Raw genomic sequence first — 115,343 nt, 5'->3', positions numbered from 1 at the left:
TTACTTCTTCAGTAGAGTTCTGTGCTTGAGCGGTGAAGCTTAAAAAGATGATGAAGATTGTTGCTATTATTGTTTTCATGACTTGCGTTTGTTACAATAATAGAACGCCGCAGGCCTTGTTTTACTAGGTGATGAATCGCTGAAAAACCCCTAATTCTCGTTAGTTGACACAAGTTCGGTTTAAGTGTAAAATCGCATCGATAAATGACACAAGCCCCAAAATCACCTTATCGATATTAGGTGTCGTTAACCGAGAAATTGACTTTTAAAAAAATAGAAAAGAGAGTAAAGAATAGAGAAAATAGAAGTTGGTTGTTGGTTGAGTATAAATTTAGCTTCGCTAAATTCTCTTTAATAACAACACCGCATAAGAGTCTATTCTCTATACTCTATCTTCTATTTTCTATATTTCCGACTTAATACTTAATACTTAATACTTCCTACTTCCTACTTAAATCTAACTTCAATAACACATTAGGATCAGGGCAATTCTCTTTATAAAAAGATAATTTTGCTTCTGCACATACACCCGGGTAGTCACCTTCGTTACCTTCTAAATCTTTTATAATTTGAAAATGTAGATGTGGGGCATAGTTCACATTAATATCGGGAGTACCTAAAGTTGCAAGTACTTCTCCAGCTTTAAAGTCTTTCCCTATATATAGTCCTAATAAAGAATCCACGGCTAAGTGACCGTATAAAGAATAGAAAGTAATATCATTTAAAACATGTTCTAGAATAATAGTTGGCCCATAATCACCAACGGATGTATTATTTTTAAAACTATGAACTTTTCCATCTATAGGCACCAATACCTTTGTACCTGCAGCACACCAGAAGTCCAAACCCAAATGAATATTTCTTATAGGTTTACTATTAGAAGTAAAACCTTCTTTATCACTATATAGGTTTCTATGTTCTAAATATCCGCCGTAGGCAATAACACCTTTTTTGCTTGTAAGTACATTGTCTATATAATTTTGACAAATAGTATAATCCGTAATATCTAAATTCAATAAATCTTTGTTCTCTTTAGAAAGATCAAGAGTCACGTATGCGTCTGCAGGAATAGCAGTATCTAAAATACAGATAGTTTCTGCCGAGTAAGATTCAAGAGCGTGAAGTAAAGTGTTCATTTATCAAAAATATAATTTCCTTTAATGGCGTTAACATTTTTTAACCGTTTTCCTCGTAAGGTCTTTGTAAATTACCTACAAATTGCTAAAAGAAAATTGTTATGAAATTATTACAAATCACTTTATTGGCCTGTGCTACCTTGATTGCCACCAGTTGCCAATCTAAAGTCAGGAAAAATACCATTTCCGAAAACTCGGAAATCATGGAAACCGAACATGAAGAAATAGAAGAAGAGTTAAAATTGAGTCCGCAACAACTAAGCAAATATGAAACTGCATATTTTGCCAGTGGCTGTTTTTGGTGCGTTGAGGCTATTTTTGAAAGTGTGAAAGGAGTAAAAGAAGTAATCTCTGGATATGCCGGTGGTGAACAAAAGAACCCCACATATGAAGAAGTTGGTTATGGAAAAACAGATCATGCAGAAGCTGTAGAAGTTTACTATGATCCCAATGAAATATCTTTTACTCAATTGGTGCAAGTATTTTTTGGTTCTCATGACCCTACACAATTAAATAGACAAGGTCCAGATCGTGGTAGGCAATACCGCTCTATTGCCTTTTATAAGAACGATGAGCAAAAACAGATTATTGAAAGTTATATGAAGGCACTTACAGATAATAAAGTGTACGATAACGATCCAATTACCACAGAAGTTGTACCTTATACTGTATTTTATAAAGCCGAGTCATATCATCAGGATTATGAAAAGAACAATCCTAACAACTCATATATAAGAAATGTATCTATACCGAGATTAAATCGATTTAAAGCAAACTTTGGAGATTATCTGAAGAAGAGTGCCCATTAAAAGATCTCCCAAGAAATTTCTATAAACAAGCGCCCCAAAAGGGGCGCTTTTTTTATGCACTGGTCAATTTAATAAACCGCACAATCTATTGGTATATACAGTAATTACATGCTTGTTTTAATTTTATCATATCTTGTTCCCTAAAACGAAGTACTATTAATCTTACAATATTTAAGAAAATAGTGTGTTTACATCATAGATACCAACTATTTATTATGAAATGGACTATTTATCTTTTACTTCTTTTAGGGCTAGTGTCTTGTAAAGAGGGGAATAGTAAAAAAAATTCTCAAGTAACGCCGGTCTCTTATATTAATGATTCTCCTACCCTAGATGGTAGAGCTATAGAAAACTATTGGAATTTATTGGATTGGAAACCCATAGATCAAAATTGGATTGGCGGTCCTTTTGACCATGACGATTACAACGGTAGATATAAGATTGCATGGAACGAAGACGGACTCTATATTTTATTGGAAATCGTTGATGATACCATTTTAGACAAAACGGAAGATCCATTAACACTTTGGTGGAACGACGACTGTGTTATTGTTTACGTAGATGAAGATAACTCTGGAGGTCAGCATAGATTTAATCATAATGCATTTACCTACCATGTAGCCTTAGATGGTAATGTTGTGGATTTAGGAGTTGATGAAAAACCTACTTTGTACAATAATCATATAACTTCTAAACACCAAACAGAGGGTAATACTACCTATTGGGAAATGTTTGTAAAGGTCTACCCTGGTATCTATAATGATGAGCCTAACATAAAGCCTGTTGTGCTTAAAGAAAATAAGAAAATTGGTTTTGCCCTAGCTTATGCAGATAACGATAGTAGCGAAGAGCGTGAGAATCTTATAGGATCCGTATTTGTAGCTGGAGAAAATAAAAATATGGGGTGGATAGATGCAAATGTTTTTGGGACTCTACAATTGGTAAAATAACTACTGCAGTACTACTTCGCTATAATCTGATGTTATTATAATAGATTTATTACTATTATTATTTAAATGATGTCCCTTATAAATAGTTGTGTTTCCATTTTTAGTTTCTATCATCTGTAAACCTTCTGGCATCTTTAATGTTGAAGAATTGCCTTTTACATAAATATTGGTAGCTACTTTTGGTACGGTAACATTCAACTCGCCATTTTTTACACTAACATCCAACTCTTTAAAATCGTTACCCAATTCAAGAACGTGTACAGCACCAAAATCATTTTTTATAAATGCTTTGTTGAACAATTTTTCTATAGTAACATCAGAAAATGTTGCCTGCAATTGTAATTGAACTACTTCTGACAATGAAATTTCTTCCGAGTACGAAGTACTTAACTGCCCATAGTTCCATTTTTGAACACTAACTGGTGTATATGCTGCAGAAACAGTCGTTTCTTCTCCATCAATTGTAACTGCCCAAAGGCTTGAATGCGAAAGGTTCGCATTCAAGTTTTTGGTGTTTTCAGCTAATTTAACCTCGCCATGGCGTACATCCATCTTAATTCTAGTGGATTTTGGTAAGCTAATTTTAATGGTTTTCTTAATCTTAAAATTCTTTTGTTCGCCTTCGTTAGCGTAATAAAATATATTCGGTGAATTTGCATTAGAATGAATAATCATGCTACGCTCGGCTCTTTCTTCTTGTATTTTTTCTCGTCGCTCTTGTAACTTCTCTTCTCTTTGCTCTAATTTTTCACGACGTTTTTCCAATAACATTTCTCGCCTTTCATTATAGGCTTCCATTCTTTCTTCAATTGCTTCACCCCTTTCTTCCATACGCTCCGCCCATTCCTCTAATCGCTTTTGATGTTTTTTATCAAAACTCTTTTCAAAATTCTTTTGCCATTTTTTCATGTAGTCATCACCATCTTTTTGATATGCCTCATAATCAAATGTAAAGGCATCCGTTAATGGCAGCGGTGGCATTTCTGGAAAGGGAGCTATCTCTGGAACAGTTACCACAAATGATGCAATCTCCGGAACCTCTATGTGCATACCGCCATTATCAAAAACGTGATCTGAATCAAAACTGGCAAAAAAGTCGTTATTCTTTGACTTAGAAGAAATCTTAATTTCCTTACTATTCCCCAATATTTCAATAGGGCTATTTTTAAAGTAGTTTTCAGCTTCCTCTTTAGTTGCACCTTCTAGGGTGATAGTGGCCGAAATGGCCACCTCATCCTTATCCCAAGTTTCAAATTCAATATCGGCATAGCTGGTATTGATATTTACTACAGCATCTTCTGCCACAATAAATCGTTCTTGAAATGTTTTACTTTCTTCTTGCGCCAAAAACGACGTAGAAGTTAATAGACCTAATGCAATGATGAGTTGCTTAGATACTGTTGTCCATGATCTGTTCATTTTTTGATAATTTTAATTCGTTTAACTTTCTTTTTAATTTCTGTAATAATTGTAATCGCAATTGTAAATTCTCTATCAGTGCCGTAATAGTTTGATCATTAGGTCCTAATTCTTTTAACTCTGTATTCAACGTCTTGTATTCTATATTTAAATTATTAAGCTGCTCCATAAAACTGTCTACCAACTCTTTGGTGTCTGGTGATACTTCTAGCTTTGCCAATTCCATATTAATATGGGCAACATAATAATTCTCTACCTTTTTTAAATCTGGTGAAAGATCACCGAAAGTAAATTCAGATTTCTGTTCCTCAATAGTATCGGCATCAACCACAGTTTGTGTATTATCATCATTATTAGTAAAGTATAGGAACCCAATTCCTAAACACATGATTACTGCTACAGAGGCTGCGATCTTAAACCAACCTCTCACGGGTTTACGTTCTACTGGCATGGCTTCTTCCAGTTTTTTTAAAAAACGTTCTTCATGACCATTTTTAATGGTATGCTTTTGCTTTTCCCTATCTTTTTTGAACATTTCCCTAAGATCCTGTTCCATATTTTTTACCTTTTAATAGTTCTTTTAAATGTCCTTTTCCTCTAGACAATCTAGTTCTACAGGCAGATGCAGAAATATCTAATACCTCAGCAATTTCTTGGTGATCATACCCTTCTACCAAAAACATGAGTACCACGTATTTATATTTATCCTGTAATTCATTAATAGCAGATCTTACTTGTTCAATTGTTATTGTTGCCGGTACATTCCAATTATCATTTTCTGCAACAACCTGCATATAACTATCATCTAAAGAAACCTCTTTATCTTTTTTAGATTTCAGAAAATCGATACTCTTATTCACCACTATTCTTTTTAACCAAGCTCCAAAAGTGACATCACCTTTAAATTGATGAAGTTTTTCAAATGCCTTTATGAAAGATTCTTGTAAAATGTCTTCGGCATCATCTGCATTTTTCACAAATCGCATTGCAACAATGTACATTCCGTCACAATACTTCCTATACAACTGCAACTGGGCAGCCCGGTCGTTTGCTTTACATTTCTCTACGACATTGCTTTGAAACATCGGTTAAATTGATTGGTTTTAGTTTGTTGTTATAATAAGGACGACATAAAAATTAGAATGTTGCAAAAATTTTTATTTTTACACTACACTATTAAATTTTGCCTTTGAAACAAGTTACAATTTCCAATGCCTATTTAACCCTTATGGTGCTTGATTATGGCGCTACCATTCAAAAATTACTTGTAAAAGGTGAAGATGGTGAATATACCAATGTCGTTGTTGGGTACAACCACCCAAGTAGATATAGATTAGATGACAATGCTTTAGGTGCAAGTATTGGGCGTTACGCAGGGAGAATATCTGAAGGCGGATTTGTTTTAGATCGAGAAAGATATCATTTGTACCAAGAAGACGGGGTGCATTTACATGGTGGTAAAGAAGGATTTCATCAAAAATACTGGACTATTGATGAAGTAGATAATAGTGACAAACCTTTTGTAAAACTAAGCTATACCAGTAAGCATTTAGAAGAAGGGTACCCAGGGAATTTAACCGTGAGCGTTACTTATAAATTAATGAACAACGCTTTGCAGGTAATTTATGAGGGAATGACAGATAGAAGTACGGTCATTAACCTTACTAACCATGCCTATTTTAAATTAGATGACAATCCGTATATAGATGAGTATGATTTGCAATTAAATTGTCCGTACCGATTAGAAACAAAAGAAAACTTATTACCAACAGGAGATATCATGCCGGTTCGTAAAACAGAATTCGATTTTCTTTTGCCTAAAAAAATAGGATTACAAAGATTCGATACCATTTACATTAAGGATATTGGCAATGAAAAAGTTGCGGAGTTATACTCAAAGACATCTGGTATTAACATGAAAGTATATACCAATCAACCAGCATTGGTAGTGTACACACCACCGGATTTTCCCAGTATTTGTTTTGAGGCACAGAATTACCCAGATGCTCCCAATCAACCAGATTTTCCAAAAAGTGTTTTAAGACCTGGGGATATCTACAATAACATATCTATCTTTAAATTCGATATTGATTCCAAAAGCTAATTTTAGCCTGAAATACTGCTAAATTTATTGTTCCAATCCACAAATAGTATCTTTATATCACTTAAATTGATTTGAGTATTTGACATGAATTTAGCCAATCTTACCACATCAGAATTTCTTGAAGGCATCTTTGCAAATAATGTTGCCATAGTAAGTAAAGCTATTACCATTGTAGAAAGTACAAAACCAGAGCATCGTATTATTGCTAATGAAATCATATCAGGTTGTATTTCAAAGAAACAAGAATCTATTAGAATTGGCATTACAGGAGTCCCTGGGGCTGGTAAAAGCACATTTATAGAACAATTTGGCAGTATGCTTACCAAACTTGGTAAAAAGGTTGCCGTACTTACCGTAGACCCTTCTAGCAGTAGAACAAAAGGTAGTATTTTGGGCGATAAGACCCGTATGGAAGAATTGGTTAAAAACCCAAATGCATACATAAGACCATCAGCATCCGGCTCTTCACTAGGTGGCGTAACCCGTAAAACAAGAGAGAGCATTGTTATTTTAGAAGCAGCAGGCTTTAATTGTATTTTAATTGAAACTATTGGGGTTGGACAAAGTGAAACTGCTGTTCACGATATGGTAGATTTCTTTCTATTATTAAAATTAGCTGGTGCGGGCGATGAATTACAAGGCATAAAAAGAGGTATCATTGAAATGGCAGATGCCATTGTTATCACAAAAGCGGACGGTGATAATATTCAACGTACAAAGCTTGCCAAAATGGAATTTGCACGGGCATTGCATATGTTTTCACCCAAAGAAAATGGTTGGACTCCAGAAGTTTTAACCTGTTCTGCCTTAGAAAATAGAGGATTAAATGAGGTTTGGGAATTGATTGATAAGTATTGCAAAAACATGCAGTCATCTGGATTCTTTACTACCAACAGACAACAACAAAATGAAAATTGGTTGATTCAATACTTAGAACAGGAGCTATTGTCTGAATTCTACCATCATCCAAAAACTAAAGAAATGTTACCACAATTAAAAAAGGAAGTAATTAGCGGTAATACCTCTCCTTTTTTAGCTGCAGAAAAGCTGTTGAACGCTCTAAAAGAGTAGTAAACGCTTTAAGATGATACTACTGTACATGTAGATTATCTTAAGGATAAAAAACATAACTTTGCAGCGATTTAAAAAACAACTCAATGCAACCTGTTACCACTTCCCTTCTTTCGGTCGTTGTCCCCTTATATAACGAGGAAGATAATGTGACTCTTTTGACACAAAAAATTCACGAAAGCTTGGTAGGCTATGATTATCAAATCATTTATATAGATGATTTTTCTAAGGATAGGACTAAGAAGGTAGTTAAAGATCTAAAGGATGAAAAGGTCCATCTAATTGAGTTGAAGAAAAATTACGGTCAGAGTTTAGCCTTGGCAGCAGGTCTTGATTATGCTGAAGGAGAGTATATTATTACCATGGATGGCGATTTACAGAACGACCCGTCCGATATTCCACAAATGCTGACCTATGCCGTTAGCGGTGAGTATGATGTTGTAACCGGAATTCGTCAAAAGCGAAAAGATTCTCTTGTAAAAAAAATACCTTCTAAAATCGCTAATTTTTTGGTACGCCGCGTGACTAAATTAGATATTAAAGATAATGGGTGTGCATTAAAGGTTTTTACAAAAGATATTGCCAAAGACCTGAATTTATATGGTGAAATGCACAGATTCATTACACTTTTGGCATTTCTAGAAGGCGGACAAATAAAGCAAGTTCCTGTAAAACACCATGCACGCCATGCTGGGGTTTCTAAATACGGATTGGAACGTGTCTTTAAAGTAGTTGCTGATATGATGCTATTACTCTTTATTCGCAAATACTTTCAACGCCCAATTCACCTATTCGGTATTTCTGGCTCTTTAATGATCCTTGTAGGTATATTTATCAACATATACCTAATGATAGTGAAGTTTGGTTTTGGCGAAGATATTGGCACAAGACCATTATTAACGGTTGGTATGATGTTTATTTTTGCAGGTATTCAATTATTCACAATTGGTATTGTAATGGAATTATTAATACGTACTTATTATGAGTCTCAGAACAAAAGACCTTACCGCATTAAAAAAGTAAGTGTAGGTGGCGAAGTTAAATAAGAAAGTAACCACCGGATTAAAAGTACTGATCAGTGCAGTTTTAATTTACTTCATTTTTACAAAAATAAATGTAAGTGAGATAAAAGACATACTGATTACCAGTAATCCGTTTTACTTGATATTAGCAGCCATATTCTTCATACTATCTAAGTTCATTGGGGCAATTCGCCTTAATCTCTACTTTCACCAACTTACTATTATGCTTACTCATAAAAGCAATTTTAAGTTGTATTTATTGGGTATGTTCTACAACCTATTCTTGCCGGGTGGTATAGGTGGCGATGCCTACAAAGGTTACATTTTAAAGAAAACCTTTGATGTCAAAACCAAAAGAATGGTGAGTGTTCTCGTACTAGATCGTTTAGGTGGTTTGTTACTATTGTTCATTTACGCTTGTACCCTACTTGCTTTTATTGAATTAGAAATATTAAATGGATACCGTTGGTTGTTTATTACAGCCATACCCTTGTCAGTAATCGTCTTTTGGTTCTTAAACAAGAAGTTCTTTAATTATGTACTTCCTATTTTTTGGAAAACTACAGCACTATCCGCATTGGTACAATTAGCACAACTGGTAAGTATTTGGTTTATATTATTAGCGTTGAATATTGAAACTAATCAGGTTTCGTACCTTATTATATTTTTAATTTCATCGATTGTAGCAGTTGTTCCCTTAACTTTAGGAGGAATTGGAAGTCGCGAAGTAACCTTTTTTTATGGAGCCCAGTTTTTAGGGTTAGACCAAAATGTATCGGTTGGGGTAAGTGTCCTTTTCTTTTTAATAACCGCTTTAGTTTCTCTATTCGGAGTAATTTACCACTTTAAGACTATTAAATTGGAACTAGCGCAAATAACTACTGACTCCACAGAATAGCCCTTTTAGTAAATATGCAGTAGGTGCATTTTACGTGTCACCTTCTTTCGGGTATTAGGGTTTAAAAATTTGCCTTGCAAACGTGTAATTCTAAATTGATCTACGGAAAGTTGGGAATCCCAATCAAATCCCTTTTTCTCTAGCATAGCCATCTCATCATCGTTCACATATACCCAAACATCTTTTTTGTTCTTTAAGACTTCTGGTGTAGTAATTTGAACTGGAAATTGATTATAGAAATCTAAAGACCATGTATGATCACTACCTACTTTGTAAATACGCTCTACCGGAATATCTTTCTCAGCGATAACTTTAGACATTGAAGACCCGCCTTGATAATCTAACAGATTTGGATAAAAGTGGAGATTTAAAACAGCGTTTAAAAGTAAGGATGCACAAACTGATATCGTTATTAGTTTTGCATATACATTTTCCCTCTTTAAAGCATAGTATACCACCATTATTGCCGCAACAGCCAAACAGATGTATGCCAAAACACTATGTAATTTAAAAACATAAAAGCAAATTAAGGCAGAAGCAATAAATACAATACTTAATACAAAAAATTGCCCAAACATTAATCTCTTTACAGTTTGCAACTTACTGTTGGCATATAAATTATAAACATATGCTGCAGTAATAATTGCAAAAAGAGGAATAGTAATATTTAGATAATGTGGTAATTTAAATTGCGCAAAACTGATGATTATGAATATTAATGTTATACCACCAACGGTTAAGAATTCCGATCCTTGAATGTTTTTAAATTTATGTTTAATAAATGCCCGTATTTTAGTGTAAAATGCGGCAATACCCAATATTGTCCATGGTAGAAATACCCAAAGAAACGTATGAAAAAAGAAAAAGTAATCGCTACTATTTTTTCCAATACCTTCACCACTTAAACGTTCAAAACTTTGCTCCCAAAAAATAAAGAATATACCACTACGATTGTCCTTGCCACGAATTACCTTTTCTGGATGTAAGTCAAATTGCAAATAATAGGCATATAACATAGGAGTAATCGTCAATGCAAATATCAAAAGTGCCAATAGCACTTTCCAGCTTAAAAACGCTTTCCATTTTCCTGTATAGAATAAATGACATAAAATAGGCAGACCTATAACCAAAAGAGCAATCTGCCCTTTGGTAGAAAATGCTATACCAGCTGCAAAAGCTCCTTTAACAATTGCCGATACACTACCCTTTTCAATATACTTTGCAAGTTGCCAAATAGCTAAAATGCTGAAACCCGTTAGCACGGCATCGGTACGAACGTCTATTGCACCCAATACAATGGTTTGAGCGGTCATAAAAATTAATGCAGAAAGTTTACCTACATGTTTGTTATATAACAGACTTCCCAATCCATAACAACTATATGCAGCCAATAATGTAGCTAGTATTCCGGGAATACGATAAGACCAATCATGAATACCGAATATTTTATAAGATAAGGCTGCCAACCAGTAGTGCATATGTGGCTTATCCAAATACTCTTCAGGTCCTTTAAAAAGACTAAAAAAATCATTTTCTTGCACCATTCTCATGGCCATTACGGAAAACTGTGCAGAATCATTTTCAAATAACGTCACAAACATTCCTGCAACGTATACCAAAAAAATTAAAGCTATTAAAAACCAGTACCTTAGATTAGATATCATAGGGAGAATTTGCGAAGTGCAAATATAAATAACTTTACAAACAACCAACCGAATAACGAGCCTATAACCGCACCGGTAATTATATCTAGTGGAAAGTGTACCCCAATGTAAACCCGACTATAAGCAACCAATGCTGCCCAAAGCACTAAAAAGAAGCCTATATATTTAATTTTAGATTTTAAAATGCTACCAAAGAATACAGCCAGCGCAAAGGAATTTGATGCATGCGCAGAAAAGTAACCAAATTTACCACCACAGTAACTTTTCACCAATCTCATGTAAGGTTCAACTTCTGGATCATGGCAAGGCCTTAACCTTGCAACACCATATTTAAAAAAATTTCCCAATTGATCTGTTATTGTTATCATTAAAGCAACAGAAACTAAAAGCGTCAATGTCTTTTTAGTACCATATTTCTGAAATGAAAGTATCAGTAAAAAAAGATACAGTGGTATGGCACTAAATTTATTGGATACGAATTGAAAAAAATTATCCCATTGCGGAGTACCTAGCCCATTGAGATATAAAAAAAAATCTTTATCTAACTGTAATAGCTCTTCAAGCATAATAGTTAATCTTCGTATCTAGATACCTCACGATCATAAAAAGCGGTAGCCGCTTTTATTAAGTTTTCTGCCTCTTCTTCCAATTCTTTTTCATCTTCCTTGGAAAATTCTTCGAGCCATTCAACTTCATCATCTTCAAGGTTGATAATAAACCTTGGAAACTCTGTATGCACTACAAATATTGCAGTAGGATAATCTGTATTATCACCCAATAAAAATTTTGGAAATTCCATAAAAATTATAATCTATAAATTGAAAATTCATTACCGCCAATGACAGAAACACCCTTATGCGGCAATTAGTTTTTTAGTTAAATAATTAAATCGAATATACAACATAATAGCCGATGCCGTTAGCCCTGTGAGCAAACCAATCCATATTCCAGTGCTTTTTAAATCTGTGTGCAGACATAAATAATAGCTAACAGGAAAACCGATAAGCCAATATGAAATAAATGTTATAAGAGTAGGTATTTTAACATCTTGTAAACCACGTAAAGCACCTAATACAACAACTTGTACTCCATCAGAAATTTGAAAAAATGCGGCTACTAACAACAATTCTGCTGCAACAACCAATACTTCTGTATTATCGGCAAAATTAGCCACATCTTCAATATCCAAATATAAGGACGGAAACCAATGTCTACCTATCAAGAATAAAGCTGCAAAAATTATTTCCAATAAAAAAGTCAGGAAAAATATTGATTGCGCTATACGCCTTAATTCTTTAAAATTAGCCAATCCTTTTTGGTTCCCCACTCTGATCATGGCGGTAACCCCTAGACCCATACCGAACATAAAGGTCATACTACTTAAATTCAATGCAATTTGGTTTGCAGCTTGCGCATTCTTACCTAAAACACCACTTAACCAAACTGCCGAGGTAAAAATACCAACTTCAAAAAACATTTGTAATGAAGAAGGAAAACCTAGTTCAATAATCTTCTTCATTACAGCTTTTTCAATTCTCGAAAAATTGAAACCGGTAACGTAATACTTGAACTTCTCTTTAGTTTTTAAAATGAACCAAAGGTATATTACCATAAAAAATCTAGAGACCAAAGTACCAATGGCAGCACCTACAATACCCATTTCTGGAAACCCAAAATTACCGAAGATCAAAAGGTAGTTTAAGATAATATTAATAACATTAGCTACAATAGTAGCGTACATGGGGTATTTGGTCTGTGACAACCCTTCAGAAAACTGCTTAAATGCTTGAAATATGATTAACGGTACTAATGAAAAAGCAACTAGATCTAAATAGGGCAATGCCAATTCTACAACTTCTATAGGCTGTTTCATGGCATACATAATTGGCTTTGCCAGTAAAATAAGTCCAAATAGGGTCAACCCCAGAACAGTACATAAAACCAGACCATGCTTTAATGCACTTTTTGCATTTTCCTTATTCCCTGCTCCATCCGCTTCAGCAACTAAAGGTGTAATTGCAGTTGAAAAACCAATACCTAAAGACATAGCTATAAAAACAAAACTATTGCCTAATGATACCGCTGCCAATTCCGCGGTGCCTAATTGCCCCACCATAATATTATCAGCCAACTGCACAAAAGTATGACCCAACATTCCTAAAATAACAGGAACGGAGAGCTTAACATTATAACGAAATTCTTTAGTGTAATTTTTAAACAAAACCTAAACAAAAATTTTGTCAAAGGTACCGTTAATTGAACGATTTATGTTCTGTAAAACTTGGGATATCCGTTTTTAAAATTCAAATTTTAATCCACAAAAGCGTAAAAATGATAACACTTTGTACAATTAATCAATTTCATTTTTTAGAAAGAACTACCGTTCTCAAGAAAAACAAAAACATTAACCAACTGAATTTCAATTTTTTAACACCATAACATTTAGGTATTTATACTGTAAAGTGAACAGTTTATACAATTAATCTGTTAATCCATACCTTAAATAAATACTAATATATGGTAGCTAGTCGTTATAAATATTAAACACACCAATTACCATTAATTATAAACATTATGAACCAAGATCCATTGGTTTGGATTATCGACGATGACGATATATCTAAATATGTAATGAAGAGGTATCTCAATCAGTTATCGGTAACAAAGGTTATCGAATTTCCTGATTCAGTTCAACCATTGAAATTTATACAAGACAATTACAATTCTTTAGATAAACTACCTGACATCATTTTTCTTGATCTTCATATGCCCATTTTAAATGGTTTTGATTTTATCAAGGATTTTCAAACGGTAGTGCCTAAAATCAATAAAAAGATTAATGTCGTCATGTTAACATCTTCTATTAATGCAGAGGATGTTGATCAGGCAAAAACATTCCCAGAAATATCTGATTATTTCATAAAACCTATTAAACATAGAGATTTGGCCAGAATTATGAAGGTAGAACTAAAACAATAAAAAATTACTCTTTAGTTTTTGCTTCGTTCCAATACACATCCATTTCCTCCAATGACATATCATTCATTTCCTTTCCATTTTCTTTTGCCTTAGTTTCAAGGTATTGAAAACGTTTTATAAATTTCTTATTGGTGCGCTCTAAAGCATTTTCAGGATTTACCCCTAAAAATCTAGCATAATTGATCATGGAAAAAAGCACGTCGCCAAACTCGGCCTCAATCTTCTCCTTATTACCTGCCTCTACCTCTATTTGCAGCTCACCAAGTTCTTCTTGTACTTTTTCAAAAACTTGTTGTGGCTCTTCCCAATCAAACCCAACACCAGAAACTTTATCTTGTATTCTATTAGCCTTTACCAAAGCAGGCAAACTTTTAGGCACTCCCTCTAATACACTTTTTTTGCCTTCTTTTAGTTTGATCTGTTCCCAGTTTCGTTTTACGTCTTCGGCATCTATTACCTTAACATCCCCATAAATATGTGGATGCCTATTTACAAGTTTATCACAAATGGCATTAGCAACATCGGCAATATCAAAATCATTGGTTTCAGAGCCTATTTTAGCATAGAAAATGATATGTAAAAGCACATCTCCCAACTCCATCTTTACCTCATTGAGGTCGTTATCTAAAATAGCATCTCCCAATTCATAGGTTTCTTCAATAGTTAAATGTCTTAAAGATTGCATGGTCTGCTTTTTATCCCACGGGCACTGCTCTCGCAACTCGTCCATAATGGTCAACAACCTATCTATTGCCTCTAATTGTTCCTTTCTGCTATTCATGAATATGCTTTTCACAAAAGTACATAACCATAGATTGTCTCGCTAAAAATCCTGTTTTGTTTTCGTACATTTAAAAACATATAAATTATTTGACAATTTGCCGTACTCAGGCAGTCATCATATTTTAAATTATCTTTTTCAAATACAACAACTAACAACACAACAACAATGAAGACACGTAGAGATTTTTTAAAAAACGCGGGATTAGTAAGTGCCGCCACGCTTTTCATGCCACAAATAAGTTTAGCTAGAACTAAGAACTCAGGTTATGGTGTACAGCTTTATTCTTTTAGAGATGGCATGTTAGCAAACCCAAAAAAAACTTTAGAGCAAATTGCAAGTTTAGGTTTTAAGGAAATAGAAAGCGCTGGTTCATCAAAAGGATATTACTACGGATTATCTCCTAAAGAAATGGCAACAACATGCAAAGCTTTAGGTATGTCACTAACCAGTGGGCATGTACATTTAGATGATAAATTTGAACAAACCATGGAAGACGCCGTAGCCTCTGGTCAAGAATATTTAATTTGTTCATCGCTACCATCTGAAGGGCAAACAGTGGATAATTACAAAAAAGTAGCAGAGCAGTTTAATATTGCCGGCGAAGCTTGTAAAAGACGGGGTCTAAAATTTGGTTATCATAATCATGAATATGAATTTGAATCTGAAAACGGGGAAGTACTTTATGATGTGCTTATGGATAATACGCAAAAAAATCTGGTGCATATGGAGCTAGATTTGGGCTGGGTGGTAGTTGCAGAAAAAGATCCTTTACACTACTTCAAAAAATATCCGGGTAGATTTCCCTTATGGCATTTAAAGGATATGAATATGAATGAAAAGATAAGTACGGAATTTGGCAAAGGGGTGCTTGATGTACCGTTTATGCTTGAATTAAAAGAGTTATCAGGTGTTGAGCACATTTACATTGAACAAGAAGAATACGCCAATACTCCTTTTGAAAGCATGCAGCATAACCTTAGTTATTTAAAAAATATATAAGCTAGAATAATGAAAACCAACTGTAAACACTTAATCATAATTATTTTATCAAGCTGTATTTTTTCATGTAAAGCTCAACAATCATCTATAATAAAAGATGGTGCAATATTAGTTCAAGTTTCTAACGAATATAGTTTTACAGAGGGTCCTGCTTCTGACAAGGAAGGCAATGTCTATTTTACGGATCAACCAAATGATAAAATTATTAAATGGAACGCTACTGACAACTCTCTAAGTGTGTTCAAGGAACCCTCTGGTAGAGCAAACGGGCTTTATTTTGATCAGGATGGAAATTTATTGGCTGCCGCCGATGAAAAAAATGAACTATGGAGAATTGATTCCAACGGAAAAGTAGATACACTGATTACTAATGATGATGGTAAAAAACTAAATGGTCCAAATGACATTTGGGTCGATTTAAAAGGGGGTATTTACTTTACCGATCCTTACTATCAAAGAGAATACTGGTCTAGAACCGAAGCAGAAATTGAAGATAAAAATGTTTACTACATTTCACCTAATACCAAAGAGGTTGCTGTAGTTGCATCAGAATTTAAACAACCAAATGGCATCATTGGAACACCAGACGGCAAAACACTATACGTAGCAGATATTGGAGATAACAAAACCTATTCCTACTCCATTCAAAAGGATGGCTCTTTAACCAATAGAAAATTGTTTACGAATATGGGTTCTGATGGCATGACCATTGACAATAAAGGTAACATTTACCTTACAGGTAAAGGCGTAACCGTATTCAATGCCAAAAGAGAACAGATACATCATATACCTATAAATGAAGATTGGACCGCTAATATTACTTTTGGAGGTGTAAATCAAGATATTCTGTTCATTACTGCAATGGGGTCAATCTACACGATACAAATGAACGTTCATGGAGTCAGATATTAGATAATTACTTGGAAGAATTGTCATTTAGTGTTACTCAATTTAGCATATCAACCTAGCTTTTCATTCTTTATTCGGGAGATACACAAAACAAAGAACCATTGGTATTCATATAATTCCATACCATATATTATCAATAACACAACAAAGACTTTTAAATATTTATAATTCCTCGATTTTAATTATCTTAAACGACTTAAAATCCAACCAAATTATGATTACGTATATTTTTGAATTTATTGGAACTGCAATGTTAATTCTAATAGGAAACGGCATTGTTGCCAATATCGTTTTAAAGGGAACAAAAGGTGCAGATGCCGGATGGACGGGTATATCTCTCGCCTGGGGTATTGCAGTGTTCATTGGGGTATTTATTTCTGCCGATTCCAGTGGTGCTCATTTGAACCCAGCCGTAACCGTTGCGCTTGCCGTGGCTGGTAAATTTACTTGGACATTAGTACCAGGCTATATAGTTGCACAAATTTTAGGAGCCATGATGGGTAACTTTTTGGTATGGCTTAATTACAAAAAACAATATGAAGCTACAGAAGATACCGATGCTATTTTAGCCACCTTCTCTACTTCACCAGCTATTAAAAGTCCGTTTTGGAACTTGATGACCGAAATTATTGGTGCCTTTGCACTTGTTTTTGGCGTATTCTACATTGCCGGTGGCAGTATGGGCGACAGTGCCGTATCATTAGGATCCCTAGACGCCTTACCAGTTGCACTATTAGTAATGGGAATTGGCTTTGGTCTGGGCGGACCTACGGGTTACGCTATTAATCCTGCACGTGATTTTGGTCCGCGTTTATTACATGCTATTCTTCCTATAAAAAATAAAGGTAATAGTAACTGGGGCTATGCATGGGTGCCAATTGTTGGTCCTATCATTGGCGGAGTATTGGCTGCACTATTATACATGTTTATCGAAACCATGCAATAAAATAAAGAAAATGAAGCATTTTATACTACTTACCTGTATTTTTATATCTATGAATGTACTTGCCCAAAAAACGGTAGACCTGCCTTATGAAGAAAGTCCCACTGTAAAATGGTCTACAGCAGAAAGGGAATATTACTCTGACATTTGGGAAAATGAAGTTATTACCAATGTTGCTGTACCAAGATTAGAAGTTTTTGAGGCAGACACACCAAATGGAACTAGTGTTATTGTAGCACCAGGTGGCGGACTTTACGGCTTAAGCATTGAAAGTGAAGGTAGAGCTGTTGCCAAATGGCTAAACAAAAAAGGTATCACAGCTTTTGTACTAAAATATAGATTAGTGCCTACTGGCATTGACGGTATAGAAGAAATATCCGATGAAAGCGTAAATAACCCAGCGAAGATTGGAGAAAGGGTTACTCCCGTTTTACCACTTTCCATCGCAGATGGTCTAGCCGCCGTTACCTACGTAAGAACAAATGCCAATAAAATGAATTTAAATCCCAACAAAATTGGATTTATGGGCTTTTCTGCAGGTGGTGCGGTAACTATGGGCGTAACATTTAACTATACTGAAGCAAATAAACCAAACTTTATTGTACCGGTTTATCCTTGGATGACGGTAATAGGCGAATATACTGTACCCCAAGATGCACCACCAATGTTAGTGATTTGCGCATCTGATGATCCTTTAGGACTGGCTAAGCCAAGTACAGATTTATATTCCGCCTGGTTAACAAATGGGAAGAATACAGGAATGCACATGTATTCTAAAGGCGGACACGGTTTTGGAATGAAAGCACAAAACCTGCCATCTGACAATTGGATTGCAAGATTTTACGAATGGGCGTTGACGGAAGGTTTTACCGTAACGGCTAAAAAATAATTAAATATGTTTAAGATATCACCTCTTTTAAATGGATTGAAAAAAATAGAAATACTTACCATTTTAGCAATGATAGTTTCGCTATCAAATTTTGCCCAAACGGAAAATGTATTTACAAACGAGGTAAAAGATATCACCGTTAAATATGACAGTATTTGGGACTCTAGCAAGGAGACCATTGTTTTCACCGGTAGTTCAAGTGTACGGTTATGGCGAAAATTACAAGAAGAATTCCCCGAACATCAAATTGTAAATAGTGGTTTTGGGGGTTCGCAAGCATCAGATCTGTTGTTTTTTATAGATGAATTAATATTATCCTACAATCCTAAAAAAGTATTTATCTACGAGGGCGACAATGACTTATGGGCAAAAAAAAGTCCTACAGACGTTCTTAGTACCACCACAGAGATCATCCGTCGAATAAAAGCAAAAAATGCATCCACACAGGTTATTTTAATATCGGCAAAACCAAGTATAAGTAGATGGAAAATCAGAAATAAATATAAAAGGTTAAATAGAAAAATGGATCGTTTTACCAAAAACGACCCTAACCTATTTTACGTAGACGTTTGGGAACCTATGTTGAACAAAAAAAAGCTTAAAACCGATATATTTATTGAAGACGGACTTCATATGAACCAAAAAGGTTACGATATTTGGTATGAAGCCATGAAAGATTTAGTAAACCAACCTTAAGCAATTAACATGATAAAGACCTTTTGTATTCGAAGTCTATTTTTTACAAGCTTAGCAATACTACTCCTAGCTTGTACCGAAGAAAAAAAAGAACGCATTGTAATGCCTACTACAGATTTGTCTAAAGCCAGTCTAATACCAAAGCCTTTAAAAACTATTCCTACTAATTCCGCTTTTGCTTTAGATCAGTTTACAGCTATCTACACCTCTAAAAATGCTACTGGTTTTGAAGAAGTAGGTACATTTTTAGCCGATAAATTAAAAGACAAAATAAATCTGACCATCCCGGTGAATAGTGAAGGCGCTAATACCGTAGAACGAGTTATTTATATCAATCAAAGCGATAGTACAGATTTAGCCTCACCTGAAGCATATCAACTATACATAAATCAAGATTCCATCATCATTAACTCCAATACAGCTGAAGGAGCTTTTAGAGGTATACAAACATTAAGACAATTAGTTCCTTTAAAAAGCAACGACACCTTGGCAACCCAGAAAATATGGGCTGTGCCCTCTGGCAAGATAATTGACAGCCCTAATTTTGAATTTAGGGGTTCAATGTTAGATGTTGCCAGGCACTTTTTTAGTGTGGATGACGTAAAAAAATACATTGATCTTTTAGCTTACTATAAAATTAATGTACTTCACCTGCACCTAACCGATGATCAAGGCTGGAGAATAGAAATTAAATCATGGCCTAAACTAACAGAAATTGGAGGTAAGACTGAAGTTGGCGGTGAATCTGGCGGATTCTACACGCAAGAAGATTATAAAGAAATAGTAAGATATGCTGCAGAAAGATATATGACCATTATTCCTGAGTTTGATATGCCAGGACATACCAATGCGGCATCACTATCCTACTCATTTTTAAATGGAAATGGCAAGAAACTAAAACCATATGAAGGTACGCATGTAGGCTTTAGTACCTTTAATACTCATAAAGATACAACCTACGCTTTCATTGATGATGTTGTTAGGGAAATAGCAGCAATAACTCCCGGTCCTTATTTTCATGTTGGAGGAGATGAAAGCCACGTTACTAAAAAGAAAGACTACATCTACTTCATCAATAAAGTTGAAAAAATAGTTCAGAAGCATGGTAAACGCATGATCGGTTGGGACGAAATTGCAATCGCAAATGTAGATTCAACTTCAATTTCTCAATGGTGGGCAAGTGAAGAGAATGCAAAAAAAGCAGTGGATAAAGGAATGCAAATTATTGTCTCTCCGGCTAAAAAAGCATACCTAGACATGGAATATGACACCTTATCTAAATTTGGACTTCACTGGGCAGCTTATATACCTGTAGATACCGCATACATTTGGACTCCTGAAGAATATGGTATACCAATGGAAAATATTTTAGGAATAGAAGCTCCTCTTTGGTCTGAAACCATTAGTAACATAGATGAATTAGAGTATCTAGCATTCCCAAGAATTATCGGTTATTCTGAATTAAGCTGGAGTATTAAAGAAAATAGAGATTGGGAAAATTACAAAGTAAGATTAGCAGACCAAGCTCCATTCCTTGATAGAATGGATGTAAAGTATTACCCTTCTAAATTGATAGATTGGAAGAAAAGTGATTACACTTACAAGACCATAACAAAAGACTAACTAATTATTCACCCTAACAAAAAGCCTTGATTTTTTTTAATCAAGGCTTTTTACTTACAACTCAATTTTTTTCGATTTTAACTTAGCCAAAACAGTATTTAAATGTTGAAAATTTATAGGCTTTTCTAAATACTCAACAATATTATGATAACCATCTGCCTTTAATTTATCATCACCTCTAAAGGACGATGTAGTTATAACAACAGGAATATCTGAACATAGATTCAATGCGTTTACCTTATCAAGAAAATCCCATCCGTCCAAAACAGGCATATTGATATCTAGTAAAATTATATCTGGACAAGCATTGGTTTTTAAATAATCTAGTCCTAGTTGACCGTTTAAGGCAATTGTAATGTTTTTATATCCAAATTTCTCTAGGTTTGTTTTAGCGATAAAATTTGTTACCTCATCGTCTTCAATTATTAATATTCGTATCATTTTATGGGGGTTTTAATTATGGTTTTGATTATTTATTTTAAAAAAATATGATAAACTCGGTTCCTTTATTTACTTGACTTTTGACATCAATTGATCCGCCGTTTTCGCTAATAATAAGTTTCATGATATATAGCGCGACACCCAAACCATCAACATGGGTATGTAGACGCTTAAATATGTCAAAAATTTTCTCAGAAAAATCCTGGTCAAATCCTAGTCCGTTATCTTTGAATGACAATCTAACTCTGCCATTGACTTCTTTTGTTTCAATTTTTATACTTAGTTTTCTCTTAGGATGCCTGTAAAGGAGAGCATTTGAAATAAGGGTCTGAAGAACAGTCTCTAACTGCAACTTGTTATAATCAATTGAAGGACATGCTGAGTAATCTTCTTTTATAATTGTTCTACCTTTTATAATTTCTTTAGAATAGCTAGTTTTTAATTTACTTATAACATCTGAAAATTCTAATGATGTTTTAGCTGATCCAAAATTGGATTTTGTAGCAATTACCATATTTAAGGCGGTAATTTTATCGCACATTACTTTGGTGACCACATTCATTTTTTCAACGATAGGCATAACTTCGTTATCGGGAAGGTTAGATTCTAAAGCCATTCGCAATAGACTCTTTAAATTAGTAAGAGGAGCTCTAAGATCATGCGCAGCTACGTAAGAAAAATCTTCTAACTCTTGATTTTTCTTTTTCAAATTTTCATTCACTTCCATTAATGAAGTCTTGGTACTTTTTAACTTTTGTACAGTATCAATTACATTGGTTACATCAAGTGTTGTAATCCCTAAATAATCTCCAATTTTAAATGCCCTTGACATAAAGGTATATTCTGAAAATTCACCCTTAAAAAACAATTCGTCAAAACCAATTGCCACACCTGTTTCTATAACATTTTTATAATCTTCATAGCGCTCTGTACCCTCTAAATATGGGAATATATCAAGGATATTTTTACCAATAAAATTTTCTTTTGCAATACCAATAGTATCTACACTAGCTTGGTTTACATCAACAAAATTCATATCTCTATCTAAAATCACGAAAGGCGAATATGCATTTTCAAAAAAAGCACTTTTCAATTCACAATTAATTTCAAAATCATTCGTATTCATATTCATCAAATTTTGTTTAGGCTATTTAGCTATACCGCAAATTTGCAGTATTTAATATCTTATTTCTATTGATATCAGTTGCATAAAGGAAAGGTATAGATGAACAGCAAAAAACTGTAGATGAACGGCTTACATGATAAATTAGATTTGACTGATTTTAAACATTTGAACAAAAAAAAAGCCCATAAAGGGCTTTTTACATTTATAATATAAAAGTTTGGACTATTCCTCTTCAGAAGCTTCTTCGCTTGCAACCTCTTCACTGGAAAAATCTGTGATCTTATTTTCTGTTAGAATGTTATACCATTGAATAACTTTCTTGATATCACTAACATAAACACGGTCTTCGTCATAGTTAGGGAGTACTTCAAAGAAATACTCTTCTAATTTTATTTTTTCTTCTTTATGGCCAATAGAAGTTTTACCACCATTTTCCTTCTCTTGTATTTTTTTGAATACATCTCTTAAAGGTACTTCTTCCTCAAGAGTATAAATAGCTATTTCAGACAATACACTTACGCTACTACGTAAACTTACTGTTATTCTTTTTCCATCTAACAAAGACTCCGCTACAAAACCTGTTCTGGTTTGGGTAATTAATTTATACAAACCTGGTTTTCCCGCAACGGATAAAATTTTCTCTAACCCCATAAACTATTTTAAAATTTTCAGTGGACAAATATTACACTTTTCTATTAATAATAAAGGCATTTTAACGTCCTTTTTTCATCGCAGGAAATTTCATACGATAGTCTACGTTTATCTTTCCTTTAGATATATTGGTTAATCTTCCCTTTAACATTCTCTTTTTTAAAGCTGATAATTTATCAGTAAACAACACACCTTCTATGTGGTCGTATTCATGTTGAATAACGCGAGCCAAAAGACCATCAAAAGTTTCTTCTTGCTCTTTAAAATTCTCATCTAAATAGGTGATTCTTATAGTACCTTTTCTACTCACATCTTCCCGAACATCCGGTATACTAAGGCAACCCTCATTAAATGCCCATTCATCCCCAGTTTCCTCTTCAATGGTAGCATTGATAAAAACTCGTTTAAATCCGTCTAATTGTTTTTGCTCATCTTCAGTTAAATCCTCATCACCTGAAAAAGGTGTAGTATCAACTAAAAATATACGAATTGGCAGCCCTATTTGTGGAGCAGCAAGACCTACCCCACTAGCATTATACATGGTTTCCCACATGTTAGCAATCAAATCATTCAGCTTTGGATAATCTTTATCGATATCATCCGCTACTTTCCTTAATACGGGGTCACCGTATGCAATAATGGGTAAAATCATTTATACTGTTTTTAAAAAATCTTGTAAAATAATAGTTGCACTGATTTCATCAATAAGTGCCTTGTTCTTTCTTTGTTTCTTCTTTAAACCGCTATCCAACATAGTCTGAAAAGCCATTTTAGATGTAAAACGTTCATCATGCCTTTTAATAGGAATTGTTGGGAACGTCTCTGCCAACTTTACTAAAAATGGTGCAATATGTACTTCAGATTCAGAAGCGGTATTATCCATTTGCTTGGGTTCACCTACCACTATTACATCCACATTTTCACGAGGTATATAGTCAGATAAATAGGTGAAGATTTCTGGAGTATTGACCGTAGTTAAACCAAATGCTATCATTTTCATATCATCGGTTACTGCAAGCCCAATACGCTTTTCTCCATAATCAATTGCAAGAATTTTTCCCAAACTTAATTTTTGGCAAAAATAAAGGATAATTTGTTATATGTGCTGTTGCGCTCGGGTAATTACTGTACTTCAACTTATATTTGAGGAAATTTTATGAAAATGACAGAATTAAGAGCACAAATAGAAAAAGCATGGGAAAATAGAGACCTTTTAAAAGAGTCTGCTACCCAAGATAGTATTAGAGAGGTGGTAAACCTTTTAGATTTAGGAAAGTTGAGATGTGCAGAACCAACAGCAGACGGATGGCAAATTAATGAATGGGTGAAGAAAGCGGTAGTTATGTATTTCCCTATTCAAAAAATGGAAACCTTAGAAGCTGGTATTTTTGAGTACCACGATAAAATGCCGTTGAAAAGAGGGTATAAAGAAAAAGGAATTCGGGTAGTACCAAATGCAGTTGCAAGACATGGTGCCTATATTTCTGCAGGTACTATATTAATGCCAAGTTATGTAAATATTGGTGCATATGTTGATGAAGGCACTATGGTAGATACTTGGGCAACAGTTGGTAGCTGTGCACAAATTGGTAAAAACGTACACTTAAGCGGTGGTGTTGGTATTGGTGGTGTTCTAGAACCATTACAGGCTTCACCAGTTATAATAGAAGACGGTGCTTTTATTGGTTCTCGTTGTATAGTAGTTGAAGGTGTCAGAGTTGAAAAAGAAGCTGTATTAGGTGCTAATGTTGTTTTAACAATGAGTACCAAAATTATTGACGTTACAGGAGAAACACCAGTTGAAACAAAAGGTGTTGTACCCGCACGTTCAGTTGTAATACCTGGTAGTTACACTAAAAAATTCCCAGCTGGTGAATTTCAAGTACCGTGCGCATTAATAATCGGAAAAAGAAAAGAAAGCACGAACAAAAAGACATCATTGAACGATGCACTTAGAGAGTATGATGTTGCAGTTTAATGGATAATTATATTTAATTTCCATTTTTAATTAAAATTATATTTGTGGCGGGAAATAAATTCTTAGTAATTCAGCAGAAAATGATTGGCGATGTACTAAATAGTACGCTAATCTGTGAACATCTAAAAATTCATTTCCCAGATGCCACTATACACTATGTAATCTACGAACATACGTTGCCTGTAGTTGATGGCAATCCTTTTATTGATAAAATTATACTTTTTAAAAAGGAGTATAAGAAAAGTAAAAGCAAATTCTATAAATTCCTCAAGGAGTTTAAACAGGAAGAATATACAGCAGTAATTGATGTATATTGTAAAACCGAAAGCAATTTAATAAGCTATTTTTCTAAAGCAAAAACTAAAATTTCATACGAAAAATGGTATTCAAAATTCATATATACAGACCTATTTACCTATTCTAAATCTACTACTACTGAATTGGGTTTAGCTGTTGAAAATAGATTGCTATTATTAACACCGTTAATCGACAAATTAAAGCAGGAGAATTTAGCTCCAAAAATCTTTTTAAGAGAAGAAGAATTAACTAAGGCTAAAGACATTTTAATAAAGTCAGGTATAGATTTATCCAAACCAATACTTATGGTTGGTATTAAAGGTAGTAGTGATGACAAGAGCTATCCTTTAAAATATCTCGCTGAATTAATCGATGAAATTACAAGTCTCAAAAATATAAATGTACTTCTGAATTATACACCTGATCAAAAAACAAGTGTTCAAGAACTATTAGGTTATTGTTCAGAAAATTCTAAAAAATGCATACATGAGGATATTTTCTGTAATTCACTAAGAGATTTTTTAGCACTATTAAAACAGTGTAATGGATATTTTGGAAATGAAGGTGGAGCCTCAAATATGTCTAAAGCTTTGGGTGTTCCAAATTTTGCGATTTTCTCACCTTGGATATCTAAAGAAGCTTGGTTTACCTATCATAGCGACCAAAAAAATTGGGCAGTTCATCTTAATGATTTCAAACCTGAATTATTAGAGAAGAAAAATAAAAAAGAAAAGAAAGAAAATGTCAAATCACTATATCAAGAATTCACCCCAGATCTTTTTAAAGATAAAGTAAGAGCTTATATTGAATCACAAATATTCTAACCTCTATTCATTGTCAACACATTAACCAGTCCTGTTTTTTACTGCTTATTTCACAATCTACACTATATTCCTTGCGGTTATGATAAAATGTAAGAATTTTTATAAAATTAAACGCAACCATTCCAAAATACGCACTCTTATAGACTGAACTATGCTATAACACTGGATTTCAATTATGTAAGAAATTTACTTCTTAACACAATTTTTTAATTCTTTTTTTGTTATAACTTTGTTCGCTCCGATTAGAGCAAACCTATCAAATTGGATTGTATGATTACCAAAAAAGAAGAACTTACCGCATTAGTAATTACGTATAACGAAATTGGCTACATTGAAAAGTGTATAGAGTCTGTTTCTTTTGCCGATGAAATTATTGTGGTTGATTCTTTTAGTACAGACGGAACCTATGAATATTTAAAAGGTAACCCTAAAGTAAAAGTCATTCAGAATCCGTTTGAAAATTTTACCGCTCAAAAATCTTTTGCCTTAAAACAAGCTAAAAACGACTGGGTTTTATTTTTAGATGCCGATGAAATTGTTTCTGACGCTTTACAAAAAGAAATTACAAAAACAGTATCCAGTGATACTGAAATAGCTGCATTCTGGTTTTACCGCCAGTTTATGTTTAAAAATGAAAAATTAAATTTCAGCGGATGGCAAACTGATAAAAACTACCGACTTTTTAGAAAAAGCAAAGCTGTATTTTCCGATTGCAAGATTGTTCATGAAACATTGGATGTTGATGGTACATCTGGTATTCTAAAAGAAAAATTGACGCATTACTGCTACAAGAACTATGAAGACTATAAAGGTAAGATGTTGAAATATGGCCGTTTAAAGGCTATTGAATCATTTTACAAAGAAAAGAAGTTCAGTTATGCAATGATGGTTGTTAAGACTGGCTGGAAGTTTTTTAACCACTACATCTTACGTCTTGGTATACTTGATGGCAAAAAAGGCTTTACCATTTGCTATTTAAATTCATTGGGCGTTTTAGAACGTTACAAGGAACTTAAGAGGTTGGAACAAAAAAATGAATTAGCCTATTATTTGGTTATGCCATAGTGCGTCCACACACTTTTTTCCTTTTTAGTAGCATTTCTTATTCCCACATTCTTTGCAATGGACTCTGGTGTCTTGTACCCTCTTTTATGATCTAGATGCACACAAACAGCACTATATCGCAACTGCTTAGACTTTAGTCCAAAATTGAACAAACGTTCTCCTAGCTCTCTATCTTGACCGCCATATTGCATGCGCTCATCAAACCCGTTTACATTTTCAATATCTTTTTTCCACCCAGAAGAGTTATGTCCGTTCCAACTTGCATTGGTAGGGGTAATCCAATTCAATACTTTAGAAATTATACCACGTGCCGTTAATTTATTATTCTTAAAGGTTTGCGGTATTCCTTTTTCCTTTAACCATTGAATATTAAAACAACGTTGATTTTCTATATCATCTAACGTAATCATTTTGGATATGTTCATTGGCAGCATATAATATCCACCAGAAATAAAGTAACCTGGCTCTTTGTTGATATAATGCACCTGAACAAAATCTTCACGAGGTATGCAATCACCATCTGTCATGATAATATAATCAGCCCTACATGCAGAAACCGCCTTGTTCAATATCCTAGATTTTTGAAAGCCATCATCTTCTTGCCAAACATGTACAATTGGGTAATGAACCTTCTCTGCCATCTCTGCAAGTAATTCTTTTGTAGGTGACTTTGATCCATCATCAGCAATGACAACCTCAAAGTCTTTGAATATTTGCTGCTCAAAGCCCCAAAGTACCTTCTTCAACCACTCTTCGGCATTATATGTACTTACTACGATACTTATTTTAGGAATCTCCATGCTAGGTTTCAAATTACTGCAAAAATATAAAACTCTTATCTATCTTTGAGCCAGAAAAGACGGTCTCTTAATAAAGGACAAATTACAGCATTGTAAAATGAAGTTAAAAGAAATACCTGTATCAATTTACAATTCGGCTAAACTTTTAGCTCTTTCTTCAAAGAACATGGCGTCTAAAACCAAGTTAGAAATACCAGCTATAGTCTCTTTAACATCCATTCCCTCAAGGTTAGGCACATTACATTTAACAATTAGAAGCCTTTTAAATCAAGATGTTAGACCAAAGAAAATTGTTTTGTGGTTACATTATTCTTTAAAAAATGAAATCCCAAAAAAACTTGCCAAGCTAGAAAGTAGTTTGTTTGAAATCATGTATTCAGATTTAACCTGTTCACATAGAAAGCTTATTCATAGTATAGAGCTTTTTCCTAATGATATCATTATTACATGTGATGATGACATGATTTACAGAACCAACTGGCTTCGCTTATTATTTGAAGAACACAAATCCAACCCCAATAAGATTATAGCAAACCAGACAAGGTATATCACCTATAACAAAATAGGAGAGTTACAATCATATAAGAATTGGAAATATGATAAAAACTTAAAGTTTAAAGAAGCTGCCGTTATACCTATTGGTGCAGAGGGGGTTTTGTACCCACCAAAATCACTTTCAGAAAAAGTTTCCAATGCTGAATTATTTTTAGAATTAGCCCCAAAAGCAGATGACTTATGGTTTAAGGCAATGGCACTTATTGCAGAAACAAATGCTGTACAGGCAAAGGAAAAGGCGAAAACACCAATTCCTATAATAGGTTCTCAGAAACAGTCCCTTAAAAAATCAAATATTAGTGGTGACAAGAATAAAACACAATGGTTGGCGATAACCACTCATTTCAATATAGAACCAGATACTTTTCTATAATATCAGTAAAATAGACATGACAGAAGAAATCAACAAATGCATAGAAGTTTTAGAAAATGGCGGACTCATACTCTACCCTACAGATACGGTCTGGGGTATTGGTTGTGATGCTACCAATGAAAAAGCAGTTGAAAAAGTATATCAGTTAAAACAACGTAATGATAGTAAGGCCTTAATATGTTTGGTTGCCAATGATGCCATGCTAGAGAAACATATAGAGAAAGTATCTGACCTTGCCTATGATATTATTGACCTATCTACAAAACCAACCACCATTATTTTTGATAATCCCCGTGGAGTTGCTAAAAACTTGATAGCAGCAGATAATACTTTGGCCATTAGAGTGGCATCAGATAAGTTTTGTAAATACATGATCGGCAAGTTAAAAAAGCCAATTGTATCTACTTCTGCCAACATTTCTGGTCAGAGTACTCCAAAATCTTTCCAAAATATAGATTCAGCCATTTTAAAAGGTGTAGACTATGTGGTAAATTTGCATCGTGAGAAACAGAATAGCTCCGCCTCATCAATTATTAGATTAGCTAATGACGGTACGGTGAAGATTATTCGAGATTAAGAACATGCAAGAGAGCTATACAGACGCTTTAAACAATCCAATTTTCAAAATTATTTCGGAAGCTGCAGAAGAACTTTCTGTAGATTGTTATGTTATTGGTGGTTTCGTCAGAGACTATTTCTTAAAACGTAACATACCAAAAGATATAGATGTGGTTGCAATTGGCAGCGGAATTAAACTTGCCGAAAAAGTTGCTTCTAAATTAAAAGGTAAACCACAAGTTTCCGTTTTCAAAAATTTTGGTACCGCCATGATCAAAAGTGATGGTATTGAACTTGAATTTGTTGGTGCACGTAAAGAAAGTTACAATAGAGATAGCCGCAAACCTATTGTTGAAGATGGCACTTTAGAAGATGATCAAAAAAGAAGGGATTTCACCATAAATGCCTTGGCGCTTTCTTTGAACAAATCGAATTACGGAGCCCTTCTTGACCCTTTTGGAGGTATTGCTGACTTAGAGAGCAAGATTATTAAAACTCCGCTAGAACCAGGCATTACCTATTCAGATGACCCTTTACGTATGATGAGGGCCATTCGTTTTGCTACACAATTAGATTTTCAAATAGCACTACCCTCTTTACAGGCCATTACAGAAAATAAAGACCGTTTAAAAATTGTTTCCAATGAACGAATATTAGACGAACTTCATAAAATTATGTTGTGTAAAAAACCTTCTTTAGGTTTTTCATTACTACATAAAACGGAATTACTTGAACTTATTCTTCCTGAGCTTACCGCATTACAGGGCATAGAAGAAATTGAAGGGCAAAAACATAAAGATAACTTTTGGCATACATTAGAAGTAGTAGATAATATATCTGAAGCTACAGATGACCTTTGGTTACGCTGGGCTGCTTTGTTACATGATATAGGTAAAGCACCTACCAAAAGGTTCCATAAAAAAATTGGATGGACATTTCATGGTCATGAATTTGTAGGATCAAAAATGGTCTTTAAATTGTTCAAACGTTTACGTATGCCATTGAACGAGAAGATGAAATTCGTTCAAAAGATGGTATTGATGAGTTCAAGACCAATTATACTATCTGAAGATTATGTTACGGATTCTGCTGTACGTAGATTGGTTTTTGATGCCGGTGATAATGTAGAAGACTTAATGACTTTATGTGAAGCGGATATCACTACCAAAAATCCGAAGAAGCAGCGTAAATACCACCAAAATTTTAAAGTTGTTCGCCGAAAAATTGAAGAAGTAGAAGCTCGTGATCACGTTAGAAACTTTCAACCGCCTATTAGTGGTGAAGAAATAATGGAAACTTTTGCGCTAAAACCTTCCAAGGAAATAGGTATTATTAAGGAAGCAATCAAAGAAGCCATTTTAGAGGGCGAAATACCAAATGAATATAAAGCGGCTCAAGAATTTATGTATCTTAAGGGTGCAGAATTGGGTCTACAGAGTACAAAATAGAATGGATATTATTTATGGATATTACATTTAGAAAAATTGCCAAAACATCTTTGGTATTAGTTTATTTAGTGATTGTCGCAGGTGCCGTAGTTAGAATGACCGGTAGTGGAATGGGTTGCCCAGATTGGCCCAAATGTTTTGGTTACTATATACCACCTACAGAGGTAACCGAAATACAATGGCAACCGGACCGATTATTTGAAAAAGGTCAAGTAATTATCTATCGGGAAACGCTACAGGTTTCAAAAGAATCATTTACTACAAAAGATTCTTTTAATGAAGCTAATTGGGAGCCTTACACAAAACATGACTACGCTGAATTTAACCCATGGCACACTTGGATAGAATATATAAATAGGCTTTTTGGTGCCTTAGCAGGTCTTGCAACCCTACTACTTGCAATTATGTCTATTAAATTCTGGAAAAAGAAAAAGCGCATACCAGTTTTGTCTTGGCTAGTGGTTGTAGGTATGGTTTTTCAAGCTTGGCTTGGAGCAACCGTAGTATATTCAGTTTTAGAACCGGCAAAAATTACGGTTCATATGTTAATGGCTTTGGTAATTGTAGCAATACTATTATACATTATATACTTGGCAAATAAAGAAAACAAGCGTATTAAGTATGATAAATTGGTATTGAATATTAGTATCATAGCGCTAGGCATGACCCTAGTACAAATTGCTATGGGAACACAAGTACGCCAATTTGTAGATGAACAAATAGACATTTACGGTTATGCCGCAAAAGGGAATTGGTTACAAGATCCTGAGTTATTATTTTACATTCACCGATCTTTTTCTATACTTATCATTTTAGTGAATTCTTTCTTGGCATATAGAATAACCAAGCTAGACCTTGGTCACTTTAAAGTCTACTGGGTCTTGTTTTTACTACTAGTGGTAGTATTTACCGGTGTAGCTATGAACTATTTAGATTTTCCTTTTGCTAGTCAGCCATTACACCTTGTCTTGGCTTCCATTCTATTCGGTGTTCAGTTCTACATACTTTTAGATGCATTAATGCCTAGAAAAGACTCCAAAACTTCGTAACTTTGCCGACCCGCAAAAATTAAGGTATGATTTATAAAATTCGTGTAATTCTAGACGCTGAAGAAGATATTTTCAGAGATTTAGAGATTGAGTCCCACAATTCATTAGAAGAGTTCCATAATGCAATTACTCAGGCATTTGGTTTTTTAGGTAATGAAATGGCGTCTTTTTATACATGTGATGAAGAATGGAAACAAGACGAGGAGATCGCACTTTTTGATATGAGCGAATCTGGTTCTGATGTACGTTTAATGAACGAGACCTTTCTAGAGGATATCATGACAGAAAACAACCCAAAATTGATCTACGTTTATGATTTCATGAACATGTGGACGTTTTTTGTTGAGCTTGCAGATATTCAAGAAAATGAAGATGGCCGTGCTTACCCTAATGTACTTTTTACATTTGGTGAACTACCTGAAACTCCTCCAGAGAAAAACTTTGAGGCAGAGAACAGTGCCTTTGATTTTGATGACACTTTTGATAATTACGACGATTTAGATTTCGATGAAAATTGGAACTAAATTTTAGCAAATAATATATTTTCGCTTACTAACCATTTAATTTAGAACATTTTATGATTAACCTATATGCTACCCAAATTGAAAGTATTTCTATACATAGAGTTGGTAATAAAAATAAAAATGAAGGGGTTTTTCTTTCAGAAGAACCATTTAGACTTAATGATGAAACTACCGGTTTACTAAAAGAATACTTCTTTAAACCTTTTAAGGAAAAAGAAGAAAACTACTATAAACTTACAAATGAAGTTGACGTTGAATTCAACGAATTGTTTAAGATTGTAAGTGAAGTTTTCGAAGACCCTTCTAAAGCTCATTTGAATTCTAAAAAAGTAGCTTCTTTATTATTTGAACAATCTAACCACCCACATATCAAAAGTGGTGAAGTATATGTTGCCTACCTATCTGGTTTACTTTTAGATAATAAAAAAGTAGACGCTATAGGAATATTTAAAAGCGAGTTAAAACATGATTTTATTCAGTTTGAAGAAAAGAACAGTAATTTAGATATTGTAATTCAACAAGGAATCAATATCAATAAATTAGATAAAGGTTGTTTAATTTTCAACGTAGAAAAAGAAGAAGGTTACAAGGTACTTTCTGTAGATAGTAATAAGTACGACACCAAGTATTGGATAGAAAACTTTTTAGGTGTTGAACCACTTTCAGATGACAACTTTAAAACAAAAAACTACTTGAAATTTTGTCAAGATTTTGCTAAAGAAGTTGTTTTACCAGCAGAAGATAAACAACAAGAGGTGTTATTCATGAACCGTGCAGTAAACCATTTTGCAAAAAATGATGCTTTTGAAGAGTCTACTTTTTTGAATGAGGTGATGGAGAATCCGGAGTTGATACCAGAGTTTAAGCACTACAAGACAGAGAAAGGACCTAAGTTTAGTATTGAAGATGTTTCTACTTTTGATATTGCCAACAAAGCGGTATCTGATGCTCGTAAGAAGATAAAGAACGTTATTAATTTGGATACCAATATTCAAATTAAAATGGATTTCATTAACCCTGAATCTGCAGAGAAATTTGTAGAAAAAGGATGGGATGAAGAAAGACAAATGTATTATTATTTGGTGTATTTCAACAAAGAGCAAAAGAGCTAGTATTTCATAAATTAACTGGCTATTAATAAACTAAAAGCCGATTATTTTCAAAAGAAAATAATCGGCTTTTTAATTAAAGGCTTTATTTGAACCCTAATTATTTACTTTAATATCCTGTTCTATAATCTGTTTCACACTAACATCTTCATAATTACGACGTACAAAATCTAACGCTAAATCTAGTACTTCACCCATTTTAGTGCATGTTTGAAATTTCATATCCATAGTAAGAACTTCTATTTCTTCTCTAAGCATTGCTATATTTTCTGGTGTAGAAATATCATCTATTTTACAGATAGCTCGTAATTTTTTAATTCTATTTCCTGAGCTTAAAATTCGTTTAGCGACCATAGAACGCTCTTCCAATTTATATTGATCAACAGAATCTCGTGTTAATTTACTACGCACCAGCTCTACCATTTTATAATTTTCTTTAAAAAACTGAGGTCTATAGACTTTTAGTTTACCTTCAAAACATTGTTGGTCAAAATCGATTGCTCGAATCTTATAAACCACATGGTCAAAATCATGAGTGGGTACAATGACATAGTTATATGAACGCATATCACCTAATAAACGAATCATACAACGTTCATTAAACTTTACAAATTCTTTAGCTAACTGTGCCTTTTCAGGCTCCGTGCATTTCGGCAGCATATCTTTAATAAACATATCCCCAGGTATACCGGCTATATGCTCCTCAATTAATGTATCCTTATAAACTAAAAAAGTCAAGTTATAAGGCGACAGCATATGCTCTAATTCCAAACCATAAATACGTGATGCATCGGTCTTTTTAATATAGAAATAAGTGAAGTTGTCATTTAAAATATTTCGAACCTTAATTCGAAAAGGTTTTGAATTACCAAATGTGCAAAAATCAACTGAATCGACATTTAAATATTTATGAATGTTATCTGTACCATCAGAGAGTAAAATAGAATAGACTTTTTTCAAACTCTCATCTATTTCCATTCTTTCAAATTCAGAGTAAAATACCCTTATCCAAAGTGTATCTACATCATTATCATCATACACCGCAACTGAGCCGGCAAAACGAAGAAGGTCATCATAAAATATAGGTATTTCTGTTTTACGGCTATAATTTTCCAAATAGCCATCTAAAGCCTCACTTACAGGGTAAGCAGGTTTTTTTTTAGACATTAATCGTTCTTCTGACATGCTTCAAATTTACTTACAAATTAATCATTTCACTTCAATAATTTTTATCAAGCATATAGAATTAACGCTTACAACAACATAAATAGCCAGTATACAACATTTTTTTAGCCAAGAGCTAAAAGGGTGCTTTATTTGTTTTAGTACTACTTGAAACCATACCGATGATTACTAAAATTAACTCGAACATTAAATTATTACTGTTTTTTCTAATTGCATTAAGCTCCTTTTTAGGAACTGCACAATTAAGCGACCTTCATTATTTACCACCAATGAAGCAAGGTCAAAATAATGCAGCTATACAGAACCAAGCCATTCATTTATCTACTCCAGAAACGACACCTTTCAACGTTTACGCGTATCAAGGTACTTCTAACACAATTGTACAGACGTTTACCATTGACAGACTTAACCCAGGTTTATGGACCCTGGCAAATGGGGATAACAATATTACCCTTGTAACTAATGCAAACACTGGTACGGTACTTACAAATAGTGGTTTGCGTTTCATTTCTGCAGGTGGAGAAAAATTTTATGTCAACTACAGAGGTAACTCTGGTTCTCAAGCTGCATCACTGACAGCAAAGGGTAGACAAGCAATGGGTACTAATTTCAAATGGGGAGGTGTGCCAAACAAAGGTAGCCACTCTTCAAAATCTAACACATTGGGTATTATGGCAACCGAAGACAACACAACAGTTGTTTTATCTGGATATGACCCCGGTTGTGAATTTAGAGTAGATAATGACAGAGCCGGTATTACTGCCAATTCCCATACCATAACATTAAATGCTAATGAGTCTTTTGTTTATGAAACCTACATAGGTACATCGCCAACACAAGCTCATGAAGATGGTTGGATCGGGGCTTCTATTGTTTCTACAAAAGATATAGTAATTAGTAATGGTTCTATGAACTTTGGTAGTCAAGATGGTCAAAGTCATAGAGATGCCGGTATAGACCAGCCAGTACCTATCAATAAATTAGGAAAAGATTACGTATTTATCAGAGGTAATGGTTCTTCTAGTGGACTTACAGAATTCCCATTGGTAATAGGTACTGCAGACAATACTCAAATATTTGTAAATGGCAGTACCACGGCAATTGCTACCATTGATAATGGTGAATACTTTAAAATACCGAGCACCTATTATTCAAGCAATTCAGCAGGTGCGAATATGTTTGTACAGACTTCTAAAGATGTTTATGCCTATCAAAGTTTAGCTGGTGCAGCCGCAAATTACACTCAAGGTCTAAACTTCGTAGCTCCGGTAAACTGTTTATTACCAGATGTAATGGACAATATACCTGATATTAGAAATATGGCCGGGACGGATGTTACCGGTGGATTAACGATTATTGCATCTGTAAACACTCCAGATGCCAATGTAAAAGTATATGAAAATGGTGTAGAGGTTTCTAAACCAGCTTCTGATCCGGTTGCCGGATCAGATGATTGGAAAACTTTCTACATTCCAAATTTAGATGGTGATATTAACGTGACATCAACCGGACCAATGGCTATTGGTTTTTTCGGGTTTAATGGTGCTCGTGGTGTTGCAGGATATTTTTCTGGGTTTGATACTGTACCAGAAGTTGTACTACAAATTAATGGTGGTACTGTAGGAGAATGTTTTTCCGGGTCAAGTATTTTTGAAGCCTCAGATGATAATTTTGATGCCTACCAATGGTTTTTTGACGGTGTAGCTATCCCTGGTGCTAATTCATATGATTATGCAGCAACCATTGCGGGTGATTATTATGTAAGAGGTACAAAAGGACCTTGTACATATGATTCGCAAACCATTAAAATTTTCTATTGCGAACCAGATGTTCAAATTAAAAAAACTGTTGACAAGCCTGAAATAACCGAAGGTGAAACCGCGACTTTTACCATTAGAGCAGAGAACTTATACTTCAACGATATAACCAATTTACAGGTTACGGATAACATTCCTGAAGGACTTACATTAGTACAAGCAACAACAATAACAGGAACATTTAATGGTAGTGTTTGGAACATTGGCACACTAGCACCCGGTGAAGTTGCCTTTTTAACTTTAGAAGTAACCGCAGACGAAATAGACATCTTGCCTTTACTCAATCTAGTAAATATAGCTACGAATACCCAAGACCAAACGGACGCCAATATTACAAGAGATGAGCCTTCCGCCCGAATTATAGTCCATAACGATTTTGACAATGACGGTGTTGTAGATAGCGTTGATTTAGATGATGATAATGACGGTATATATGATGCTGTTGAGCAAATGTGCATCATATCTAGTGATGTTAATTTCACCTCACCATCAAGCACTGTACAAGGTGGTACTGCGATAACTGAAATTTTCTCTAATTACGCAGGTTTTTGGAGAAGTTCTACAAGCTCAATAAATCCTGTATTACCAACCTTATCACATGAATTGTTGGCATTTACCACTGGTGGAACAACTTTTACAACTGGGGTTGCAGACGATGACCTTTATGACGCTAACGGGAATGGTTTATTTGATGGCATAGACTCCAATAATGATGGAATTGCGGATATTTCTGCAACAGAATCTAGCTGGATGGCTTTGACACCTTCAAATAATATTTATAGCGAAGCAACCTTTGAATCTAATTTAAATGATGGGAATGAGGATAATGCTTTAGGATTAACTATTATAAATGACCCTACCACAGACGCATTAAATCCATTGTTGACCCACGGCCAAAATGGACTGGACCTTGGTTCTGGTATTGTAAACATTGGCGATACATGGACTTATGAAATAGATCCCATTGTAGCTACCAATGTTGGCGATGGTATACCAGATATATTATTGACCCAAGTTGCAGACCCAAGTGGTGTTGGGCACGTTGTAAGTCTTTATGATGCCACAGGTGCTCCTCTAGGAAATGCAGTACGTGTGCAAGCTTATAGTGGCGGAGCACTTGCCGATGTTGTAGGTAGGTACAGATTAGATATTTACCACTCAAACGGAAGCATTTTCTATACTAATACCACAAGAGATTACCGTTTAGCAACAGTAGAATTATCAGAATTTGGTATCCCTGCTGCTAATTTAGCTGACGTTTCTTATCTACGACTACAACTAAGTTCAAATGCCGATGTTGCCTTTTTATCTTATAATACAGCATCTTTTTCTGGATTTTGTGCAAATCTAGATACTGATATGGATGGCTTACCCGATCATTTAGACTTGGATAGCGATGATAATGGTTGTAGTGATGCCAACGAATATTATAAAGATGATGCAACAGATGGTGGTGATGGTGGTGAATATGGAACGGGAGTTCCTGCAGTTGACCCAACTGATGGTACCGTAAATGCAGCATCTTATACTCAAGTATTTGCACCGGTAATTGTTTTAGGTAACACCTCTGAATTATTAGGTGGTACGGATATTAATGGAGAGGATGTTGATTTAGGTGATACGTACAATTATGTATTAAGATTTCAGAATACGGGCGATGATCATGCAACCGGTTTTACAATCAAAAATGTATTACCGGACAATGTAACCTTAGATGATATAAATATTGATGATGCCCCGGGGGTAACCAGTAGTTATGAAGAAAGTACTAGAACCATAACATTTACTATACCAGATGCTTTGGTTGAAATAGATGATCCTGAGTATAAGATAAAAATAACGGTTTCCGTTGCCGGCGACTGTTCTGAATTTGTAGCGGCATGTGCTTCTCAATTAGAGAATCATGCATATGCAATTTATTCAGGCACTTTAAATACCAACACTTTTTCTGATGAAGATGGTAGTAACCCTGCAGGTGCTTGTACCACTACTCTAGAGGTAGCAGCCAACAATGTTTCTGATGCATTGGCAAATTGTAGCGTTGCACGTACAGTAGAACTTTGTGGTGCTAGCGGTACACTTTCTGCCGGTATAGGTTTTGATACCTACACTTGGGCAATTGACACAAATAATAATGGTGCTATAGATGCTGGAGATACAATTTTAGATGACGGTACGTCAAACACGTTGACAGTAACTACAGTAGGTAACTATATAGTAGAGAAAACATCAACATCTGGTTGTGCAAACCATACAGAACTAATTACCGTTGAGCGTTATGGTGAAACACAGACCAATCCTATCATTAGTTATTTAAACCAAGTGAATAGTGACAGTAATCCTGATAATGATATTCAGGGAGAGACCGTTACTTGTTCCAATGATAATAGTGACATGCCACATATATTTCTTTGTGGTGAAACCGACAGTGCATTTATTCAATTAGGTATAACCGATGCTTTAACCATAAAGTGGGAGAAACTTGACGAAACAAGTTGTAACGTTGCTACTTGTGGAGATGTTAGCGATAATTGTGCGAATACAGCTAGTGGATGGACATGGAACGAGGAAACAGATACCGATAATTTTACAGTTACCGAAAGCGGTAAATATAGAGTTGTTATAGGTTATGAAGGCGGATGTTTCAGTAGATTCTATTTCAATGCATATCAAAATACCTTGGACATTCCTGAGCCAGATTCATCTGATATCATTTGTGATACCGAAGGTTCTATAAGAGTAATAGATTTAGGTAGCGGTTACGGTTATCAATTATATGATGTTGAGAATAATTCAATCGCAGTACCATTTAGTGCTGGCCAAGGTCCAAATTTTGCTATAGCAACTAGCGGAACTTACATAGTACAAATTACACAATTAAATCCTTCAACAGGTGCACCAATTGAGAACAGTTGTGTATTTGAAACCGAAGAAATAGGTATTGCAGAAAGAATTTTTGAGACAACAATAGCTTCAACTCCATTTGATTGTACAGATGCAGGAACAATTTCAATACAGGCATTGAACGTTTCACCAGAATATAGCTATGAGCTTTACTTCGATAACGGTAGTGGTGGAAAAGGAGCCTTGGTAGCCAATAATTTACTTTCTTCTGACAACACGTATACATTTCCAGGTCTTTCAGCAGATGATTATGTTATTGTAACGACTACTGTAGATGGTTGTAGTGATGAAAAAACTATAACCGTAGACGAAATTCCTGAATTGAGGTTAACAGCATCAAATCAAGATAATATTACCTGTACTTCCGGTGTTATTAATTTAACGGCTACTGGTGGTACAACAGGTTATGAATACGCTATCTACAGTAAAGATGGTGTTGCTCCATATGCCGATGAAACTACAATTCCTGATTCGGATTTTACATCTAATCCAACATTTTTATTCGGATATGATACTGTTTCTTCTGCATATATTCCTAATGAAGATGGTGATTATGTATTTGTAATAAGAGATGACAATGGCTGTTATGGTTTATCCAATATGGTAACTATGGATGATTTAGGATCAATTACCATAAGTGCAACAAATACGGATATTATATGTGCAGACTCTGCCACGGCTGTTTTAACGATAACTGCATCTGGTGGTAATGCTCCATACCAATACAGTCTTGATGGAGGTACAACGTACCAAACGGAAAACTTCTTTAATAATTTAGCTGCTGGCACCTATACCATTACGGTTATGGATACTAATAATGATCCTGGTAATGCATGTATAGAGACTTTAGAATATGAAGTTACCCAGCCATTTCTTTTGACGGCATCTCCTTCTATTATAGAAGATGCCTCATGTGATACTTCTGGTGCCACTACCCCTACTGCCTTGGTAAAGATTTTAAATGGTAGTGGCGGTCAAGCTCCTTACCAATATAGTTTTGATGGCGGTAATACTTTCTCTGGGGTAGATGAACAACGTTTAACACCTGGTACGTATCAATTAGCTATAAAAGATGCTTTGGGTTGTGAGACACCTTTAGAAATCACTGTACCTACAGCCGCAATAGACCCTACTTTTACTAATGATATTACTTATGAGTGCGATGGGGACGGCGTAGTAACAATTACTCCTTCTAATACAACAGATTTTACCTATACCTATAAATTAAACGGTACGGATAACACACCATTGGATAGTAATATTTTCAATAATGTCGCATCGGGTACTCAAACAATAACAGTTGGGTACACAAGTTCAATTGCTGCTTCTCAAAGCACATTGTTCCTTGAAGATTTTGGAGCAGGTGTAACTACGCAGATTGCAGAAATTGGCGCAGGATATTGCTATGAACCACAAGATGGTACAGATACCGATTGTAATTTAGGTCCTGCAGGGATTCTTGTAAATGCAGAATATGCAGTAACGAACAGAATAACCAACCCAAATGCATCTTGGAGAAGTCCTAACGATCATTCTGGATTAACAGATGGTAGGTTTATGGCAATTGGGGTAAGTACCTCAGCCGGAGATAATAATATTTTATGGTCAAGAACAGGGTTAGAAGCTTTACCAAATCAAGAAATAACGATATCATTCTACGCTTACAACATATTAATTGACAATGCTTCAGGTAACGATCCAGAGATATTGGTAGAATTAGTTGACGGTTCAGGCACTGTAATCAGTAGTCAGGCAACAGCAGCTATTCCTCAAAACAACAATGCAGACGACTGGCACCTAAGAACGGTTACTTTTAACCCAGGTGCAAACACGGCAGTTGGTGTTGTATTACGTACCAACCTTAATAGTGACAATGGTAACTTCTTGGTATTAGATGATATTCAAGCTTCACAGACTCCTGAGCTATGTGAGCAAACAGAAGATATTACAGTTGTTGTAGAAACAGGAAAAACTTTTGAAGTAGCTATTTTAAGTAGTACTGACCCAACTTGTAATGGAAGTGACAATGGTAGTATCCGTTTTGAAGTTTCTAATTTTGATCCTATCGCAGGTTATCAATATTCAATTGATAATGGAGCAACTTGGGTTACGGAAACAACATCTCCGATTACTACACCAACAACTCTTGCCGATGGCACGTATAGTGTTATGGTCGAAAAAATAGACGATAATACATGTACAGCAACCTCTGCGACTTCAGTTACGTTGACATCACCAAATGCATTAACTGCAAATCTTGAACAAAAAGCAGAATTCACATGTTTTAATACAGGTGCTACTTTGCAAGCATCTGCAGATGAAGGCACACCTGGTTATGAATATCAATTAGAGTTAACGGATAATACTGTTATACGAGTCTTTAGTACATCAGCACAATTCTTGAATGTACCTGCAGGCGATTATCATGTTCGAGTAAGAGATCAAAATAATTGTGAAGTTATTTCAACAACAACGGTAAACGTAATTCAACCAGATACAATTGCTTTTGACTTAAACGCAACGCAATGTTATGACGGTCAAAATAATGGTACTGTTACAGCAACAGTAACCGATGGTAATGGTAATTACTCTTTTAGAATTAACGGTGGAGCTTGGCAAACGCCTTCAACAATTACAGACGTAACATATACATTCAGTAATTTATCTGAAGGTACATATGATGTTGAGGTCAATGATGAGTTTGGTTGTGCTTCAGCGATACAATCAATAACAATAGCTCCGACTATTTCATTAAGCGTAGTACCTGTAAATGCAAGTTTATGTGGCGATGGTAGTTTAACGGCAACTGCATCAGGTGGTGACAATAATTTCATGTATGCCTTTGTTCCTACTGGAAATACAGTAACTGATGCTGATTTCTCAATTAGTAATTCAACAACAGTTGCACTAGCTAATATTGGAGATTATGATATTTACGTAAGAGACAAAGCTAATGGTACCGATGCTTGCCAAACTATGGTAACTGAAACAATTGCTGCCAACCCAGATTTAGCTATCTCTACACTGGTAACAGACCCAGATTGTCATGACGGTAGGGGTACTATTGTGGTAACCGTTGATGACGGACTGTCACCTTATGATTATGAATTGGTAGATGTTAATAATGGTATTGCCGATCAAGTACAGACCAATGTCATTGGTGGTACTAAAACCTATTATAATCTTGCACCGGGCACATATGAGATTATTGTAACAGATGGTGGCGGCTGTTCTGAAACAGAAACAGAAACGATTACAGCACCAGATGAGTTGACTGCAGATATAAAATTAATATCTGTTGAAGACTGTAGTGGTATTGATTCAGATTTTGGTTTCGATTTCGAAAATGTTACTTCAGGTTTGGTTGGAACTATTGAATATAGTGAAGATGGTGGTAGCACATGGCAAACAACACCTAATTTTAGAACTGGACTAAATTCAGGAGATGAAGTTTACCCTTCATTAAGAACTGTAGATGGTAGTGGCAACTTAATTTGTCAAACAGATTTTCCAAGAGAAATAATACCATATCCACTAGATGACCTAGATATTACTACTTCATCCGTAGTTGAAAACTGTGATGAACTAAAAGTTAAAGTACAAGGTGCAGAAGGTGTACCTGGTTACGAATATGCATTTTCTAATGATCCGGCAAACTTTGATGAAAGTACAGCTACTTGGCATACAGGAGGAAATACCGATTTAGGTGGAAACCCGGTAACTGCTGGTCATGGTATCTATGAATTCACCAATTTAATACCAGGTAGAACTTACGTTTTCTATGTTAGAGATAGCAACTCACCTACTTCATGTATTAGACAAAGTACGGTTAACGTAAATGAAATATCGGGCGATTTACCTATGACCATAACCGCAGATATTAACCCATCTTGTAGTTCATCAGACAATGGTGCCATTACGTATTCGATTGTAGATGAGGATGGTATTGTTGAACCGCAAATGGAATGGTTTTTATATGATACAAGTGGATTAGAAATTACAAATAGTAGCGGTATTGTACCTTATACAGATACTATAACGATTACTGGTTTAGCACCAAACGAGTATTATATTGAAGTAAGACAAATAGATAGTTCAGATAATGAACAATGTATTAGTGCAAGTGAAAACGAAATTCTAGATGAATTGGATATTATCACTGGTACACCGCAATCTATTCAAGATATTTCTTGTGAGAATCCAGGGTTAATAGAAATCACTAATCCGTTAGGAGGAGGCGGTACTTATGAATATACTGTAACTGGTCCTGTTACCATTACGGCAACTGGCGATAACCCTATAGAAATACCTGCTGGTTCACCAGCTGGCACATATACTGTAACTGTAGAAGATCAATATGGTTGCTCATACATACTTGGCGATGTTCCAATGAGCTTTACAGATGCACCGATAATTGTCGATGTTGAAATCGCTAATTGTGAAAATACAGCCACGGTTGAAATTGATGCTACAGGCACAGGCACCATTCTTTATTCTATTGATGGTGGTAGTACGTATCAAAACAACGGCGGTATATACAATACTGTTGCTGCCGGTAATTATACTATTTATATCAAAGATGAAACTGGTTGCACAGAAGATACCAATATAGTGGTACACCCTACCCTACAAGCATCGGCTACCTTAGATAAACAATTAGGTTGTGGTGCCGGTTTTGAGGCTGAAATAGCTATTGAAGGTATTTCAGGTTCTGGAAATTATGAGTTTGAAATTCTTGACAGCTCATCAGCAGATGTTGAAACAAGACAGACACTTACTGGTGGAGCCATGAACGTAGCAGTTAGCGTACCTGACAACACTGTAGATACCATTTACACAGTTAATGTTTATGATATTGGTACTACATCACCAAATTGTTTTAGAACTATTGATGTAACCATACCTGCGGCCATTCTTCCAGATTTCACGGCAACTCCTATTGAGGTTAGTTGTTCAGGTGCTGATGACGGTAGCATAGAGTTGGTTCAAGTAAATAACGGTAACAATCCGTTGACCTATGTATTAGACCCAATGCCTGCTAGCGCATCTTGGGATGCGGCGACCCAATCTTTCACCGGGCTTCCAGGTGGATCTTATGATGTTACCGCTAGAGGACCAAATAACTGCCCTACAGTAAAAACTGTGGTTGTAGATGAAAATGCAGCTGTAGCATTTACTGCTCCCGTTCCTGACCAATTTGGTTGTGCTACCGGTAATGACGGTGACAATGCCACAATTACCATAGATGCTTCAACATTTGCCGGGGGTAGTGGTACATATAATCGTTTTGAATTCATTGATGATGCCACTTCTACTGTATTACAAAACAGTAGTGCATTAACCTATACGCATACAGATGTGGCTGGTGGTGATATTATAGTACGTGTATATGATGACGAAGGTTGTTCTGCAGAACACATTGTTACCATAGACCCTTATGATACTTTTGTTGACGCAATTATTACTGTCGACAGAGCATTAGATTGTGTTAACAGTGGTGAAAACATCACTATTAATGTAAATAGTGCAGTTACCAATACCACGGCAAATCTTGCTAACTACGAGTTTAGAATTTTACCATCTGCAACATACCAAACAGGTGATAATGTATTCACGAATTTGGCAATTGGCACGTATACGATTGGTATTAAAAATGTAACTACAGGTTGTGAAATAACACGAACTCATATCGTAGAAGACCCTAATACTTTTAGTATTGAGGTAAATAAGCTTTCTGATGTAGTATGTTTTGGAACAGATGGGGCTATTGAGGTAACATTTACAGATGCTACATATACTGGGGATTTTAACTGGGAAGTTGTAAATGCCGACGGAACAGCTACTACACGTACAGATGATGCCGCTACTTTTGCAGGAACTGGAACAACAGCTTCTATTCCGGTAGCAGCAGGTAGCTATATTTTAAGAGCTTCACAAGTTGGAACTCCGGAATGTGTACAAGAAAGATCATTTACGATAACATCACCTAGTGCCGCAATAACTTTAGCGACCATTGCAACTACAGATGTAGGTTGTAATAATGACATGGGTACTGCAAATATTACACCTAATGGTGGTGAAGCGCCTTTCGATATTGTTTTAACACATGTTAGTTCAACAACAACTTATACGGCAAATCAAGTAAGCGGTAATTTATTTACAGGTTTAAGTGACGGTCAATATACCGTAGAAGTAACCGATAGTTTAGGTTGTACAGAAACCTTTACCAATGCATTTACGTTGACGCCTCCAGAACCAATTGCTGCTAATATTCAAACAGTTGTAGGTTTAGAATGTGAAGGTGATACGGACGGAATAATTACAGCAGCGTTTACGCCAAGAACAGTATCCACAAATTACAGATACATTCTTAATACGTATGATGGTGACGGAGCTGGAGCTAACCTATTACAGACATCTAGTTCTCAGACTACAGCAACATTTATGAATTTAAGATCAGGCTATTACAGTGTCACTGTTCTAGATGACTTAAATTGTTCTGATGAAACTAATATTGTTGAAATTGCTGAACCAGTAGAAGTTAGAGGACAATTAGTTACTGAGCAAAGAGCAACTTGCCTAGATGATGCACAACTTTTATTAACCGCTTCTGGTGGTACAGGTCCATATATGTGGAGTATCGATGGTACGTCTGCATTCAATGCCATGAACGAAACCAATGGTCCTAACACCCATTTATTCACAGGTGTTCAACCAAATACATATCAGTACTATATTCAAGATAGTTTTGGTTGTGTATCGGTTATAAGTAATAGCGTTACTATAAACCCGATTGTTCCTTTAACTGTTACCCTAGATAACGACAACCCTACCATTAGCTGTAACGGTGATGATAGCGGGGTTATCAATGCAGAAGCACAAGGTGGATTAGGTAATTATCAATATGCATTATTTTCTGATGCAGGTTTTACCAATGAGGTTCGTCCAAATCAAGCAACTGGTTTATTCACCGATTTATTGGCTGGATCATATTATGTAAGGGTTCAAAGTGATGATTGTGAAGAGTCATCTGCATTGATCAATATTACAGAACCAGACGCATTGGTTATTGATATGGCCAATACTACTATCAACGATGTTACTTGTAATGGGCAGGAAGATGGTAGCATTACCGTGAATATGATTGGCGGTTCTGGTACATATCAATATGCAATCTCACCAAACTTAGATCGTTTTAGCGATGACAATACGTTCGACGAATTGGCACCAGGAGATTATATTATTATCGCTCAAGATTCTAATGGTTGTTTTGAGCTAATTGAAGCTACCATTGTAGAGCCAGAAGTATTAGAAATAACAACAGAAAGCACTCCTGAAATTTGTGTAGGTGAAGAAGATGGAACTATTGATTTAACCATAATTGGTGGTACCGCTCCATATAGCACTCGTTTAGAATCTGAAACAGATTTTGTACAAGACAGATTAAACTTTACCAACTTGGCAGCTGGTGATTACATCATCTTCATAGAAGATGCACAAGGTTGTGAGGAAACAATAATAGTTACCATTGATCCCGGTGTGGATCTAGGAGCAACCGTAGAGCCTGTTTATGGCTGTAATGGCACAATACCTAGCAACTATGTAAATATTATTTTAAATGACCCAAGTATAGAAAATGATGTGCTATTTGGATTAGATACTGTAGATCCTTTAGAAATGCAGTTAACACCAATTTTCAGGGATTTGACTCCTGGTACGCATTATATCAGTATTTCTCATGCAAATGGTTGTTTAACCACCTACGATGTTGAGATATTGGCATTCGATCCTCTTGAAATTACCGTTGAAGAAAGTAATATCAATCAGATCACCGCAACGGTTGTTGGAGGCAGAGAAAACTATACTTTCTACTTTGAGGATGAGAATAGAGGTTCTGAAAATGTATTCTATATTACCGAAACGGGCACTTATGCGATTACCGTAGTAGATGAAAACGGATGCGAAGCAACAGCTAGCCTGTTCATTGAATTCATTGATATTGAAATTCCTAATTTCTTTACTCCTAATGGTGATGGCCAAAACGATTTTTGGATGCCGGATAACATAGAAGTTTATCCAGAGATTTTCATTAGCATCTATGATAGATATGGACGTTCAGTTTACACCTTTAAGGATAATGAAGACGGATGGGACGGATTCTATCAAGAAAATGAGTTACCAACCGGAGATTACTGGTATGTTATTAAATTGAATGGTGCAGCGGACACAAGAGAGTTTGTAGGAAACTTCACCTTATATAGATAAACAAATTATTAAGAGGTGGCAATATAGCCACCTCTTATATTTAACAGATAACAACTTAAAACTAAGGTTTTACAACTAAATATTGTGGTTTTATCACTATTTAAGTTTATTTGATATGTAGAATTCCCCTACAAGCTTACAATGAAGCAAAAAATAGTCTTATTTATTTTATTTGTGATGGTTTCCATAACTGGCTTTTCCCAGTTGAGTGACCTTCATTATTTACCACCATTAAAACAAGGAGGAAATAATCAGGCTGTAACCCAACAGAGTATTTATTTATCTACCCCAGAAACTACCGCATTTACGGTAAATGTTTACCAAGGTACATCTACTACCTTATATAGTACTGCGTCTATTTCTAAAACTACACCGCAAGAAATTGCACTGGCAAATGGCGACAATAATATAACCATGATGAACAACGCCAATACCGGTATTGTTCTTACCAGTGGAGGTTTAAGATTAGAAGCTCCAGGGGGAGAAAAATTCTATGTTAATTATAGGGGACGATCTGGATCCCAAGCCACTTCCTTGACCAGTAAGGGAAGACAAGCAATGGGTACACATTTTAAATGGGGAGGAACACCAAATAAAGGAACTCAAACCAGTTTAACTAATTCATTGGGTATAATGGCAACAGAAGATGGTACTACGGTAACGCTTTCAGGTTATGACCCAGATTGTGAATTTAGATTAGGAGCCGACCGAGATGGAATTCTAGACGATAGCTATACTATAAATTTAGATGCAAATGAATCTTTTGTATTTGAAGCATATGTTGCTGAAACGCCTGCCAATGCAGATGGTTGGTTAGGAGCCGATGTCATTTCCAACAACCCGATCGTTATTAGTAATGGTGGTCTAAATACAGGTGCAAGAGTAGGTTACTCAGGTAGAGATGCGGCAATTGATCAACCTGTACCCCAAAACAAACTTGGTAAAGAATACGTATTTATAAGAGGTAACGGTACAAGTGAAACAGAAATACCTATTATTATAGGTACACAAAACGGAACAGCAATTTATGTGAATGGTTCTACCACGCCAATAGCAACCATTAACGATGGTGATTATTTTGAGATACCTGAGAGTAATTACTCTGTTTCTTCAGCTGGCGGAAATATGTATGTTACCACCTCTAAAGATGCGTATGCCTATCAATTAATGGCAGGTGCAAGTGCTATTTATACACAAGGGCTAAACTTTATTGCTCCCGTAAACTGTTTGTTACCAGATACGGTAGATAATATTACACATATAGAAGATGCAGCCGGGATTACAATGACAGGCGGCGTAACTTTAATTGCCTCGACCTCAACACCAGATGCCAATATTACAGTTGAGGATGGCAGCGGTCCGGTAACCCTCCCCGCCTCTTCTGCAGTAGCAGGTACCACTTTATGGAAAACATACTATGTCCCAAATTTAACAGGAGATGTTACGGTAGAATCAACAGGTCCTATAGCCGTAGGTTTCATAGGATTTAGTGGCGCAAGAGGTATTGCCGGCTATTTTTCAGGTTTTGATACTGTACCAGAGGTTGACCTTCAAGTTACAGGAGGTGGATGTCTGCCAACCGCTGAGGTAGAAGTTATAGATCCTAATTTTGATGATTACCAATGGTTTGAAAACGGTTTATTAATTGCAGGGGCAAATAGTCCTACTTACACACCAACCCAAGCAGGCGATTATTATGTACGAGTTACCAAAGGTGGTTGTACTTATGATTCGCAACCATTAACGGCATACTATTGTGATCCAGATGTAGTAATTAAAAAAGTAGCAGACCAAAATACGGTTAACGATGGCGAAACAGTAATCTTCACCATTACGGTAGAAAGTTATGGCATAAATTCAGTTTCTAATCTTGTCATTACAGATGTTTTACCTGACGGTATTACATTAATATCATCCTCAGTTTCAAAAGGGAGTTTTTCTTATCCGGATTGGTCCGTAGGTGGTATGGATAGCGGAGATCTAGAAACCTTGACCTTAGTAACACGAGCAAATTTACCAGATGTAAACACATCAACAGCCACATACACCAATAATATTAGTAATTCTCAAGATCAAACCGATACTAACATTACTACCGATGACCCATCTGAGACAATAACCGTGAATTTTAATACCCCTACAACAGTCATCACTAACAGAAGAATTACCTTCAGAGCAACAGCAAATTAATTTCTTTTGTAACATTCCGTCTAGTTTATCGTCAAGTATACGTAACCAATCAAAAAACACTTGACGTGAGTACTATTCTAACAGTCAATCATCTTACCAAAAAATTCGGGCACCTTACTGCAGTAAAAGATTTATCGTTTACTATAGAGAAAGGCAATGTATACGGTATTCTTGGACCTAACGGTAGCGGCAAATCAACTACTCTGGGCATTGTATTAAACGTAGTCAATAAAACTAGCGGAGAATTCGCGTGGTTTGGTGGAGATACCTCAACACATGAGGCTTTAAAAAAAGTAGGTGCAATTATTGAGCGCCCAAACTTCTATCCCTACATGACCGCTTTACAAAACTTAAAATTAGTTTGTAAAATTAAAGACGTTACTGAAGATAAAATTGAGGAAAAGCTAGATTTAGTAGGATTACTAGATAGAAAAAATAGCAAATTCAGAACTTTTTCTCTAGGGATGAAACAGCGTTTGGCTATTGCCTCTGCCCTACTGAACGATCCCGAAATCTTGATCTTAGATGAACCGACAAATGGTTTAGATCCCCAAGGAATTCATCAAATCAGGGAAATTATAAAGACCATTGCCGCTAAAGGAACAACAATTCTTTTAGCATCTCATTTATTGGATGAGGTTGAAAAAGTATGCTCTCATGTGGTCATCTTAAGAAAAGGAGAAAAATTATACTCTGGTAGAGTTGATAGTTTACAAGTTAGTTTCGGCTTTTTCGAATTAAAATCTGACGACTTAGAAAAATTGACATCATATTTGAGCACTAATGATCATTTTGGAAGTATAAAACAAGAAAATGGTTTGGTTACGGCAATCTTAACTTCAGAACTAGATGCACAATCATTGAACAAAATACTTTTTGACAAAGGTATTATCGTATCTCATTTAGTAAAACGAAAAGAAAGTTTAGAAGAGCAATTTCTTGCCTTAACTAAAAACGCTAACGCCTAACACACTACCATCATGATACGATTACTTCAAATAGAATTCATAAAACTTTGGAACAACAGGGCTAGCAAGGTGTTGATTATTTCATACTTCGCGCTTTTAACCTCTATAGCATTGGTAGCGGCCATTAAATTTGATATAGGTCCCATACAGTTTCATTTAGCAGATCAAGGCATTTTCAACTTTCCGTACATCTGGCATTTTAATACATTTATTACAGCATTTTTTAAACTGTTCTTAGCCATTGTAATTGTTTCGATGATGTCTAATGAATACAGTAATAAAACAATAAAACAGAATTTAATTGACGGACTCTCAAAAAAAGAATTCATCCTTTCAAAATTCTTGACGGTGATTACCTTTTCACTAGTTTCAACCATATTCGTTTTTATAGTTTCTTTGATTTTGGGGCTAGTTTACTCTGATTTTAATGAATTATCCATCATTTTTACAGATTTAGAGTTCCTTTTAGCCTTTTTTGTAAAACTAACTGGTTTCTTCTCTTTTTGTCTTTTCCTAGGTGTTTTAGTAAAACGCTCGGCATTTGCACTTGGATTTCTAATATTATGGCAAGTTTTGGAAGGTATATTTAGAGGAATTATTAGATGGAAGTTTTTTGATAATGAAACTACAGATACCATCATGGGCTTTTTTCCTTTACAGGCTATGTTCAATCTTATCAAAGAACCATTTTCTAGATTAGGTGCCGTACAATCCGTAGCCAATCAAATGGGAGAAAAGCTTGCATTGGACTATTATATTCATTGGTATGAAATTGTGATTGTTCTAGCTTGGATAGCCATCTTCATATATGGTTCTTATGCAATTCTTAAAAGACGTGACCTTTAATTCATCTCAAGTACCAGGGCTGTTAAAGCTATTTAACAAGATTCAAAAAGTGTAGATTTTCAATTTGTAGTATATTGTATTGTTAACGAATATGCTATGAAAAAGAAATGGGACTATAGAATACCCCAAATATTGGCTGCGCCAATATTTTTTATAGTCCTGTTATTTGGTATTTTTAAAATATCGGCACAAGAATGTCCGTCATTAATAAGCCCTGCCGATGGTACCACATTAGTTCCCGTAAATGCCTCTATTAGTTGGGAAGCTGTTACAGGAGTTCCCGGTTACATTATTTCTCTAGGAACCACCACTGGAGGCAATGACATTTTGAACGAAAGAAATGTAGGTTCGGCTACCAGTTATACTCCACCAACAGGTTTACCAGAAAGCACAGAAATATTCATAACCATAACCTTATTCTTTTTCAATCAGCCAAATATAGTTTGCGATAGTCAAAGTTTTACGACAGCTGCTTTGAGTGAAGTACCGGAATGTGTGCCATCTACTTTTCCTGCAAATGATGCCATAGACATTAATACAACTACCAACATCTCATGGAATGCAGCACCGGGTGCTACTGGATATTATTTATCAATAGGAACCACATTAAACGGAAGTGAAATTTTAACGAGTACAGATGTTGAAAATTCTCTTAACTACAATCCAGCTGCAGATTTACCCGCGGAAACAGAAATCTATATCACGTTAATTCCATATAACAGAATTGGCTTGGCATCAGATTGTAGCTCTATTATGTTTATCACTTCACCAGAAGCTGTTCTACCCACATGTACCACTATGATTTCTCCTATTGACGGAGAAACAAATGTACCACTGAGTCCTACACTTGAGTGGAACGCTGTACCAGATGCAACAGGTTACAGAGTATCTATAGGCACATCACCTTTTGAAACCAATATTCTAAATGACGCCATTTTTTTCAGGACATCTACGGTAATCATTGATTTTGAACCCAACCGCACATTCTTTATTTCCATTTACCCTTTTAACGAAGCAGGTGAAGCCATTGGTTGTACTCAAGAAACTTTTTCTACAGCACTTGGTTGCGGACCCTACTTTGACCCCGAAAGCGGAGAACTACTCGTTTTAAATCCCGAATTATCCTTCCCTGATTCCGTGTCTATCTGCATTGACAACGAATTTAATATTATAACCGCAACAGATGAAGCAGACGGGTACAGGTGGTTTCAGTTAGATGAAAGAGGAAATGAGACTTTACTCTCTACCTCTGCAGAAGTATCCATAAGCGAAGAGGGTGAATATCTTTATGAAGCCTATGTGAACATTGAAGATTCCGGAACATTGTTTGAATGTGCTTCTTCAAAAATATTTAAAGTAAAAACATCACAAGTACCGGAAATAGATGAAGTAAAAGTGCAATTAAGTGCCAATTCACTCAACTATGAAGTTATTACAACGACAAATGGTAATTATGAATACGCGATAGATAATATAGAAGGACCTTATCAAGACACCAATCGTTTTACAAATATCTCATTAGAGAACCATACAATATTTGTTCGAGACAAAGGAGGATGTGGAATCACCAAAAAACTAGTTCAGCAAGATTTAACCGTAAACGGTTTCCCGTCATTCTTTACTCCCAATGGAGATGGAATTAATGACTATTGGCAATTTATTCCACCAGTTGAAACAGTTGAAAGCAATGTATCGGTAATCTTTATATTTGATAAATTCGGCGCACTACTAGCACAAATAGTACCTAATACAGATGGTTGGAATGGAAATTTAAATGGTAAGCAACTACCTGAATCTGAATACTGGTTTAAAGCTATCTTAGATGAAAATAAAATTTTTAAAGGACATTTTAGTTTAAAACGATAGTTGCAACTAAACTTCTAATCGAGTCCATTTAAATCGTGCTTCTTTCGTAATTTTATAGCATGAAATTTAAAGTAGTATCAGACTTCAAACCCACTGGGGATCAACCAAATGCCATTAAAGAATTGGTAAAAGGTATAAATGAGAAGGAAAAATATCAGACATTATTAGGTGTTACCGGTTCTGGTAAAACATTTACGGTAGCCAATGTTATCGAAGAAGTACAAAAGCCAACGCTATTATTGGCGCACAACAAAACCCTGGCAGCCCAGTTATATTCAGAGTTTAAACAATTTTTCCCTGATAATGCAGTGGAATATTTTGTATCCTACTACGACTATTACCAACCTGAGGCGTTTATACCAACAAGCGGAGTGTACATTGAAAAAGATCTTTCAATAAATGAAGATATTGAGAAATTACGTCTAAGTACTACTTCTTCCCTACTTTCAGGCAGAAGAGATGTCATCGTTATTGCATCCGTATCCTGCCTATATGGTATTGGTAATCCTATTGAATTTCAAAAAAATGTAATCTCCATTAAAAAAGATCAGGTTATAGCTAGAACAAAGCTGATGCAACAATTGGTGCAATCGTTATATTCTAGAACCATGGCAGATTTTAAAAATGGAAATTTCAGAGTAAAAGGCGATGTAGTAGACGTTTTTCCTAGCTATGCGGACCATGCTTATAGAATTCACTTCTTTGGTGATGAGATAGAGGAAATTGAAGCATTTGACCCATTTAACAACAACATTATAGAGGTATATGAGAATCTGAATATTTACCCTGCTAACATGTTTGTAACCTCTAAAGATGTATTGCAAAACGCCATACATAACATTCAAGATGATTTAGTAAAGCAAATAGACTACTTCAAAGATATTGCGAAGCCGCTTGAAGCTAAGAGATTAGAAGAACGTACCAATTTTGATTTAGAAATGATACGTGAGCTTGGGTACTGCTCAGGTATTGAAAATTACTCCAGATATTTAGACGGTCGTGAACCAGGCACCAGGCCTTTCTGTTTATTAGATTACTTTCCTGATGATTACTTAATGGTGATTGATGAAAGTCACGTAACCATACCACAAGTGCATGCTATGTATGGTGGTGACCGTTCTAGAAAAGTAAATTTGGTAGATTATGGTTTTCGCTTACCTGCAGCAATGGACAATAGACCATTAAAATTTGAAGAGTTTGAAGCATTACAAAATCAGGTTTTATATGTAAGTGCAACACCTGCAGATTATGAATTACAATTAAGTCAAGGTGTATATGTTGAGCAAGTAATTAGACCAACAGGACTTTTAGATCCTATAATCGAGGTAAGACCAAGCTTAAACCAAATTGATGATTTAGTAGAAGAAATTCAAATTCGTGTTGAGAAAGATGAGCGGACTTTAGTGACCACTTTGACAAAAAGGATGGCAGAAGAGTTGGCTAAATATATGGACAGAATTAATATTAGATGTAGATATATTCATAGTGATGTTGACACTTTAGAGCGTGTAGAAATCATGCAAGATTTACGAAAGGGAATTTTTGATGTGCTCATTGGAGTGAATTTATTACGTGAAGGATTAGACTTACCAGAGGTTTCTTTAGTGGTAATTTTAGATGCCGACAAAGAAGGTTTTTTACGTAGTAATAGATCATTAACACAGACCGTTGGTAGAGCTGCCAGAAACCTAAATGGACTTGCAATTATGTATGCAGATAAGATAACTGCAAGCATGCAAAAAACAATTGACGAAACAAATTACAGAAGGCAAAAACAGATACAATATAATACTGATAATAACGTAACGCCAACTGCCTTGAACAAAAGTTTGGACAGTGTGCTTTCTAAAAATTCCGTCTCCACATATCACTTCATAAAAGAGGAGTTGAGAGCTGCCGAACCAGACATGGATTACCTTACAAAAGAACAAATAGAAAAGCTCATAAAAGACAAAAGAAAAGCGATGGAAAAAGCTGCAAAAGAATTAGATTTTATGCAAGCAGCGAAATTACGAGACGAAATAAAGTCATTACAAGAGCAAGAATAAGCTAAGAGTAGGAAATTTTACAAAAATTGAATTTAGATATATTTAAACTTTACTTAAAATCACATAAAACACTGGATTATAATTAATTAGATATAATTTTTAGACAAGACTAAATCTTATTTACTCTAACTAAAATGGATTTTAAGAGTGTTTTTTAGCTGTTTTTCATTAAATCATAAAACAACTATAGTTGCTCTATCCCTAAAATTCCTTAGCAAGAAACAAAGCTTGTAAAAAGAAAAAATATACTAGCGTACATTACGAATTTACGTTAAATTTTTGAACAATAAAATTGGCAGTTCCAGCCCAACAATAAGGGTTCAGTTTTAAAGCTCAAAAATCGATTTACAGAACTAGAAAAACTCCTTTTCAAGAATTATTAAAAGGAGTTATTTATAGCTTTATCCTACAAATTAAAATCCTATATTTTCAATTATAAAAATACCGATTTAAGGATAAAATAACGCAAATATTCATCCCTAGAAAAAGCCTCATATGAGTTAATGGAACAATTATATCAATGAGCAATTCAGTTCAATTTCAACACGAAATATGAACATGAAAAACGAATAAAAAAGATAACAAAAAAGTGCTTTGATTTCTCAAAGCACTTCAACTAAACAACTCAAACCAACCTAAAAAAAACCTAATAACTAAAACTTACTTTAACTCAATCATTCTTTTTGGCTTTGGCAAAGCCTCTTCTTTTTTAGGAAGATTAAATTTCAAAATTCCACCTTCGTACGTCGCTTCAATTTTATCTGTTGCAACAGTTTCAGGTAAGGTAAAAGCCCTTTTAAATGATGAGATACTAAACTCTTTTCTTGTAAAGTTTTCTTTAACCTCTTCACTCTCTTCTTTAATTTCTGCAGAGATTGTTAAAACAGAATCATCAATTTCAATTTTAAAATCATCTTTCACCCTACCAGGTACAAAAAGCTCTAATTCAAAATCTTTCTCATTTTCTTTTATGTTCACAGCGGGTACAGATGAACGTGAATTCTCAGTACCACCAAACCAGTCTGGTCTAAATATCTCATTCATTAATGCTGGGAACAAAACGTCATTTCTCTTAGTTAAACTCATAATCGTATCTTTTTAAATAAATTAATTTTAATAGTCGATTTGAATAGAACAAATTATATACCAACACATTTTATATGTCATTTTGACATTAATTTAAAACATAAATATGTCATTATGGCATTTTTATATGATATGAGCATGTAATTTTAGTATATCAGCCATTTTACCGAACTAACAATCGCTAGATTTATGGCAGACTTATTAAAATGGACAGACTAACCAATTTTATTGACCACATTAAATCTAGAATTGCTTTTTTTCCCACTATAATCTCCTTGGGTGGATTGCTAACAGCTTGTTTCATGATTTACTTGGAACAACAAGATATTTCAGCACATATCATGGAAGTTGCTCCAGCTTTGGTTATTGATGATACGGATACAGCTAAAACAATTCTAAGCACTCTTATAGGTGGTTTAATTTCATTGACCGTATTTAGTTTTTCAATGGTAATGGTATTATTAAATCAAGCTTCCAGTAATTTTTCACCAAGAGTATTACCAGGTATTGTATCAGATCAAAAACACCAAATTGTATTAGGTCTCTATATCGGCACAATTCTATATAATATTTTCATATTTATTTCTATAGAGCCCACTAAAGACAACTATCAAACGCCAGGTTTCTCAGTACTACTGGGAATCATTCTAGTGGTAGTTTGTTTAGCTGCTTTTATATATTTCATTCATCATATCTCACAAGCTATACAGGTAGGCAACATATTGACCGCAATTCATTCCAGAACAAAATCTGAAATAAAGTCAATTGTAAAAGACCAAGAAAAAATATCATTGGAATTTCCTAATCAAGAACATTGGGAAGCATATGAAATTACCGAAACCGGATATTTTCACGGTATTATAGAAGACGACTTAATACAGTTATGTAAAGATCACCAAACAAAAGTTGTAGTTCAACTTCATAAAGGTCAATTCATATTAAATGGAACCATTGGCTTTACATCTGAAAACCCTTTAGATAATGATTTAAAAGATAAGATAAAGAACACATTACTCTTTAGCCACGAAGAATTAATAGGTAAAAATTACATTTATGGATTTAGACAAATCTCAGAAATTGGGGTGAAAGCTATGTCTCCGGGAATAAACGACCCTGGAACGGCTTTAAACACTATTGACTACCTTACCTCGCTTTTTATGGATTTAATGCATAAGGCGGACTTTGAATACCTTGCCGATGATGACGGAAATGGAGAAAATTGGGTACTTATTAGAAGTTCTAAATTTTCAGAAGTGTTATTCAATGTAATGGCAACATACAGACTTTATTGCAAGCATGATATTACGGTTATGAGAAAACTTATGCACATGCTAAAGACACTTACAAACCACGTAATAAATTCTAATCAACTTGAAATAATAGAAGCGGAAGTCAATGAATTAAAAACAGATGCTGATAACAACATCCAAAACAAAAGAGATCGTAGTATATTAAATTCTGATTTTATCTCTTGGTCTTAATTGTAGTGTGATTTAAAAATTGAGATTAATACTTCTGGCGGCACAACTTTATTAGGGTATTTATGCATTATAGCAAGTACCTGTTGTATTGCACCTGGTGGCAAACCCATCTTTAAACCGATATCGTAAATTCTTTTGACTTCAATTATATCTTGTTTATCATCTACGTTCATTAATAACACCAATCTATGAAATTGCAAAAGTCGTTCTGATTGAGATTTGGGTATTACATGCTCAACATTAGCAGTAAATAGACTATCAAAGGTTTTTTTGCTTACTTCTAATTGCTGGGCAACCGAAAATAGAAAGTCATATTCTGATTCTTTTACCTCGTTATTGACTTTGGCAAAAGAAATCATTTCTGATAAAATACTCAATTTTTCTTTAATAGTAGGCATATTCTTACGTAACAAATTGATATTCAGCTGCTACATATTTTTAACGTAAAAGTCAGCTGTTTTATTACATTGAAAAAAATCCAGAGACGACAGCTGATGAATTTTTAAAAAATTACTTTGAAAAATAACTTTTAATAATGTGCTCACCTTGCGAAAAATCATCACAAAAATGAATATCATACAAAAAATTTCTAATCACCTTTTGTGGTAAACCTAAAGATATTCCTTGCCTGTAAGATGCTCTTATCCATTTATAATAACTTTTACATAGATTTTTATCACGCAAAGCAGTTTTGTAGAACTTTAAGACCCTACTTTCCTTGGAAACAGGAAGAATAAAAATTTCTTCTTCTTCAATATAGGAATCAACAACATCTTGATCTAACCCCAATTGTTGACTAACACAGCATATAAAATCATATTCTATTTCATCTAAACCGTTATTGACCATTGAGGACTGGATCATGCCAGATATAATTTTTAATTTCACATTTTCTTCCCCCATAATCTTGAATTATTAGATAGACATTATGAATAATTTTTAATTAAAGGTTTCTATATTTTAATTTAAAAAAAAATACAACCAATATGTATTTTATTGGAAACAACCCTAGTCCTTAATAAATAAAATTGGAATATAGCAGTTAAACAATTTGCCACTAACCAACCAATTACAAGTATAACCCACAATTAAAATAGATTTAAAATTTTTCAAACCTTATAGCAAATCTACAATTTGAAGGTTATTTCCTACAAATATAACATTGAAAAACTGTAAATATTATATTTTACAGCATACTTCTGAGAAAAATAATTCTAAATTGAAATTTAATATTACTATATAGCTATAGCGAGTGAAATAGTAATAGCGATGCATGAACATTGTCTATTAATAGCATACACTAACCAACAGGTCATATTTTTATAATAACTTGCAGTCCTTAAATTTGTGGTATGACAAATAATGATATATTTAAAAAACTAAGAGTAGCCTTAAAATTCCGTGATGACCAAATCGTTGATATTTTACAGCTTGTAGATTTTAAAATTTCTAAAAGTGAATTAGGTGCATTCTTTAGAAATGAAGACCACCCTAACTATATGGAATGTGGTGATCAAGTGTTGCGTAACTTTTTAAATGGATTGGTTCTTCATCTGCGTGGAACAAAGGATGCCCCTAAAATACCTGGAGAAGTGCTATTGGCTATGTCAACCAGCACCAAAAGACCGGCTCAAAAAAATAATGAAAGAAAAAACTTTAAAACAAAGCAAATGAGCAAGGTAGATAATTCCATTAGCTCTGTAAAGTATAAAAACAAGAAAAAATCTTAATACACCTCTGTGTATTAAGATTTTTTATGGCATAATTAAACAATTAAGCCTCTATTCGTACAGGAATGGTATACACTTTACCTTCCTCTACATCTGCCAAATTAACTTTCTTATAGTTTAATTTAGCTTTGACAAAACTTTCCATTTTATCAAATTCAGAATTCACAGATAGCACAACGATTTCCCCATCTGCATTCAAAGTAAATCGAACCTGGGCTGTTAAATCATCATGTTCTTCAGAGAAATTATTCTCCGTTAACATTTTGGAAATCTGTGTTGAAAGATTTGCAGAAGGGTTTTCACCTTTTACATCGTTCGCTAATACATTACCTGTTGCAAGTAGCATTGCAGCTACGACTACTAAACTTAATTTTCTCATGACTTTTTGTTTTTTACCTCAGTTTTTCTGAAGCATGATTAATAATTGATTGATGATGAATTACTAAAAAGACGACTACAAATTAAGATTGTTACAATTTTTTCTCATTTTAACATCTTCTTAATAGCAATTCCTCAATTATACACCCCAAATTTAAAAATACAAGTCATGCAAAAAACATGATTTTATAGTCTTAACTATTATTTCATTTCGATAACATAAAATATAGATTTGCTTCTTTTATAATTACGATTACTTAAAACAGGACACACAATAAATACCTAATACCCAAATATTTTTATATTTAATCACAAAAAAAAAGAACGCTAAGTAAGCGTTCTTTATAAAATGGTAAGTAGTAATTCTTCTAGTCGGCTATTTCAATTGGAATAACGTAAACTAAATCTGTATTACCTGGCTCAAGATTTTTAAAATCTATACCGTTCTTCAAGAATTCTTTTAAATGACTGTTGCTAGATTCAATTGATAATAACCTGTACATACCATCTTCCGCAACGGCGATTTTAATTTCAGCTTTAGCACCTCTTATCTGATTTGGTATATCCTCATCGGCTAACATTTCATGAATTTGAGCAGTTATCCATTTTGTTCCTTTATCCTCATTAGACTCCTTATCATGAGCCGTAACAGTTCCAATCCCAAATGTTAAAAATGCGATTAAAATAATTTTGACTTTTTTCATACTATATATATTAAAGGTTCGAAATTACACGCATATATTGCGTATACCACAAAATAAAACAATTAAAATATCAATATGATAATTTTAACATCTATTTAATATTATATTAATAAAATATGCAGATTTCAACACTATAATCTACACATTCAATAATAGCAAGATATGTGTAGCTCCAAAAAAAAGACCACTCCAATTGGAGTGGTCTTTAAAATATATTAAAAGTAAATTGGGGTTTTAAGCCAATACTTCTTTTACTTTATCTGCAGCTTCTTGGAACTGTACAGCAGATTGTACTGCAAGTCCAGAATTGTCAATAATCTCTTTTGCCAGTTCAGCGTTAGTACCTTGTAATCTTACAATAATCGGCACTTTCATTGAATCGCCCATATTCTTGTAAGCATCAACAACACCTTGTGCAACACGATCACAACGAACGATACCACCGAATATGTTGATTAGAATTGCCTTTACGTTAGGATCTTTTAATATAATTCTAAACGCCTCTTCAACTCTTTTAGCATCTGCCGTACCACCCACATCTAAGAAGTTAGCTGGTTCACCACCTGCCATCTTAATTAAATCCATAGTTGCCATAGCAAGACCTGCACCGTTAACCATACAACCAACGTTACCGTCAAGGTCTACATAGTTAAGTCCAACTTCTCTTGCTTCAACTTCAATAGCGTTCTCTTCTCTAAGATCACGCATTTCAGCATATTGCTTTCTACGGTATAGTGCATTATCATCAATTGAAACCTTAGCATCAACAGCCATGATCAAATCATCGGATGTTTTTAATACAGGGTTAATTTCAAACATATTAGAATCACTTTCTACATATGCTTTATATAATGATGCAACGAATTTTGTCATTTCTTTGAACGCAGTACCTGAAAGTCCTAAGTTAAAAGCAATCTTTCTTGCTTGAAAACCTAACAAACCTGTAGCTGGATCAATTTCTTCTGTAAAGATTAAATGCGGAGTGCTTTCTGCAACTTCTTCAATGTCCATACCACCTTCTGTAGAATACATAATCATATTCTTACCAGTAGCTCTGTTCAATACAACAGACATATAGAATTCACTAGTTTCGCTTTCGCCTGGGTAGTAAACATCTTCGGCAACCAATACTTGGTGTACTTTTTTACCTTCCGCAGAAGTTTGCGGTGTAATTAAGTTCATACCAATAATCTGGTTTGCTATCTCTTCTACCTCTTTTAGGTTTTTGGCTAATTTTACACCACCACCTTTACCACGACCACCTGCGTGTACTTGCGCTTTAATAACGTGCCATCCCGTTCCGGTTTCAGCAGTTAATTGCTTTGCAGCCTCAACAGCCTCTTTTGCATTCTGGGCAACAATTCCTCTTTGGATGCGCACCCCAAAACTTGCTAATATCTCTTTTCCTTGATATTCGTGAAGGTTCATATATATGGTGAATTTTATTTGTTAAGCAAAAATAGGAAACAGTAAGTAATTATTTAAAAATACTGATGATTAATTAGAACAACTAGTATAATTATCTATATAAAAACACAAAACTATTAGAATACGATTCATTTTTTCAGTCCAAAATTGACTTAAATCTCCAAATCTTTAAAATCCAAAGGATCAAAATTCTTAAAATGACCATTGAGCTCTATCGTTTTCTTGGTTCTATTCACTTCAGATAAAACAGTAATAGTTGATGTTAAATGCAGACTTATAAAATTAAGTCGGTCATTTTCTGTAGGAATCTGTAAAAGTTGATACTCCTGCTCAAAAGACAATCCTATTTTATGAGCTAGGGTAAAACTATTGAATTCTTTTACATTGAGTTTGGTATATGGCACATCCATAATAGCATATAACTGTTCTATACCATTAATAATAGTCTGTTTTTTTTCTTCTGATGCTTCATAATCGTACTCTAACAACTTTACAATACCACCTGCGTAAAGTTTATCATCCATAACATTATCAAAAGCAAGTAACTTGAATACTTGCCGGGCTACACAAACCACATCCATTTCTCCGGTTTCATAGGTTGTTACTACTTCTACCAATTGTACTTCAACACCGTATTCCATCTTATTATTGATGAAAACAGGTATACCAAAAGTGATGGCTTCATTTCTACAATCTTGAATTAATTGTTTGTAGCGATCTTCAAAAACATGCAATGGCACGGTTTCGCCAGGAAAAAAAATAGACTGTAACGGAAATAATGGTAATCTCATTTGCTAAAAGTACAAAGAGGTTTATTTAGCTCCAAAATAAATAAAATAGTAGATTGTTTCAAATATCACAATTTGTTATTTTAAATGTATTTATGTTATTATTTTTGTACATACGCATTTAGAAAAGTAAATTTGCTAAAAAATAGATAGCATGAGAAATGAGGATTTATTGCAAATCGCAAAAACCTATGGTGATCCGGTCTATGTTTATGACTCGGAAAAAATAGTTTCACAGTTCAATAGATTGACCAAAGCTTTTGGTTCTGTAAAAAAATTGAAACTTAACTATGCAGCCAAGGCACTTTCTAATATTACTATTTTAAGATTGATGAATAGTCTTGGTAGCGGTTTGGATACCGTTTCTATACAAGAAGTTCAACTAGGTTTATTAGCTGGTTTTAAACCAGAATCAATCATTTTTACCCCTAACGGAGTTTCTTTAGAAGAAATTGAGCAAGCCGCCAAATTAGGAGTACGCATTAACATAGACAACCTATCTATATTAGAACAATTTGGTAGTAAGCATCCAAATATTCCGGTGTGTATACGTATTAATCCGCATGTAATGGCAGGTGGAAATTCTAATATATCCGTTGGTCATATAGATTCTAAATTCGGCATCAGTATTCATCAGATTCCTCATTTACTTCGTATTGTAGAATTGACAAAAATGAATATCAACGGTATTCACATGCATACAGGTAGCGACATTTTAGATATCGACGTATTCTTATATGCCTCTGAAATTCTTTTTGATACTGCTCGTAATTTCAAAAATCTTGATTTTATAGATTTCGGTAGCGGCTTCAAAGTACCTTATAAAGAAGGTGATATTGAAACCAATGTTGAAGAACTAGGAAAAAAACTAAGTACACGTTTTAATGAGTTCTGTAAAGAATATGGTAAAGATTTGACATTGGCTTTTGAGCCAGGCAAGTTTTTAGTGAGTGAAGCAGGTGTTTTTCTTGCAAAAGTAAATGTGGTAAAACAAACGACATCAACAGTTTTTGCAAGTGTAGATTCAGGTTTCAACCATTTAATTAGACCAATGCTTTATGGTGCTACACATACAATAAACAACATTTCTAATCCAAAGGGCAGAGAACGTTATTATTCTGTTGTAGGGTATATCTGTGAGACGGATACTTTTGCTAGCAATAAAAGAATAAACGAGATTACTGAAGGCGATATTCTTTGCTTTAAAAATGCAGGTGCATATTGCTTTACTATGGCAAGTAACTACAACTCAAGATTTAGACCACCAGAAGTTCTTTGGCATAAAGGGAAGGCAATTCTTATACGTGAAAGAGAAACTTTTGAAGATTTAATTCGTAATCAAGTAGATGTAAAAGATTTATTCGCTGTTAAAGAAACCGCAAAAGTGAAATAAAGCATTTAAAAATACGTTAGTTTTGGTATAATAGTTGGACTATACACTCAAATTAAACTCATGAAAACGTATTCTTTATCTTTTTCCAAATCATTTTTATTCTTAGCCGTTCTTTTTATTTCGGCCGCTAGTTATGCACAAGAGGTAAATTGGATTTCTTGGGAAGAGGCTGCCGAATTAACGGCGACCGACACAAACCCAAAGAAAGTCTTTATTGACGTGTACACAGATTGGTGTGGATGGTGCAAGAAAATGGATAAGGACACTTTTCAAAATCCGGAAGTAGCTGCATACATGGCAGAGAACTATTATATGGTAAAGTTTGATGGTGAAGGTAAAGACCCAATCGAATATAAAGGGAAGACATATAAATTTGTTCCCTCGGGCAGAAAAGGTTATCATGAATTTGCAGCTGCTTTAATGCAAGGTCGTTTAAGCTACCCAACTACTATTTTCTTAGACGAAGAATTAAACATGCTTTCTCCAATACCTGGTTATCAAAAGCCAGAGCCATTCTTAGAAATTGCTCGCTATTTTGGTAGTGACATTTACAAAGAAAAAGATTGGAAAGCCTATACTGGTGAAGCTGGTAAATAAGAATTTACACTTACCTTCTATAGTCATTACAAATATGCAATGGCTCATTTATAAATTTACTTTTCTTTAGAGTTATACGTTGTTGAAAAATTGGAAAGCAATTTCCATTAAAGTACTTTCACAGCAACGTATAACTCTAACTTATGAAGAACCTATTTTACGCTAGTTTTTTAGTCATCATTTTAATATCGTGCGCTAACGAAAATGACAATTCAAAACAAGTTGAATCTGGAGTATCAGAAGCAATGGCAGCCCAAAGAGCTTCTCTAATATCAAATGTTCATTATAACTTAAGTTTTAATATCCCTAAAGAACAAGAAGCTCCTATACCTTCTCAACTGGTTTTAAATTTTGATTTAGAACATCTTAAAGAACCGGTCTACTTAGATTTTAAAGAGGAAACTTCCAAAATAAAATCGGTATCCATTAACAAAACTGAAGTTGATATTCTTCATGAAAATGAACATATCGCTTTACATGAAAACTACTTAATTAAAGGAAATAACACCGTTATAATTGAGTTTGATGCTGGTGAGCTTTCTCTTAATAGAAATGAAGATTACTTGTATACTTTATTAGTACCTGATCGTGCAAGAACGCTATTCCCCTGTTTTGATCAACCTAATATAAAAGGTATGTATACATTGAATATTACAGCACCAAACGACTGGAAAGTTTTATGTGGATCTAAAGAAGTAAAGCAAACTCAGAAAGGTGAATACACACAACATAATTTTAGTACTTCTGACCAAATGAGTACCTATCTATTTTCTTTTGTAGCGGGTAAATTTAAATCTGTAACTCAAAAACCGGCTAATATGGATATGACCCTATTATACCGAGAAACGGATACTACTAAAATTAAGTACAGCTTAGACTCCATTTTTGATTTACATCAGCAATCCTTATCGTTTTTAGAGGACTATACCGCTTATCCTTTTCCTTTTCAAAAAATAGATTTCGCTGCAATACCCGGATTTCAATATGGAGGAATGGAACATGTAGGCGCAATTCAATATCGTGAGAGTTCTCTCTTTTTAGATGAAAGCGCTACCGCTAACAGAAAATTAAGTCGTGCAAAGCTAATTGCCCACGAAACATCTCATATGTGGTTTGGAGATTTAGTAACTATGAATTGGTTTAATGATGTTTGGATGAAAGAGGTGTTTGCCAATTTCATGGCAGATAAAATTATGAATCCCGCTTTCCCAGATATAGACCATCAATTGGCTTTCATGATCACCCACTACCCCAATGCTTATGGTGAAGACAGAACATTGGGTACAAACCCTATTCGCCAAGACTTAGAAAACCTCAACAACGCAGGTTCACTTTACGGTAGTATTATTTACAACAAGGCGCCAATAATGATGCGTCAACTAGAAACCGTTTTAGGTAAAGAGGCTTTTCAAACAGGTATTCAAGAATACATTAAAACCTTTGCATTCAAGAATGCTATTTGGGGTGAGCTAATTGATATTCTTGATAAAAAGTCTACTACAGATATGGTCGGGTGGAGCAATGTTTGGGTCAATAGTTCTAGTAGACCCATCTTTAGTGATGATATTGAATATGGTGATGACAACAAAATAACCTCATATAAACTATTTCAAAAAGCAGAAGATAAATCTAATCATTCGTGGCCACAGAGATTTGACGTATCATTTCTTTATCCTGATAAAACCAAGACGATAACCGTCAACATGGTTGGTAGCGAATTAAGTTTAGATGAAGCTATTGGCATGGATAAACCGAGCGCAATATTATATAATTCTAATGCAGAAGGCTACGGAGTGTTTCCTGTTCAAGAACAAGATATAGAAATTATACCTTCCATAAATGACCAAGTGGCTCGTGGTTACTCCTACATCAATGTGTATGAGAATATGCTAAATGGCAGTATTGATCCCAATGAAGCAATAAAACTATACTCAAAAGGACTAGTTAATGAAAAGAATGAATTATTAATTAATCTCATTTCTAGGTATACCACTTCAGTTTTTTGGAAATATCTTACTACTGAACAACGCCTTTTTTATCAGAAAGAAATTACAGAACAGATATGGGCTAAATTACAAGAAGAACTTTCGCCCAATATTAAAAAGACCTTATACAATACCTATGTATCATTAGGTTATACAGGTATTTCCCTAGACCGATTATACAAAATCTGGAAAAAAGATGTAGTAATCAGTAACCTAAAACTTAACGACGATAATTTTACGGAACTGGCGATGGATTTAGCTTTATACGAACATCCCGAAAGTGAGAGCATCCTTAATATAGCTGAAAAAGCAATAAGCAACAATGACAAATTAAATAGATTTCAGTTTTTACTTCCATCTCTTTCAATAGACATTAATACTAAAAATACATTCTTTGAATCGCTAAAACTTGAAGAAAACCGTGCTAAAGAATCATGGGTGGCTAATGCAATGAATAATTTAAATCATCCGTTACATCAAAAAGAATCTATTAACTATCTAAGGGCAAGTCTAGACTTAGTTGATGAAATACAAAAAACAGGTGATATCTTTTTCCCAAAGAGATGGCTAAGTAGTACTATAGGTAATTATACATCTCCACAGGCATATGAAATATTACAGCGTTTTCTTGAGGAAAATCCCGATTTAAATCCTTCCTTGAAATCAAAAGTATTACAAGCTTCAGATGATTTAAGAAGGGTGCAACTTCTGCAGAAACAGATAGACACCTCATTAGATTAATATTGAGACATAAAAAAAAGAGGTCTAAAAGACCTCTTTTTTTTATACACATCTATTTTTCTATCTACTATAATTAGGACTTTCTTTTGTAATGGTTACATCATGTGGGTGACTTTCATTAATACCACTAGCTGTAATTTTAACAAATCTTCCATTGTCCTGTAAAGTAGCAATATCTTTTGCCCCACAGTATCCCATACCAGCTTTTAAACCACCTATAAACTGGTGAATGCTTTCGTATAATTCACCTTTATAAGGCACACGACCTACAATACCTTCAGGCACTAATTTCTTGATATCATCTTCAACATCTTGAAAGTAACGATCCTTACTACCTTGCTTCATTGCCTCTACAGATCCCATACCTCGGTAAGATTTAAACTTTCTACCTTCATAGATAATCGTTTCTCCTGGAGATTCCTTGGTTCCTGCCAAAAGTGATCCTAACATAACTGTATCTGCACCTGCAGCAATAGCCTTAGGAATATCACCCGTGTACCGAATACCACCATCTGCGATAACCGGAACTCCAGAACCTTTTATAGCCGCTGCTACCTCTAAAACAGCAGAAAATTGAGGAAAACCAACACCTGCAACAACTCTTGTCGTACAGATAGATCCTGGACCAATACCAACTTTAACTGCATCTGCACCTGCATCTACCAAATATTTAGCAGCCTCGCCAGTTGCAATGTTACCAACAATAACATCTAAGTTTGGAAATTTCTTTTTTACTTCTTGTAATACCGATACCACACCTTTTGTATGCCCATGAGCAGTATCTATAACCACAGCATCCACACCGGCATTAACCAATGCCTCTGCTCTGTCTACCGCATCTGCAGTAACACCTAATGCCGCTGCTACACGTAAACGACCGTACTGATCTTTGTTGGCGCTAGGTTTTTGGGTAAGTTTAGTAATATCACGAAATGTAATTAAACCTACCAACTTATAATCTTTATCTACTACAGGTAGTTTTTCAATCTTATGCTGTTGTAAAATATCTTCAGCTTCTGAAAGGGAAGTACCTTCTGCTGCTGTTACCAAATTTTCAGAAGTCATTACTTCAGATATCGGTCTTTCATTATTTTTTTCGAAACGTAAATCTCTATTGGTTACGATACCTAATAGTTTACCATCGGCGTCAACAATAGGAATACCACCAATGCTATACTCTTTCATATTAGCCTTGGCGTCTTTTACTTTTGAATCAAGTGGTTGGGTAACCGGATCTAAAATCATTCCGCTTTCAGCCCTTTTTACCTTTCGCACCTTCATGGCTTGCTGCTCAATGGTCATGTTTTTGTGCAGAACACCTATACCACCTTCTTGAGCCATGGCAATTGCCATTCTAGACTCTGTAACCGTATCCATCGCTGCCGATATGATAGGCACATTGATTGTAATATTTCTTGTGAATTTTGTCTGAATACTTACTTCTCTTGGAAGCACTTCAGAATAAGCAGGTACTAACAATACATCATCGTAAGTTAGACCTTCTCCTAGAATTTTATTTTGGTGGGCTTGCATAGCAATTAAGGATTTAATTGCGTGCAAATATAGCGAATATTGTTGACTTATTTACCATTAACATAACCTTAGCAAAAGCTTCACATAAAAAGGCTTTATTAAAAACCAAGTAAGGCAACTTTAAGGTAAACTAAACTTCTACATTACCCTATAACATATTAAAATTTAAACTGTAAAGTCGTATAAAATGTTCTAGGCTCTGACGGAATAATACCAGGTCCTGGGTACCCAGTTGCTCTTCGTGTAAAATAGCTATTATCCAAAAGATTATTTATACCAGTCTCTAATTTCCATTTTTTATAGGAATAAGCCAAAGAAAAATCCATAATGTCATATGCAGGTATCTCACCTTCTATACCACGTTGATTATCATTTACATCTTGGGGCGCATTAGTCGCATCTGTAAATTGACTTGACAAATACGTGTATTGCAAACTACCTATTAAGTTGCCGTACCCGAAATTAAGTCCGGTTTTCAGGTTTACATCAGGTATAAATTCTACCTTATTTCCCTCTACATTCGTTTCTTCTGAAGATAAATACTCCGAATTGGTCAACGCCAAGTTTACAAAATAATTTAGTTTCAACTTTTCACTAGCAGAAAGGAAAGTTTCCTTGATACTCCAATTTGCAAAACTCTCAATACCATACATAAAAGCAGTACCAATATTACCTCTAAAACGAACTATACTTCCCGTTTCCACTTCTTCCCCTAAAGCATTGGTCTGTGTTTCGCTCTTTAATATCTCCCCTAACCTATTGTCATATAATAAGCTAAATGCACTAACATCATAAGACAATACATTGTTATATCTACCTCGAAATCCAATATCTGCAGTAAAGCCATCTTCATCAGAGATATTTTCATCCACTTGAAAAGAAGGGTTCACCACTCGTATATCACTAAAAGTGACCGACCTATAATTCTGAGAAAAATTACCGTAAAACTCAATACTGGAATTTAACTTATAGCTAGCCCCAATACCAAGTAACAAAAACGTTCGATCAAACTCTCTATTATCTTCTATCTCTTCATTTAAAAGAGGGTTATCCGCCAGATCAAGTACAATATTCTTATAACTACCAATACTTTCTGTTTTAATATGCTCTAATCTAAAACCAGGTGTTAAGGTGAATTTTGGAGTTATATTGAATATATTCTCACCAAAGAATGCCAAATTGGAATTAGGAAAATTAAATTGAGATTGTCTCTCGTAATTTGGAAATTCATCATCCGCAAAATTAAAATCTGCATTAGAAGCCGTTGTACCAGGACCTTGTCTTTGATCATTATCGGTTCTATAAATTTTAGAGCCTAATAAAAGAGCCGATTCCGTATTACCCAATTTATACCTAGTAAGCAATCTAGCTTCTGCACCCCAATTCTGAAAATTATCAATTAACAACTCTCGTGGTTCTTCAAAGTCATCTGGCTGCGACACCCTATTTGTACGAAAACCAAGTGCACTTCTAGAAGCATCTAATCCAAAAAGATTCAAACTAAAATCCATTTTTGAAGAGAATTTATGATCTAAACGCAAGGAGTACAATTTCCAATCAATATCAAACCAATTACGCTCCCTATTGCTAAAAGTAGGATCTTCAATAAATTGGGCATCTGTAAGACCACCTGGCTGTTGCGCCAAATAATTAAGAAATGTAGTCTCTAGCGTAAGTTTCGTTTTATCAGAAACCTGATACCCTATGTGCGCAAAATAATTTCTACTGTTGTAATTAGAATTTGGTCTAAAACCACTGCCCTCTTTATAATTGAAATATGTATAATAACTTATTTTACCTACCGTACCACTAAGACTATTAAACGAGGTTTTTAGATCATAAGACCCCACTGTCTGCCTACTAACCCATTCGATTTTCTTATTTGGGTTGGGCTGTTTGAATTTAAAATTCACCAAACCTCCAAATTGTGTTCCGTATTGTAATGAAGCTGCACCTCTAACTACTTGAATTTCCTCTAAAGCTTCAGCTGGCGGAGTGTAATAACTTTCTGGATAACCCAAAACATCTGCGCTTATATCATATCCATTCTGTCTGGTGTTGAAATTCGCCGTTCTATTAGGGTCCAAACCTCTACCACCAATATTCAATTGTAAACCTGCGTCGCCGTTATCATAAATATTGAGTCCTACTACTTGGCTATATATCTGTCTTGGGTTGTTAGCTGCCAAATTACCAGTAATACCTTCAAGTAATACAACCTCACTCTTTTTACCAGCATAAATCGCAGTACCCTCTACTTTTTTCAATTGTTTTAAAGCAAAAACCTCTTCTCTTTTCTGAATTAAAACCACTTCTGACAAATTGTTGACTTTTAGACGCTGCAGTGTTACGTTAAAAGTAACGTTGTCATTTACAACAACATCTAGTTCTTCAATTTCAAACTCATAGGCAAATACAACAATGGTATACGTACCTGACGCTAAACTTTCTACTGAATAATAACCTTCTGAATTTGTTGTTTCTAAACGCTCCAATTCTTTAATGTACAATTCTGCATCAGAAACGGGAACACCATCTTCATCGGTTACTTGTCCTGAAATACTTAGTTGCCCAAATAATGGAAATGATACTAATAATAACAGTATATAACTAAATTCCTTTAATCTCATCTTTAAATGGTGTTATCCAATTCTTATGTAAAAAAGACTCTCTTTGTTTTCCAAGATCAATAGTAGGGTCTATATATGTTGTACTTAACCTACCATTTAAACTAACTTGGCAATCTACGAATACCTGAACATTTTTATGGCCATCTTTTTCAAAATGATTTTTTAAAAAATGAGCATATTCCAATATAAAATCTGGCTGAAATGCCATTTGTTTTTCTTGAAACGGAGTGATAAAATCTGTATTATCCACATAAAACCATCTGCCAGATTCTCCATCTACAATTTTAAACTGTGCGTAACCAGATTTTTCTATGAGCATTACGCGCCAAGAAAATCGGTAACCTTCTTCCGTCCAGAATAATTCACCTGGATACAAAAGATACCTAAAAGGAAAAATAAGTTGTATAGCAAAAAAGGCAATTAAAACGGTCATTTTCACTTTCGATGTAATAGTCGGAAAACCTTGATAAACTTTCTGATTATTAAATTTCGTATCATCCACTTTTAAGAACTTCGAAAGGTATTTTAATATTTTCTCATGAAAGCTTGAATCAAAAAATATCAAAGCAGAAATAATCATTACATACGGGAACATGCCAATAGGAAAAAGTACCCTAGTCAAAACATGAAAAACTACGACCATTACAAATGCATACGGTCTGGTTTTTTTGTATAACAAGAAAAAAGGAATCGTTAAATCATATAGTGCTCCAGACCAGCTAAATGCATATTGCACCCACTCTTCACCAAGTAAACCACCTATAAACGGAGTATCGAATTTTGAAGGCAACCAAATTTTCAATGGCATGGCCTTTAGCAACCAATCTGAATTTAACTTCGCCAGTCCAGCATAAAAATATACAATACTTAAAAGAAGCTTAATGCTATTCACCGTCCAGCTAGGTACATATTCAAAACTTTTTTTAGGGTTTAGATATGCGTCTAAGGAATAGGTTGCATTTGCGGGCAGAAATATCATTAAAAAACTAAGTAAGCTAATAAAGTAATAATGGTTAAGGTATGTTGTCTTATCCATTAATTCTATATAGGTAAAACTCAAAAAGAATATGACAATACTTAATTTGTACCGATACCCAAGAGCCACCAGTAGCGCTGCAAGACCACAAATAATAAATATGAGATAAGTATACACACCTAATGGCTTTACCCACTCAAACCCATAGTAAGAAAAAAAGAATTTTGGCTGAATGTAAAGTTTATCAATCCAACCATAGCTCCAAAACCGAACAATGCTAAAAAACATCATTAGACCAAATAAAATACGAAAGACCGCCAAAGGGGCGGTCTCTACGGGAGCTTTTATATATTTATTAATCACCGATTCCATTAATCACCGTCGGCATCAACAAAATCAATACTAATACTCATAGCTGAAACCATATCTACTTTTAGCATGGGTACTGCTTTTTGTACTTCATCATAAGCTAAAAGCATATTGGTAGGCGGATTGTTATCTTCAATCTCCGCTCTAAAGGCTGAAAGATCCATCACCATACTTTTTGCCGTATTCATTTGATCGTTGATCAACGTAGATAAATCTTCTTCGTTTTTTACCGAATTCAATGCATCTAAATAAGACGCCAAACTTTCTCCCTGTGTAGTTGAGTTAAAATGCTTGCCATTAAAAAAATCTTGAACAGCGCCTAAACCTTCTAGAAATAAATCATTGGAAATACTTGCATCAAAATACGCTTCAACATTTCTTGGCAAAGTACTGCCGGAAAAAACGCCTAATGGAATTCCCATTTTACCTGCTCTTAGATATTTTTCGAAATAAAAAATATAATCGTTTACCATACGATCAACAGATGCCGTAGATGAAGATCCATCATTAGCTACAAAAGTATCTCTGTAACCATTTGTCCAATCAGACACTACAGTTTCGGTTAATACCTGCATGTCCAACAAAACATCTTCTGTATATTTTAGATATGCTTCTTTATTATCGCCATTGTAGAATTCTAAAATTTCAGCATCGTTCTCACCCAACCCGTTTAACAGGTAATCTAAAGCCGGAAACCCTTTAGCACTTCTGTTAGAGGATAAGGATAAGTCATAACTTCCATCCACAATAAACCCATCGATTTTCTTATTATCCGTTGGATATATATTCATGTTCAGTTGAAAACCTACTGATTCCGCAGGACCAATTTCAAACATTTCAACACGCTGCCAAGAAGTATAAGCATTTATCCATGCAGAGCGAAATGCTGTTAAATTACCTTCATTAGTGTCTACTTTAAAAGTGTTGAATGCATTTATTAAAGCATCCAAATCACCAGAAAATGCTTCATATGATGGAATGATTATATTATCTGCCCAATTGATTAACATGGCACTACGCTCAAAAGAAACCTCTTCTTGGTCATCTGGTATAATTACCTCATCATCTGTAGCACTATCACTAGAACATGCCCATATTAAGGTCATAATACAAAATGCCCCAATTATCTTTTTCATAGCTTATTTTTATTTATTCTAATTAAATGCAAAAATAAAAAAAGCAATTCAATCTTATTAGAATGAATTGCTTTTTTATTAACCTTATATCGAATTATTCTGCTGCTTGCTCTAAGGTAAAACTGAACCTTCCAGAAATGTCAGTAGAAATAGCATCTAATGTAGCTGCTTCTACATTCCAAAGTCCGTTTTCTCCGTCATCCATTATATCTACTAAAAACGCATCAACTTCTTCTTTGGTAAAATAAGGATCTGTGGAATTGGTTTTTCGTGTAAACTGTAAACTGTAAACAAATCCGTAACCCTCTGATAAATCATGAAAAGCACCACCATAATCAGGTGTTTCTTGATTTAAACTATTTTTACCTTGTTGTAAATAGTACACCGCTCTAATACCGATAACTTCAGAAAGTTTCTCTCTAATAATTTCTGCCTGTGCATCCCTAACATCATATTGCTTAGCTACAATGGCAGCTCTACCCAATTTAAAGGCTTGAAAAATTTCATCGGCAATACCGGCAAAATCGTCATCCCCTTCTACTCTACCAACATATTTATTTAAAAAGCTATCTGCACCTAAGTCATCATTTGGGTTTGCAGCATCGGCATTTAAGCCATAAACATATCCATAAGCTTCATCCCACTTATGCTCCATATTGGTGTAGGTTTTACCTTCCGCTACAACATTAGCATCATTATCCGCTCTATTATCACCTTCATCTAAAACCGAAGTACTTAAATAATTGTTGACTATTTGATCAAGAGTAAGCGCCCCAATTAAACCTTTATTAAATGCTTGGTTGTATTCTAAACCTTGAGCATTAATATATCTGGTAGAAGAACCGTCAGCTATTTGCCCGGCTGTTCCTTCTGCTGCTGCAACTTCCCAGTTTGGGAATACCTCATTTACTTGTGCTGTGATAAAGCCATCAAAATCTGCTCTGATCAATGTTTGATCGGTGGCATTGGTAGAAAAGAAATCTGCCGATGCAGCTGTTTTACTTTTTACACTTTTATCAGATGCATTTAATTCTGTTTCTTCAAAATCATTGGCTCCTTCTTCATGAGCATACATACTTAAAATTTGATCAGATGTTGATGTTACATCTGTGAATGCGCTTAAAATTTCTGCACCCATTTTTAATCTAGTTGTTTGACCATCAAAACTAACCGTGCTTTCATTATCTCTAGTAAATACGTACGAATCTGGATTATCAATTGTTGTTTCAACAGGATCACAATCACCATCTTCACATGTAGTCAATTCTAAACTATCATCATCAGAACTACAAGAAATAAATAGTAAACTTGCAATAGAAGATAGTACAAATAGGTTCTTTTTCATTTTCTTTTTTTTATTAAGACTTATTTCAAATAAGATTACAAACGTATAACATGTTTCCATGCAAAACAAGCTTATCTATAATAAATCTAAATAAAATTAACGTTTAAATAATATGCGGTTGACAAGTAATAAGTTACCTAATGGTAGGCAGTAAACAACTCGGTAGCTTTGTTATAAGAAGCCTCAAAAGTCATCCAGTTAACTCCAGAATCTGCTTTCGCCGAAGTAAAATAGGAAAGCATTTTTTCTGTGGGCATGTTTCCAGTTAAATCATCCTTAGCCATTGGGCAACCACCAAAACCTTGTATGGCACCATCAAAACGTCTACACCCAGATTCGTAGGCAGCAGCCACTTTCTCATGCCATTTGGTAGGCGTAGTATGCAAGTGTGCACCAAATTCAATATTTGGATATTTGGGAATAAGATTCGAGAACAAGTATGAAATAGTTTCGGGATCAGAAGAACCAACGGTATCTGAAAGCGATAATATTTTAGCTCCCATTTTTGCTAGCTTCTCTGTCCACTCCCCTACAATATCAACATTCCAAGGATCACCATATGGGTTACCAAAACCCATAGAAATATATGTTACTACCTCTTTATTAGCGGCATCCGCTAAGTTAAATATCTCCTGCAAAGTTTCTACGGATTGCGCAATGGTCTTATGCGTATTTCGCATTTGAAAATTTTCTGAAATAGAAAATGGAAAACCTAGGTAGTCAATTTCCGGGTGTGTAACCGCATTTTGTGCACCACGCACGTTTGCCACTATAGAAAGTAATTTAGAATTTGTTTTAGACAAATCTAACTTGGACAACACCTCTGCAGTATCTACCATTTGTGGTATTGCCTTTGGCGAAACAAAACTTCCGAAATCAATAGTATCAAATCCGCAGCCTAACAAAGATTGTATATACCTAACTTTTTCATCTGTAGGTATAAACTGCTTTATGCCTTGCATAGCATCTCTAGGACACTCAACTATTTTGATCTTTGAATTAGACATTTCGTAAAAATACGAACTCTAAACAAGTATCTCATATTAATATTTCAAATAAACTACCCTATAAGTAAATAAATCGCAATTCCGATGAAGACAATAACTTGAATCCACTTTAAAACAAATCCGGTCCTCTTATTAGCTGTCAGAAAATTGGAGATTTGACCAGATAAAACTGCGATAGCGCCAAAAACCAGTGAAGAAACCATTATAAATAAAAAGCCTAGGGTATAGAATTGAATAACATTGCTTAAAGAATCTGAAAATAGAAATCCCGGAAAAAAAGCTAGAAAGAATATGGTCACCTTAGGGTTCAACACATTCATTATAAAACCTTGTTTGTATAATGAACCTAATTTGTTTTTGTTCTTTGTTTCGCCGGCAATAGAAATGGTATCATCACCTCTATACACCATTACAGCTAAATATAATAAATAGGCAGCCCCAAACATTTTAATAAAAGTAAATATGGCAGGGTTATTCTTAATAATTGCAGAAACCCCAAATGCCAATAATGTAGTATGTACTAAACAACCGGTCATTAATCCTGCAACAACCGCTAAACCATATTTTTTGCCATTACTAATGCTTTGTATGAGCACGAATATATTATCAGGACCGGGTGAAAGTGCCAGAACCAAGGTCGCCATTGAAAATGCCAATAAAATCTCGTAATTCAAACTTAAAAATATTAGTTCTACCCGAAAAGTACGAATTACCGCCAATTACACCTATTTTTAATATCTTGTTTAAAAATCAAACACTATGAAAATCAAATTACTTCTGTTACTAATTAGTATTTCATTTGCTTCAAACGCTTTTGCCAAGACAAATGAAAACATGAACTCAACAACAATGATCCAAAGCGATAGCTTATTAAGGCACACCGTATTTTTTAAGTTTAAGGAAGGAACAACCCCTGCACAGATTAAAAAAGTTGAAGATGCTTTTAGTGCACTACCTTCAAAAATTGAGCAAATCAAAGGATATGAATGGGGACTGAACAATAGTCCGGAAGGTTTGGATAAAGGCTTTACACATGCCTTTTTTCTCACTTTTGAAAGCGAAGAAGATCGGGCAATTTATTTACCGCACCCAGACCACAAAGCTTTTGGAGCTGTATTAACTCCGCATTTAGAAGATGTATTCGTGGTAGATTATTGGACCAAAAAATAGAACCGATTACAATTAAAAAAGCCCTTGCACAATTTGTACAAGGGCTTTTTCTATATTAAAAAGTTTCTGCTATGCAGTAGCTGTTTTCTCCAAAAGAGCTTTGTTAATTTGTTTCACCAAAGCAGGACCTTCATATACAAACCCCGTCCATAATTGAATTAAATCTGCCCCAGCTTCTAATTTCTCTATGGCATCTTCAGCAGAATTAATACCACCCACCCCAATTATTGGAAATGCTTTGTTACTCTTTTGAGCTAAAAATCGAATAACCTCTGTACTTCGATCTTTTAAAGGAGCACCACTAAGTCCGCCAGCTTCTTCAGTTATTAGCGCATGGGATTTCAAATTCTCCCTAGAAATAGTTGTATTGGTCGCAATAACCCCATCTATAGAAGTATCGCTTACTATATCAATAATATCTAACAATTGGCTATCAGTAAGGTCTGGTGCTATTTTCAACAAAATAGGTTTACGTATAGTTTCTTTACGTTCACTTTGCTTAGCATTTTCTAGTTGAAGTTCATTCAACAATGCCGTTAATGGCTCTTTATCCTGTAGCTCACGCAAACCCGGAGTGTTTGGCGAACTTACATTCACAACAAAGTAATCTACATGATCAAATAGTGCATCAAAACAAATGAGGTAATCTTTAATGGCTTCATTGTTAGGCGTCACTTTGTTCTTACCTATATTACCACCTATAAGTACTTTATGATTTTTCTTTAAATTCTCTACCGCTTCAAAGACGCCATGATTATTAAACCCCATTCGGTTAATGATAGCCTTATCTTCTTTTAAACGAAATAACCTCTTCTTAGGGTTCCCCTCCTGAGGCTTAGGTGTCAATGTACCTATCTCTACGAATCCAAACCCGAAATCAGAAAGTTCATTATACAAAACAGCATTTTTATCAAAACCGGCGGCCAAACCAACGGGGTTTTTAAATTTTAAACCAAAAAGCTCTCGTTCTAAACGTTTATCCTCAACAACGAACATAGATTTTATAAGTCCTGACAGGCCTATTTTAGAAAAAAACTTAATACTTGAAAAACTAATGTGATGAACTTTTTCTGGATCGAGAAGAAATAAAAGAGGTCTAATAAAAAGCCTGTACATGTATATATTTTATAAGCCGCAAAAGTACAAACTGTAAATGAAAAAGTTAAGCAATATTTTATCTGTTTTCATTAGGTATGCTATCTGTATAGACAGCAGGTACTACAATGTATGCTGACCGTGATGCATCTTTACATAAAGACAAGTATAATTCATACTGATTTGAATTGAACAAAGCTAACATTTTCTTATCCGTTATTTCTTGAACCCTAGCCATACTGTCCATTACATTTTTATATTTATCGGCCAGTTGACGAAGTTCAGTAACGTTACTTTGAGGATGCTTACTCTTAACTTCCGCTAAATTATTATTCAAGGTTTCATTTTGGAGCTTAACATCCGCACTAAAACTCTTTAATTTTGCTTTTTGCATATCATTCAACTGAAAGATATCTGATATAATAGAATCGCTAGTAACGCCAACCCCAAGAATACAATCTGCCTGTGCATTTACATTTGCAATGAACAAAAGAAAAGCCATCATTACCACATATCTAAATTTCATCATCATTGTATTTATAGAATATTACGCTTACTAAATTACAATATATAAGCTTATTTTTGATAAAACACATTTAGCATGCAGCATATTATAGACCGTTTCATTAGTTACATTACTATTGATACGCAAAGCGATTCATCATCAGAGACCACACCAAGCACTGAAAAGCAATGGAATTTAGCCAATAAACTAGTTGATGAGTTACGCGCTATAGGCATGACAGATGTTACTATAGATGACAATGCATATATCATGGCAACATTACCTTCTAATGTGGATCATGAAGTACCTACCATTGGTTTTATTTCTCATTTTGATACGTCACCAGATTTTTCAGGTACGAACGTAAATCCGCAGATTATTAGAAACTACGATGGTAAGGATATTATTCTGAACAAAGAGAAAGACATCATTTTATCTTCTTCCTATTTTGATGATTTACTACAGTATATTGGTCAGACCATCATTACTACAGATGGCACCACACTTTTGGGTGCAGATGATAAAGCTGGTATTACAGAAATTGTTACCGCCATGGAATATTTAATCAACAATCCTAAAATAAAGCACGGACCTATTAGAGTTGGGTTTACGCCAGATGAGGAGATTGGTCGTGGCGCACATAAATTTGATGTAGAAAAATTTGGTGCTGCTTGGGCATATACTATGGACGGAAGCCAAATTGGCGAGCTAGAATATGAAAACTTCAATGCTGCGGGAGCAAAAATCAAGGTAAAAGGTAAAAGTGTACACCCAGGTTATGCAAAAGGTAAAATGGTAAATGCCCTTTTAATCGCCAATAAGATTATCAGCGATTTACCAAAACATGAAGTGCCGGAAGAAACCACTGGTCGAGAAGGCTTTTTTCACGTGCATCATTTTGATGGAGAAATTGAAAATGCAACCGTAGAACTCATTATTAGAGATCATGATTTAAAGCATTTTAATAAACGAAAAGAGTTGGTTCAAGATATTGTTAAGAAGTATAATAATGAATATGATAATTGCATCGATCTAGAGTTAAATGATCAATATTTTAATATGAAAGAAAAGGTAGAACCTGTTTTTCATATTGTAGAAACCGCTAAAAAGGCTATGGAAGATATTGGCATAAAACCAATCATTAAACCCATTAGAGGCGGTACGGATGGTTCTCAATTAAGCTATATGGGCTTACCCTGCCCTAACATTTTTGCCGGTGGACATAACTTTCATGGAAAATACGAATATGTACCTGTGGAGAGCATGCAGAAAGCGGTAGAAGTAATTGTGCGCATTTGTGAATTGACGGCAAATCAATAACAAAATGGAAAAGCAAGAGAAAATAGCTTCATTTTATAATGAAGCACATCAATTTAAAAATGGTGTAACCCAATTAAGAGCCCTTGCTTTAGACTGCGGTATGACGGAAACCTACAAATGGAGTTTCCCTACCTACATGATCAATAATAAAAATGTCATCGCTATAAACAAATTCAAAAATCACTTTGGTATCTGGTTTTTTAACGGCGTCTTTTTAAGTGATCCTAAAAAGGTTTTAGAAAATGCACAAGAAGGCAAAACCATGGCAATGCGTCATTGGAAATTTACTTCACTTGAAGGCATTGATAAAAAAGACATTACATCTTATATAAATGAGGCTATAGCATACCAAAAGAAAGGTTTACAGGTAAAGGTTGAGAAAAAACCTAAAACTAAAATTGTAATTCCCGTTCATTTATCTATTGCATTAGAAAACAACGAAGACATTAAAACTGCTTTTAACAAATTAACCTATTCCAAACAAAAAGATTACGCCGAATATATAGCAACCGCTAAACAAGAAAAAACAAAACTATCTAGATTAGAAAAGATAATTCCATTAATATTAGCAGGTAGAGGACTACATGACCAATACAAGAAGTAAGCTATTATCTTAAAATTAAAAACAAAAAAACACCGATGTTTCCATCGGTGTTTTTTTATATGAATTCAGAAAAAGTTATTTCTTTTCTGGAGCGTTTAACTTAGCGCTCATTTCCATGGATATGGCAGATCTATCAAACTTTAACTTCCCTGCCATTGTTTCCAATACACAAGAAGTATCCTTATCATTTAAATCTACTACTTTTCCGTGCAGACCACTTTTGGTAATAACACGATCACCACGTTTTAATTCTGCTGAAAATTTCTTTTCATCCTTTTGTCTTTTCATTTGAGGTCTGATCATAAAAAAATATGCGACCACAAAAATCAAAATCATTGGAAGAAACTGCCCTATATCACCCATTTTTGGTATATCTGTAAGTTATAATTATTTAACAGGTCCTAATGGAGCTGCTCCTTTTGGGTTAACGAAAGCTTTGATTCTTAAAAGCTCAGAACCTTTTTCAGTGTTAGCCGTAACCGTAATAGTTTTAGTAACCTGGTTTTGACCAGCACCGTTGAAGTTTACTTTTAACTCACCTGTTTCACCTGGTGCAATTGGTTCCTTTGGAGGATTAGGAACTGTACAACCACAGCTACTTTTAGCATCGGTAATAATTAATGGAGCGTTACCTGTATTGGTAAACGTAAATACGGTCTCTTGTGGAGTACCTTGCTCAATTGTACCAAAATCATGTTCTGCTTTCTCAAAAGACATTACAGGTACTGCTTTAGCAGCCTCATCTCTTACCGCAGCTTCTGCTACATTATCAGTTTTAATTTTACTTGATGCGTTGTCTTTACAAGAAGTAAAAGCTACCATTGATACTAGACCAACGATTAGAACTATTTTTTTCATACTATTTAGATTTATCAATTAATTGTAAAATTATAAAATATTTTTATAATAGACCTCTTCCCATTTTGTTAAGCTTTCCTTCTGACTTGTATTCTTTAGTAAGCTTATCGAGAATTCCGTTTATAAAAATGCTACTTTTAGGAGTAGAATATTCCTTGGCAATTTCTAAATATTCATTTATAGTTACCCTTTCTGGAATAGAAGGAAAATGTAATAGTTCACAAATAGCCATTTTTAATAGAATACTATCAATACCTGCAATACGATCTTTATCCCAATTTGGTGTTTTACCTTCAATCTCTTTTTCTAACGCATCGTTCTTTAATAAGGTTCTTGTCAACAATTGCATTGCATATGTCATATCCTCATCATCTTTCAACAAGCTTGGTAAAAAGTAAGATTCGGGGTGCGTTAATTTTGCTTTCTTAAAATGCTTTAAAACAAAAGTGTTCACAATAGGTATATCGTCTACCCATGTTAATTTATCATCTTCAAAGTAGTCGTAGATTTTTTCGTTCGGTGCTATTATGTTCTTGAACAAGGTCATCACCAATTCTTTATCAGCAGCATAGTCACTTTCAGGTGTAGACATGTATTCTTGGTAGGCATCGCTCTCTAAAATCTCTTTGTAGATCAATTTTACATACTCCTCGTTCAAATACCAATTATCTAACTTTCTATGAGTAAGCTCTTCTTCTAAGGTCTTATTCTCAACAATTTGTAATAACAATCTGTTTTGAATAAACTTTTTAGGATTAGGAAATGCTGTCTTTTTATCGCTAATGTATTTATTGGCGGAAAGGGAAATTTGGTCTGCTGCTCTTTTTTGTAACTCAACAAAAAGACTTAACCATAAAAGGTACAGCGTATAGGTATTCTCTATACTTACCTTTAAAAACTTCTCTTGTTTCTGTAATGAATCGTCCTTAGACTGAATTAGAGCGTAAATACTCTGCATTACCTTTACCCTAATGTGCCTTCTTGTAAGCATTTGAAAGAACTTGTTTAATTATTAGTAAATAACCTAGGGGCAAGCCCTGGGAGCATTAAATCTCGATTATCGAGTTAATAAAGCCGCAAAGGTAAGTATCTATTTAAAGGGTCACAATAGCAATCGTATTTATCTTAGCTTATTTATAACATATCGTTTTAGGTCAAAAAACTATCTTTGCCCACATAAATTTACACTATTAGCTTTTCTACTACTTATGAAAGAACTTAAGCATCTAAATAAATACTTTAAAAAATACTGGCTTAAGCTTTTTTTCGGGATTATAATAACCATAGTTGCAAGGTTATTTCAATTGATTATGCCCTCTTACGTTAATAATTCTATTACTGTAGTTGAACAGTATATAAATGCGGAAATAGAAAAATCAACAGCGCAAGAATTGTTGATGGAGTATATACTTATTATAGTAGGAGCAGCAATATTATCTGGTTTCTTTACTTTTTTAATGCGCCAATTAATAATCAATATTTCAAGATATATAGAATACGATCTTAAAAATGAAATATTTGACCATTATCAAAAACTTAGTCTCAATTTCTACAAGAAAAATAGAACAGGAGATTTAATGAATAGAATAAGTGAAGATGTAAATGAGGTACGTATGTATGCCGGTCCTGCAATTATGTACGGCATGCAGACTTTAACATTATTTGCCTGCTTAATACCGTTGATGTTTATTAAAGCACCAACGTTGGCTGCCTATACACTATTACCATTACCTTTTTTATCGGTTTTAATATATCAAATAAGTAAGGTCATACATAAGAGAAGTACCATTGTACAACAATACTTATCTACACTTTCTACATTTACGCAAGAAATATTTTCAGGAGTTTCTGTCATTAAAGCCTATGCTTTAGAGCCACAGACCAACGATGATTTAGTAAAACTTGCTAATGAAGGCAAAGAGAAAAGTGTAAGCTTGGCAAAAGTTAATGCCTGGTTTTTTCCATTAATGATACTATTAATAGGTATTAGTAATATATTGGTTATTTATATTGGCGGAAAACAATATTTAGCCGGTGAAATTGAAGTTGGTTTAATTGCCGAGTTTATTTTATATGTAAATATGCTGACTTGGCCAGTTGCTATTGTAGGATGGCTTACTTCTATAGTACAAAGAGCTGCCGCAAGTCAACAACGTATTAATGAGTTCTTAAATCAGGAGTCAGAAATTAAGAACACACCCACTCACCAGCATAATGTAAAAGGTAAGATTGAATTTAAAGATGTTGATTTTACGTACCAAGACACCAACATCAACGCGCTTAAGCATTTATCTTTTACTATAAACGAGGGGGAAACAACAGCGATAATTGGTAAAACTGGATCAGGTAAATCAACTATTTTAGATTTAGTGGCACGATTATACGATACTACATCTGGCGAAATATTAATAGATGACGAACCAATAAAACATATAGATTTAACCAGTTTAAGAGAGTCTATTGGTGCCGTACCACAAGATGCCTTTCTATTTTCTGACAGCATTAAGAATAACATTAAGTTTGGAAAAGAAGATGCCACGGATCAAGAAATTATAGATATTGCCAAAGATGCCGTTGTTCATGAAAACATAATGGGTTTTTCTAAAAAATACGACACCGTTTTAGGAGAAAGAGGTATTACATTAAGTGGGGGACAAAAGCAACGTGTTTCTATTGCAAGAGCTTTAATCAAGAAACCACAAATTTATTTATTTGATGACTGTCTTTCTGCTGTGGATACCGAAACGGAGGAAGAAATATTGAATAATCTTAAAAAAGCCTCTCAGAATAAAACTACATTAATTGTAAGTCACAGAGTTTCTTCCGCTAAAAATGCAGATAAAATTCTTGTTTTAGATGACGGAAGACTAATTCAGCAAGGTACACATGATGAGTTAAATACGCGAGAAGGCTACTATAAAGACCTCTATCACAAACAGCTTTCAGAGAAAGAAAATTAGAAAATTGTTGTAGGATAGTGTTTTTTTTTCCATTTTTGATAGCATAACGACACTAAACATTAGAAATGAGCGAAAGAGATTTATCAGATCAGGAAGAAATTCACTCCAAAGTTTTACGCGCAGGTAGAAGAACGTACTTTTTCGATGTAAGAAGTACAAAAGCCGGGGACTATTATTTAACGATTACAGAAAGTAAGAAATTTACACATGACGATGGTTCTTTCCATTATAAGAAGCATAAAATTTATTTATACAAAGAAGACTTTGATGCCTTCAAAGAAAATGTTGAAGAAATGATGGATTTCATCATTAATGAAAAAGGATCCGAAGTAATTTCTGAAAGACACCAAAAAGATTTTAAGAAAGAAGAAGTTGCGACTGAAGCTGAAATACCTGTAGAGAATACAACTACAAGTACGTCTAGCTTTACAGATGTTAGTTTTGAAGATATCTAATATTTAAACTTTCTTTTACAAATTAACGGTCCTTTTTTAAGGGCCGTTTTTATTTTGTGAATAGTCAACTACCGCAAACCATACTTTACCAACATAACATTTACCAATGTCAACATACTCAGTATTACACATGCTAAGTACGCAGATAAACTAAATGATAGAATAGCAAAAAGCAAAGTCATATAAATAGGATAAGTTATAATTGCACAGGCAAATCTAAAGGTACCCATGAACTCATCTTCAGGTACTTTTGGTTTCAACCATGTCCTCCAAATAAGAACAACAGGAAAATTTAACACAGTAAATAAAAACTTGAATAAACTTCGCTTTGGTTGTCTAGGTATTGTGTCATTAGATAATCGCTGCTCTTTATAAGTGTATGATTCAATTTTTTCATTCGTTGACATAGGATTTAGAAAGTCTGCGTTCTCGGCGTTTAATCGATCTAAAATCATCTCATACTCTCCATCATTTGGAATATGAACGGTTAATTTCTTCAGTCGCTCAGAAACTTCCCGCTTCATATCAAAACTTGTTTTATTCAGGTCTTTTGAATTATAAAAACTCTTAGCTGAAATTGGGGCTCCATAATGTATCGCCACCTCATCAGGAAAATGAGCGGCATGCTTGTAATTTAATCCTACAGGTATTAGTTGAACATCTAAATCTGGGTATAATTCAAAAGTGCGTATCAAAATTCTTGTAAAGCCCTTGCTTAAAGTTCTAACTGATCGCTTAAGATTATGATTTGCCTCTGGGAATAAAAGTAGAGCTTCTCCCCTATTTAAAATTTCTGCACATGAATTAAATATAGCATCGTTATTAGAAAGTGTATCTCTACCATCGCGCATTCTATAAATAGGTAGCATTTGAAAATAAGAGAACATACGTTTTAAAAAATTGCCTTTAAAAACATCTGATCGCGTTAGAAAGTAAGGTTTTCTATTACAATCTGTTGCAATTAACAAAACATCTATAAGTGCACTTTGATGATTTGGTAAAAACATTACAGGCTTATCTTTAGGAATATTCTCCAACCCAGAAATGACAATTTTCTTATGATAACCGTACAGTCCGGTTTTTACAACAATTTTAACCAAAGAATACAATAATCCGCTCACGCTATAGTCTCTTTAGTAACTGGTTTTCTATTCCAAAAAGCAGCCAAAATTAATCCGGACACTATATGCCAAATTCCCCAAAATGCGGCAAGGAGCGCCATGCCCCCTAATCCATCAAAAAAGGTGAAGATTAAAAGTAAGCCTAAACCAGAATTCTGTATTCCGGTTTCAATAGTTATGGACCTAAGACTATCTACCGGTAATTTAAATAATCTACCAAGACTATATCCCGTAGAAAATGCAATTAGATTATGAATTAATACGATCCAAAAAACATAAAGTACATAATCCATAAAAATAACACGGTTATTAAATAGCGCTATAAATACCAAGCTAATAAAAAACACCAACGATACTATTTTTAGTTTCTTTGCTATTTTCAATGCCAATTTTGGTTTCTTATAATTTACGTACATACCTAAAATCAAAGGCAGCCCCAGTAATAAAAAAACCAGTTTAATCATCTCTAAAGGTGCTATTGAAATATCTTGAATTAAACCTGCACTAGGCTCATAGCGCATGGACCAGAAATGAAAATTTAAGGGTGTCATTACAACCGCTAACATAGTAGCAATAGCGGTAAGACTTACGGACAATGCCGTATTGGCTTTAGATAAGTATGATATAAAATTAGAAATGTTACCTCCAGGACAGGCCGCAACCATAAACATACCAAGGGCTATGCTTGGTAAAGGCTCAATTATAAGCACCAATAAAAAAGTCAAAGCCGGTAGTAAAATAAACTGACTAGTTAAACCCAACAACAACGCTTTGGGTTTTTGCCACAAAGGTTTAAAATCTGAAACTGAAATCTCTAAAGCTACGCCAAACATGACCAAACTTAAAACAAGGTTCATCATCCAAAGAGAACCCGAATCAAAATTAATATGAATGGTATCTAAAATATTATCAGTCAAATATCTAGGAGATTTTTAATCCGTTTGGCACTTTCATTTGCGGTTGAAGAAGCACGACGGAACTATTTTCTACAGCTCCCAATATAAGACATTCACTCATAAAATTGGCAATTTGCTTTTTAGGAAAATTAACAACAGCTGTTACTTGAAGTCCTACAAGGTCTTCTTTCTTATACTTTTCCGTTATTCGAGCAGATGTTTTTTTAACCCCTATTTCATCACCAAAATCTACATATAATTTATATGAGGGATTTCTAGCCTCCGGAAAATCCAGAACATCTATTATTGTACCCACTCTCATATCAATCTTACTGAAATCTTGCCAAGTAATAGTATCTTTCATTAGCTCAATTTAAGCTTTTCTATCATATCTTTAGGTACATTGCCCGCATACATTCCGTACGCATCTACCAAAAGACCCTTTTCACCAGTATTAGTTTCAATAACATATAAGATGGTATTGTCATCTGGGTTACTCATACCCTCAAAACGATAAAATTTCACAACCTCTAATTCGGTTGCAGTATGTATGTTTTTCTTGCTTTTATTTTCTACACCAGCATCACACAAGTTAAAATCTTCCTTGTAGCCCTCATCTTGCAATGCTTTAATTGCGTTAGATAAAGAAATATATGAATTTTCCATTTTTGAAATTTTTAAAGGTTTTTGAATATTATAAAGGAAAGACAAGCTTAATATAATCCTTAACTTAGTACCATAAATTATTAGTTGATATGGCAAGAACGGAAAGCAAAATGTTAGCATTGGGTACGGTAGCTCCAGAATTTAGTCTGTTAGATACTGTAAGTAAAAAAACCATGAATTTGCATGCTTTAAACGGTCATAGGGGAACAGTGATCATGTTTATCTGCAACCATTGCCCATTTGTAATTCATGTAAATCCGGAAATCACTAAAATGGCTATTGAATATCAGAAAAAAGGAATTCACTTTATAGCTATTTCTAGCAATGATGTTGAAAACTACCCAGAAGATGGTCCACATTATATGAGGATTAAGGCTAAAGCTGAAAATTATACTTTTCCATACCTTTATGACGAAGACCAATCTATTGCAAAAAAATACGATGCCGCCTGCACACCGGATTTTTTCCTTTTTGACGGAGAGTTAAAATTAGTTTACCGTGGTCAGTTAGATGATTCTAGACCAGGAAATGGTTTACCGTTAACCGGCAAAGACCTTAGAAATGCCATTGAAAATCTTTTAAAAGGTGAAGCAATAGACCCAAATCAAAAGCCTAGCATAGGTTGTAATATTAAATGGAAATCTAATAATCAATAAAATTCTCACCACAAATTATGGAGAATAATATTCAGTTTGAACAACTGAAACCAGCACTTTACGACACCTATATTGACATAGGCACGAAAGCCTATAATCAACATTACACACATTTATGGCCCAATGGCAATACCAAAACATATATAGAAAATAGCTTTACGAAAGAGGTTTTACTACAGGAAGAAAAAGATCAGGATACCATTTTATATGTAATTAAATTAGAATCCGCATATGTAGGTTTGTTAAAAATCACCTTACACAAAAAACTGCAAGAGTTTAGCAAAGCTGATGCTTTGTACCTTGACAAAATCTATATACTCAACGAATATTCAGGAAAAGGCATAGGTGCTAAAAGCTTGAAGTTCGTTGAAAAAATTGCCAAGAATAACGATAAAAAAGTAATCTTTTTAGAATCTATGCAAAAAGGAATGGCGCTACCATTTTATCAAAAGCATTCTTTTAAAATAGCAGCCATAACCCAAGTGCCATTCAACAATGTTATTGAAGACGAAAAACCTATGTACCTCCTAAAAAAAGTCTTATAAATTTCTTACCAACCTTTACGCTCAGCCAAGGTTTTAATATGTGCAAAATGATGGTTTCCATGCCATGCATATTTACCAATATTTTTTGCTACAGATACATTAACATTGCCCTCCGGATGAATATAACTTCTCTTTAAATCGTCTGGCGTTAGTCTTTCGCACATGTATACCAATTTAGCATGCAAAGCCGTTAAATAGGAAAGTGAAAGAGCTATGGGTGCTGTCTTGGCATCAATAAGTTCACTCCACAATTTTTCTTCGTAGACCTTAATGAGCGGTCTATTCTCTGTCAAAGCCCATTTAAAACGAGTATAACTATGGTGATGACTATCTGCTATATGATGAATTACTTGCCTTACCGTCCAACCACCCTCACGGTATGGAGTTTCTAATTGAGATTCAGAAAAATGACTGACCAAATTAACTAACCGTTGCGGTAATGTTTCCAACGCATTTATCCATTGCTTTATATGCTCATCAGAAATATTTTCGGGACACTCAAAATGACCAATCGGATATCGTAATTTTTCTAATTCTTCCATAAACTAAAAGTAGAAAATTTTAATAGACTTTTAACCCAAAAACTTTAGTCAAAGCTAATTAATCTACTAATTTTATAGGATATAAAATTAAATACACAAAAATATATCAATATGGCAACAATACGTTTGGGTGACAAAGCACCTAATTTCACAGCAGATAGCTCAATGGGGACCATCAACTTTTACGATTACTTAGGTGATAGTTGGGGAATTTTATTTTCTCACCCAGCAGATTTTACTCCGGTATGTACAACAGAATTAGGTACCGCAGCTAAATTCAAAGATGAGTTTGATAAGCGCAATGTAAAAATGATAGCATTAAGCGTGGATGGTGCGGCTTCACATGCTGAATGGATAAAGGATATCAACGAAGTGCAAAATACAGTGGTAAATTTTCCAATTATTGCAGATGAGGATAAAAAAGTCTCTGATTTATATGACATGATTCACCCAAATGCAGATAATAATCTTACAGTGCGTTCTGTATTTATTATTGCCCCAGACAAAACCGTGAAACTAACATTGACTTACCCAGCTTCTACCGGAAGAAACTTTTATGAGCTATTAAGAGTAGTAGATTCCTTACAACTTACAGCGAATCATAAAGTTGCAACACCAGCAAATTGGGAGCATGGCAAAGATGTAGTGGTGAGTCCGGCTATATCAACCAATGATGCAAAAGGCATTTTTTCAAAAGGAGTTACAGAGGTAAAACCGTATTTAAGAATGACTCCAGACCCAACTGCATAGTCTTAAAAACAAGTTCATTCTCAATACATTAGAATAAATTTGTTAACTATAAGATAACGTAGAAGATTTTAAGTTTTTAAACAAAAAAAAACTATCTTCGCTCTTTAATTAATATTTAATTTTTCTATTATGAGTAAAGGAACAGTAAAATTCTTCAATGATTCTAAAGGTTACGGATTTATCACTGAAGATGGTTCAAACGAAGATCATTTTGTACACATTTCTGGCTTAATCGATGAAGTTCGTGAAGGTGATGTTGTAGAATTTGAACTACAACAAGGTAAAAAAGGATTAAACGCCGTTAATGTGAAGGTAATTGACTAGGTAAAGATTTAACTTTTTTATAGTATAAAACCCGAACCAATTGGTTCGGGTTTTTTTTGTGCCTATATTTTTTTTAAAAAAAAATGTTCAACATAAACGCAACCTTTTATATAAATACATATCTATTGATTAAACAAGAACGGTTCCCCGACCTTAACCATGTATTTATGACCACATTTTTGACCGTATTTTTAGTTTTGATGGTAGTTAACGTTATTTTGCTTTTAGGCAGTTTCGTAACTCGTAAAAAGTAAACATCAAAAAAAACACCCATATCAAAATGATACAGGTGTTTATTATTATTTTAAAGCAGTTAGGTTTCTTAACCTACCTTCATTAATTCTACATCAAAGATCAGTGTAGCGTTTGGTGGTATCACGCCACCTGCACCTGCAGATCCATAAGCTAGATCAGAAGGGATTACAAAACGTGCTTTATCACCAACTTGTAGTAAAGAAATACCTTCATCCCAACCTGGAATAACTTGACCAATTCCTAATTGAAAATCTATAGGAGAGTTACGTTTGTAAGATGAATCGAATACTTGACCATTTAAAAGAGAACCTTCGTAGTGTACAGAAACTTTCTCACCTTTAACAGCTTTAGCACCGTCACCTTTCTGGATCATTTTATAACGAAGTCCTGATGGCGTAGTATCAAAACCTGCCGCTACTTTATCAAGTTCAGCTTCTTGCTGTGCTTTTTCTGCTGCCAATCTTGCCTCACCTGAAGCATTGAAATCCTCAAAAGCCTTTAATGCATCCCAATTTTGTGCTGCATCACCAACTCTAACAATTTCCATAGATTCAATAACGTCATCTTGCGCTATAGCATCCACAACTTCTTGACCAGCTTCTACATGACCAAAAACAGTATGCTTGTTATCTAACCATGGTGTAGGTACGTGAGTAATAAAAAATTGGCTTCCATTAGTTCCAGGACCGGCATTTGCCATAGAAAGAACACCAGGAGTATCATGCTTTAACTCTGGATGAAATTCATCATCGAATTTATAGCCAGCATCACCTGTTCCGGTACCTTGAGGGCAACCTCCTTGAACCATAAAATCTGGAATAACCCTATGAAATTTTAAACCATTATAATAAGGTTCACCTTTACCTTTAGCACTATTCTCTTTGTCACCCTCTGCAAGAGCTACAAAGTTACCTACAGTACCAGGAGTTTTATCGTGAGTTAATTTTACTAGTATTTCGCCTTTATTTGTATTGAACTTGGCGTAAATTCCGTCTTCCATTTTTATTTTTTTAGTATCTGGCAAAGGTAAAGAAATTTAACGATTTGAACATTTCATGATTTTCAAAAACACAAATTGATTCCGTTACTATTATAGTAGAAATAGTAGAAATAGTAGAAATTAAAATCCGTATTTATCTACCAGGTATATTAAACTTGCCATAGATGCAGCTCCTAATTGAAGCTCTCTTTTATTTACATGCTCAAAGGTGTCGTTCTCTGCATGGTGATGATCAAAATAACGTTGAGAATCTGGTCGTAAACCTGCCAATACCAATCCATCATTTTTTAACGGACCAATATCCGCACCACTAAAACCTTTTTCAAAATAGTGTACTAAGTATGGTTTAAAAAGACTTTTCCATTCCAAAACCTTCTCAAAATCTTTATCAGAACTTTCAAAAGTAAATCCGCGTGGAGAAAACCCGCCAGAATCACTTTCTAATGCAAAAATGTGCTTTTCATTTTTGGTACTAGCTATTTCTGCATACTTCTTTCCACCTCTTAAACCATTTTCTTCATTCATAAAAAGAACTACTCTAACCGTGCGTTTTGGCTTATAACCTGTTTTCTTAAATAGATTTAAAACCTCCATACTTTGAACACAACCAGCACCATCATCATGAGAACCATCGCCAAGATCCCAAGAATCTAAATGACCGCCAACAACGATAACTTCTTCTGGTTTAGTTGTTCCCCTGATTTCCCCAATAACATTATATGATTCTACATCATTGAATTGTTTACAGTTTTGTTTAAAATAAAATTCAATAGCAGGATTCAATTTTAAAGAAGTACTTAATAATTCTGCAGCATTGGTACTAATTGCCGCTGCAGGAATTCTTTCTGATACCGCTTGTTCTCCATAGTTCATTGATCCTGTATGCGGATAATCATCTAAACGAAGATTCATTGAACGAACAATTACGCCTACAGCACCAAATTCAGATGCCTCTAAAGCACCTGCATAACGCTGATCTACACAATTAGAATAAGCAGTAAACGTGTTAATTTGGGTAGCATCCATAGGCTTATTGAAAAACACTATTTTTCCCTGAATTTTATCTTTGCCAAGCGCTGCTAGCTGTTCTATACCTTGAACCTCTATAATATTCGCTTTTACACCTGTTGCCGGTGTAGCTACCGAACCACCAATTGCACAAATAGGTAAATTAGTAGTTGTACCTGGCGATGTTTCAAAGTAAGCAAATTCTGGTGTACCCCTAACCCACTTAGGAACCATTACCGGTTGTAACCAAACTTTATCTAGACCTAAAGAATCTAATTGCGCCTTTGTATAATTTACAGCTTGTTGGGCTTGAATAGATCCAGATAACCGCCCACCTATTTGATTAGATAAATAATTTAACCAATCATAACCATCGCCTTCGGTAAGAGCGGTATCATAAAGCTTCTTTATTTGTTCTTGATCCGTTTGTTGAGACCAACCCACATATGTGAGTGCAATAACAAATAATAAAGCAAGTTTACTGTTCAGTCTGTAATTGTTCTTCATAGCTGTCTAAATTAGCCATTATTTTTTCGCTTAACATAGGCTCCTTAATATCTTTGTATTTTTTTAACGAATCTAATAGTATGGATGCTACTATTATACGTGTTGCCTTTTTATTATCTGCAGGTACCGCAAACCATGGCGCATGATCATGTGTTGTTTTAGAAATAGCTTCTTCATAGCAATTCTGGTATGTATCCCACAACTTACGTTCTTTTAAATCACCTGGAGAAAACTTCCAATGCTTCTCTTTAAGAGCTAATCGTCTTAATAATCGTTGGCGTTGTTCTTCTTTAGATAGATTTAAAAAGAATTTAAAAATTAAGGTTCCATTTTCAGCTAGGTGTCGTTCAAAGTCATTTATTTGCTCAAATCTTTTATCCCAAAATTTTTGATCTATATCATCTACCGTGTGTACACCCGGTATATGTTCATTTAAAATGTATTCTGGGTGTACCCTAGTTACCAGAACATTTTCATAATGGGTTCTATTGAATACGCCAAATTTGCCTTTTGCCGGCAATACCAAATAATGTCGCCATAGATAATTATGACTTAATTCTAGTTCGGTAGGGACTTTAAAGCTATGTACTTCCACACCACTGACATTGAAATCTTTAAATACCTCACGAATCAAACTATCTTTACCAGCGGTGTCCATACCTTGGAGGCAAACTAGAATACTATATTTTCCATGTGCATAAATAGTATCTTGAAATTCGCCAAGATCTCTTCTTATTTTTGACAATTCTTTTTTAAGCTCCTTCTCAGACTTCCCAAAATCTTCAAAAGTCTCATAATCAGCTATTTTAAAATTTTTATTGGTTCTATAATTGTCTATTTTTATTTTATCCATTCTGAAATATAAAATTTAATATTAATTATTACTAATTCAACACCAAAACATAAGTAATATAATTCTCACAAATTCCGTTTATCGTGATTGAAGTGTATTGTATCGAAAATAATATTTTCAACAAGGTAAAGCATCTAAATTTATCCGTGTAAGATCCCAAATCTTGCACTAAAATCACCTACTTATGAAGAAAAATATCTTTTTTTTCTGTGCAATCGCACTACTGTCCCTATCCTCATTTGGTATGAATGTTGAGTGTGAATATGCCAATTCTAATATGGGTTATGCTAAATCTCAAATAAATGCAGCATTACTTACCCAAGATATAAATCAAGCTCGTTTTTACGCTTACAAAGCACTTAGCGCATTAGAGAAATCTAAAAACCAGTTAAATATTTGTGGGTGTAAATTAGCAAAGGAAAGCATGTTGGAAAACATGGAGGTACTATCACTTGCCACCAAATCAACCACATTAGAGGGTACTATAAGTTACTTAAATAAATCTTTTGAATTAACTAACAATACCATATTAGTATTAGAATCTCACGATTCACATGAAAGTGCTTATGATAACGATTCACTTTCTATAAATACCAGTTCTTCTACAACCCACACTACTGCAAAAAAGACGATCAAGAAAAAAGACCTTTTTAAAACTATTGATGCTTCTTTAGAAAAATATCGCATTTCGTTAGATAAGGTGGTTCAAAGTGTTAACTGCAAAGACGCTACTGCTTTTGCAACTAGAATTTTTGATGAATGTGAAGCTCAATTATTAAAACCGGATATCTCTGAAGGCAGCAAATATTACAATCTGCGCACTAAAGAGATTACCCAAGAAGCTTTAAACAAAATTGGTAATTGTTCTTCTAAAAAGTAACTATTAAGACTACTTACTGGCAAACAATTTTACATCATCCTCTGATACCTCTTGGCCACCAAGGATAATCAACCTTTCAACAACGTTTCTTAATTCACGAATATTCCCTGTCCAATCATAAGCTTTTAATAGTTTAATAGCTTTCTCTGAAAAAGTTTTACCCGCCATACCCTGCTCTGCTGCAATTTTTTTAGAAAAATGCTCAATTAGTAATGGAATATCATCTCTTCTATCATTTAAGCTAGGTACTTGAATAAGAATAACGGCAAGTCTGTGGTATAAATCTTCTCTAAAGTTACCTTCTTCAATCTCTTTCTTTAAATCTTTATTCGTAGCTGCAAGTACACGAACATCAACTTTTATATCTTTATCCGTACCAACACGAGAAATCTTACTTTCTTGAAGCGCTCTCAATACCTTTGCTTGTGCAGAAAGGCTCATGTCCCCTATTTCATCTAAAAATATAGTACCCTTATTAGCAGCTTCAAACTTTCCTGCTCTATCTTTAACTGCAGATGTAAAGGCTCCTTTTACGTGTCCGAACAATTCACTTTCTATTAATTCAGAAGGTATTGCAGCACAGTTTACTTCAATAAAAGACCCTGAACTTCTTGCACTCTTTTCATGTAGCCAATGTGCAACAAGTTCTTTACCGGTACCATTAGATCCGGTAATTAAAACACGGGCATCTGTAGGTGCCACTTTCTCGATCATATCTTTGATAGTACCTATTTCGCTACTCTCACCGATCATTTCGTAATTTTTACTCACCTTTTTCTTCAAGTTCTTGTTCTCTACAACCAAAACTTTTCTATCCAGTGCATTTCTAACGGTAGTAAGCAATCTATTTAAATCTGGTGGCTTAGAGATATAATCAAAAGCACCTAAACGCATTGTATTTACGGCAGTATCTAAATCTCCATGACCGGAAATCATGATAAAAGGAATTTCAGGTTTAATCTTTCTGGCAGCTTCTAGTACTTCTACACCATCCATTTTTGGCATTTTTATATCGCAGAGTACTAAGTCATAATCATTGTTCTTTATGGTCTCAATACCTTTTAATCCGTCTTCGGCTTCTTCTACGGAGTAGGCATCATTTTCTTCGGATAAAATTTTAACCAATACCCTTCTAATTGCTGCTTCATCTTCTATTACTAATATCTTTGACATAACTGCTTTTTAAATTCCTATTCTTATTCCTGTTCTAAAATATAGACCCGATGCGTCGTTTAAAGTAAATATATCATCTCTTTCTTCATTTCGTAAAGCACTATTTTGATAAATAGAACGACCACCTATAAAGTAAACGGACATATCCTTAGTTATTTTATATTGATATCCTAATGTCAATAATAATGCCGTAGAAGAAACATCGGTAGATAAATTATTACCGGGCAATAAAATATCATTCTGGATATTCACATAATATCCATCCAAAAATATTTCCGTCTGAAAGAAATGCCCTTTCTTGGTAAAGTACTTCATACCAGATTTTGGTGCTCCCAAAGTATAGGCCCAGTTTGGGTGAAATCGCTTCTCAAAATATACAAAGGGCAACGGTGCATCTATTGGAGAAGTACCATTATAAGAAATACCCAAAACCAACATATACGGCTTATCAACATCTTTAACATTTTTATATGCACCCAAGGTATAGTTCATATTAAAATCTTCATTTTCTAATTCCTGAACAAAGTTCGTAGACCATCTAGGGGTAACTACACCAATTAGTCGCCAGCTTTCAGATAACTTATACATATAGGCTAAATTCACATCTAGCACATGAAATTTGCTTAAGTCTCCAGAATTAGGAAACAAATCGTCAGGAACCTCAAAATTGTATCTGTTATACTCTGCCCCAAGAACTAAAAAATCTTTCTTATCACGAACCACAATGGGCACGTTCAAAACCAATTTAATACGTGATGTTTCAACATCACCACTATTTTCTGGCATCAGCATATATTCTAATCTAAATACATCTGGCGTCTGTGCTATAACTTTGGTAAAAGTAAAAAGCAGTAAACCTAAGAACAGAAAAACAAGATTATGCTTTTTCATTATCCTCTGCATTTGAAACATTGTTGTTCAGAAGTGGACCTTGTTGAAACAAATGCACATCTCTTTGAGGAAAAGGAATGGAGATGTTGTGCTTTCTAAATTCAGCATCTATTTTATACCGTACTTCACTTTTTACTCGTGGGTCTGTAAAACTATCGGTAATGTAAAAATTAACGGCAAATATGAGGGCAGAATCACCAAAGTCTTCAAAGATTACAAATGGTTTGGGACTTTTTAAAATAGTTCTTTGCGACTTCACTATATCTAATAATATTTGAGTCACAAGTTCTATATCACTCCCATACGCCACACCTATGCGAACCAATTCCCTAGTAGTTTTATGATTCTGTGTATAGTTATAAACAATGTCACTAATAAATTTATGATTTGGTATTATAATTACCTTATCATCTCTAGTAATTGCCCTTGTAGTTCTTAGTTTGATCTCAAAGACTTTACCTACTTTATTATCTATTTCAATAATATCACCAACCCTTAATGATTTATCTACTATAATAAATATACCACCAATGATATCTTGAAAAATCTCTTGTAAAGCCAAACCAAGTCCTACAAAAAGTGCCGCAGATGCCGTTATTAAAATGGTAATATTAATACCGGCCGCACTCATGGTAAATAGGATAACTATTACATACACCAAGTACTTTATGAACTTAAAAATGCTAATAAACTTCAGCTTATCATCGGCTTCCATTTTTCTAGTGAAGAACCTACGGATGGCCTGCAAAATAGTACTTGTAAGTAAAAATGCTACGGTAAGCAATAATAAAAGACCAATGGTTATGTGAATAGATTTTTCACCCTCCCCAAAATGATAACCTAGGTCTAAAAATTTCTTTATAGCCCCCCAAATATCATCCTCAATTATCTCTTTTATTTTCTCTGTACTTTCTTGAATCATGACGAATATTTAAGCCACTTATACAATTCTTTATAGCTAGGTTTTTTACCGTACATTAAAATACCTACTCTATATATTTTTGCAGCTACCCACACAATACCAATAAAAGTACCTATTAATATTAGAATTGATGTAACCAATTGCCAAACAGGCACTCCACCTTCACCAATACCCCAAGGTAAACGCATCAACATTACAATTGGTGATGTTAAAGGAAAAAGGGAAAAAGCAACGGCTATTGGTCCATTAGGATTACTAAATACAGAAAAGAACCCCACGTAAATTGCCAACATTAACGGTAGTATTACCGGAAATATAAATTGTTGCGTATCCGTTTCATTATCCACCGCCGCACCAATTGCGGCATAAATAGAACTATAAATCAAATAACCCAACATAAAATAAACAATGAAAAAGAAAAGCATTGCAAAAATGGGTAACTCAAATATTTCTTGTGTATATAATTGAACGTTTTGGGTAAGGGCATCTACATCAACATTAGTCGTATTTGCCATTCCAGGTGCTACACCACCGCCTTTGGTGAGACTTGCCGGGTCAATATCAAAAATAGCCAAACCAATGAACAACAAAATGGCTCCAGAAATAATCCAAATTCCAAATTGGGTAATACCCGCAAGAGATGTCCCAATAATTTTGCCCATCATTAAATGAAAAGGTTTTACTGATGAAATAATAACTTCAATAATTCGGCTAGTTTTCTCTTCAATAACGCTACGCATTACAAAGCCTCCGTAAATAATGATGAACATCATTATTAAATAGCCAAATGCACCACCAATAATCGCTTTGATTTCATTTATTCCTTTAACGTTCTGTAGTCCATCAAAAGTTTCAATATTTATGTTATAACTACGGTCCATCTCTGCATACTCCTTGGGTGAAACTCCAAGTTCTCGTAATCGCTCTTGACGCAGTCTACTCGTAATGGAATTTTCTAACTTATCCAGAACCGTAGCACTTGGAGCATCTTTGCTATAGAAAAAAGCACGCTGCGCAACCTGTTCTAAATTAGTTTCATTTGGCAGGTATATAAGACCATAAAAGCCTAAACCCATAGTAGAGTCTTTTGCCTGTTCTAGCGTTATATCTTTAAAATTGATATATGAAGTAGCCTCCGAGGTTACAAATTCATTGGCAAAATAACTACTCTCGTTTAATACACCGATCACCTTTTTCTCAGTGTCATTTAATTGGGTTAAATATGCTATTAACAATATCATACCAACCATTAAAATAGGACTCAAAAAGGTCATTACCACAAAAGACTTATTACGCACTTTTGCAATGTATTCTCTTTTTATAATTAGAGGTAACTTATTCATTGTCGATATTTTTATTTTGAATGGTCTTGATAAAAATATCATTTGCAGACGGTATGGTCTCGATAAATCCGTTTACGTTTGCCCTAGAGCCAAGAAAGGACAAAATTTCACCTGATTGATTAGAAGGTAGTTGTACCCTAAGGTTCAATTGTTTTTCAATACTATCATAATCTTGAGTAATAATCTGAAACTTATCTTTCATTTCAAGTAGCAGCGCTTCTTGATTGCTGGTTTCTAAACCAATTTCAAAAATATTATTCTTGTAAGCTTTTTTAATATCGGATAATTTACCATCCAATATTTTTTCAGATTTATGAATCAATGCTATATACTCGCACAGTTCCTCAACAGACTCCATTCTATGTGTCGAAAAAATTATGGAAGTACCATTTTCCTTTAGACTTAAAATCTGTTCTTTGATAATGTTAGCGTTTATAGGATCAAAACCACTAAAAGGTTCATCAAAAATCAACAGTTTTGGTTCGTGAAGCACGGTAACCACAAATTGTATTTTTTGCGCCATACCTTTAGAAAGCTCTTGTATTTTCTTGTTCCACCAATCGCCAATCTCCAATCTTTCGAACCAATACTTCAATCTCTTTTTTGCTTCAGCTTTGGACAAACCTTTTAGCTGTGCTAGGTAGAGTGCCTGTTCACCAACTTTCATGCTTTTATACAGACCGCGCTCTTCTGGCAAATAACCAATTTGTGCAATATGCTCAGACTTCAGTAATTCACCATCAAAATAGACAGCACCTTTATCTGGAAAAGTGATTTGATTTATAATACGTATCAGGGTGGTTTTACCGGCCCCGTTAGGTCCAAGTAATCCGTAGATACTATTCTTAGGAATTTCAAGGGAAACGTTCTTCAATGCCGTATGGCTTCCAAACTGTTTGGTGACCTCATTAGCTACCAAAATATGACTCATGTACTCAATTTCTACAAAGATATTGAAATGTTTGGACTAGCTACACTCTTTATGATTCCTTTATAAGGGCCGGTAGTGCAATTCATTTTGTCTTAAAAAGCAAAACCCACCCTTGATAAATCAAGGATGGGAAAAAAATTGCTATGAAAAAGAAAATTAATATTGGTTGCCCAATATTATCTCAAATATACGTTTTTTATTTAAAAACCGGTTATTTAGAACTTATGAGAACATATCTTTTACTTTTTCAAAAAATGACTTGTCAGATTTCTCCGGTCTAGGCTCAAAATTATCATTGCCCTGCATTTTCTCAAAGAACTCTCGTTGTTCTTTATTCAATTCTTTAGGTGTCCAAACATTTACATGCACCAATATATCACCAGCACCATAACCATTTAAACTTGTAATACCTTTACCTCTAAGTCTTAGTATTTTACCAGATTGAATACCAGCTTCTAGCTTAATACGAACTTTACCACCTACGGCATCTATTTCCTTAGATGTACCTAAAACAGCTTCAGAAATACTAACATAAAGATCGTAGTGTAGGTTATCACCTTCTCTTTTTAAGGTACTATGTTCTTGAGTTTCTATAGCAACCAATAAATCTCCTGGCACTCCGTTTCCTGGAGCATCATTACCTTTATTAGGCACTTTCAACTGCATGCCTTCCTCTACACCTGCCGGTATATTTATAGAAACGGTCTCTTCTGCAACCTTAAGTCCTTGTGCATCCGCATCACCAGGCTTACCATCTAAAATTTGACCACTACCACCACAAGTACTACAAACAGCAGCTGTTTGCATTCTACCAAGTATAGTGTTCTGAATTTTTGTCACCTGCCCTCTACCATTACAAGTAGAACATGTTTTATAGGTAACGCCTTCTGCCTGAACTTTTCGTTTTACCTTAACTTTTTTCTCTACACCATTTGCAATCTCTTCTAAGGTCAATGAAACCCTAATACGAAGATTGCTTCCTTTAACCCTACGTTGACCACCGCCACCGCCGAAGCCGCCAAAACCGCCACCGCCGAAGCCGCCGCCGAAAATATCACCAAACTGGCTGAAGATATCATCCATATTCATACCGCCGCCAAAACCGCCGCCACCGCCGCCTTCAAAGGCAGAATGACCGAACTGATCGTAACGAGCTTTCTTATCTGCATCGCTAAGAATCTCATAGGCTTCAGCAGATTTTTTAAACTTCTCTTCGGCAGAACTATCTCCCGGATTTTTATCTGGGTGATATTGCAATGCCTTTTTACGGTATGCTTTCTTTATTTCTGCAGCAGTTGCATTCTTACTGATGCCTAATACTTCATAATAATCTTCCTTCATTCCAATCTTTTAATTTCCTACTACTACTTTTGGATGCCTAATGATACGGTCGCCCAACTTAAATCCTTTTTCGATGACATCGATAATTTTACCTTTCATCTTTTTATCAGGAGCCGGTATTTGAGTAATTGCTTCATGTATTTCAGCATCGAATACATCACCTGCATTCGCCTCTACCATTTCTAAACCTTTGCCTTTCAGTGTTTCTCTAAGCTTAACGTTAATTAGCTCTACACCTTTAAAAGCTTCTTTGTCATCTGACTTCGCCAATTCTTTCATTGCTCTGTCAAAATCATCCAATACAGGCAATAATGAAACTATTACTTCTTGTCCTGCAGTTTTGAACAACTCCATACGTTCTTTAGAAGTACGTCTTTTATAATTCTCAAATTCTGCAAACAATCTCAAAAACTTATCTTTCTCTTTCGCCAGTTCCTCATTAAGTGTCTCTTCTACAGACTTTTCTTCCTCTTCCTCTTCACTCTCCAGCTTTTGTTCTTGCTCTTCGCCATCTAATAGCGCATCATCCAAGAATTCTTCATCCAAAGTGTTTTCTTTATCACTCATAACTTATTGTAATTTAATTCGCTGATTAAAAGCAGGCAAAAGTACTGCCAATTCTTTAAAAATGTCAAAATGTCACAAAAGATTAAAAAAAAATCCGCCAAAAAGCGGATTTAATTATATCTGACAAATGAATAAGTTTCTATGACACAAATTGTTTCGCTGTATTATTTTTAGCATCAACACACGCAGTATTTGTATCATAAATAGCACCAAGTGCTTGACAAATATTGGCATATTGAAATATAAAACCTTCTTCTTCTATTTTTTTACTGCTTACACGCTGACTAGCAAATAAGATATATGCCATTTGACCAAGTACGCCATACATTACAAATTTTGGAACATTAGGTAGAAACAAAGGTTGATCTAAAGCCTTGGCAATCTCTTTTACCAACTTCATATTAGTTACAGGATTTGGCGCAACACCATTATATGTCCCTTTTAATTTATACTTGGTTATATGTAAAAATATACCAGCCAAATCTGATATATGAATCCATGATTGCCACTGCTCACCAGAACCAAAAGCAGCGCCTACATAATATTTAACCGGTTTTGCCATTTCTGGTAACGCACCACCATCTTTTGACATAACCAACCCTATACGTACTTTAGCAACTGATAATCCTATTGTTTTAAACTCATTGATTTTCTTTTCCCAAACACTAACTACCTCTCCCAAAAAGCTATCATCAACCTTTTCTTCATTCTCGGTATAGTAATTACTTAAGGAATCTGGATAAATACCTATCGCCGAGGCAGAAACCAGAGAAGTTACCGTATGGTTTTCATTTTCTTGCAGCGTTTTCTTTAGAAGCTCTAAAGTATTAACTCTACTATTGATTATCTCTTTTTTATAGCTACTTGTCCATCTTTTAGATATACTTGAACCAGCTAAATTGATAATGACCGAAACACCATCTAGGCATTTTGCATCTATTTCCCCATTAGTAGGGTTCCAAAAATAACCTTGATAGTTATCTTTTGAAACAATTTTATTTTTTCGTGTAGTAAGGTAGTTAACGGTATAACCTATATCATGGCATTGAGATACTAACTCGCTACCTACTAAACCTGTCGCACCTGTTATCAATACTTTCATGGACTAAAGGTATTATTTTTGATACATCTAGATACACTATTTAATTTCGATTTAACATTGTTGCCATAGCTATTGATGTACAACGCGTTAAAGATTTATTAATACCCAAAAAATTATTGTTTTGTTGCTCGTAACATTTCTCTTTTGCCTGGAGGGCCTGGCAATCTTTCAACAAGAAAACCGACCTCTAACATAGCACGCCTAACACTACCCTTTGCTGCATAAGTAACTAATGTACCACCACTTTTCATAGCATTGAACATAATTTGAAAAATTTCTACCGTCCATAATTCCGGTTGTACACGGGCACCAAAAGCATCGAAATAAACGAGATCATAAGTATTAATGTCATCTATTTCCTTAAAAAGCTTTTGTTGCTTAGTTAGTTTGAAGTTCGAAGTTATTTCTATCTCTTGCCCCCATGAAGAAGCGTGCATTAAATCAAAATCATCTTTTCTTGAAATAGCATTTAATTCCTCTAAGTAATTTAGCTGATCAAGTTCTTCTGCCGATACAGGGTAAGCCTCTACACCAGTATATTTAATTTGAAGATTTCGCTTTTGACATTCAATTAAGGTTATAAAAGCATTTAAACCGGTACCAAAACCTATTTCAAGAATGTTCAACTCTTGATCTTTAAATAAATCCAATCCAGATTTTATGAACACGTGGTAAGCTTCTTGTATAGCACCATGTTTGGAATGGTACTGCTCTTGCCAGTCCATAATTTGGATGGTTTTAGAACCATCTCCTGTAGTAATAATTTCTCTTTTCAATTAATTAGGAACTATTACGCCCGTTGCCTCAAAACTATACGTTCTTTTAGGAGCTGTTATTTTTGCAATTTCTTCTGAAGTTTTACCACCATCTTTAGCATAATGCCTTTGATCATCAACACTCATTTCCTCTACAAATGCCAATCCGTTCAAAACAACTTCTTTTTCAAGAATATCTGCCGGCATGAAAAATCCATAATCTTTAAATCTTACCATTGCTTGCTCACCTTCTGGCAATTCAACAATCATCCAACATCCTTTTACCTTACAAACTTCTTTTACTTTAGTCTTGAATTGAATATTCAAAGAATCTGCTACTGGTAACGAAGCAAATTGTGCCATTACTTCATTTTTGTCACTCAATGAAGTGATTTTAAACTCTTCGCCGTAAAACTCTGATGCATTTTTTTCAGCATCTTGCTGGGCAAGGCATGTAAAAAACCCAAACAAAAAGACAAGTAATATGTTAAATCCTTTCATAAATCCTAAAAATGTTGATATACCTGCAAAACTCATCAATTTAAAACTAAAAAAGAAGTGCTAGTAGGGATATTTGTTTAATTTTAATCAACTAAAGTTACGTATTTCATGAGTATTGCAACGAAAGATATCATAGTAGAAAAGGTAAAAACTTCAAAAATTGACCAAGTAGATTTTGACAATCTTGCTTTTGGCTCAGTATTCACAGACCATATGTTAGTCTGTACTTATAAAAATGGTGCGTGGGAAACTCCTAAAATAACACCATACCAACCAATTACATTAGACCCTTCTTCAAAGATTTTTCATTACGGACAATCTATTTTTGAAGGTATGAAAGCATATAAGGACAAAAATGATGATGTCTACCTATTTAGACCATTAGATAATCATAAACGTTTTAATATTTCTGCAGAAAGAATGTGTATACCCCAAATTCCTGAAGATTACTTTATGGAAGGGTTGACCACACTTTTAAATCTAGATAAAGATTTTATACCTACTAAAGATGGTAGTTCTTTATATATCAGACCTTTTATGTTTGCCTCTGGTAACGGTTTTCATGCATCGCCAGCCAACGAATATAAGTTCATCATTGCTTGCGCACCTTCTGGAGCTTATTTTTCTGGCAAGGTAAAAGTACTTATAGAGGAAAAATATTCTAGATCGGCAAACGGCGGCGTAGGTTATGCTAAAGCTGGTGGTAACTATGCAGGTCAGTTCTACCCAACGCAACTTGCTGTTGAAAAAGGATATAACCAAGTAATCTGGACAGATGACACCAACCATGAATTTATTGAAGAAGCTGGTGCAATGAATATATTCATTAGAATAAACGACACCTTATTAACAGGACCTACCAGTGATCGTATACTTGATGGTATTACCAGAAAAAGTATTTTAGACATTGCTAAAGATCAAGGCATTAAGACCGAGGTTAGAAAGATAACGGTAAAAGAAGTTGTTGAGGCCGCAAAAGACGGGTCATTAAAAGAAATGTTCGGTGCCGGTACGGCAGCGGTTATTTCACCCATTGCAGGTTTTGGTTACAGAGATACTGATTATGATTTACCAGAATTGGAGAATAGTTTTGGTCAACAATTAAAGAAAATCATAACAGACATACAATACAACAAATCTGAAGATAAATTCGGATGGCGCTATAAAGTCAAATCATAACAATAAAAAAAGGGGGCGAATCGCCCCTTTTTTTATTTATCTAAAATAGCACCAATATTGGGCTTAGAATAATTAGGTCCCTTAAGCACTTTTCCATCTTCACGGTAAATAGGTTTGCCATCTTCACCCAACTTACTCATATTACTTCTTTGTATTTCATTGAATACTTCTTCAATCTTATACTGCATACCGTGTTCCAATATAGTACCACACAATATGTATAACATATCACCCAATGCATCAGCAACTTCAACAAGGTCATTATTCTGAGCAGCTTCTAAATATTCATTATTTTCCTCGTCCATTAAATTAAAACGCAAAGTGTTCTTTGCTTCTCCTAAATCCGCAATCATATCTTCTGAAACACCCAGACCAAAAGAATTATGAAACTCTTCTACTGCTTTGATTTTATTTTTCATCTTTATTATACTGTTTTCGGTTAGCTTTGCGTAAAAATATAAAATATGTTTAGCACCGGACAAATCATTTTTGCAATCGCTTTTGCAGTGGTTTTCGCCATCATAATTGTAATTTCTTACAGAAAAGACCTTGAGTTACACAAAAAAAACTTCAAAGGCGTAAAATGGATAGGTGTTTTCTTTACACTATTCATAATTCTACTGCTATTCATAAAGTTTTTCCTAAAAGAATAGTTAATTTTTTTCCTACACCACAAAAATTAACGTTTTCACAACAAAACGCCGAATATCGACGTTATATATACCAAATACCGTAATTTTGCGTTATTCATCTATAAGATGTAATAAATTATGATGACATTTCTTACAATTTTTTTAGTATTAGTAGGTATTAACATTGCGTTGGTAGCAGTTAGTTTGATCAGTGTTTCTCAAAAAGCGAAAACTACAGCTCAAAAATCAGCTAAACAACCAACATCTGTAATCTATCCTTTAGATTTACTTACTACAAGCTACAAGAAAGCAGTTTAGTTTTTACCTTTATAAGGTATGAAACAATTTTTACTGGTTTTTTTAGGCGGGGGTTTAGGTAGTATTTTAAGATACTATATATCTAAAAACCTGAATGCCTATTATTCAAATTTCTATTTAGGTACCTTTTTGGTCAATATCATTGGCTGTCTACTTATAGGTATACTAATAGGACTCTCCCTCAAGAACAATTACATTTCAGAAAATCAGACATTATTATTGGCTACCGGTTTCTGTGGTGGCTTCACTACCTTTTCAACCTTTGCATTGGAAAGTAATATCTTATTTAAAGAATCCTCACTACTTCAAACATCCCTATATATGGGCTTAAGTGTAGCTATTGGTATACTTGCTATATCATTTGGGCTATGGATTTGCAAAATGTTATAGAAATAACATTCATTGCTCACTATTTTATTTTTATACATTTTTTTAAGTATTTGCCGTTTTATTAAACAATCGTTAGATAATTAGTCAATTTTCTGACGATTATTCTATGATAAGACCCAAATCACTATTCCTCATTCTCGTTATCTTCAATATAAACATCTAATAATAACAATACCCTAAAATTTTAGGGGTATAAATTATCATACTGACAAAAATCAGCAGTGATCCCCTAATATTTTTAGGGTGTGAATGTTTTTAACATATATTTGGCAATATCAAAAACTTATTCAAATGAAAAAAATCGAGGCAATTATTAGAAAATCAAAATTTGACGATGTCAAAGAGGCATTGCATCAAATAGAGGTGAACTTCTTCAGTTACTGGGATGTAACCGGGGTAGGAAATGAAAAACAAGGGCATGTTTATCGTGGAATTTCTTACAGCACTACAGATATCCAACGTAGGTATTTATCTATAGTTGTTTCAGATGACTTTTTAGAGAAAACAGTAGATACAATTTTAGAATCGGCATATTCAGGTAATGTTGGTGACGGAAAAGTATTTGTATCAGAAGTATTAGAAGCCTATAGAATTAGAACCAAAGAAAAAGGTTTGGCAGGAATTAACTAACCCTTATAAGAACCACTCAAAAAATTACAATTATGAATGAAGCAACACAAGAATCAATGAACGCAGCTATAGAAGCGATAAATGGTGACATGGGAGCCTTATGGATTACCATTGCCGCTATTTTAGTTTTCTTTATGCAAGCAGGGTTCACTTTGGTAGAAGTCGGTTTTACCAGAAGTAAGAACTCAGGAAACATAGTAATGAAAAACTTAATGGACCTTGCCGTAGGTTCAATCATGTTCTGGGCCGTAGGGTACGGTATCATGTACGGGAGTGACCTAGTATTAGGTGGCTTTTTTAGATCAAGTCCTGCTGAACAAGGATATTTCTTCTTTAGTGCAACAGATTGGTATAATTTATTTTTCCAAACTGTATTCTGTGCAACAGCAGCTACAATTGTATCTGGAGCAGTTGCAGAACGTACTAAATTTTCAACTTATTTAATTTTATCTGCAGTATTAACAACATTTATTTACCCAATATCTGGTAGCTGGTACTGGCCATTTGATGATGATGCGTGGTTAAACACTGCTGGTTTTATTGATTTCGCAGGTTCTTCTGTAGTACACGCCGTAGGTGGTGGTGCTGCTTTGGTAGCTGCCATTATGGTAGGTCCAAGAATTGGTAAATATGTTGACGGAGAAGTAAAAGTTATTCCTGGTCATAATATGATGTATGGCGCTTTAGGTGTTCTTATCCTTTGGTTAGGATGGTTCGGTTTTAACGGTGGTTCTCAATTAGCTTGGGGTGGTGATGATACTATTGCGGCAGGTAGCGTAATTATCAACACAAACTTAGCAGCAGGCATTGGAGCTATAGCAGCTCTTTTCTTAACATGGATAAAATACGGAAAGCCAGATCTTTCTATGACACTGAACGGTGCTTTAGCAGGTTTAGTTGGTATTACAGCTGGTTGTGGTGCTGTTAATGCCTGGGGTGCAATTGCAATAGGTCTAATTTGTGGTCTAGCAGTAGTACTTTCTATTGAAATATTGGACAAAAAGTTTAAAATTGACGATCCAGTAGGTGCTATATCTGTACATGGTACGTGTGGTTTCATTGGTACTGTATTAGTAGGTGTATTCGCTTTAGACGGTGGTCTTTTATACGGAGGTGGCGCTAGTCTTCTTTGGGTTCAGACTTACGGTTCTTTAGCTTACATTCTATGGGCTGCTTTTGGAACCTTTGTTGTTCTATTTATATTAAAGAAAACAATAGGTTTAAGAGTTTCTAAACAAGACGAGATCGAAGGATTGGATATTACAGAGCATGGTCTTGAAGCATACCCTGAGCATATTTCAAGCGACAAATAAAAAAAATACGGAGCGTTTTGCAGAACGCTCCGTTACATAACCCTATCAATAAATTACTCAAATTAATTCATCCCAAAAGGGATAAAAATCAAAACTTATGAAAACGATTATTTACACAAAATACGTAAAAAATATTTTTGCAACAGGTCTTATGCTTTTTGCAGCTGCTGGCGTAGTAGCTCAGGAAGATGAAGAAGAGAAAAAAATAAGCATTAGCGGTTCGGTAGATGCTTACTATCAAACAAACTTGAGTGCATCTGATGCCACAGCACAATCATTTGGCAGTTCATTTGCAAATGAGCTTGGTTTTGCTTTAGGTATGGCAAATATTATTGCCACTTATGAAGGAGAAAAAACTGGTGTAGTTGCAGATGTAGTTTTTGGACCAAGAGGCGATGAAGCTGTTGGCGGATATAACCTAAACCAACTTTATGCTTACTGGAATGTATCTGAAGGTACTACTTTAACAATGGGTAGATTCAATACTTACCTAGGATACGAAGTAATATCTCCTGTAGGTAACTTTAACTATAGTACGTCATATTTGTTTTCTAACGGACCTTTCTCGCACGTTGGTTTAAAAGCTGATTTTGCACTTTCAGATGATTTTAGTTTAATGTTAGCAATTATGAACGTAACTGACACGAACAATAACTTAACTGGTGCTTACTCTGCAGGTGCTCAATTAGGGTACTCAGGTCAATACCTTAACTTCTACTACGATGGTGGTGAAGCATTAGGTTTTGAAATAGATTATACAGGTGGTTTTGATCTTTCTGAAGATTTCTTCTTAGGAATCAATGCAGCTTATGCTGATAATGACGGTGCAGGTTTCTCAGGTGTAGCGCTTTACCCTCAATATGCTACTTCAGATGATTTCTCAATTGGATTAAGAGGTGAATACTTTGCTGTTGATTTAGATACTCCTGGTATAGACAACCCAAGTGTATTGGGATTAACTTTAACTGGAAGTTATTCAGTAGAAAACTTAACAATCAAGCCTGAAATCAGATTAGATTCTTGGGGTGATGACGTTGAGCCTTACTTCGACGCAGACGGAGCAGCTTCTAAAAGCTTATCTTCTTTCTTAGTAGCAGCTGTTTACTCTTTCTAAGTTGTTGATAAAATTAATGGTTGATTTTATAGTTTAAGTTTTAAAACCTCGGCAATACCTGCCGAGGTTTTTATTTTTTACAACTTAGTGGTCAAATGCCTTTACCCCTACTTTAATTTCAGTGTCTAAATTATTTACGGCAGGCACAAGAGGACAACTGAACTTTTTATTATAAGCACAATACGGATTGTATGCTTTATTAAAATCAAGAATAATTGTATTACCATCAGGAATTCTTAAATCCAAATATCTACCACCACCATAAGTTTCCTTACCATTCGTATTATCTGTAAAAGGCAAGAACAGGTAATCCTCATATTCTCCTTGAGTAATTAAATCTGGAGATTGGTAAATTTCCAATTCATGGGCTTTTCCATTAATAGAGAACTTAGCGATAGCATATACAACCTCCGTAGACTCCCTATCTGTAGTAGTAGGCATTGAAAATGGCAACGCTTCAGGAGTTCTTATAAATTCTGCCTCAATGACATAACTGGTATCTGGCTCAAAAAAATCTAAGCTTTCAAAATCAATACGAAAGCGATCCGCTAATGGAGAAGTTTCAGGGTCTTTAAATTCAGCATTTAATTCTTTCTGAAAAATTAAAATATCCGCCAATTTATCTGATGTTGCAGTAGCAACTACTTCATCTTTTACATCGTGATATTTCTTTTCCTGTCCGCATGAAACAAACATTCCTAAAACTAAAACTGCAATACATAATCTCATATCTCTTCCTTTACACTTCAAAAATACAATTTATTCATTGTACCTTTTTTTACATATAATCGTACTTTAGAACCTTATACTTTTTAATATGAAATTTAAACATGTTTTGCCGTTTTTACTTTTAACTTTATTTAGCTGTCAAGAAAATAAGATAGCACATGAAAAAGAGGTTGAAATAGAAAAGACAAGAGTAATGCCAGAGCTAAATCCTGAAAGTTACAATGTTGCTTTTTTAATTATGGACGGTACTTTTAACACTGAATTTACGGCACCATTCGATATTTTTCAACACACAAAATATAGAAAGAATATAAAGGCAATGAACACTTTTATAGTTGCCAATACTTTAGAACCGATCACCACTTTTGAGGGTGTTCGTATACTGCCAGATTATGATTATACAAAAGACAAGCTACCCAAAATAGATATTTTAGTAGTTCCTAGCGCAGAACATTCAATGGACAGTGATTTGGAAGACACGGTAATGTTAGATTTTATTAAAAAAGTTAATAAAACCGCACTTTACATGACAAGCCATTGCGATGGAGCCTTCCCTTTGGCAAAAACAGGAATTTTAGATTCAGTTGCTTCCACTACCTTCCCTAGTGATGTGGAAAATTACAGAAAGATGTTTCCTGATTTGAATATAAAAGACAATGTCCTATTCGTTCACGATGGAAAATACATTACGTCTGCAGGCGGAGCAAAAAGTTTTGAAGCAGCCTTATATCTTTGCGAAGTACTTTATGGAAAAGAAATTACCAAATCTCTTGCAAAGGGTTTGGTCATAGATTGGGATTTAGAAAAGGTGCCACACCTTACTGTTCAATAACATCATATCTAGCATCTTTTAGATATTTTTCAATCATCTCATTAAACTCAGGCATAATTTTAAATAGTGATGCATGCTCTATTGAATATAGCTTCTCCTTATCAGAGTACCCTGTTTTCAAAAGCTCTTCTAAATAAAAAAGCGCCGTACCATAATCTTCCATCTTAGAACTAGCGGATATGACATTTAAATACCCCTCATGTTCCGTTGGTGCCGTTATAGTTTTTATCATGTTCAATAAATTTAAAGCTTCCCAATCAACCTTTTCATCTGCAGCTATAAAATCGATATTATCAGAAACCAAAGCATTGATATATCCCCTTAATCTTGAAGACATTTGGCGCTCAAACAGATTAGTACTTTTATCCAATTTATTCAATTCATCCATCTGGTAATTCCACCAACCTAAATTAGCATAATTGTAAGAAATGATATCTTCTTCTAAATAATAACTATAATCCTCTTTAGTAAACGATTCTTTTAAAAAGTAACTATTCTGACTTCTATTGGCTTGTCTGTAAGAAGTACTTCTTCTCAATACTTTTTGCGAAGCTTTTAAGGAATCCAATTCCATTAAAGGATAGAAAATTTTCTCCATATCTAACATTTGATAGGTTGCCAATAATGGTTTCTGTTTAGAAACATTCGTATTAACATCTACCAAAAACTCATTATATGATGCATTGATCAAACTGTCGTTTCGCTGTAAATACCCCTTTGCCATGCTGGTCAATGTCAACATTCTAAACGCTTTTGCAATTGTTTCTTTCTCCGGCAAATTTCTATCCCCATCAAACACTAACAATTCATTAGGAAATTTTAATTTATTTAGTATCTGCTTGGTGTCATACATATCCCTAAAATTATAATCTGACCTATTTACCAAACCAATAAACTGAAAAGGCTGCTTTACATTCAATATCTCAACATTCCCTACAGAGGCACCAATTGAAATAACACCTTTAATCTCTCTTACAAACGTTGGTAAAATTGATGCGAACATAGCACCACTGGCAAAACCGGCTGTATATGTACGGTTTTTTGCCGTAGGTATGGTATTAAAAACGGAGTTAAACATTCTGTTTGCAACCAGTACATTCTCCGCTATCGAAAGGGAGTCACTAAGATTGTTTGAACTAGCCAACACATACCCTTCTTGCTCGGCAGCATTGATTAACATAGAAACAGCCGCTTTACCTTTACCATCCAAATCTGTAACAAATGCAACAGGCCATGGTCTACTAACATCAAAATTAGTAGGTAAATAAAGTGAATACGTTTCATTCAAAGAATCGTTTATTATTAGATTTTCCGTAATAGCACCTCTTAAAAGCCTAAGCTCTTGAGAATAGGATGCCGAAGAAATTAAAACAAAGGCAAGGAGTAGTATTTTTTTCATCATTTATTTTGCATCAAAAATCTAGCCAAAATAATTTTTAACCAACAGTCTTTTAAATTCGTTTTACAAACAATACTTAAAGCTAGTTAAAACAATTATAAATTTCTATTTAATCTTATGCATAGGTGCATTTGAAATTACTTGCGATAAAACAATATGTGTTCTGGTTTCACCATATTGAATTAGTTGATCAATAAACTTCTCTAAATGAAACTGATCTTTCAATACTACCTCCATAACAATATTTTCATTCCCAGTAATTCTATAACAATTTATGACCTCTTGTAATGTAGGAACTACTGCTAAAAAGGGCTTCAACTTTCCCATAAAAGCTCTCAAAGTAATTATTGCTTTTAATTGGTGCCCTGTTAATGCATGAGACACGGTAGCCTTGTAACCATGAATAATACCAAGATCCTCCATTTTCTTAACACGTTCAGCTACTGCGGGGGCTGTTAGCCCAACAGTACGTCCAATATTCGCGAAGGATTCCCTCGCATTATCTTGCAATTGTTTCAGTATTTTCCAATTAAGCTCGTCTATCTTTGGATTCAAAAGTTTTTTTGTTTAATTATTTATTATCAAAGGTAAAAATACAAATTACGTTTCTATTCAATAGAAAATTTACAAATAACTAACGTAATTTTATAAGACGCTAATTACACCCCACATAATGGCATATCGAAGTTTAAAACATTTACCTATTTACAGAAAAGCATTGGAACTCTGCACAATGAGTAGAGAGATTGCCTCATATGTATCTTTCAACAAAGACTTAATGCGTCTTTGCGAATCAACTAGTCTTAGAGATATTATGGCTAATTCTATCTTAACGGATTCCATATTAATTCCTCAAAAAATCGCTCAAGTAGAATATTCTAATTGTAGCAATGAGCGCTTAGAAACTATTTCTTACATCAACATTATCATAAGAAACATCAACTCATATTGCATGGGTCTTGAGAAACATGGCGTAAAAGAAACAGAGTATATTAACTTACTTAGAAAAGAGATAAAAAGCTTTAGAAAATCATATAAGGCTTGGAAATCCGAGCACTCATAATCTTTTTAAATTCTTTTCAAATTATTGCTTATTGCCAGCGTTTTAAGAATTATGAGCTATTTTTGACCTCATAATTATACTTCCATTGAAAACAACAATTTTAATCCACTGTCCGGATCAAGCAGGTATCATTTGTACCGTAACCGGCTTCATTAGCAA

General features: G+C 34.5%; 110 protein-coding genes (2 of these 110 running past the window's edge). 52 read left to right on the top strand and 58 right to left on the bottom strand.

Features of this window, described 5'->3' with window-relative positions; genetic code table 11:
* Positions 1 to 79 carry the 5' end (the start) of a hypothetical protein gene (locus UH1x_RS14420; protein ID WP_036152995.1) on the bottom strand. Its footprint begins 158 nt before the window's first position, so 79 of the gene's 237 nt are visible here — the first part of the coding sequence; its start codon is at positions 77 to 79; the stop codon falls past the left edge of the window.
* Positions 80 to 440: 361 nt separating this feature from the next.
* Entirely contained in the window at positions 441 to 1,136 is a 696-nt protein-coding gene (locus tag UH1x_RS14415) for a peptidoglycan DD-metalloendopeptidase family protein (protein WP_482622504.1), read from the bottom strand.
* Positions 1,137 to 1,237: 101 nt separating this feature from the next.
* Between UH1x_RS14415 and msrA the strand changes: the two genes are divergently transcribed.
* On the top strand, positions 1,238 to 1,945 hold the full coding sequence (msrA, locus tag UH1x_RS14410) for a peptide-methionine (S)-S-oxide reductase MsrA (RefSeq protein WP_482622503.1): 708 nt from the start codon (positions 1,238 to 1,240) through the stop codon (positions 1,943 to 1,945).
* A 215-nt stretch (positions 1,946 to 2,160) separates the two neighbouring features.
* Positions 2,161 to 2,895: a sugar-binding protein gene (locus UH1x_RS14405; protein ID WP_482622501.1), complete on the top strand. Its 735-nt coding sequence runs from the start codon at positions 2,161 to 2,163 to the stop codon at positions 2,893 to 2,895.
* On the opposite strand, the gene UH1x_RS14400 is transcribed toward UH1x_RS14405, so the two are convergent.
* From UH1x_RS14400 to UH1x_RS14390, 3 genes are read right to left on the bottom strand one after another with little or no spacing between them, the layout of a single operon-like run.
* Positions 2,896 to 4,314: a hypothetical protein gene (locus UH1x_RS14400; RefSeq protein WP_482622499.1), complete on the bottom strand. Its 1,419-nt coding sequence runs from the start codon at positions 4,312 to 4,314 to the stop codon at positions 2,896 to 2,898.
* The gene (locus tag UH1x_RS14395) at positions 4,286 to 4,870 is read right to left on the bottom strand and encodes a hypothetical protein (protein WP_482622498.1); all 585 of its coding nucleotides are present in this window, start codon (positions 4,868 to 4,870) and stop codon (positions 4,286 to 4,288) included. Before UH1x_RS14395 ends, UH1x_RS14400 begins: the two co-directional genes overlap by 29 nt.
* Positions 4,854 to 5,399: an RNA polymerase sigma factor gene (locus UH1x_RS14390; protein ID WP_036152982.1), complete on the bottom strand. Its 546-nt coding sequence runs from the start codon at positions 5,397 to 5,399 to the stop codon at positions 4,854 to 4,856. Before UH1x_RS14390 ends, UH1x_RS14395 begins: the two co-directional genes overlap by 17 nt.
* Before the next feature lie 104 nt (positions 5,400 to 5,503).
* On the opposite strand from UH1x_RS14390, the gene UH1x_RS14385 reads away from it, so the two are divergent.
* The 4 genes from UH1x_RS14385 (at position 5,504) to UH1x_RS14370 (ending at position 9,409) form a co-directional block, all read left to right on the top strand.
* Positions 5,504 to 6,418, top strand: a complete 915-nt coding sequence (locus tag UH1x_RS14385; RefSeq protein WP_482622496.1) for an aldose epimerase family protein — start codon at positions 5,504 to 5,506, stop codon at positions 6,416 to 6,418.
* 84 nt (positions 6,419 to 6,502) lie between these two features.
* Positions 6,503 to 7,489: a methylmalonyl Co-A mutase-associated GTPase MeaB gene (gene meaB, locus UH1x_RS14380; protein ID WP_482622495.1), complete on the top strand. Its 987-nt coding sequence runs from the start codon at positions 6,503 to 6,505 to the stop codon at positions 7,487 to 7,489.
* An 86-nt stretch (positions 7,490 to 7,575) separates the two neighbouring features.
* Complete coding sequence (locus tag UH1x_RS14375; RefSeq protein ID WP_482622493.1) at positions 7,576 to 8,535, top strand: glycosyltransferase family 2 protein; 960 nt, start codon at positions 7,576 to 7,578, stop codon at positions 8,533 to 8,535.
* Positions 8,519 to 9,409 (top strand): lysylphosphatidylglycerol synthase transmembrane domain-containing protein, encoded by an 891-nt coding sequence (locus UH1x_RS14370; protein WP_482622491.1) that lies wholly within the window; start codon positions 8,519 to 8,521, stop codon positions 9,407 to 9,409. The genes UH1x_RS14375 and UH1x_RS14370 overlap by 17 nt, the downstream gene beginning before the upstream one ends.
* Before the next feature lie 5 nt (positions 9,410 to 9,414).
* On the opposite strand, the gene UH1x_RS14365 is transcribed toward UH1x_RS14370, so the two are convergent.
* The 4 genes from UH1x_RS14365 to UH1x_RS14350 are packed head-to-tail and all read right to left on the bottom strand — an operon-like array spanning position 9,415 to position 13,294.
* Positions 9,415 to 11,010, bottom strand: a complete 1,596-nt coding sequence (locus tag UH1x_RS14365; RefSeq protein ID WP_482622489.1) for an ArnT family glycosyltransferase — start codon at positions 11,008 to 11,010, stop codon at positions 9,415 to 9,417.
* 59 nt (positions 11,011 to 11,069) lie between these two features.
* The gene (locus UH1x_RS14360) at positions 11,070 to 11,639 is read right to left on the bottom strand and encodes a phosphatase PAP2 family protein (RefSeq protein WP_482622488.1); all 570 of its coding nucleotides are present in this window, start codon (positions 11,637 to 11,639) and stop codon (positions 11,070 to 11,072) included.
* Between the two features lie 5 nt (positions 11,640 to 11,644).
* Complete coding sequence (locus UH1x_RS14355; RefSeq protein ID WP_036152971.1) at positions 11,645 to 11,872, bottom strand: hypothetical protein; 228 nt, start codon at positions 11,870 to 11,872, stop codon at positions 11,645 to 11,647.
* A gap of 54 nt (positions 11,873 to 11,926) precedes the next feature.
* The gene (locus tag UH1x_RS14350) at positions 11,927 to 13,294 is read right to left on the bottom strand and encodes an MATE family efflux transporter (RefSeq protein WP_482622486.1); all 1,368 of its coding nucleotides are present in this window, start codon (positions 13,292 to 13,294) and stop codon (positions 11,927 to 11,929) included.
* Positions 13,295 to 13,647: 353 nt separating this feature from the next.
* Here UH1x_RS14350 and UH1x_RS14345 point away from each other — a divergent pair, with 353 nt between their 5' ends.
* On the top strand, positions 13,648 to 14,052 hold the full coding sequence (locus UH1x_RS14345) for a response regulator (RefSeq protein ID WP_482622484.1): 405 nt from the start codon (positions 13,648 to 13,650) through the stop codon (positions 14,050 to 14,052).
* A 4-nt stretch (positions 14,053 to 14,056) separates the two neighbouring features.
* Here the strand turns inward: UH1x_RS14345 and mazG are convergent, their stop codons facing one another.
* On the bottom strand, positions 14,057 to 14,833 hold the full coding sequence (gene mazG / locus UH1x_RS14340; RefSeq protein WP_482622482.1) for a nucleoside triphosphate pyrophosphohydrolase: 777 nt from the start codon (positions 14,831 to 14,833) through the stop codon (positions 14,057 to 14,059).
* A 168-nt stretch (positions 14,834 to 15,001) separates the two neighbouring features.
* Here mazG and UH1x_RS14335 point away from each other — a divergent pair, with 168 nt between their 5' ends.
* From UH1x_RS14335 to UH1x_RS14310, 6 genes are all read left to right on the top strand, one after another.
* On the top strand, positions 15,002 to 15,835 hold the full coding sequence (locus UH1x_RS14335; protein WP_482622480.1) for a sugar phosphate isomerase/epimerase family protein: 834 nt from the start codon (positions 15,002 to 15,004) through the stop codon (positions 15,833 to 15,835).
* 9 nt (positions 15,836 to 15,844) lie between these two features.
* On the top strand, positions 15,845 to 16,747 hold the full coding sequence (locus UH1x_RS14330; RefSeq protein WP_482622478.1) for an SMP-30/gluconolactonase/LRE family protein: 903 nt from the start codon (positions 15,845 to 15,847) through the stop codon (positions 16,745 to 16,747).
* A gap of 208 nt (positions 16,748 to 16,955) precedes the next feature.
* Positions 16,956 to 17,690 carry an MIP/aquaporin family protein gene (locus tag UH1x_RS14325; protein ID WP_482626510.1) on the top strand — a complete coding sequence of 245 codons (735 nt, stop codon included), beginning with the start codon at positions 16,956 to 16,958 and terminating at the stop codon, positions 17,688 to 17,690.
* A 10-nt stretch (positions 17,691 to 17,700) separates the two neighbouring features.
* Complete coding sequence (locus UH1x_RS14320; RefSeq protein ID WP_482622476.1) at positions 17,701 to 18,576, top strand: alpha/beta hydrolase; 876 nt, start codon at positions 17,701 to 17,703, stop codon at positions 18,574 to 18,576.
* A gap of 6 nt (positions 18,577 to 18,582) precedes the next feature.
* The gene (locus UH1x_RS14315; protein WP_482622475.1) at positions 18,583 to 19,272 is read left to right on the top strand and encodes an SGNH/GDSL hydrolase family protein; all 690 of its coding nucleotides are present in this window, start codon (positions 18,583 to 18,585) and stop codon (positions 19,270 to 19,272) included.
* A gap of 9 nt (positions 19,273 to 19,281) precedes the next feature.
* Positions 19,282 to 20,895: a family 20 glycosylhydrolase gene (locus tag UH1x_RS14310; RefSeq protein WP_482622473.1), complete on the top strand. Its 1,614-nt coding sequence runs from the start codon at positions 19,282 to 19,284 to the stop codon at positions 20,893 to 20,895.
* A 54-nt stretch (positions 20,896 to 20,949) separates the two neighbouring features.
* Here UH1x_RS14310 and UH1x_RS14305 read toward each other — a convergent pair whose 3' ends face one another.
* The 5 genes from UH1x_RS14305 to ruvX all read right to left on the bottom strand — a co-directional run bounded on the left by UH1x_RS14305 (position 20,950) and on the right by ruvX (position 24,176).
* A complete protein-coding gene (locus UH1x_RS14305; RefSeq protein ID WP_482622471.1) occupies positions 20,950 to 21,336 on the bottom strand; it encodes a response regulator in 387 nt (128 codons plus the stop codon).
* Between the two features lie 37 nt (positions 21,337 to 21,373).
* Positions 21,374 to 22,462, bottom strand: coding sequence for a sensor histidine kinase (locus tag UH1x_RS14300; RefSeq protein ID WP_482622470.1), 1,089 nt, complete (start codon positions 22,460 to 22,462; stop codon positions 21,374 to 21,376).
* A gap of 222 nt (positions 22,463 to 22,684) precedes the next feature.
* Positions 22,685 to 23,113 (bottom strand): DUF5606 family protein, encoded by a 429-nt coding sequence (locus UH1x_RS14295; RefSeq protein WP_276471970.1) that lies wholly within the window; start codon positions 23,111 to 23,113, stop codon positions 22,685 to 22,687.
* Positions 23,114 to 23,174: 61 nt separating this feature from the next.
* Entirely contained in the window at positions 23,175 to 23,765 is a 591-nt protein-coding gene (gene def, locus UH1x_RS14290; RefSeq protein WP_482622467.1) for a peptide deformylase, read from the bottom strand.
* On the bottom strand, positions 23,766 to 24,176 hold the full coding sequence (gene ruvX / locus UH1x_RS14285; RefSeq protein WP_482622466.1) for a Holliday junction resolvase RuvX: 411 nt from the start codon (positions 24,174 to 24,176) through the stop codon (positions 23,766 to 23,768).
* A 99-nt stretch (positions 24,177 to 24,275) separates the two neighbouring features.
* Between ruvX and UH1x_RS14280 the strand changes: the two genes are divergently transcribed.
* The 3 genes from UH1x_RS14280 to UH1x_RS14270 all read left to right on the top strand — a co-directional run bounded on the left by UH1x_RS14280 (position 24,276) and on the right by UH1x_RS14270 (position 27,277).
* Positions 24,276 to 25,091 (top strand): 2,3,4,5-tetrahydropyridine-2,6-dicarboxylate N-succinyltransferase, encoded by an 816-nt coding sequence (locus UH1x_RS14280; protein WP_036152943.1) that lies wholly within the window; start codon positions 24,276 to 24,278, stop codon positions 25,089 to 25,091.
* A 44-nt stretch (positions 25,092 to 25,135) separates the two neighbouring features.
* Entirely contained in the window at positions 25,136 to 26,212 is a 1,077-nt protein-coding gene (locus UH1x_RS14275) for a glycosyltransferase family 9 protein (RefSeq protein ID WP_482622464.1), read from the top strand.
* A gap of 270 nt (positions 26,213 to 26,482) precedes the next feature.
* Entirely contained in the window at positions 26,483 to 27,277 is a 795-nt protein-coding gene (locus tag UH1x_RS14270; protein WP_482622462.1) for a glycosyltransferase family 2 protein, read from the top strand.
* On the opposite strand, the gene UH1x_RS14265 is transcribed toward UH1x_RS14270, so the two are convergent.
* A complete protein-coding gene (locus UH1x_RS14265) occupies positions 27,259 to 28,077 on the bottom strand; it encodes a glycosyltransferase family 2 protein (protein WP_482622461.1) in 819 nt (272 codons plus the stop codon). The two genes, UH1x_RS14270 and UH1x_RS14265, sit on opposite strands and share 19 nt — an antisense overlap.
* Before the next feature lie 97 nt (positions 28,078 to 28,174).
* On the opposite strand from UH1x_RS14265, the gene UH1x_RS14260 reads away from it, so the two are divergent.
* From UH1x_RS14260 to UH1x_RS14235, 6 genes are read left to right on the top strand one after another with little or no spacing between them, the layout of a single operon-like run.
* On the top strand, positions 28,175 to 29,005 hold the full coding sequence (locus UH1x_RS14260) for a glycosyltransferase family A protein (protein ID WP_482622459.1): 831 nt from the start codon (positions 28,175 to 28,177) through the stop codon (positions 29,003 to 29,005).
* Positions 29,006 to 29,021: 16 nt separating this feature from the next.
* Entirely contained in the window at positions 29,022 to 29,582 is a 561-nt protein-coding gene (locus UH1x_RS14255) for an L-threonylcarbamoyladenylate synthase (RefSeq protein WP_482622458.1), read from the top strand.
* Positions 29,583 to 29,586: 4 nt separating this feature from the next.
* A complete protein-coding gene (locus tag UH1x_RS14250) occupies positions 29,587 to 31,011 on the top strand; it encodes a CCA tRNA nucleotidyltransferase (protein WP_482622456.1) in 1,425 nt (474 codons plus the stop codon).
* A gap of 14 nt (positions 31,012 to 31,025) precedes the next feature.
* Entirely contained in the window at positions 31,026 to 32,060 is a 1,035-nt protein-coding gene (locus UH1x_RS14245) for a COX15/CtaA family protein (protein WP_482622455.1), read from the top strand.
* A 26-nt stretch (positions 32,061 to 32,086) separates the two neighbouring features.
* Positions 32,087 to 32,584 carry an IS1096 element passenger TnpR family protein gene (locus tag UH1x_RS14240; RefSeq protein WP_133672472.1) on the top strand — a complete coding sequence of 166 codons (498 nt, stop codon included), beginning with the start codon at positions 32,087 to 32,089 and terminating at the stop codon, positions 32,582 to 32,584.
* A gap of 53 nt (positions 32,585 to 32,637) precedes the next feature.
* Positions 32,638 to 33,696: a nucleoid-associated protein gene (locus UH1x_RS14235; protein WP_482622452.1), complete on the top strand. Its 1,059-nt coding sequence runs from the start codon at positions 32,638 to 32,640 to the stop codon at positions 33,694 to 33,696.
* Between the two features lie 93 nt (positions 33,697 to 33,789).
* On the opposite strand, the gene UH1x_RS14230 is transcribed toward UH1x_RS14235, so the two are convergent.
* Positions 33,790 to 34,878, bottom strand: a complete 1,089-nt coding sequence (locus UH1x_RS14230) for a hypothetical protein (protein WP_299320287.1) — start codon at positions 34,876 to 34,878, stop codon at positions 33,790 to 33,792.
* Between the two features lie 161 nt (positions 34,879 to 35,039).
* Here UH1x_RS14230 and UH1x_RS14225 point away from each other — a divergent pair, with 161 nt between their 5' ends.
* The 6 genes from UH1x_RS14225 to uvrB all read left to right on the top strand — a co-directional run bounded on the left by UH1x_RS14225 (position 35,040) and on the right by uvrB (position 55,782).
* Positions 35,040 to 47,864 carry a T9SS type B sorting domain-containing protein gene (locus tag UH1x_RS14225; RefSeq protein ID WP_482622450.1) on the top strand — a complete coding sequence of 4,275 codons (12,825 nt, stop codon included), beginning with the start codon at positions 35,040 to 35,042 and terminating at the stop codon, positions 47,862 to 47,864.
* A 141-nt stretch (positions 47,865 to 48,005) separates the two neighbouring features.
* A complete protein-coding gene (locus UH1x_RS14220; protein ID WP_482622448.1) occupies positions 48,006 to 50,054 on the top strand; it encodes a DUF11 domain-containing protein in 2,049 nt (682 codons plus the stop codon).
* Between the two features lie 65 nt (positions 50,055 to 50,119).
* On the top strand, positions 50,120 to 51,022 hold the full coding sequence (locus UH1x_RS14215; protein WP_482622446.1) for an ABC transporter ATP-binding protein: 903 nt from the start codon (positions 50,120 to 50,122) through the stop codon (positions 51,020 to 51,022).
* Between the two features lie 12 nt (positions 51,023 to 51,034).
* Positions 51,035 to 51,868 carry an ABC transporter permease gene (locus UH1x_RS14210; protein ID WP_482622445.1) on the top strand — a complete coding sequence of 278 codons (834 nt, stop codon included), beginning with the start codon at positions 51,035 to 51,037 and terminating at the stop codon, positions 51,866 to 51,868.
* A 96-nt stretch (positions 51,869 to 51,964) separates the two neighbouring features.
* A complete protein-coding gene (locus UH1x_RS14205) occupies positions 51,965 to 53,734 on the top strand; it encodes a T9SS type B sorting domain-containing protein (RefSeq protein WP_482622443.1) in 1,770 nt (589 codons plus the stop codon).
* 59 nt (positions 53,735 to 53,793) lie between these two features.
* The gene (uvrB, locus tag UH1x_RS14200) at positions 53,794 to 55,782 is read left to right on the top strand and encodes an excinuclease ABC subunit UvrB (RefSeq protein ID WP_482622441.1); all 1,989 of its coding nucleotides are present in this window, start codon (positions 53,794 to 53,796) and stop codon (positions 55,780 to 55,782) included.
* A gap of 660 nt (positions 55,783 to 56,442) precedes the next feature.
* On the opposite strand, the gene UH1x_RS14195 is transcribed toward uvrB, so the two are convergent.
* A complete protein-coding gene (locus UH1x_RS14195; RefSeq protein ID WP_482622440.1) occupies positions 56,443 to 56,868 on the bottom strand; it encodes an Hsp20/alpha crystallin family protein in 426 nt (141 codons plus the stop codon).
* Between the two features lie 206 nt (positions 56,869 to 57,074).
* Here UH1x_RS14195 and UH1x_RS14190 point away from each other — a divergent pair, with 206 nt between their 5' ends.
* Positions 57,075 to 58,349, top strand: coding sequence for a DUF2254 domain-containing protein (locus UH1x_RS14190; RefSeq protein WP_482622438.1), 1,275 nt, complete (start codon positions 57,075 to 57,077; stop codon positions 58,347 to 58,349).
* Here the strand turns inward: UH1x_RS14190 and UH1x_RS14185 are convergent.
* A complete protein-coding gene (locus UH1x_RS14185) occupies positions 58,346 to 58,747 on the bottom strand; it encodes a TerB family tellurite resistance protein (protein WP_482622437.1) in 402 nt (133 codons plus the stop codon). The two genes, UH1x_RS14190 and UH1x_RS14185, sit on opposite strands and share 4 nt — an antisense overlap.
* A gap of 112 nt (positions 58,748 to 58,859) precedes the next feature.
* The gene (locus UH1x_RS14180) at positions 58,860 to 59,252 is read right to left on the bottom strand and encodes a hypothetical protein (protein ID WP_482622435.1); all 393 of its coding nucleotides are present in this window, start codon (positions 59,250 to 59,252) and stop codon (positions 58,860 to 58,862) included.
* A gap of 449 nt (positions 59,253 to 59,701) precedes the next feature.
* On the opposite strand from UH1x_RS14180, the gene UH1x_RS14175 reads away from it, so the two are divergent.
* Positions 59,702 to 60,079 (top strand): DUF1456 family protein, encoded by a 378-nt coding sequence (locus UH1x_RS14175; RefSeq protein ID WP_482622433.1) that lies wholly within the window; start codon positions 59,702 to 59,704, stop codon positions 60,077 to 60,079.
* A 43-nt stretch (positions 60,080 to 60,122) separates the two neighbouring features.
* Here the strand turns inward: UH1x_RS14175 and UH1x_RS14170 are convergent, their stop codons facing one another.
* The 4 genes from UH1x_RS14170 to UH1x_RS14155 form a co-directional block, all read right to left on the bottom strand.
* Positions 60,123 to 60,458 (bottom strand): hypothetical protein, encoded by a 336-nt coding sequence (locus UH1x_RS14170; protein ID WP_482622432.1) that lies wholly within the window; start codon positions 60,456 to 60,458, stop codon positions 60,123 to 60,125.
* A gap of 367 nt (positions 60,459 to 60,825) precedes the next feature.
* Positions 60,826 to 61,161: a hypothetical protein gene (locus UH1x_RS14165; protein WP_482622430.1), complete on the bottom strand. Its 336-nt coding sequence runs from the start codon at positions 61,159 to 61,161 to the stop codon at positions 60,826 to 60,828.
* Positions 61,162 to 61,395: 234 nt separating this feature from the next.
* The gene (sucC, locus tag UH1x_RS14160) at positions 61,396 to 62,589 is read right to left on the bottom strand and encodes an ADP-forming succinate--CoA ligase subunit beta (protein WP_036152884.1); all 1,194 of its coding nucleotides are present in this window, start codon (positions 62,587 to 62,589) and stop codon (positions 61,396 to 61,398) included.
* Positions 62,590 to 62,741: 152 nt separating this feature from the next.
* Positions 62,742 to 63,380 (bottom strand): LON peptidase substrate-binding domain-containing protein, encoded by a 639-nt coding sequence (locus UH1x_RS14155; RefSeq protein ID WP_482622427.1) that lies wholly within the window; start codon positions 63,378 to 63,380, stop codon positions 62,742 to 62,744.
* A 151-nt stretch (positions 63,381 to 63,531) separates the two neighbouring features.
* On the opposite strand from UH1x_RS14155, the gene lysA reads away from it, so the two are divergent.
* The 3 genes from lysA (at position 63,532) to UH1x_RS14140 (ending at position 68,093) form a co-directional block, all read left to right on the top strand.
* Positions 63,532 to 64,770 carry a diaminopimelate decarboxylase gene (gene lysA, locus UH1x_RS14150; RefSeq protein ID WP_036152879.1) on the top strand — a complete coding sequence of 413 codons (1,239 nt, stop codon included), beginning with the start codon at positions 63,532 to 63,534 and terminating at the stop codon, positions 64,768 to 64,770.
* 60 nt (positions 64,771 to 64,830) lie between these two features.
* Entirely contained in the window at positions 64,831 to 65,367 is a 537-nt protein-coding gene (locus tag UH1x_RS14145; RefSeq protein WP_482622426.1) for a thioredoxin family protein, read from the top strand.
* A gap of 143 nt (positions 65,368 to 65,510) precedes the next feature.
* A complete protein-coding gene (locus UH1x_RS14140; RefSeq protein WP_482622424.1) occupies positions 65,511 to 68,093 on the top strand; it encodes a M1 family metallopeptidase in 2,583 nt (860 codons plus the stop codon).
* Between the two features lie 60 nt (positions 68,094 to 68,153).
* Here the strand turns inward: UH1x_RS14140 and guaB are convergent, their stop codons facing one another.
* The 7 genes from guaB to UH1x_RS14105 all read right to left on the bottom strand — a co-directional run bounded on the left by guaB (position 68,154) and on the right by UH1x_RS14105 (position 77,763).
* A complete protein-coding gene (gene guaB, locus UH1x_RS14135) occupies positions 68,154 to 69,626 on the bottom strand; it encodes an IMP dehydrogenase (protein WP_036152871.1) in 1,473 nt (490 codons plus the stop codon).
* 158 nt (positions 69,627 to 69,784) lie between these two features.
* Positions 69,785 to 72,256: a TonB-dependent receptor domain-containing protein gene (locus UH1x_RS14130; protein WP_482622422.1), complete on the bottom strand. Its 2,472-nt coding sequence runs from the start codon at positions 72,254 to 72,256 to the stop codon at positions 69,785 to 69,787.
* Complete coding sequence (locus UH1x_RS14125; protein WP_482622420.1) at positions 72,237 to 73,604, bottom strand: HTTM domain-containing protein; 1,368 nt, start codon at positions 73,602 to 73,604, stop codon at positions 72,237 to 72,239. Before UH1x_RS14125 ends, UH1x_RS14130 begins: the two co-directional genes overlap by 20 nt.
* Positions 73,604 to 74,737, bottom strand: a complete 1,134-nt coding sequence (locus tag UH1x_RS14120) for an imelysin family protein (RefSeq protein WP_482622418.1) — start codon at positions 74,735 to 74,737, stop codon at positions 73,604 to 73,606. The genes UH1x_RS14125 and UH1x_RS14120 overlap by 1 nt, the downstream gene beginning before the upstream one ends.
* 94 nt (positions 74,738 to 74,831) lie before the next feature.
* Positions 74,832 to 76,082, bottom strand: coding sequence for a DUF4856 domain-containing protein (locus UH1x_RS14115; protein WP_482622416.1), 1,251 nt, complete (start codon positions 76,080 to 76,082; stop codon positions 74,832 to 74,834).
* Positions 76,083 to 76,219: 137 nt separating this feature from the next.
* Positions 76,220 to 77,089 carry a hydroxymethylglutaryl-CoA lyase gene (locus tag UH1x_RS14110; protein ID WP_482622414.1) on the bottom strand — a complete coding sequence of 290 codons (870 nt, stop codon included), beginning with the start codon at positions 77,087 to 77,089 and terminating at the stop codon, positions 76,220 to 76,222.
* Between the two features lie 53 nt (positions 77,090 to 77,142).
* Positions 77,143 to 77,763, bottom strand: a complete 621-nt coding sequence (locus UH1x_RS14105) for a LysE family translocator (RefSeq protein ID WP_482622412.1) — start codon at positions 77,761 to 77,763, stop codon at positions 77,143 to 77,145.
* A gap of 85 nt (positions 77,764 to 77,848) precedes the next feature.
* Between UH1x_RS14105 and UH1x_RS14100 the strand changes: the two genes are divergently transcribed.
* Positions 77,849 to 78,259 carry a Dabb family protein gene (locus tag UH1x_RS14100; RefSeq protein WP_303598097.1) on the top strand — a complete coding sequence of 137 codons (411 nt, stop codon included), beginning with the start codon at positions 77,849 to 77,851 and terminating at the stop codon, positions 78,257 to 78,259.
* Positions 78,260 to 78,328: 69 nt separating this feature from the next.
* Here UH1x_RS14100 and UH1x_RS14095 read toward each other — a convergent pair whose 3' ends face one another.
* Positions 78,329 to 79,375 carry a quinone-dependent dihydroorotate dehydrogenase gene (locus tag UH1x_RS14095; protein WP_482622410.1) on the bottom strand — a complete coding sequence of 349 codons (1,047 nt, stop codon included), beginning with the start codon at positions 79,373 to 79,375 and terminating at the stop codon, positions 78,329 to 78,331.
* A gap of 58 nt (positions 79,376 to 79,433) precedes the next feature.
* Entirely contained in the window at positions 79,434 to 79,880 is a 447-nt protein-coding gene (locus UH1x_RS14090) for a hypothetical protein (RefSeq protein ID WP_482622409.1), read from the bottom strand.
* 75 nt (positions 79,881 to 79,955) lie between these two features.
* Here UH1x_RS14090 and pepT point away from each other — a divergent pair, with 75 nt between their 5' ends.
* The gene (pepT, locus tag UH1x_RS14085; protein ID WP_482622408.1) at positions 79,956 to 81,179 is read left to right on the top strand and encodes a peptidase T; all 1,224 of its coding nucleotides are present in this window, start codon (positions 79,956 to 79,958) and stop codon (positions 81,177 to 81,179) included.
* 4 nt (positions 81,180 to 81,183) lie between these two features.
* Positions 81,184 to 81,783: a YdeI/OmpD-associated family protein gene (locus tag UH1x_RS14080; RefSeq protein WP_482622407.1), complete on the top strand. Its 600-nt coding sequence runs from the start codon at positions 81,184 to 81,186 to the stop codon at positions 81,781 to 81,783.
* Positions 81,784 to 81,858: 75 nt separating this feature from the next.
* On the opposite strand, the gene yajC is transcribed toward UH1x_RS14080, so the two are convergent.
* The 3 genes from yajC to nusB are packed head-to-tail and all read right to left on the bottom strand — an operon-like array spanning position 81,859 to position 83,632.
* On the bottom strand, positions 81,859 to 82,146 hold the full coding sequence (yajC, locus tag UH1x_RS14075; RefSeq protein WP_036152840.1) for a preprotein translocase subunit YajC: 288 nt from the start codon (positions 82,144 to 82,146) through the stop codon (positions 81,859 to 81,861).
* Between the two features lie 24 nt (positions 82,147 to 82,170).
* Positions 82,171 to 82,641 carry a DUF1573 domain-containing protein gene (locus tag UH1x_RS14070; protein ID WP_482622405.1) on the bottom strand — a complete coding sequence of 157 codons (471 nt, stop codon included), beginning with the start codon at positions 82,639 to 82,641 and terminating at the stop codon, positions 82,171 to 82,173.
* A 43-nt stretch (positions 82,642 to 82,684) separates the two neighbouring features.
* Positions 82,685 to 83,632, bottom strand: coding sequence for a transcription antitermination factor NusB (gene nusB / locus UH1x_RS14065; RefSeq protein WP_036152836.1), 948 nt, complete (start codon positions 83,630 to 83,632; stop codon positions 82,685 to 82,687).
* 217 nt (positions 83,633 to 83,849) lie between these two features.
* Here nusB and UH1x_RS14060 point away from each other — a divergent pair, with 217 nt between their 5' ends.
* Positions 83,850 to 85,601 (top strand): ABC transporter ATP-binding protein, encoded by a 1,752-nt coding sequence (locus UH1x_RS14060; protein ID WP_482622404.1) that lies wholly within the window; start codon positions 83,850 to 83,852, stop codon positions 85,599 to 85,601.
* A gap of 65 nt (positions 85,602 to 85,666) precedes the next feature.
* Entirely contained in the window at positions 85,667 to 86,056 is a 390-nt protein-coding gene (locus UH1x_RS14055) for a PUR family DNA/RNA-binding protein (protein WP_482622403.1), read from the top strand.
* Positions 86,057 to 86,124: 68 nt separating this feature from the next.
* Here the strand turns inward: UH1x_RS14055 and UH1x_RS14050 are convergent, their stop codons facing one another.
* From UH1x_RS14050 to UH1x_RS14035, 4 genes are read right to left on the bottom strand one after another with little or no spacing between them, the layout of a single operon-like run.
* Entirely contained in the window at positions 86,125 to 87,177 is a 1,053-nt protein-coding gene (locus UH1x_RS14050) for a lysophospholipid acyltransferase family protein (RefSeq protein ID WP_482622401.1), read from the bottom strand.
* Positions 87,174 to 88,094: a bile acid:sodium symporter family protein gene (locus UH1x_RS14045; protein WP_482622400.1), complete on the bottom strand. Its 921-nt coding sequence runs from the start codon at positions 88,092 to 88,094 to the stop codon at positions 87,174 to 87,176. Before UH1x_RS14045 ends, UH1x_RS14050 begins: the two co-directional genes overlap by 4 nt.
* Positions 88,095 to 88,098: 4 nt before the next feature.
* Positions 88,099 to 88,437 carry a tRNA-binding protein gene (locus UH1x_RS14040; protein ID WP_482622398.1) on the bottom strand — a complete coding sequence of 113 codons (339 nt, stop codon included), beginning with the start codon at positions 88,435 to 88,437 and terminating at the stop codon, positions 88,099 to 88,101.
* Positions 88,437 to 88,739, bottom strand: a complete 303-nt coding sequence (locus UH1x_RS14035; protein WP_482622396.1) for a phosphoribosylpyrophosphate synthetase — start codon at positions 88,737 to 88,739, stop codon at positions 88,437 to 88,439. Before UH1x_RS14035 ends, UH1x_RS14040 begins: the two co-directional genes overlap by 1 nt.
* Before the next feature lie 89 nt (positions 88,740 to 88,828).
* Between UH1x_RS14035 and UH1x_RS14030 the strand changes: the two genes are divergently transcribed.
* Together UH1x_RS14030 and UH1x_RS14025 are read left to right on the top strand one after the other, a co-directional pair.
* Positions 88,829 to 89,395: a thioredoxin family protein gene (locus UH1x_RS14030; protein WP_482622395.1), complete on the top strand. Its 567-nt coding sequence runs from the start codon at positions 88,829 to 88,831 to the stop codon at positions 89,393 to 89,395.
* Positions 89,396 to 89,412: 17 nt separating this feature from the next.
* Entirely contained in the window at positions 89,413 to 89,940 is a 528-nt protein-coding gene (locus UH1x_RS14025; RefSeq protein WP_482622393.1) for a GNAT family N-acetyltransferase, read from the top strand.
* Between the two features lie 5 nt (positions 89,941 to 89,945).
* On the opposite strand, the gene UH1x_RS14020 is transcribed toward UH1x_RS14025, so the two are convergent.
* On the bottom strand, positions 89,946 to 90,482 hold the full coding sequence (locus UH1x_RS14020; RefSeq protein ID WP_482622391.1) for a YfiT family bacillithiol transferase: 537 nt from the start codon (positions 90,480 to 90,482) through the stop codon (positions 89,946 to 89,948).
* A gap of 111 nt (positions 90,483 to 90,593) precedes the next feature.
* On the opposite strand from UH1x_RS14020, the gene UH1x_RS14015 reads away from it, so the two are divergent.
* Together UH1x_RS14015 and UH1x_RS14010 are read left to right on the top strand one after the other, a co-directional pair.
* Complete coding sequence (locus UH1x_RS14015; protein ID WP_482622389.1) at positions 90,594 to 91,232, top strand: peroxiredoxin; 639 nt, start codon at positions 90,594 to 90,596, stop codon at positions 91,230 to 91,232.
* Positions 91,233 to 91,361: 129 nt separating this feature from the next.
* Entirely contained in the window at positions 91,362 to 91,556 is a 195-nt protein-coding gene (locus UH1x_RS14010; RefSeq protein ID WP_027064347.1) for a cold-shock protein, read from the top strand.
* A 322-nt stretch (positions 91,557 to 91,878) separates the two neighbouring features.
* Here UH1x_RS14010 and UH1x_RS14005 read toward each other — a convergent pair whose 3' ends face one another.
* The 3 genes from UH1x_RS14005 to UH1x_RS13995 all read right to left on the bottom strand — a co-directional run bounded on the left by UH1x_RS14005 (position 91,879) and on the right by UH1x_RS13995 (position 95,179).
* The gene (locus UH1x_RS14005) at positions 91,879 to 92,811 is read right to left on the bottom strand and encodes a peptidylprolyl isomerase (RefSeq protein WP_482622387.1); all 933 of its coding nucleotides are present in this window, start codon (positions 92,809 to 92,811) and stop codon (positions 91,879 to 91,881) included.
* Between the two features lie 120 nt (positions 92,812 to 92,931).
* Positions 92,932 to 94,326 carry a M20/M25/M40 family metallo-hydrolase gene (locus UH1x_RS14000; RefSeq protein ID WP_482622385.1) on the bottom strand — a complete coding sequence of 465 codons (1,395 nt, stop codon included), beginning with the start codon at positions 94,324 to 94,326 and terminating at the stop codon, positions 92,932 to 92,934.
* Positions 94,298 to 95,179 (bottom strand): PPK2 family polyphosphate kinase, encoded by an 882-nt coding sequence (locus UH1x_RS13995; RefSeq protein ID WP_482622383.1) that lies wholly within the window; start codon positions 95,177 to 95,179, stop codon positions 94,298 to 94,300. Before UH1x_RS13995 ends, UH1x_RS14000 begins: the two co-directional genes overlap by 29 nt.
* Before the next feature lie 184 nt (positions 95,180 to 95,363).
* Here UH1x_RS13995 and UH1x_RS13990 point away from each other — a divergent pair, with 184 nt between their 5' ends.
* Positions 95,364 to 96,059 carry a hypothetical protein gene (locus UH1x_RS13990; RefSeq protein ID WP_482622382.1) on the top strand — a complete coding sequence of 232 codons (696 nt, stop codon included), beginning with the start codon at positions 95,364 to 95,366 and terminating at the stop codon, positions 96,057 to 96,059.
* 9 nt (positions 96,060 to 96,068) lie between these two features.
* On the opposite strand, the gene UH1x_RS13985 is transcribed toward UH1x_RS13990, so the two are convergent.
* The 10 genes from UH1x_RS13985 to UH1x_RS13940 all read right to left on the bottom strand — a co-directional run bounded on the left by UH1x_RS13985 (position 96,069) and on the right by UH1x_RS13940 (position 105,585).
* The gene (locus tag UH1x_RS13985) at positions 96,069 to 97,232 is read right to left on the bottom strand and encodes a sigma-54-dependent transcriptional regulator (protein WP_036152805.1); all 1,164 of its coding nucleotides are present in this window, start codon (positions 97,230 to 97,232) and stop codon (positions 96,069 to 96,071) included.
* 9 nt (positions 97,233 to 97,241) lie between these two features.
* A complete protein-coding gene (locus UH1x_RS13980) occupies positions 97,242 to 98,123 on the bottom strand; it encodes a DUF6268 family outer membrane beta-barrel protein (RefSeq protein ID WP_482622381.1) in 882 nt (293 codons plus the stop codon).
* Positions 98,110 to 99,045 (bottom strand): mechanosensitive ion channel family protein, encoded by a 936-nt coding sequence (locus tag UH1x_RS13975; protein WP_482622379.1) that lies wholly within the window; start codon positions 99,043 to 99,045, stop codon positions 98,110 to 98,112. The genes UH1x_RS13980 and UH1x_RS13975 overlap by 14 nt, the downstream gene beginning before the upstream one ends.
* Positions 99,042 to 100,388: an ABC transporter permease gene (locus tag UH1x_RS13970; RefSeq protein ID WP_482622377.1), complete on the bottom strand. Its 1,347-nt coding sequence runs from the start codon at positions 100,386 to 100,388 to the stop codon at positions 99,042 to 99,044. Before UH1x_RS13970 ends, UH1x_RS13975 begins: the two co-directional genes overlap by 4 nt.
* Positions 100,381 to 101,319 carry an ABC transporter ATP-binding protein gene (locus UH1x_RS13965; protein ID WP_482622375.1) on the bottom strand — a complete coding sequence of 313 codons (939 nt, stop codon included), beginning with the start codon at positions 101,317 to 101,319 and terminating at the stop codon, positions 100,381 to 100,383. Before UH1x_RS13965 ends, UH1x_RS13970 begins: the two co-directional genes overlap by 8 nt.
* Before the next feature lie 222 nt (positions 101,320 to 101,541).
* The gene (dnaJ, locus tag UH1x_RS13960) at positions 101,542 to 102,660 is read right to left on the bottom strand and encodes a molecular chaperone DnaJ (protein ID WP_036152794.1); all 1,119 of its coding nucleotides are present in this window, start codon (positions 102,658 to 102,660) and stop codon (positions 101,542 to 101,544) included.
* Positions 102,661 to 102,669: 9 nt separating this feature from the next.
* Positions 102,670 to 103,227 carry a nucleotide exchange factor GrpE gene (locus UH1x_RS13955; protein ID WP_482622373.1) on the bottom strand — a complete coding sequence of 186 codons (558 nt, stop codon included), beginning with the start codon at positions 103,225 to 103,227 and terminating at the stop codon, positions 102,670 to 102,672.
* A 139-nt stretch (positions 103,228 to 103,366) separates the two neighbouring features.
* Positions 103,367 to 104,329, bottom strand: a complete 963-nt coding sequence (locus UH1x_RS13950) for a TIGR01777 family oxidoreductase (protein ID WP_482622371.1) — start codon at positions 104,327 to 104,329, stop codon at positions 103,367 to 103,369.
* Positions 104,330 to 104,442: 113 nt separating this feature from the next.
* A complete protein-coding gene (gene mnmC2, locus UH1x_RS13945; RefSeq protein ID WP_482622370.1) occupies positions 104,443 to 105,105 on the bottom strand; it encodes a tRNA (5-methylaminomethyl-2-thiouridine)(34)-methyltransferase MnmC2 in 663 nt (220 codons plus the stop codon).
* Complete coding sequence (locus UH1x_RS13940; protein WP_482622369.1) at positions 105,106 to 105,585, bottom strand: DUF4920 domain-containing protein; 480 nt, start codon at positions 105,583 to 105,585, stop codon at positions 105,106 to 105,108. It abuts the gene before it with no gap.
* A gap of 108 nt (positions 105,586 to 105,693) precedes the next feature.
* Here UH1x_RS13940 and UH1x_RS13935 point away from each other — a divergent pair, with 108 nt between their 5' ends.
* The gene (locus UH1x_RS13935; RefSeq protein ID WP_482622367.1) at positions 105,694 to 106,764 is read left to right on the top strand and encodes a branched-chain amino acid aminotransferase; all 1,071 of its coding nucleotides are present in this window, start codon (positions 105,694 to 105,696) and stop codon (positions 106,762 to 106,764) included.
* A 32-nt stretch (positions 106,765 to 106,796) separates the two neighbouring features.
* On the opposite strand, the gene UH1x_RS13930 is transcribed toward UH1x_RS13935, so the two are convergent.
* Positions 106,797 to 107,183 carry a pyrophosphohydrolase domain-containing protein gene (locus UH1x_RS13930; protein WP_036152784.1) on the bottom strand — a complete coding sequence of 129 codons (387 nt, stop codon included), beginning with the start codon at positions 107,181 to 107,183 and terminating at the stop codon, positions 106,797 to 106,799.
* A gap of 351 nt (positions 107,184 to 107,534) precedes the next feature.
* Here UH1x_RS13930 and UH1x_RS13925 point away from each other — a divergent pair, with 351 nt between their 5' ends.
* The 5 genes from UH1x_RS13925 (at position 107,535) to UH1x_RS13905 (ending at position 111,161) form a co-directional block, all read left to right on the top strand.
* Entirely contained in the window at positions 107,535 to 107,714 is a 180-nt protein-coding gene (locus tag UH1x_RS13925; RefSeq protein ID WP_157486474.1) for a hypothetical protein, read from the top strand.
* 18 nt (positions 107,715 to 107,732) lie between these two features.
* Positions 107,733 to 108,104, top strand: coding sequence for a fluoride efflux transporter CrcB (gene crcB, locus UH1x_RS13920; RefSeq protein ID WP_482622365.1), 372 nt, complete (start codon positions 107,733 to 107,735; stop codon positions 108,102 to 108,104).
* A gap of 291 nt (positions 108,105 to 108,395) precedes the next feature.
* The gene (locus UH1x_RS13915; RefSeq protein ID WP_036157884.1) at positions 108,396 to 108,734 is read left to right on the top strand and encodes a P-II family nitrogen regulator; all 339 of its coding nucleotides are present in this window, start codon (positions 108,396 to 108,398) and stop codon (positions 108,732 to 108,734) included.
* A gap of 32 nt (positions 108,735 to 108,766) precedes the next feature.
* Entirely contained in the window at positions 108,767 to 110,047 is a 1,281-nt protein-coding gene (locus tag UH1x_RS13910; protein WP_482622362.1) for an ammonium transporter, read from the top strand.
* Between the two features lie 97 nt (positions 110,048 to 110,144).
* Positions 110,145 to 111,161 (top strand): outer membrane beta-barrel protein, encoded by a 1,017-nt coding sequence (locus tag UH1x_RS13905; RefSeq protein WP_482622360.1) that lies wholly within the window; start codon positions 110,145 to 110,147, stop codon positions 111,159 to 111,161.
* 84 nt (positions 111,162 to 111,245) lie between these two features.
* Here the strand turns inward: UH1x_RS13905 and UH1x_RS13900 are convergent, their stop codons facing one another.
* Entirely contained in the window at positions 111,246 to 111,890 is a 645-nt protein-coding gene (locus tag UH1x_RS13900) for a DUF1684 domain-containing protein (protein WP_482622358.1), read from the bottom strand.
* Positions 111,891 to 111,978: 88 nt separating this feature from the next.
* On the opposite strand from UH1x_RS13900, the gene UH1x_RS13895 reads away from it, so the two are divergent.
* Entirely contained in the window at positions 111,979 to 112,722 is a 744-nt protein-coding gene (locus UH1x_RS13895) for a DJ-1/PfpI family protein (RefSeq protein WP_482622357.1), read from the top strand.
* On the opposite strand, the gene UH1x_RS13890 is transcribed toward UH1x_RS13895, so the two are convergent.
* Both UH1x_RS13890 and UH1x_RS13885 read right to left on the bottom strand, forming a co-directional pair.
* A complete protein-coding gene (locus UH1x_RS13890; protein WP_482622355.1) occupies positions 112,709 to 114,124 on the bottom strand; it encodes an alpha/beta hydrolase in 1,416 nt (471 codons plus the stop codon). The two genes, UH1x_RS13895 and UH1x_RS13890, sit on opposite strands and share 14 nt — an antisense overlap.
* A 102-nt stretch (positions 114,125 to 114,226) precedes the next feature.
* The gene (locus tag UH1x_RS13885; RefSeq protein WP_036152765.1) at positions 114,227 to 114,676 is read right to left on the bottom strand and encodes an Lrp/AsnC family transcriptional regulator; all 450 of its coding nucleotides are present in this window, start codon (positions 114,674 to 114,676) and stop codon (positions 114,227 to 114,229) included.
* Positions 114,677 to 114,794: 118 nt separating this feature from the next.
* Here UH1x_RS13885 and UH1x_RS13880 point away from each other — a divergent pair, with 118 nt between their 5' ends.
* Together UH1x_RS13880 and purU are read left to right on the top strand one after the other, a co-directional pair.
* Positions 114,795 to 115,184 (top strand): hypothetical protein, encoded by a 390-nt coding sequence (locus UH1x_RS13880; protein ID WP_036152762.1) that lies wholly within the window; start codon positions 114,795 to 114,797, stop codon positions 115,182 to 115,184.
* A gap of 85 nt (positions 115,185 to 115,269) precedes the next feature.
* Positions 115,270 to 115,343 carry the start of a formyltetrahydrofolate deformylase gene (purU, locus tag UH1x_RS13875; protein ID WP_482622352.1) on the top strand. The gene runs 778 nt beyond the window's last position, so the window shows 74 of its 852 coding nt (coding positions 1-74); its start codon is at positions 115,270 to 115,272; its stop codon lies beyond the right edge, outside the window.

This window comes from Maribacter sp. UH1 (assembly GCF_056839145.1).
The sequence above is the reverse complement of the archived record's forward strand: the minus strand, read 5'-3'. Positions and strand labels throughout refer to the sequence as shown.

Coding starts and splice junctions, on each gene's coding strand:
- UH1x_RS14110 (WP_482622414.1), bottom strand. CDS start 77,089: ATGTCTAATTCAAAGATCAAAATAGTTGAGTGTCCTAGAGATGCTATG.
- UH1x_RS14235 (WP_482622452.1), top strand. CDS start 32,638: ATGATTAACCTATATGCTACCCAAATTGAAAGTATTTCTATACATAGA.
- UH1x_RS13995 (WP_482622383.1), bottom strand. CDS start 95,179: ATGGATAAAATAAAAATAGACAATTATAGAACCAATAAAAATTTTAAA.
- UH1x_RS14225 (WP_482622450.1), top strand. CDS start 35,040: ATGATTACTAAAATTAACTCGAACATTAAATTATTACTGTTTTTTCTA.
- meaB (WP_482622495.1), top strand. CDS start 6,503: ATGAATTTAGCCAATCTTACCACATCAGAATTTCTTGAAGGCATCTTT.
- UH1x_RS14265 (WP_482622461.1), bottom strand. CDS start 28,077: ATGGAGATTCCTAAAATAAGTATCGTAGTAAGTACATATAATGCCGAA.
- UH1x_RS14355 (WP_036152971.1), bottom strand. CDS start 11,872: ATGGAATTTCCAAAATTTTTATTGGGTGATAATACAGATTATCCTACT.
- UH1x_RS14090 (WP_482622409.1), bottom strand. CDS start 79,880: ATGAAATTTAGATATGTGGTAATGATGGCTTTTCTTTTGTTCATTGCA.
- UH1x_RS14305 (WP_482622471.1), bottom strand. CDS start 21,336: ATGATACGAATATTAATAATTGAAGACGATGAGGTAACAAATTTTATC.
- UH1x_RS14230 (WP_299320287.1), bottom strand. CDS start 34,878: ATGTCAGAAGAACGATTAATGTCTAAAAAAAAACCTGCTTACCCTGTA.
- UH1x_RS14070 (WP_482622405.1), bottom strand. CDS start 82,641: ATGAAAAAAATAGTTCTAATCGTTGGTCTAGTATCAATGGTAGCTTTT.
- UH1x_RS14295 (WP_276471970.1), bottom strand. CDS start 23,113: ATGGGGTTAGAGAAAATTTTATCCGTTGCGGGAAAACCAGGTTTGTAT.
- pepT (WP_482622408.1), top strand. CDS start 79,956: ATGCAGCATATTATAGACCGTTTCATTAGTTACATTACTATTGATACG.
- uvrB (WP_482622441.1), top strand. CDS start 53,794: ATGAAATTTAAAGTAGTATCAGACTTCAAACCCACTGGGGATCAACCA.
- UH1x_RS14100 (WP_303598097.1), top strand. CDS start 77,849: ATGAAAATCAAATTACTTCTGTTACTAATTAGTATTTCATTTGCTTCA.
- UH1x_RS14205 (WP_482622443.1), top strand. CDS start 51,965: ATGAAAAAGAAATGGGACTATAGAATACCCCAAATATTGGCTGCGCCA.
- UH1x_RS14375 (WP_482622493.1), top strand. CDS start 7,576: ATGCAACCTGTTACCACTTCCCTTCTTTCGGTCGTTGTCCCCTTATAT.
- UH1x_RS14210 (WP_482622445.1), top strand. CDS start 51,035: ATGATACGATTACTTCAAATAGAATTCATAAAACTTTGGAACAACAGG.
- UH1x_RS14175 (WP_482622433.1), top strand. CDS start 59,702: ATGACAAATAATGATATATTTAAAAAACTAAGAGTAGCCTTAAAATTC.
- UH1x_RS14040 (WP_482622398.1), bottom strand. CDS start 88,437: ATGAAAGATACTATTACTTGGCAAGATTTCAGTAAGATTGATATGAGA.
- UH1x_RS14080 (WP_482622407.1), top strand. CDS start 81,184: ATGGAAAAGCAAGAGAAAATAGCTTCATTTTATAATGAAGCACATCAA.
- UH1x_RS14345 (WP_482622484.1), top strand. CDS start 13,648: ATGAACCAAGATCCATTGGTTTGGATTATCGACGATGACGATATATCT.
- UH1x_RS14115 (WP_482622416.1), bottom strand. CDS start 76,082: ATGAAAAAGAACCTATTTGTACTATCTTCTATTGCAAGTTTACTATTT.
- UH1x_RS13950 (WP_482622371.1), bottom strand. CDS start 104,329: ATGAAAGTATTGATAACAGGTGCGACAGGTTTAGTAGGTAGCGAGTTA.
- UH1x_RS13975 (WP_482622379.1), bottom strand. CDS start 99,045: ATGATTCAAGAAAGTACAGAGAAAATAAAAGAGATAATTGAGGATGAT.
- UH1x_RS14360 (WP_482622488.1), bottom strand. CDS start 11,639: ATGCTTGAAGAGCTATTACAGTTAGATAAAGATTTTTTTTTATATCTC.
- UH1x_RS13905 (WP_482622360.1), top strand. CDS start 110,145: ATGAAAACGATTATTTACACAAAATACGTAAAAAATATTTTTGCAACA.
- UH1x_RS14130 (WP_482622422.1), bottom strand. CDS start 72,256: ATGAGATTAAAGGAATTTAGTTATATACTGTTATTATTAGTATCATTT.
- UH1x_RS13930 (WP_036152784.1), bottom strand. CDS start 107,183: ATGAAAAATAAAATCAAAGCAGTAGAAGAGTTTCATAATTCTTTTGGT.
- UH1x_RS14155 (WP_482622427.1), bottom strand. CDS start 63,380: ATGAGATTACCATTATTTCCGTTACAGTCTATTTTTTTTCCTGGCGAA.
- guaB (WP_036152871.1), bottom strand. CDS start 69,626: ATGCAAGCCCACCAAAATAAAATTCTAGGAGAAGGTCTAACTTACGAT.
- UH1x_RS14330 (WP_482622478.1), top strand. CDS start 15,845: ATGAAAACCAACTGTAAACACTTAATCATAATTATTTTATCAAGCTGT.
- UH1x_RS14060 (WP_482622404.1), top strand. CDS start 83,850: ATGAAAGAACTTAAGCATCTAAATAAATACTTTAAAAAATACTGGCTT.
- UH1x_RS14315 (WP_482622475.1), top strand. CDS start 18,583: ATGTTTAAGATATCACCTCTTTTAAATGGATTGAAAAAAATAGAAATA.
- UH1x_RS14000 (WP_482622385.1), bottom strand. CDS start 94,326: ATGAAGAACAATTACAGACTGAACAGTAAACTTGCTTTATTATTTGTT.
- UH1x_RS14240 (WP_133672472.1), top strand. CDS start 32,087: ATGATTTATAAAATTCGTGTAATTCTAGACGCTGAAGAAGATATTTTC.
- UH1x_RS13890 (WP_482622355.1), bottom strand. CDS start 114,124: ATGATGAAAAAAATACTACTCCTTGCCTTTGTTTTAATTTCTTCGGCA.
- UH1x_RS14320 (WP_482622476.1), top strand. CDS start 17,701: ATGAAGCATTTTATACTACTTACCTGTATTTTTATATCTATGAATGTA.
- UH1x_RS14185 (WP_482622437.1), bottom strand. CDS start 58,747: ATGCCTACTATTAAAGAAAAATTGAGTATTTTATCAGAAATGATTTCT.
- UH1x_RS13915 (WP_036157884.1), top strand. CDS start 108,396: ATGAAAAAAATCGAGGCAATTATTAGAAAATCAAAATTTGACGATGTC.
- UH1x_RS14280 (WP_036152943.1), top strand. CDS start 24,276: ATGACAGAATTAAGAGCACAAATAGAAAAAGCATGGGAAAATAGAGAC.
- UH1x_RS14335 (WP_482622480.1), top strand. CDS start 15,002: ATGAAGACACGTAGAGATTTTTTAAAAAACGCGGGATTAGTAAGTGCC.
- UH1x_RS13955 (WP_482622373.1), bottom strand. CDS start 103,227: ATGAGTGATAAAGAAAACACTTTGGATGAAGAATTCTTGGATGATGCG.
- UH1x_RS14120 (WP_482622418.1), bottom strand. CDS start 74,737: ATGAAAAAGATAATTGGGGCATTTTGTATTATGACCTTAATATGGGCA.
- UH1x_RS13990 (WP_482622382.1), top strand. CDS start 95,364: ATGAAGAAAAATATCTTTTTTTTCTGTGCAATCGCACTACTGTCCCTA.
- msrA (WP_482622503.1), top strand. CDS start 1,238: ATGAAATTATTACAAATCACTTTATTGGCCTGTGCTACCTTGATTGCC.
- UH1x_RS13895 (WP_482622357.1), top strand. CDS start 111,979: ATGAAATTTAAACATGTTTTGCCGTTTTTACTTTTAACTTTATTTAGC.
- UH1x_RS14140 (WP_482622424.1), top strand. CDS start 65,511: ATGAAGAACCTATTTTACGCTAGTTTTTTAGTCATCATTTTAATATCG.
- crcB (WP_482622365.1), top strand. CDS start 107,733: ATGAAACAATTTTTACTGGTTTTTTTAGGCGGGGGTTTAGGTAGTATT.
- UH1x_RS14170 (WP_482622432.1), bottom strand. CDS start 60,458: ATGAGAAAATTAAGTTTAGTAGTCGTAGCTGCAATGCTACTTGCAACA.
- UH1x_RS14020 (WP_482622391.1), bottom strand. CDS start 90,482: ATGGAAGAATTAGAAAAATTACGATATCCGATTGGTCATTTTGAGTGT.
- UH1x_RS13965 (WP_482622375.1), bottom strand. CDS start 101,319: ATGAGTCATATTTTGGTAGCTAATGAGGTCACCAAACAGTTTGGAAGC.
- UH1x_RS14400 (WP_482622499.1), bottom strand. CDS start 4,314: ATGAACAGATCATGGACAACAGTATCTAAGCAACTCATCATTGCATTA.
- UH1x_RS13880 (WP_036152762.1), top strand. CDS start 114,795: ATGGCATATCGAAGTTTAAAACATTTACCTATTTACAGAAAAGCATTG.
- UH1x_RS14220 (WP_482622448.1), top strand. CDS start 48,006: ATGAAGCAAAAAATAGTCTTATTTATTTTATTTGTGATGGTTTCCATA.
- UH1x_RS13900 (WP_482622358.1), bottom strand. CDS start 111,890: ATGAGATTATGTATTGCAGTTTTAGTTTTAGGAATGTTTGTTTCATGC.
- UH1x_RS14250 (WP_482622456.1), top strand. CDS start 29,587: ATGCAAGAGAGCTATACAGACGCTTTAAACAATCCAATTTTCAAAATT.
- UH1x_RS13985 (WP_036152805.1), bottom strand. CDS start 97,232: ATGTCAAAGATATTAGTAATAGAAGATGAAGCAGCAATTAGAAGGGTA.
- UH1x_RS14005 (WP_482622387.1), bottom strand. CDS start 92,811: ATGGAAGACGGAATTTACGCCAAGTTCAATACAAATAAAGGCGAAATA.
- UH1x_RS14125 (WP_482622420.1), bottom strand. CDS start 73,604: ATGGAATCGGTGATTAATAAATATATAAAAGCTCCCGTAGAGACCGCC.
- UH1x_RS13910 (WP_482622362.1), top strand. CDS start 108,767: ATGAATGAAGCAACACAAGAATCAATGAACGCAGCTATAGAAGCGATA.
- UH1x_RS13940 (WP_482622369.1), bottom strand. CDS start 105,585: ATGAAAGGATTTAACATATTACTTGTCTTTTTGTTTGGGTTTTTTACA.
- UH1x_RS14270 (WP_482622462.1), top strand. CDS start 26,483: ATGATTACCAAAAAAGAAGAACTTACCGCATTAGTAATTACGTATAAC.
- UH1x_RS14310 (WP_482622473.1), top strand. CDS start 19,282: ATGATAAAGACCTTTTGTATTCGAAGTCTATTTTTTACAAGCTTAGCA.
- UH1x_RS14190 (WP_482622438.1), top strand. CDS start 57,075: ATGGACAGACTAACCAATTTTATTGACCACATTAAATCTAGAATTGCT.
- UH1x_RS14180 (WP_482622435.1), bottom strand. CDS start 59,252: ATGGGGGAAGAAAATGTGAAATTAAAAATTATATCTGGCATGATCCAG.
- def (WP_482622467.1), bottom strand. CDS start 23,765: ATGATTTTACCCATTATTGCATACGGTGACCCCGTATTAAGGAAAGTA.
- sucC (WP_036152884.1), bottom strand. CDS start 62,589: ATGAACCTTCACGAATATCAAGGAAAAGAGATATTAGCAAGTTTTGGG.
- UH1x_RS14025 (WP_482622393.1), top strand. CDS start 89,413: ATGGAGAATAATATTCAGTTTGAACAACTGAAACCAGCACTTTACGAC.
- UH1x_RS14405 (WP_482622501.1), top strand. CDS start 2,161: ATGAAATGGACTATTTATCTTTTACTTCTTTTAGGGCTAGTGTCTTGT.
- UH1x_RS13925 (WP_157486474.1), top strand. CDS start 107,535: ATGATGACATTTCTTACAATTTTTTTAGTATTAGTAGGTATTAACATT.
- UH1x_RS14165 (WP_482622430.1), bottom strand. CDS start 61,161: ATGAAAAAAGTCAAAATTATTTTAATCGCATTTTTAACATTTGGGATT.
- UH1x_RS14030 (WP_482622395.1), top strand. CDS start 88,829: ATGGCAAGAACGGAAAGCAAAATGTTAGCATTGGGTACGGTAGCTCCA.
- UH1x_RS14300 (WP_482622470.1), bottom strand. CDS start 22,462: ATGAATACGAATGATTTTGAAATTAATTGTGAATTGAAAAGTGCTTTT.
- UH1x_RS14055 (WP_482622403.1), top strand. CDS start 85,667: ATGAGCGAAAGAGATTTATCAGATCAGGAAGAAATTCACTCCAAAGTT.
- UH1x_RS14010 (WP_027064347.1), top strand. CDS start 91,362: ATGAGTAAAGGAACAGTAAAATTCTTCAATGATTCTAAAGGTTACGGA.
- UH1x_RS14415 (WP_482622504.1), bottom strand. CDS start 1,136: ATGAACACTTTACTTCACGCTCTTGAATCTTACTCGGCAGAAACTATC.
- UH1x_RS14035 (WP_482622396.1), bottom strand. CDS start 88,739: ATGGAAAATTCATATATTTCTTTATCTAACGCAATTAAAGCATTGCAA.
- UH1x_RS14255 (WP_482622458.1), top strand. CDS start 29,022: ATGACAGAAGAAATCAACAAATGCATAGAAGTTTTAGAAAATGGCGGA.
- yajC (WP_036152840.1), bottom strand. CDS start 82,146: ATGGGTGATATAGGGCAGTTTCTTCCAATGATTTTGATTTTTGTGGTC.
- UH1x_RS14390 (WP_036152982.1), bottom strand. CDS start 5,399: ATGTTTCAAAGCAATGTCGTAGAGAAATGTAAAGCAAACGACCGGGCT.
- nusB (WP_036152836.1), bottom strand. CDS start 83,632: ATGCTTACAAGAAGGCACATTAGGGTAAAGGTAATGCAGAGTATTTAC.
- UH1x_RS14245 (WP_482622455.1), top strand. CDS start 31,026: ATGGATATTACATTTAGAAAAATTGCCAAAACATCTTTGGTATTAGTT.
- lysA (WP_036152879.1), top strand. CDS start 63,532: ATGAGAAATGAGGATTTATTGCAAATCGCAAAAACCTATGGTGATCCG.
- UH1x_RS13935 (WP_482622367.1), top strand. CDS start 105,694: ATGAGTATTGCAACGAAAGATATCATAGTAGAAAAGGTAAAAACTTCA.
- UH1x_RS14195 (WP_482622440.1), bottom strand. CDS start 56,868: ATGAGTTTAACTAAGAGAAATGACGTTTTGTTCCCAGCATTAATGAAT.
- dnaJ (WP_036152794.1), bottom strand. CDS start 102,660: ATGAAGGAAGATTATTATGAAGTATTAGGCATCAGTAAGAATGCAACT.
- UH1x_RS14015 (WP_482622389.1), top strand. CDS start 90,594: ATGGCAACAATACGTTTGGGTGACAAAGCACCTAATTTCACAGCAGAT.
- UH1x_RS14365 (WP_482622489.1), bottom strand. CDS start 11,010: ATGTTTGTGACGTTATTTGAAAATGATTCTGCACAGTTTTCCGTAATG.
- UH1x_RS14095 (WP_482622410.1), bottom strand. CDS start 79,375: ATGTACAGGCTTTTTATTAGACCTCTTTTATTTCTTCTCGATCCAGAA.
- UH1x_RS14395 (WP_482622498.1), bottom strand. CDS start 4,870: ATGGAACAGGATCTTAGGGAAATGTTCAAAAAAGATAGGGAAAAGCAA.
- UH1x_RS13980 (WP_482622381.1), bottom strand. CDS start 98,123: ATGAAAAAGCATAATCTTGTTTTTCTGTTCTTAGGTTTACTGCTTTTT.
- mazG (WP_482622482.1), bottom strand. CDS start 14,833: ATGAATAGCAGAAAGGAACAATTAGAGGCAATAGATAGGTTGTTGACC.
- UH1x_RS14260 (WP_482622459.1), top strand. CDS start 28,175: ATGAAGTTAAAAGAAATACCTGTATCAATTTACAATTCGGCTAAACTT.
- UH1x_RS14145 (WP_482622426.1), top strand. CDS start 64,831: ATGAAAACGTATTCTTTATCTTTTTCCAAATCATTTTTATTCTTAGCC.
- UH1x_RS13970 (WP_482622377.1), bottom strand. CDS start 100,388: ATGAATAAGTTACCTCTAATTATAAAAAGAGAATACATTGCAAAAGTG.